At 52.1% G+C, this 114729-nt stretch carries 114 protein-coding genes (2 of these 114 running past the window's edge); 30 read left to right on the top strand and 84 right to left on the bottom strand.

All coding sequences use genetic code 11. The annotated features are described in order from the left end of the window. Window positions 1-768, bottom strand: the 5' portion of a protein-coding gene (locus MKY64_RS11960; protein ID WP_340953221.1) for a DUF421 domain-containing protein. The gene continues 93 nt to the left of window position 1, outside the view; 768 of the gene's 861 nt are visible here — the first part of the coding sequence; the start codon lies at window positions 766-768; its stop codon lies off the left edge, out of view. 219 nt (window positions 769-987) lie between these two features. Between MKY64_RS11960 and MKY64_RS11965 the strand changes: the two genes are divergently transcribed. Further along, entirely contained in the window at window positions 988-1194 is a 207-nt protein-coding gene (locus MKY64_RS11965) for a DUF1657 domain-containing protein (RefSeq protein ID WP_036728736.1), read from the top strand. A 90-nt stretch (window positions 1195-1284) separates the two neighbouring features. Here the strand turns inward: MKY64_RS11965 and MKY64_RS11970 are convergent, their stop codons facing one another. Further along, complete coding sequence (locus tag MKY64_RS11970) at window positions 1285-1836, bottom strand: class I SAM-dependent methyltransferase (protein WP_340953223.1); 552 nt, start codon at window positions 1834-1836, stop codon at window positions 1285-1287. Window positions 1837-2033: 197 nt separating this feature from the next. Here MKY64_RS11970 and MKY64_RS11975 point away from each other — a divergent pair, with 197 nt between their 5' ends. Continuing rightward, a complete protein-coding gene (locus MKY64_RS11975) occupies window positions 2034-3977 on the top strand; it encodes an AraC family transcriptional regulator (protein ID WP_340953224.1) in 1944 nt (647 codons plus the stop codon). A gap of 113 nt (window positions 3978-4090) precedes the next feature. On the opposite strand, the gene MKY64_RS11980 is transcribed toward MKY64_RS11975, so the two are convergent. Together MKY64_RS11980 and MKY64_RS11985 are read right to left on the bottom strand one after the other, a co-directional pair. Further along, the gene (locus MKY64_RS11980; protein WP_340953226.1) at window positions 4091-5140 is read right to left on the bottom strand and encodes a Gfo/Idh/MocA family protein; all 1050 of its coding nucleotides are present in this window, start codon (window positions 5138-5140) and stop codon (window positions 4091-4093) included. A 15-nt stretch (window positions 5141-5155) separates the two neighbouring features. Beyond that, complete coding sequence (locus tag MKY64_RS11985; protein WP_340953227.1) at window positions 5156-6043, bottom strand: sugar phosphate isomerase/epimerase family protein; 888 nt, start codon at window positions 6041-6043, stop codon at window positions 5156-5158. Window positions 6044-6167: 124 nt separating this feature from the next. On the opposite strand from MKY64_RS11985, the gene MKY64_RS11990 reads away from it, so the two are divergent. Then, complete coding sequence (locus MKY64_RS11990) at window positions 6168-7061, top strand: helix-turn-helix transcriptional regulator (protein WP_340953228.1); 894 nt, start codon at window positions 6168-6170, stop codon at window positions 7059-7061. Window positions 7062-7530: 469 nt separating this feature from the next. On the opposite strand, the gene MKY64_RS11995 is transcribed toward MKY64_RS11990, so the two are convergent. The 5 genes from MKY64_RS11995 to MKY64_RS12015 all read right to left on the bottom strand — a co-directional run bounded on the left by MKY64_RS11995 (window position 7531) and on the right by MKY64_RS12015 (window position 13024). Further along, window positions 7531-8691, bottom strand: a complete 1161-nt coding sequence (locus tag MKY64_RS11995; RefSeq protein WP_340953230.1) for a Gfo/Idh/MocA family protein — start codon at window positions 8689-8691, stop codon at window positions 7531-7533. A gap of 185 nt (window positions 8692-8876) precedes the next feature. Beyond that, entirely contained in the window at window positions 8877-10085 is a 1209-nt protein-coding gene (locus MKY64_RS12000) for an L-serine ammonia-lyase, iron-sulfur-dependent, subunit alpha (protein ID WP_340953232.1), read from the bottom strand. Between the two features lie 17 nt (window positions 10086-10102). Then, a complete protein-coding gene (locus MKY64_RS12005; protein ID WP_340953233.1) occupies window positions 10103-10939 on the bottom strand; it encodes an enoyl-CoA hydratase/isomerase family protein in 837 nt (278 codons plus the stop codon). Beyond that, window positions 10929-11768, bottom strand: a complete 840-nt coding sequence (locus tag MKY64_RS12010) for an enoyl-CoA hydratase/isomerase family protein (RefSeq protein ID WP_036728762.1) — start codon at window positions 11766-11768, stop codon at window positions 10929-10931. Before MKY64_RS12010 ends, MKY64_RS12005 begins: the two co-directional genes overlap by 11 nt. A 29-nt stretch (window positions 11769-11797) precedes the next feature. Beyond that, complete coding sequence (locus tag MKY64_RS12015) at window positions 11798-13024, bottom strand: M20 metallopeptidase family protein (RefSeq protein ID WP_340953236.1); 1227 nt, start codon at window positions 13022-13024, stop codon at window positions 11798-11800. Between the two features lie 224 nt (window positions 13025-13248). On the opposite strand from MKY64_RS12015, the gene MKY64_RS12020 reads away from it, so the two are divergent. Then, window positions 13249-14562, top strand: coding sequence for a transcriptional regulator (locus tag MKY64_RS12020; protein WP_340953237.1), 1314 nt, complete (start codon window positions 13249-13251; stop codon window positions 14560-14562). Window positions 14563-14636: 74 nt separating this feature from the next. Here the strand turns inward: MKY64_RS12020 and MKY64_RS12025 are convergent, their stop codons facing one another. Beyond that, entirely contained in the window at window positions 14637-15518 is an 882-nt protein-coding gene (locus MKY64_RS12025) for a LysR family transcriptional regulator (RefSeq protein WP_076077906.1), read from the bottom strand. 120 nt (window positions 15519-15638) lie between these two features. On the opposite strand from MKY64_RS12025, the gene MKY64_RS12030 reads away from it, so the two are divergent. Beyond that, window positions 15639-16538 (top strand): DMT family transporter, encoded by a 900-nt coding sequence (locus MKY64_RS12030; RefSeq protein WP_340953240.1) that lies wholly within the window; start codon window positions 15639-15641, stop codon window positions 16536-16538. 531 nt (window positions 16539-17069) lie between these two features. Here the strand turns inward: MKY64_RS12030 and MKY64_RS12035 are convergent. From MKY64_RS12035 to MKY64_RS12070, 8 genes are all read right to left on the bottom strand, one after another. Beyond that, complete coding sequence (locus tag MKY64_RS12035; protein ID WP_340953241.1) at window positions 17070-18569, bottom strand: DHA2 family efflux MFS transporter permease subunit; 1500 nt, start codon at window positions 18567-18569, stop codon at window positions 17070-17072. A gap of 30 nt (window positions 18570-18599) precedes the next feature. Beyond that, entirely contained in the window at window positions 18600-19223 is a 624-nt protein-coding gene (locus tag MKY64_RS12040; RefSeq protein ID WP_036728776.1) for a TetR/AcrR family transcriptional regulator, read from the bottom strand. Window positions 19224-19418: 195 nt separating this feature from the next. Beyond that, on the bottom strand, window positions 19419-20195 hold the full coding sequence (locus tag MKY64_RS12045) for a stalk domain-containing protein (RefSeq protein WP_339256426.1): 777 nt from the start codon (window positions 20193-20195) through the stop codon (window positions 19419-19421). Window positions 20196-20294: 99 nt separating this feature from the next. Further along, complete coding sequence (locus MKY64_RS12050) at window positions 20295-21062, bottom strand: M15 family metallopeptidase (RefSeq protein ID WP_340953245.1); 768 nt, start codon at window positions 21060-21062, stop codon at window positions 20295-20297. Between the two features lie 69 nt (window positions 21063-21131). Then, window positions 21132-22466, bottom strand: a complete 1335-nt coding sequence (locus MKY64_RS12055; RefSeq protein ID WP_340953246.1) for an FtsW/RodA/SpoVE family cell cycle protein — start codon at window positions 22464-22466, stop codon at window positions 21132-21134. Next, window positions 22466-22798 carry a PadR family transcriptional regulator gene (locus MKY64_RS12060; protein ID WP_036694109.1) on the bottom strand — a complete coding sequence of 111 codons (333 nt, stop codon included), beginning with the start codon at window positions 22796-22798 and terminating at the stop codon, window positions 22466-22468. Before MKY64_RS12060 ends, MKY64_RS12055 begins: the two co-directional genes overlap by 1 nt. Before the next feature lie 183 nt (window positions 22799-22981). Continuing rightward, window positions 22982-24436 (bottom strand): DHA2 family efflux MFS transporter permease subunit, encoded by a 1455-nt coding sequence (locus tag MKY64_RS12065; protein WP_209871028.1) that lies wholly within the window; start codon window positions 24434-24436, stop codon window positions 22982-22984. 66 nt (window positions 24437-24502) lie between these two features. Further along, a complete protein-coding gene (locus MKY64_RS12070; protein ID WP_036728785.1) occupies window positions 24503-25072 on the bottom strand; it encodes a TetR/AcrR family transcriptional regulator in 570 nt (189 codons plus the stop codon). 208 nt (window positions 25073-25280) lie between these two features. On the opposite strand from MKY64_RS12070, the gene MKY64_RS12075 reads away from it, so the two are divergent. Beyond that, the gene (locus tag MKY64_RS12075) at window positions 25281-25724 is read left to right on the top strand and encodes a DUF4395 domain-containing protein (RefSeq protein ID WP_339256421.1); all 444 of its coding nucleotides are present in this window, start codon (window positions 25281-25283) and stop codon (window positions 25722-25724) included. A 175-nt stretch (window positions 25725-25899) separates the two neighbouring features. On the opposite strand, the gene MKY64_RS12080 is transcribed toward MKY64_RS12075, so the two are convergent. From MKY64_RS12080 to MKY64_RS12110, 7 genes are all read right to left on the bottom strand, one after another. Further along, window positions 25900-26430 carry a hypothetical protein gene (locus tag MKY64_RS12080; RefSeq protein ID WP_339257469.1) on the bottom strand — a complete coding sequence of 177 codons (531 nt, stop codon included), beginning with the start codon at window positions 26428-26430 and terminating at the stop codon, window positions 25900-25902. 115 nt (window positions 26431-26545) lie between these two features. Further along, entirely contained in the window at window positions 26546-27478 is a 933-nt protein-coding gene (locus tag MKY64_RS12085; RefSeq protein WP_209870281.1) for an NAD-dependent epimerase/dehydratase family protein, read from the bottom strand. 312 nt (window positions 27479-27790) lie between these two features. Continuing rightward, window positions 27791-28780: an ROK family protein gene (locus MKY64_RS12090; RefSeq protein ID WP_339256418.1), complete on the bottom strand. Its 990-nt coding sequence runs from the start codon at window positions 28778-28780 to the stop codon at window positions 27791-27793. 233 nt (window positions 28781-29013) lie between these two features. Continuing rightward, the gene (locus MKY64_RS12095; protein WP_339256416.1) at window positions 29014-29799 is read right to left on the bottom strand and encodes an ABC transporter permease; all 786 of its coding nucleotides are present in this window, start codon (window positions 29797-29799) and stop codon (window positions 29014-29016) included. Window positions 29800-29807: 8 nt separating this feature from the next. Beyond that, window positions 29808-30602, bottom strand: coding sequence for an ABC transporter permease (locus tag MKY64_RS12100; protein WP_036730060.1), 795 nt, complete (start codon window positions 30600-30602; stop codon window positions 29808-29810). A 70-nt stretch (window positions 30603-30672) separates the two neighbouring features. After that, a complete protein-coding gene (locus MKY64_RS12105) occupies window positions 30673-31728 on the bottom strand; it encodes an ABC transporter ATP-binding protein (protein ID WP_339256415.1) in 1056 nt (351 codons plus the stop codon). Window positions 31729-31803: 75 nt separating this feature from the next. Beyond that, the gene (locus MKY64_RS12110) at window positions 31804-32586 is read right to left on the bottom strand and encodes a GTP cyclohydrolase II (protein ID WP_340953248.1); all 783 of its coding nucleotides are present in this window, start codon (window positions 32584-32586) and stop codon (window positions 31804-31806) included. 160 nt (window positions 32587-32746) lie between these two features. Between MKY64_RS12110 and MKY64_RS12115 the strand changes: the two genes are divergently transcribed. Next, window positions 32747-33073 (top strand): winged helix-turn-helix transcriptional regulator, encoded by a 327-nt coding sequence (locus MKY64_RS12115; protein WP_036728810.1) that lies wholly within the window; start codon window positions 32747-32749, stop codon window positions 33071-33073. A gap of 96 nt (window positions 33074-33169) precedes the next feature. On the opposite strand, the gene MKY64_RS12120 is transcribed toward MKY64_RS12115, so the two are convergent. The 5 genes from MKY64_RS12120 to MKY64_RS12140 all read right to left on the bottom strand — a co-directional run bounded on the left by MKY64_RS12120 (window position 33170) and on the right by MKY64_RS12140 (window position 37334). Beyond that, the gene (locus tag MKY64_RS12120; protein WP_076077863.1) at window positions 33170-34051 is read right to left on the bottom strand and encodes an ABC transporter permease subunit; all 882 of its coding nucleotides are present in this window, start codon (window positions 34049-34051) and stop codon (window positions 33170-33172) included. After that, the gene (locus MKY64_RS12125; protein ID WP_340953249.1) at window positions 34048-35040 is read right to left on the bottom strand and encodes an ABC transporter ATP-binding protein; all 993 of its coding nucleotides are present in this window, start codon (window positions 35038-35040) and stop codon (window positions 34048-34050) included. The genes MKY64_RS12120 and MKY64_RS12125 overlap by 4 nt, the downstream gene beginning before the upstream one ends. Beyond that, the gene (locus MKY64_RS12130) at window positions 35037-36170 is read right to left on the bottom strand and encodes a hypothetical protein (RefSeq protein ID WP_339256410.1); all 1134 of its coding nucleotides are present in this window, start codon (window positions 36168-36170) and stop codon (window positions 35037-35039) included. Before MKY64_RS12130 ends, MKY64_RS12125 begins: the two co-directional genes overlap by 4 nt. 23 nt (window positions 36171-36193) lie before the next feature. Continuing rightward, window positions 36194-36709, bottom strand: coding sequence for a sigma-70 family RNA polymerase sigma factor (locus tag MKY64_RS12135; RefSeq protein WP_036728818.1), 516 nt, complete (start codon window positions 36707-36709; stop codon window positions 36194-36196). 61 nt (window positions 36710-36770) lie between these two features. Next, entirely contained in the window at window positions 36771-37334 is a 564-nt protein-coding gene (locus tag MKY64_RS12140) for a TetR/AcrR family transcriptional regulator (RefSeq protein WP_209870267.1), read from the bottom strand. A gap of 165 nt (window positions 37335-37499) precedes the next feature. Between MKY64_RS12140 and MKY64_RS12145 the strand changes: the two genes are divergently transcribed. Continuing rightward, complete coding sequence (locus MKY64_RS12145) at window positions 37500-38204, top strand: NAD(P)-dependent oxidoreductase (RefSeq protein WP_340953252.1); 705 nt, start codon at window positions 37500-37502, stop codon at window positions 38202-38204. A 177-nt stretch (window positions 38205-38381) separates the two neighbouring features. After that, a complete protein-coding gene (locus MKY64_RS12150; RefSeq protein ID WP_339256404.1) occupies window positions 38382-38594 on the top strand; it encodes a hypothetical protein in 213 nt (70 codons plus the stop codon). A gap of 153 nt (window positions 38595-38747) precedes the next feature. On the opposite strand, the gene MKY64_RS12155 is transcribed toward MKY64_RS12150, so the two are convergent. The 6 genes from MKY64_RS12155 to MKY64_RS12180 form a co-directional block, all read right to left on the bottom strand. Then, entirely contained in the window at window positions 38748-39062 is a 315-nt protein-coding gene (locus tag MKY64_RS12155; protein WP_036728829.1) for a hypothetical protein, read from the bottom strand. Between the two features lie 142 nt (window positions 39063-39204). Next, entirely contained in the window at window positions 39205-40659 is a 1455-nt protein-coding gene (gene nagE, locus MKY64_RS12160) for an N-acetylglucosamine-specific PTS transporter subunit IIBC (RefSeq protein ID WP_340953253.1), read from the bottom strand. Between the two features lie 43 nt (window positions 40660-40702). After that, window positions 40703-41224, bottom strand: coding sequence for a PTS sugar transporter subunit IIA (locus MKY64_RS12165; protein ID WP_339256400.1), 522 nt, complete (start codon window positions 41222-41224; stop codon window positions 40703-40705). A gap of 21 nt (window positions 41225-41245) precedes the next feature. Beyond that, window positions 41246-42112, bottom strand: a complete 867-nt coding sequence (locus MKY64_RS12170) for a PRD domain-containing protein (RefSeq protein ID WP_036728836.1) — start codon at window positions 42110-42112, stop codon at window positions 41246-41248. Between the two features lie 186 nt (window positions 42113-42298). After that, window positions 42299-45031 (bottom strand): CHASE3 domain-containing protein, encoded by a 2733-nt coding sequence (locus MKY64_RS12175; RefSeq protein ID WP_340953255.1) that lies wholly within the window; start codon window positions 45029-45031, stop codon window positions 42299-42301. Between the two features lie 71 nt (window positions 45032-45102). After that, window positions 45103-45498 (bottom strand): DivIVA domain-containing protein, encoded by a 396-nt coding sequence (locus MKY64_RS12180; RefSeq protein ID WP_339314053.1) that lies wholly within the window; start codon window positions 45496-45498, stop codon window positions 45103-45105. Between the two features lie 187 nt (window positions 45499-45685). Between MKY64_RS12180 and MKY64_RS12185 the strand changes: the two genes are divergently transcribed. Continuing rightward, window positions 45686-46249 carry a TraR/DksA C4-type zinc finger protein gene (locus tag MKY64_RS12185; RefSeq protein ID WP_339314052.1) on the top strand — a complete coding sequence of 188 codons (564 nt, stop codon included), beginning with the start codon at window positions 45686-45688 and terminating at the stop codon, window positions 46247-46249. Window positions 46250-46356: 107 nt separating this feature from the next. Here the strand turns inward: MKY64_RS12185 and MKY64_RS12190 are convergent, their stop codons facing one another. Further along, the gene (locus MKY64_RS12190) at window positions 46357-46716 is read right to left on the bottom strand and encodes a helix-turn-helix transcriptional regulator (RefSeq protein WP_036694148.1); all 360 of its coding nucleotides are present in this window, start codon (window positions 46714-46716) and stop codon (window positions 46357-46359) included. Between the two features lie 581 nt (window positions 46717-47297). On the opposite strand from MKY64_RS12190, the gene MKY64_RS12195 reads away from it, so the two are divergent. Beyond that, entirely contained in the window at window positions 47298-47750 is a 453-nt protein-coding gene (locus tag MKY64_RS12195; RefSeq protein WP_339256393.1) for a MarR family winged helix-turn-helix transcriptional regulator, read from the top strand. 22 nt (window positions 47751-47772) lie between these two features. Then, complete coding sequence (locus MKY64_RS12200; RefSeq protein WP_339314051.1) at window positions 47773-48291, top strand: GNAT family N-acetyltransferase; 519 nt, start codon at window positions 47773-47775, stop codon at window positions 48289-48291. Between the two features lie 199 nt (window positions 48292-48490). On the opposite strand, the gene ltrA is transcribed toward MKY64_RS12200, so the two are convergent. The 24 genes from ltrA to MKY64_RS12320 all read right to left on the bottom strand — a co-directional run bounded on the left by ltrA (window position 48491) and on the right by MKY64_RS12320 (window position 75352). Continuing rightward, window positions 48491-49789: a group II intron reverse transcriptase/maturase gene (gene ltrA, locus MKY64_RS12205; protein WP_340950427.1), complete on the bottom strand. Its 1299-nt coding sequence runs from the start codon at window positions 49787-49789 to the stop codon at window positions 48491-48493. Between the two features lie 708 nt (window positions 49790-50497). After that, window positions 50498-51628, bottom strand: coding sequence for an IS4 family transposase (locus MKY64_RS12210; protein ID WP_340953257.1), 1131 nt, complete (start codon window positions 51626-51628; stop codon window positions 50498-50500). A gap of 264 nt (window positions 51629-51892) precedes the next feature. After that, on the bottom strand, window positions 51893-52537 hold the full coding sequence (locus MKY64_RS12215) for a general stress protein (protein ID WP_036728847.1): 645 nt from the start codon (window positions 52535-52537) through the stop codon (window positions 51893-51895). A gap of 108 nt (window positions 52538-52645) precedes the next feature. Beyond that, the gene (gene hrpB / locus MKY64_RS12220; RefSeq protein WP_340953259.1) at window positions 52646-55138 is read right to left on the bottom strand and encodes an ATP-dependent helicase HrpB; all 2493 of its coding nucleotides are present in this window, start codon (window positions 55136-55138) and stop codon (window positions 52646-52648) included. Between the two features lie 219 nt (window positions 55139-55357). After that, the gene (locus MKY64_RS12225) at window positions 55358-55768 is read right to left on the bottom strand and encodes a DnaJ family domain-containing protein (protein WP_340953260.1); all 411 of its coding nucleotides are present in this window, start codon (window positions 55766-55768) and stop codon (window positions 55358-55360) included. Between the two features lie 151 nt (window positions 55769-55919). Next, on the bottom strand, window positions 55920-56300 hold the full coding sequence (locus tag MKY64_RS12230; RefSeq protein WP_036728853.1) for a GIY-YIG nuclease family protein: 381 nt from the start codon (window positions 56298-56300) through the stop codon (window positions 55920-55922). A gap of 25 nt (window positions 56301-56325) precedes the next feature. Further along, window positions 56326-57114 (bottom strand): DUF2087 domain-containing protein, encoded by a 789-nt coding sequence (locus MKY64_RS12235; protein WP_340953263.1) that lies wholly within the window; start codon window positions 57112-57114, stop codon window positions 56326-56328. Between the two features lie 155 nt (window positions 57115-57269). After that, window positions 57270-57416 carry a hypothetical protein gene (locus MKY64_RS12240; RefSeq protein ID WP_340953265.1) on the bottom strand — a complete coding sequence of 49 codons (147 nt, stop codon included), beginning with the start codon at window positions 57414-57416 and terminating at the stop codon, window positions 57270-57272. A gap of 27 nt (window positions 57417-57443) precedes the next feature. Beyond that, window positions 57444-58253, bottom strand: coding sequence for an SDR family oxidoreductase (locus MKY64_RS12245; RefSeq protein WP_036728859.1), 810 nt, complete (start codon window positions 58251-58253; stop codon window positions 57444-57446). 303 nt (window positions 58254-58556) lie between these two features. Next, window positions 58557-59423, bottom strand: coding sequence for a transglutaminase family protein (locus MKY64_RS12250; RefSeq protein WP_340953266.1), 867 nt, complete (start codon window positions 59421-59423; stop codon window positions 58557-58559). After that, window positions 59420-60373, bottom strand: a complete 954-nt coding sequence (locus tag MKY64_RS12255) for an alpha-E domain-containing protein (protein ID WP_036728865.1) — start codon at window positions 60371-60373, stop codon at window positions 59420-59422. Before MKY64_RS12255 ends, MKY64_RS12250 begins: the two co-directional genes overlap by 4 nt. A 29-nt stretch (window positions 60374-60402) precedes the next feature. Beyond that, window positions 60403-61866, bottom strand: coding sequence for a circularly permuted type 2 ATP-grasp protein (locus MKY64_RS12260; RefSeq protein ID WP_340953267.1), 1464 nt, complete (start codon window positions 61864-61866; stop codon window positions 60403-60405). A gap of 737 nt (window positions 61867-62603) precedes the next feature. Continuing rightward, a complete protein-coding gene (gene ftsY, locus MKY64_RS12265) occupies window positions 62604-63596 on the bottom strand; it encodes a signal recognition particle-docking protein FtsY (RefSeq protein WP_036728871.1) in 993 nt (330 codons plus the stop codon). A gap of 57 nt (window positions 63597-63653) precedes the next feature. After that, window positions 63654-67223, bottom strand: coding sequence for a chromosome segregation protein SMC (gene smc, locus MKY64_RS12270; protein ID WP_036728873.1), 3570 nt, complete (start codon window positions 67221-67223; stop codon window positions 63654-63656). Window positions 67224-67434: 211 nt separating this feature from the next. Then, entirely contained in the window at window positions 67435-68139 is a 705-nt protein-coding gene (gene rnc, locus MKY64_RS12275) for a ribonuclease III (RefSeq protein ID WP_036728876.1), read from the bottom strand. Window positions 68140-68153: 14 nt separating this feature from the next. Beyond that, a complete protein-coding gene (gene fabF / locus MKY64_RS12280) occupies window positions 68154-69392 on the bottom strand; it encodes a beta-ketoacyl-ACP synthase II (RefSeq protein WP_081751295.1) in 1239 nt (412 codons plus the stop codon). Window positions 69393-69568: 176 nt separating this feature from the next. Then, window positions 69569-69802, bottom strand: a complete 234-nt coding sequence (gene acpP, locus MKY64_RS12285; RefSeq protein ID WP_036694165.1) for an acyl carrier protein — start codon at window positions 69800-69802, stop codon at window positions 69569-69571. 124 nt (window positions 69803-69926) lie between these two features. Then, window positions 69927-70676 carry a 3-oxoacyl-[acyl-carrier-protein] reductase gene (fabG, locus tag MKY64_RS12290; protein ID WP_036728883.1) on the bottom strand — a complete coding sequence of 250 codons (750 nt, stop codon included), beginning with the start codon at window positions 70674-70676 and terminating at the stop codon, window positions 69927-69929. 51 nt (window positions 70677-70727) lie between these two features. After that, entirely contained in the window at window positions 70728-71651 is a 924-nt protein-coding gene (fabD, locus tag MKY64_RS12295) for an ACP S-malonyltransferase (protein ID WP_036728885.1), read from the bottom strand. A gap of 113 nt (window positions 71652-71764) precedes the next feature. Continuing rightward, window positions 71765-72754: a beta-ketoacyl-ACP synthase III gene (locus tag MKY64_RS12300; protein WP_155991613.1), complete on the bottom strand. Its 990-nt coding sequence runs from the start codon at window positions 72752-72754 to the stop codon at window positions 71765-71767. 8 nt (window positions 72755-72762) lie between these two features. Beyond that, window positions 72763-73752: a phosphate acyltransferase PlsX gene (gene plsX, locus MKY64_RS12305; protein ID WP_340953269.1), complete on the bottom strand. Its 990-nt coding sequence runs from the start codon at window positions 73750-73752 to the stop codon at window positions 72763-72765. Beyond that, window positions 73736-74332 (bottom strand): transcription factor FapR, encoded by a 597-nt coding sequence (fapR, locus tag MKY64_RS12310; RefSeq protein ID WP_036728893.1) that lies wholly within the window; start codon window positions 74330-74332, stop codon window positions 73736-73738. Before fapR ends, plsX begins: the two co-directional genes overlap by 17 nt. Window positions 74333-74606: 274 nt before the next feature. Next, entirely contained in the window at window positions 74607-74780 is a 174-nt protein-coding gene (gene rpmF / locus MKY64_RS12315) for a 50S ribosomal protein L32 (protein ID WP_019911234.1), read from the bottom strand. A gap of 50 nt (window positions 74781-74830) precedes the next feature. After that, window positions 74831-75352, bottom strand: coding sequence for a YceD family protein (locus MKY64_RS12320; RefSeq protein WP_339256369.1), 522 nt, complete (start codon window positions 75350-75352; stop codon window positions 74831-74833). Between the two features lie 139 nt (window positions 75353-75491). On the opposite strand from MKY64_RS12320, the gene MKY64_RS12325 reads away from it, so the two are divergent. Next, window positions 75492-76733, top strand: coding sequence for a tRNA(Met) cytidine acetate ligase (locus MKY64_RS12325; protein ID WP_340958068.1), 1242 nt, complete (start codon window positions 75492-75494; stop codon window positions 76731-76733). Here the strand turns inward: MKY64_RS12325 and MKY64_RS12330 are convergent. Further along, window positions 76720-77760, bottom strand: a complete 1041-nt coding sequence (locus MKY64_RS12330; RefSeq protein WP_340953270.1) for a SepM family pheromone-processing serine protease — start codon at window positions 77758-77760, stop codon at window positions 76720-76722. The two genes, MKY64_RS12325 and MKY64_RS12330, sit on opposite strands and share 14 nt — an antisense overlap. A gap of 159 nt (window positions 77761-77919) precedes the next feature. Between MKY64_RS12330 and MKY64_RS12335 the strand changes: the two genes are divergently transcribed. Continuing rightward, window positions 77920-79206 (top strand): nucleoside recognition domain-containing protein, encoded by a 1287-nt coding sequence (locus tag MKY64_RS12335; protein ID WP_340953271.1) that lies wholly within the window; start codon window positions 77920-77922, stop codon window positions 79204-79206. On the opposite strand, the gene coaD is transcribed toward MKY64_RS12335, so the two are convergent. The 4 genes from coaD to MKY64_RS12355 all read right to left on the bottom strand — a co-directional run bounded on the left by coaD (window position 79178) and on the right by MKY64_RS12355 (window position 80971). Further along, window positions 79178-79696, bottom strand: coding sequence for a pantetheine-phosphate adenylyltransferase (gene coaD, locus MKY64_RS12340; protein WP_340953273.1), 519 nt, complete (start codon window positions 79694-79696; stop codon window positions 79178-79180). The two genes, MKY64_RS12335 and coaD, sit on opposite strands and share 29 nt — an antisense overlap. Continuing rightward, the gene (gene rsmD, locus MKY64_RS12345) at window positions 79680-80288 is read right to left on the bottom strand and encodes a 16S rRNA (guanine(966)-N(2))-methyltransferase RsmD (protein WP_339256361.1); all 609 of its coding nucleotides are present in this window, start codon (window positions 80286-80288) and stop codon (window positions 79680-79682) included. The genes coaD and rsmD overlap by 17 nt, the downstream gene beginning before the upstream one ends. An 82-nt stretch (window positions 80289-80370) precedes the next feature. Then, a complete protein-coding gene (locus tag MKY64_RS12350) occupies window positions 80371-80559 on the bottom strand; it encodes a single-stranded DNA-binding protein (RefSeq protein ID WP_143803648.1) in 189 nt (62 codons plus the stop codon). Between the two features lie 94 nt (window positions 80560-80653). After that, window positions 80654-80971, bottom strand: a complete 318-nt coding sequence (locus MKY64_RS12355) for a hypothetical protein (protein ID WP_036728909.1) — start codon at window positions 80969-80971, stop codon at window positions 80654-80656. 188 nt (window positions 80972-81159) lie between these two features. On the opposite strand from MKY64_RS12355, the gene MKY64_RS12360 reads away from it, so the two are divergent. Continuing rightward, on the top strand, window positions 81160-81735 hold the full coding sequence (locus tag MKY64_RS12360; RefSeq protein ID WP_339314037.1) for a hypothetical protein: 576 nt from the start codon (window positions 81160-81162) through the stop codon (window positions 81733-81735). A gap of 134 nt (window positions 81736-81869) precedes the next feature. After that, a complete protein-coding gene (locus tag MKY64_RS12365) occupies window positions 81870-82763 on the top strand; it encodes an S-layer homology domain-containing protein (RefSeq protein ID WP_339256355.1) in 894 nt (297 codons plus the stop codon). A gap of 89 nt (window positions 82764-82852) precedes the next feature. Here the strand turns inward: MKY64_RS12365 and MKY64_RS12370 are convergent, their stop codons facing one another. From MKY64_RS12370 to MKY64_RS12405, 7 genes are all read right to left on the bottom strand, one after another. Next, complete coding sequence (locus MKY64_RS12370; protein WP_036728915.1) at window positions 82853-83104, bottom strand: YjcQ family protein; 252 nt, start codon at window positions 83102-83104, stop codon at window positions 82853-82855. Window positions 83105-83280: 176 nt separating this feature from the next. Continuing rightward, the gene (locus MKY64_RS12375; protein WP_268748465.1) at window positions 83281-83415 is read right to left on the bottom strand and encodes a hypothetical protein; all 135 of its coding nucleotides are present in this window, start codon (window positions 83413-83415) and stop codon (window positions 83281-83283) included. 151 nt (window positions 83416-83566) lie between these two features. Further along, window positions 83567-83989 (bottom strand): hypothetical protein, encoded by a 423-nt coding sequence (locus MKY64_RS12380; RefSeq protein WP_340953275.1) that lies wholly within the window; start codon window positions 83987-83989, stop codon window positions 83567-83569. A 114-nt stretch (window positions 83990-84103) separates the two neighbouring features. Further along, window positions 84104-84385: a holin gene (locus tag MKY64_RS12385; protein WP_036728921.1), complete on the bottom strand. Its 282-nt coding sequence runs from the start codon at window positions 84383-84385 to the stop codon at window positions 84104-84106. 5 nt (window positions 84386-84390) lie between these two features. After that, a complete protein-coding gene (locus tag MKY64_RS12390) occupies window positions 84391-85194 on the bottom strand; it encodes a glycoside hydrolase family 73 protein (protein WP_340953277.1) in 804 nt (267 codons plus the stop codon). A gap of 659 nt (window positions 85195-85853) precedes the next feature. After that, on the bottom strand, window positions 85854-87485 hold the full coding sequence (locus tag MKY64_RS12400; RefSeq protein WP_339256348.1) for a diguanylate cyclase domain-containing protein: 1632 nt from the start codon (window positions 87483-87485) through the stop codon (window positions 85854-85856). A gap of 152 nt (window positions 87486-87637) precedes the next feature. Beyond that, window positions 87638-88243 (bottom strand): pentapeptide repeat-containing protein, encoded by a 606-nt coding sequence (locus MKY64_RS12405; RefSeq protein WP_339256346.1) that lies wholly within the window; start codon window positions 88241-88243, stop codon window positions 87638-87640. Between the two features lie 248 nt (window positions 88244-88491). On the opposite strand from MKY64_RS12405, the gene MKY64_RS12410 reads away from it, so the two are divergent. Further along, window positions 88492-88767, top strand: coding sequence for a PilZ domain-containing protein (locus MKY64_RS12410; protein ID WP_340953279.1), 276 nt, complete (start codon window positions 88492-88494; stop codon window positions 88765-88767). Window positions 88768-88870: 103 nt separating this feature from the next. On the opposite strand, the gene MKY64_RS12415 is transcribed toward MKY64_RS12410, so the two are convergent. From MKY64_RS12415 to MKY64_RS12435, 5 genes are read right to left on the bottom strand one after another with little or no spacing between them, the layout of a single operon-like run. After that, the gene (locus tag MKY64_RS12415; RefSeq protein WP_036728937.1) at window positions 88871-89605 is read right to left on the bottom strand and encodes a hypothetical protein; all 735 of its coding nucleotides are present in this window, start codon (window positions 89603-89605) and stop codon (window positions 88871-88873) included. Next, complete coding sequence (locus MKY64_RS12420; RefSeq protein ID WP_036728940.1) at window positions 89599-90300, bottom strand: ABC transporter ATP-binding protein; 702 nt, start codon at window positions 90298-90300, stop codon at window positions 89599-89601. The genes MKY64_RS12415 and MKY64_RS12420 overlap by 7 nt, the downstream gene beginning before the upstream one ends. 5 nt (window positions 90301-90305) lie before the next feature. Continuing rightward, window positions 90306-90689 (bottom strand): GntR family transcriptional regulator, encoded by a 384-nt coding sequence (locus MKY64_RS12425; RefSeq protein ID WP_036728944.1) that lies wholly within the window; start codon window positions 90687-90689, stop codon window positions 90306-90308. Next, a complete protein-coding gene (locus MKY64_RS12430) occupies window positions 90689-91435 on the bottom strand; it encodes an ABC transporter permease (RefSeq protein ID WP_209873505.1) in 747 nt (248 codons plus the stop codon). Before MKY64_RS12430 ends, MKY64_RS12425 begins: the two co-directional genes overlap by 1 nt. Continuing rightward, window positions 91428-92402 carry an ABC transporter ATP-binding protein gene (locus MKY64_RS12435; protein ID WP_339256336.1) on the bottom strand — a complete coding sequence of 325 codons (975 nt, stop codon included), beginning with the start codon at window positions 92400-92402 and terminating at the stop codon, window positions 91428-91430. Before MKY64_RS12435 ends, MKY64_RS12430 begins: the two co-directional genes overlap by 8 nt. Window positions 92403-92688: 286 nt before the next feature. On the opposite strand from MKY64_RS12435, the gene MKY64_RS12440 reads away from it, so the two are divergent. The 3 genes from MKY64_RS12440 (at window position 92689) to MKY64_RS12450 (ending at window position 94675) form a co-directional block, all read left to right on the top strand. After that, window positions 92689-93060 carry a hypothetical protein gene (locus tag MKY64_RS12440; RefSeq protein WP_340953282.1) on the top strand — a complete coding sequence of 124 codons (372 nt, stop codon included), beginning with the start codon at window positions 92689-92691 and terminating at the stop codon, window positions 93058-93060. A gap of 133 nt (window positions 93061-93193) precedes the next feature. Next, window positions 93194-93664 carry a hypothetical protein gene (locus tag MKY64_RS12445; protein ID WP_036728957.1) on the top strand — a complete coding sequence of 157 codons (471 nt, stop codon included), beginning with the start codon at window positions 93194-93196 and terminating at the stop codon, window positions 93662-93664. Between the two features lie 75 nt (window positions 93665-93739). Further along, window positions 93740-94675, top strand: coding sequence for an aminoglycoside phosphotransferase family protein (locus MKY64_RS12450; RefSeq protein WP_340953284.1), 936 nt, complete (start codon window positions 93740-93742; stop codon window positions 94673-94675). A gap of 40 nt (window positions 94676-94715) precedes the next feature. Here the strand turns inward: MKY64_RS12450 and MKY64_RS12455 are convergent, their stop codons facing one another. Next, complete coding sequence (locus tag MKY64_RS12455; protein ID WP_340953286.1) at window positions 94716-95651, bottom strand: phosphotransferase; 936 nt, start codon at window positions 95649-95651, stop codon at window positions 94716-94718. Window positions 95652-95856: 205 nt separating this feature from the next. On the opposite strand from MKY64_RS12455, the gene MKY64_RS12460 reads away from it, so the two are divergent. The 4 genes from MKY64_RS12460 (at window position 95857) to MKY64_RS12475 (ending at window position 99687) form a co-directional block, all read left to right on the top strand. Next, window positions 95857-96252, top strand: coding sequence for a hypothetical protein (locus MKY64_RS12460; protein ID WP_036728963.1), 396 nt, complete (start codon window positions 95857-95859; stop codon window positions 96250-96252). A gap of 193 nt (window positions 96253-96445) precedes the next feature. Further along, window positions 96446-97342, top strand: a complete 897-nt coding sequence (locus MKY64_RS12465) for a sulfurtransferase (RefSeq protein ID WP_339256328.1) — start codon at window positions 96446-96448, stop codon at window positions 97340-97342. Between the two features lie 221 nt (window positions 97343-97563). Continuing rightward, window positions 97564-98010 (top strand): OsmC family protein, encoded by a 447-nt coding sequence (locus MKY64_RS12470; protein ID WP_339256326.1) that lies wholly within the window; start codon window positions 97564-97566, stop codon window positions 98008-98010. Between the two features lie 195 nt (window positions 98011-98205). Continuing rightward, window positions 98206-99687: a 4-hydroxyphenylacetate 3-hydroxylase family protein gene (locus MKY64_RS12475; RefSeq protein ID WP_339314029.1), complete on the top strand. Its 1482-nt coding sequence runs from the start codon at window positions 98206-98208 to the stop codon at window positions 99685-99687. 107 nt (window positions 99688-99794) lie between these two features. Here the strand turns inward: MKY64_RS12475 and MKY64_RS12480 are convergent, their stop codons facing one another. Together MKY64_RS12480 and MKY64_RS12485 are read right to left on the bottom strand one after the other, a co-directional pair. Then, the gene (locus tag MKY64_RS12480; RefSeq protein ID WP_340953288.1) at window positions 99795-101663 is read right to left on the bottom strand and encodes an ABC transporter substrate-binding protein; all 1869 of its coding nucleotides are present in this window, start codon (window positions 101661-101663) and stop codon (window positions 99795-99797) included. Between the two features lie 51 nt (window positions 101664-101714). Continuing rightward, the gene (locus MKY64_RS12485; protein ID WP_340953290.1) at window positions 101715-103505 is read right to left on the bottom strand and encodes an AraC family transcriptional regulator; all 1791 of its coding nucleotides are present in this window, start codon (window positions 103503-103505) and stop codon (window positions 101715-101717) included. A gap of 351 nt (window positions 103506-103856) precedes the next feature. Here MKY64_RS12485 and MKY64_RS12490 point away from each other — a divergent pair, with 351 nt between their 5' ends. From MKY64_RS12490 to MKY64_RS12510, 5 genes are all read left to right on the top strand, one after another. Beyond that, a complete protein-coding gene (locus MKY64_RS12490) occupies window positions 103857-104666 on the top strand; it encodes an ABC transporter substrate-binding protein (protein ID WP_162174711.1) in 810 nt (269 codons plus the stop codon). 41 nt (window positions 104667-104707) lie between these two features. Further along, on the top strand, window positions 104708-106360 hold the full coding sequence (locus tag MKY64_RS12495) for an AraC family transcriptional regulator (RefSeq protein ID WP_340953292.1): 1653 nt from the start codon (window positions 104708-104710) through the stop codon (window positions 106358-106360). 120 nt (window positions 106361-106480) lie between these two features. Next, complete coding sequence (locus MKY64_RS12500; protein WP_340953293.1) at window positions 106481-107443, top strand: ABC transporter substrate-binding protein; 963 nt, start codon at window positions 106481-106483, stop codon at window positions 107441-107443. Window positions 107444-107456: 13 nt separating this feature from the next. Next, on the top strand, window positions 107457-108203 hold the full coding sequence (locus MKY64_RS12505) for a (2Fe-2S)-binding protein (protein ID WP_340953295.1): 747 nt from the start codon (window positions 107457-107459) through the stop codon (window positions 108201-108203). Window positions 108204-108356: 153 nt separating this feature from the next. Beyond that, window positions 108357-110417, top strand: a complete 2061-nt coding sequence (locus tag MKY64_RS12510; RefSeq protein WP_340953297.1) for a methyl-accepting chemotaxis protein — start codon at window positions 108357-108359, stop codon at window positions 110415-110417. 81 nt (window positions 110418-110498) lie between these two features. Here MKY64_RS12510 and MKY64_RS12515 read toward each other — a convergent pair whose 3' ends face one another. Then, window positions 110499-111767, bottom strand: coding sequence for a hypothetical protein (locus tag MKY64_RS12515; protein ID WP_340953298.1), 1269 nt, complete (start codon window positions 111765-111767; stop codon window positions 110499-110501). A gap of 205 nt (window positions 111768-111972) precedes the next feature. On the opposite strand from MKY64_RS12515, the gene MKY64_RS12520 reads away from it, so the two are divergent. Then, window positions 111973-112872, top strand: coding sequence for a hypothetical protein (locus tag MKY64_RS12520; RefSeq protein WP_339314019.1), 900 nt, complete (start codon window positions 111973-111975; stop codon window positions 112870-112872). Window positions 112873-112989: 117 nt separating this feature from the next. Here the strand turns inward: MKY64_RS12520 and MKY64_RS12525 are convergent, their stop codons facing one another. Both MKY64_RS12525 and MKY64_RS12530 read right to left on the bottom strand, forming a co-directional pair. Then, entirely contained in the window at window positions 112990-113184 is a 195-nt protein-coding gene (locus MKY64_RS12525; protein ID WP_340953299.1) for a hypothetical protein, read from the bottom strand. Window positions 113185-113544: 360 nt separating this feature from the next. Then, a protein-coding gene (locus MKY64_RS12530) for a sensor histidine kinase (RefSeq protein WP_340953301.1) crosses the window boundary here: on the bottom strand, window positions 113545-114729 show its 3' portion. Its footprint extends 201 nt past the window's final position; 1185 of the gene's 1386 nt are visible here — the last part of the coding sequence; its start codon lies off the right edge, out of view — the gene reads right to left on this strand; the stop codon is at window positions 113545-113547.

Consider the following 114729-nt stretch of genomic DNA (forward strand, 5'->3'; position numbering starts at 1 on the left):
GGACAGACCGAACAGCTCCAGATCGGCTTCACATTTCTTCAGCAGCGCATACAGCTGAGGCTTATCCTGCGGCTGCGGCACCTTGACTTTGTCAGCATAGAGATCCACGGTAAGCTCACCATAAGAGTCTACCTGCCCGAGGAAAACATCCTTCACGGTCAGATTCAGCTTTTCCAGCTCGGTCTGCAGCCACTTCCGGGACAGATTCAGCGTATCCAGAGGCTCGTCCAGAATCTCACCATCCATAATCACAGCGAGCGTCTCCTTCTCCGGTGCAACCTTGATTCCCAGATCCTTGGGGGTGAAGGGCTGATTCTCCTTGGTTAACAGCACGTTAATCGCACCATCTGATTCCATAATCGCAAATTCCACATCGGCTACCTTGAAGACATCCTTTTTGCGCAATTCCTCCAGCAGCTCGTCGACGCTCAGACGCTCTTTTTTCATATTATTCTCGAGAATCTTGCCGTCCTTAATCAGCACCGTCGATTTGAAGTCAATGAAATCTCTGGCCTTTTTGCTCTTGATTTGCAGATATTCAATTCCCAGTGAACAGGCAACCCAGACGCCTAAGGCAATCAGGCCCAGATGCCAGGTCTTATCCGTGTCCAGCGAGATATAAGCAGCCAAGCTCCCCACCGTAATTCCCGTAATATATTCAAAAAAAGACAGCTGCGAAACCTGCCGTTTGCCGAGTATCTTGGTTAGAAAAAACATTACGACCACAGCAAACAGAGTCCGCACGATGACCTCCAGCCATTCCGGCATTCGAATAACCCCCTGTATTGTGATATTTCATGCTCTGTGTGCTCAGGCATTCTGCTTCAGTATTTGTTAAACCAGGGGTGAAATAACCAAAAAATTTCATGCCAGCTGATTATGCTCTCGTGAGGCTGGAGTGATTTTCCAGAATATGAGCTGCAGGAGTGCAGATACTAAAAACCGTGGATTATGATCCATTTCTATGATATGGAGGAGGGTATACCGATGACTGTCGCCTCACAAGTCAAGACGTGCGTAGCTTCGCTAAAAAGCGCCCAGGCCAGCCTGGAGCAATTCGCCATGGAGACTCAAAACGAGGAAGCCAAGACCCTGTTCACCAATGCCGCCGAGCAGACTCAGCAGATTGTTCAGCAGGTAGAAGGACGCGTAACTGAGCTGGAAAAGGAAGAACCGCAATACCGGGGCTTCTAGCCCGGGCTGGCCGATTGGAGTACAGGCTGATCTCGATGCAGCGCATTGTGCTGGGGAGATCAGCCTTTTTGCTGGCGGCGGATGTTATTTTCACACCTTAACTGCATCCACAATCAGGGAGACAAAGCCAAGCCTCTCCGCTGTATTGCGGTGGTCGAAGCGCCTGGAACGGTAGATAAACCCTCCGCCCTCATCCCAGTAGTTATAATGAAACTTCCCGGATTCATCGCAATACTCCAGCAGTTTGACCTCGAAGCCGCCAGCCGTGAACATGCCTCGCAGGGTATTGTAATTATGTACGATGCGGTGAGACGCCGCGGGATGATCCAGGGGACCCGGTCCTCCGACCTGTACAATCTTCTGATAAGCTTCATCCGGAAAATACCCATCCGGCACAGCACAGCGGATATACCCGCCAGATGCCAGATAAGGATAGCAGATTTTTGCCGCCTGTATCCCCTCCTCATACGTCAGATGCTCCCAGACATGCTCCGCAAGGATTGCTTGTATGGAGTTTTTCTTGAACCTGACAGCCCACTGTTCTTCTTGCAAAAGATTAAGCTCCCTCTCCTCCGTATGCAGCCACCCCTGGTTATGCAGACTTCCGCCGCTCCCAATCACAACTCTTAACCGCTCATCCATCGAGATCACCCCTTGTTAGTCACATCCACTATCTGCTATTTATTCTAATCTTCATTGCAAGAATCTGGAATACAGCGATGTTAGAAAGATATGGAGTTATGTGACTTTTAATATAACAAGTATTATTCAGACTGTCATTGATAATAGTTATCATTTAAAATGAGGAGTAGACAGATAACGGAGGGGAATATCGCATCATGCACATCAGCAATCAATTATTACTTTGGGATCAGGCTGCAATTACACTGGTGGATATCCGGCAGAAGGAGTTAGCCCAAGGCGAAGTTCTTCCTCCATTTATAATACCTGCCAATATATTTTTGCTATCGGTACAAGGAAGCGCACAAGTTCAGTCAGACCAGGCTGAATTTGCTTGGACAGGATTTCAACTTTTACATAGCGGCAAAGGGGCCATCCTAAGCATCGTTCCCATAAAAGATAAATTTATTTACTATATCATTTACTACAAAGCCTTGCTCCATGAAGCGAATCCTCTTCAAGAGCAGTATTGCTTTAGCCCTGAGGCTCCGCTTTTACTCTATAACAAAATTCAGCAGATGCATCAGAAATGGGATCAGCCGGAAGAGCGTCTTCATGTAAAAGCACTTTTTTACCAATTCGTTCATCTGACGTTAAAGGAATTGCGCCTGCAAGAGCATGAGACCGAGGTCAGAACAACTTCTGTTGCAGTGCAGGTAATCACTTATATCCGGGAGAATTATGCGGAACCCGTTACCTTAGACTCACTTGCGGAAGTGTTCAATTTCAGCGCTTATCACTTGTCATCCTTATTTAAAGAGCATACAGGCGTCAGTCCGATTGATTACTTAATCCGCTACCGGCTTGACCTTGCATCAGAGCTTCTAATGACAACTAATGCTTCAGTCGGGGAGATTGCGGCGAGTGTCGGGTATAAAGACGTGTATTATTTCAGCAGGATTTATAAAAAGCGTAAGGGTGTAGCCCCTGCTTATCATAGAAATAGCGAGCTGCTGCAGCACAAAGTTGTTGAAAGTCCATTAAACTTCCCCACATCCTCTATTTCTGATAATGTTACTGATCTGTATATTAATAATGATAATCATTATCATAATACGGACAAAGGGGAAATACATATGTTTACATCAAAACCAACCAGATCTGTAGCCATGGCTGCAATCCTGCTGTGCGGCTCCCTGCTGCTCAGCGCTTGCTCCAACGGCACGAACACAGCGGCGAAGAATTCAAGCAACGCAAACAATAAAGTTAATCAGGCAACTCCGATTGCCTCAGAAGAAAGTCCGAAGACGCGGATCGTATCCACGCCAAGAGGAGACATTGAAGTACCCGCAGAGCCGGTAAAAGTCGCGGCAGACCAATATATGGGTCATTTATTGAAGCTGGGCATTGTCCCTATCGGGGCAAGAACATTCATGCTCGACGAAGGCTGGATGGACAAGGCGGAGATTCCACAAGAAACACTCGATACGATCGAAGATTTAGGGGAATTCCCGATGAATCTGGAGAAATTGACCATGCTGGAGCCAGACCTCATTATCGGTTCCATCGAAGATTACGTTGACCAATATGAGAAGATCGGCACCACTGTTTTTCTGCCATACTGGGAAGAGTTGTCAACAGCCGGGCCACTTGATAAATTCAGACGAGTAGCCTCGATATTCGGAAAAGAACAGCAGGCTGAGAATTGGATTGAGGAATACGAACAGAAGGTTGTTGAAGCAAGGTCAAAGGTATCTAACGTCATCAAGGAAGGGGAGACGGTATCCATCGTTCAGTTTGCCGAAAAAACAGTATATGTGTTAGCAGCAACGGGCGGAAATTATGGTTCCTCCACTATCTACGAAATGCTGCAGCTGCCTCCAACAGAAAGTGCCTTACATATGAAAGAGGGGTTCGAATCAATCTCGCTTGAGGTGCTTCCTGAATACTTAGGTGATTATATTTTTGTCTATAATGGCGATGCTGAGATTACGAACCAAGCAATGGAAAGTGATATATGGAAAAGTGTACCTGCTGTGAAGAAGGGCAAAGTATTTTTATACGGGGATAATTATCATGATGAATTCGTCATGGAGGACCCCTATTCTTTGGAGCAGCAGCTGGATACGGTTGTGAACTTGTTACTGGGGACGGATAAATAACCAGAATTGAGAAGACGGCGGTAAAAGAAAAGGCATGGGGCTTTCCCCATGCCTTTTTGCATTCCATTTTGCTTCTTCTGCTAAAATCCCCTTACGCCTTACTCCCCGCCAGCTCAACCCTCCTCTATGAATTCGGCAATACTAAGCTTGCGGCCAGTCCGCGCACTCTCCAGAGCGCCCAGCACCATGGCCATGCTGTAGCGGTTATCGCGGCAATCCGTCTCGGCCGGACGGCCCTCGGCCAGCGAACGGAACATTTCATCGAGACAGCCCTGATGGAAGGTCTCCTCCATCTGTACCTCCGGCGCTTCCACCCGCTCGAATTCATGGAGGAACTGGCCGGAGTGTTCACTCCCGGCACTAATCACCTCGGCAAACGGCTGATCCCGGCCATCCCAGATCGCAGCACCCTTTTCACCTTGAACCCGCCAAGAAGCTTCCCAGGACGTAGGCGCGCCTTCCGCACACCAGGAGCCCTGATAACAGAACACGGAGCCGTCCGACATTTCAAAAATACAGACCGCCGCCGCATTCCCTGCATACCACGATCCCGGCGGATTGAACTCCTGGCAATACACACTTACCGGATCAGCGCCGCTGATGTAGCGGGCCTGATCGAAGGTGTGGATCGCCATATCCAGCAGCAGTGGGCTATCCATCGCATCCCGGAAGCCGCCGAAATGCGGAGCCAGGAAGAAATTCGCGCTGATTGAGCCTGTCCGCCCTATAGCCCCTGAAGTGATCAGCTCCCGCAAAGAGCGGATGCGCGGATCATACCGGCGGTTCTGCATCACCGCATGGCTCCTGCCGGTACGTTCAGCGATGCTAACGATCGAATTGCACTGCTCCATCGTCTCCGCCAGCGGCTTTTCCGCGAACACATGGCAACCAGCCTCAAGCGCACTGCTGGCAATATTGTAATGGCTGGCCGGCACTGTCACATCAAATACCAGATTAGCCGCTGTATCGGCAATCGCCTGTTTCACATCAGTAAATACCGGACAAGTAAGCCCATGCTTCTCTGCCATGGCCTGAGCGGACTCCCGGCGGATATCCACGAGCGCTACAATCTCTATTTCATCAGTATGCTTCAGTGCATAGGTAATCCACTCATTAGCCATTGCCCCGCAGCCCGCCACAACCACACGATGTCCTGCTGTCATCACTCTTTCCTCCAGTTACACCGGGTTCGGGATGAAGCTGCCGCCCCGGCAGGTTTTGAGATAATTCAGTGCATGAACCTGACCGGTCATCTCCAGATCGTCACGATAGACAGGGTCATGCCAGCCTTCAATATCAATCGTGCCCTTGTATCCAGCTTGACGGAGAATCGAGATCACATCTGTCCAGTTCGTATCCCCGAAGCCCGGCGTCCGGTGCCATACATACGGCTTAGGCCCGTGGATTCCGTATTCCTTAATAATATCCCAAGCGATAGTTGCGTCTTTGCCGTGGACATGGAAGATCTTGTCCGTCCATTTGCGCAGCTGCGGGATCGGGTCAATCAGCTGCACCATCTGGTGGCAGGGCTCCCATTCCAGGCCGAGATTATCGGCATTGACCGCGTTGAACATTTTCTCCCAGGCTGTAGGGTTATGCGCAATATTCCAGTCCCCTGCCTGCCAGTTCCCATCCATCGAGCAATTCTCAAAAGCGATCTTGACTCCGCGCTCCGCCGCCCGCTTCGACAGCTCACCGAACACCTCAGCGAACTTCGGAATCGACTCATCTATAGATACGCCGGGCAGACGTCCGGTGAAGCCGGAGACCAGGTCCGTCCCGAACAAATGGGCATGGTCGATCAGCCGTTCCCAGCTGGCTAGCGTATCTGAATTATCGCCTGTCCCTGTAAGCGGATTCCCGAATATGCCGACTGAAGAAATTGTGAAATCATGCTCTGCAGCCAGTTCACGCACCCGTGCAGCTGTTTCTGCCAAATCAGAAGTTCCTGTAGTTTGCCAAAAGGTTAAGCTGAAGGATTCGAATCCATGCCCTATAATCTGCGGAATGACTCTGAGCGCATCCCCACCTCCAACCAGTGTTCCGATTCTTAATGTATCCTGCATCTTGTATGCCACTCCAATATTGGTTTATAGTTAATGCAACATTCCTAGTATATCGCTCATATTGGGCAAAATCTCTACTTATCTTGTGCTAAACTAGCTGAATCTTGCGGGAGTTGAACCAAGCATGACCTATCCGAAGGAACTTAAGGAATATCCAAGGCTGGAAGAGAAAACGTATCCGTTCCGTCTGTTCTTCAACACCTGCCGGGAGGTGTCGCCTGAACAGAATATCCTGTTTCTGCACTGGCATGAGCATTTCGAGATCATCATTATGCGCGAAGGACACGCCATTTTTCATGTGGACAGCAAGCCTTATGAGGCCGGGCCGGGGGATGTCCTGATGGTGCCGTCCGGAGGGCTTCATGTCGGCTATAGCCAGTGCAGCGGTGACCTGTCATATGTCTCGATTGTATTCCATGCCTCGCTGTTCAAGGACCGGAACCAGGATTCCCAGCATGAGCAATTTGTTGCTCCGTACCTCAATAATCTGAATCAGTTCCCGGTTATGCCTGCCGCCCAGCAGCCTGAATGCGCCGCGTATTATCATTTGCTGGAGCGGGTGATTGCCGAAGTGGAGGCGAAGCAGCCGGCTTTTCAGCTCGTGGTGAAGAATCAGCTGCACCTGTTCTTCACCCTGATGTCCCGGGCCTTCCCGGCCCGGCAGCGCAGCGAGCGGGAGCACAGCGAACGCCATTCGATCTACCGGGAGCGCTTCAAGCCGCTGCTGGAACACCTGGAGAACCATGCAGATCAGAAGATGTCGATTGAGGCTGCTGCCAGGTTCGTGAATCTGAACCCTTTTCATTTCTGCAAAACCTTCAAGAAGCTCACCGGGCGGACGTTCATCGACTATGTGAATTTCTGCAGAATGGATGAGGCGCAGCGGCTGTTGCTGGAGACCAATCTGACGATTACCGAGATCTCAGGCCGGGTCGGCTGCGACAATCCGAATTACTTCACCAAGCTGTACAAGCAGTATAAGGGTCTAACCCCTTCCCAGGCACGGAAACAAGAGTAAATCCAAGTGGGCGCTCCGGCCGACCATCAGGCTTACGTGGCGCGCACAGTCCAATTGTGGTCAGTTTTCCGACTACATTTGGCCCGCACGCCACTCACAGTCCAATTGTGGTCGTTTTTCCGACTACATTTGGACCGCACGCCACTCACAGTCCAATTGTGGTCGGTTTTCCGACTACATTTGGACCGCACACCGCTCCCGGTCCAATTGTGGTCGGTTTTCCGGCTACATTTGGCCTGCACACCGCTCCCGGTCCAATTGTGGTCGGTTTTCCGACTACATTTGGTCCGCACACCGCTCCCGGTCCAATTGTGGTCGGTTTTCCGACTACATTTGGCCCGCACGCCACTCACAGTCCAATTGTGTTCGGTTTTTCACACACATCCGGCTAACGGGCCCTCGCCAACTAACATCCCCAAAAAAACACCGCAGGCCATCAAGCAGCCGGCGGTGTTTCCCTGTCTTCCACTTACATCTCAGATATCGGAACCCAGCGCCGCTGCTCTATGGAACGGTCCACGGCCTCCAGCACCGCCTGGCATTTCACGCCGTCCCGGAAGTTCGGCTCCGGCTGGCGCCCTTCCTCAATGGCATTCGACAGCTCCAGCATCTCATGAATGAAGGTATGCTCGAACCCGATCGTATGGCCCGGCGGCCACCAGGCCTCGGCATAATCATGGGAAGGATCGGTGGCCAGCACCCGGCGGAACCCCTGCACATCCTCGTCATCCGAGGTCAGGTAGACCTCCAGTTCATTCATCCGTTCAAAATCAAACTTCACACTGCCCAGACTGCCGTTGATCTCGAAGGAGTTGGTCGAACGGTGTCCGGCCGCAAAGCGTGTCGCCTCGAAGCTGCCCAGTGCGCCGTTCGCAAAGCGGGCCAGGAACAATGTTGCATCGTCCACGGTTACCGGACCCCGCGGCGCATCCTTGCCCGCCTTGGCACTGAGACCGGTCATCTCGGTAGCCAGCGGCCGTTCCTTGACGAAGGTCTCGCTCATGCCGATCACCTCCTGCACATCTCCGACCAGGAAATGAGCCAGATCGATCAGATGCGCCCCCAGATCACCATGCGACCCCGAGCCGGCAACCTCCTTTTGAAGCCGCCAGACCAGCGGGAATTCAGGGTCGAGAATCCAGTCTTGCAGGAACCATGCGCGGAAATGATAGATTTTGCCCAGCCGTCCGCTCTCAATTAGACGCTTCGCCAGCCGCACCGCCGGGGAGAAACGGTAGTTGAAGCCAATCATATGGGCAATTCCGGCCTTTTCAGCAGCCTCCAGCATCTCGCGGGAATCCTCCAGATTGAGGGCCAGCGGCTTCTCGCAGAAGATATGCTTGCCTGCGGCCGCAGCCGCCAGGGCAATCTCTTTATGGGCATTGCTTGGCGCATTAATATCGACCAGATCAATATCGCTGCGTGCGATCAGCTCCTTCCAGTCAGTCACACTCTCTGACCAGCCAAGCTGTGCTGCCGCCTCTGTAACTGCTTCCTCATTACGTCCGCAAATGACCGACATATGCGGCTTAACTGCCTTGGGGAAGAACATCGGCAGACTGCGGTAAGCGTTGCTGTGGGCCTTGCCCATGAATTTATAACCTATCATTCCAATGCGTAGCTGTTTCATTTGGTGCCTCCTCACTGAATAGACTACTCGATGTACACGCATACATTTTCTCATTCAGGCCGCGCTTAAGTCAAATCCCTTCTTCCCGGACGTTTAGATCTGGCTTACATAACCACAATTAAAAACGCCCCTATTGCCAACCGGCAGCAAGGGACGTTCCTCGTATATAGCGATATCATTTTCAGTTAACTGCCCATGTTGTAGAACTTAGCAAGCCCGCCTTCCGAAGTTTCACGGTACCTGCTGTTCATATCTAAGCCTGTCTGATACATGGTCTGAACAACCAGATCAAAGGATATTTTACGGGTACCCGACAAGAATTTGGCCAGACTCAGCGCATGGATTGCCCGCATCGCACCGACCGCATTCCGCTCAATGCAAGGGATCTGAACCAGTCCGTTAATCGGATCGCACGTTAACCCCAGGTGGTGCTCCATGGCCACCTCCGCCGCATACTCAATCTGGTCGATCTCCATCCCGGACAGTTCAGCCAGTGCAGCCGCTGCCATAGAGCAAGCCGTGCCCACCTCCGCCTGGCAGCCGCACTGAGCGCCGCTGATCGAGGCGTTATGCTTGACCAGATTGCCAATGAGCCCGCCGACGGCCAGCGCCCGGAGAATCTGTTCGTCCGGGACCTGCAGCTTCTCCTGCATATAACGGAGCGAGGCGGGTACAACACCGCAGGCCCCGCAGGTTGGAGCCGTTACGACTGTACCGGCAGCCGCATTCTGTTCATTGACGGCAAAAGCGTACGCGCTGACGATCCGGTTCTCCCGCGTCTCCGGGCTCTCATCCACAGTCCCCTGATGATACAGATATTTCGCCTTGCGCTCGACATTCAGGCCGCCCTCCAGAATACCTGTGACAGACAGTCCTTCGTCGATCGACCGCTTCATCGCTTCCCAGATGCCTTGGAGGAACTCCCAGATCTGTAGGCCTTCACGCTGCTCGACGTAATCGCTTAAGCGGATATGATTCGCTTTACAATAGGCACTGATCTCGGCAAAGCTGTTCTCCGGGTAGACATCAGGTCCCCGCGTCTCCTCCCGCCCATCAATCACGATCTCCCCGCCGCCGATACTGGCAACACGCATGGAGGCTGTTTGCTGACCGTCTTTGTAAGCGAACAAGTCCATTGTATTGGGATGAAGCAAATCAAAGTCAGGCTGCGGAACAAATTGAACCTCCGTCCGGACGGGATAGAGTGCCCGAATAATAGCCTTGTCCGTCATATGGCCTTTACCTGTTTTGGCAAGGGAACCATAGATCCGTGCCTTGAACTGGTCTGCGTCTTCATTTTCTGCTTTGAAGATTCCGGCCGCTTTCTCCGGTCCCATGGTATGGGAGCTGGACGGTCCGCTGCCAATCTTAAATAGCTCAGTCAACGATCTCATAGCACCCTTATCCCTTCTCAGTTGTCATTCCTCTGAAAACGTTCCTTAAGCTTCATCAGCCGTTCATGAATCCCCTCTTCATCAATCGCCATGTCAACCAATTGGTGAGTAAGCTGAAGACCTTGATTCTCTGCCAAAGCTTGTTTCCACGGGTGCGCCACAATCGAATGCGTAAGATGCCTTGTAGAGCGGGGGGCCTGCATGATCAGCTCTGCCAGCTCCCATGCCCGTGGAAGAAGCTGTTCACGAGGCAATACCTCACTGACCAGACCGAGGTCTAGTGCCTCCTCTGCAGTAATGTTCATCCCCGTGTATGCATAGTATGCCGCTTTCTTGGTTCCAAGTATCCTTTGAAGTGCCAGGACGATTCCATCTCCGGGCGGAACACCACCCAGATAATGGGCATCGAAAACGGCCGTGTCTTCCGTACAGATGGTAATATCACAGAGCGTTCCCAATTGCCAGTGTGCGCCTGTGCCATTGATCGCCCCAATCGTGGGGATATCCAGGCAATGAACCATATTTTCAATCATCCGGAGTGATTCATGGTACATTTCCAGCTTCCGGCGATTCGGCCAATCCATGAATTTCGTATTCCAGACTTCAGGAGTGCCGGTCTGCCACAGCTCTCCTGTCCCTGTTAGAATCATGACCTCATTCTCAGGATCACGGCCAATATCTGACCATACATGACCATATGCGGCTTGGACCGGCCAGTCGAATTGTAACGGTCCCCCGTTAGTGTGCATACGCACTTCGAGGATGCCGCCGCGGCGGGTCATGAGGAATAAGTCCTTATACTTCTCCGAGTACTCTTCGAGCCGGGTAGGTCCCGTCATCTTTCTATTGAACATCGTTGCCCATCAGGCGTCCCTGCATTTTCTTCAGCCGCTCCAGCGCTCCTTCTTCATCAATGGCCATATCGTACATCTGGTGGGCAAGCTGGAATCCCTGATCGGCGACCAGAGCCTGCTTCCATGGCCGGGAGATAATGGAGTGAGACAGATGTCTTGTTGAACGCGGTGCCTGCATGATCATCTCCGCCAGCTCCCATGCGCGCGGAAGAAGCTTTTCACGGGGCAGGACTTCACTAACGATACCCAGATCTAGTGCGGTCTGACCATTGATATTCTTGCCGGTGTAGGCGTAGTAGGCTGCTTTCTTGAACCCGATCATGCTCTGCAGTGTGAGCAGCATTCCATCTCCCGGAGGCGTGCCTCCCAGATAATGCGGATCGAAAAAGTCCGCGTCTTCCGTACAAATGGTAATATCGCAGAGCGTTGCGAGCTCACAGTGCGTTCCCGGACCGTTTACCGCCCCGATGGTCGGAATGTCAATGCAGAAGATCAGATTTTCAAGCAGTCTCAGCGATTCATGATACTGTTCGAGCTTCTTTTGCTTCGGCCAGTCCATGAATTTCGTATTCCAGACCTCAGGGTCGCCAATCAGCCATTTATCCCCGGTTCCCGTAATAATCATGACTTCGTTCTCAGGGTCACGGCCAATATCTGACCAGGCATGAGACCAGGCGGTATGAGCTTCCCAATTGTGCGTGTACGAATCTCCACCCGTGTGAAGACGCACTTCAAGGATTCCGTCACGGCGGGTCATTAACAGGAATTCCTTGTATTTCTCCGAGTACTCTTCGAATTTGGTGGGTCCAATCATACGTCTCTCTGTCATTGTAATTCCTCCTAAGTTTGGTTTAGAGCTTAACTGTTTCGTTCAAGCCAGTCTCTGGCAAAAGCTGCATAAGCCGCAGCCCCTCTATGAAGCACCTCATCCGAGAACATCGTCTTAGGATGGTGTACAGGGTAACTATAACCTTCTTCGGTATTGCCTGCGTTAAGAAACACCGTGGTACTTGGCACCGCCTGTGAGACAAAGGCGAAGTCTTCCGAGCCCATTAATTTCCCGCCGGGTACCAGCTCAGTGATACCGATATAGGAGCCGTCGCCAAAGGTATTTGCAATTGAAGCTTTCATTTGCCTATTAAGTCCGCCATCCGTCTTCACCTCAGGACAACCCCGCGTATAGATCACTTCCACCTTGGCCTGAAAAGTTTCTCCGATCCCTGCGGTAATTGCGCGGATACGGGCTTCCACTTTATCCCGCAATGCGGCGTTAAAGGTGCGTACACTGCCCTTCAATCTGGCCGTATCGGGAATCACGTTGTTCGTAGTTCCGCCTTCCATCACGCCAATGGTAAGGACTGCATTATCAATCGGCGAGATTTCCCGGCTAAGGATACCCTGCAGTGCCAGATGAAGATGAGCAGCCACATTCAAAGGGTCCACTGCGGCCTCGGGCATAGCGCCATGTGAGCCCCTCCCCCGGATGATGATTTCGAACCAATCCGACGAAGCTGAAATCGCTCCACCTTCCTCAGGTACTACAAATTGTCCCAGAGGCAGCGGCATTCCGGTCAACACGTGAAGCATCATGGCTGCATCCACCTTGGGATTGTCGAGAATCCCATTTTCCAGCATCATCTGTGCCCCGTGCAGCGTCTCTTCACCCGGCTGGAACATCAGCTTAACTGTCCCGCGAAGCTGCTGTTCGCTCGCCTTCAGAATCTCCGCCGCTCCCAGCAGCATGGAAGTGTGCATGTCATGACCGCAAGCATGCATGTTTCCGCTCAACGATGCGTAAGACAAATCCGTTTCTTCTTGAATCGGCAGCCCGTCCATATCCGCTCGGATCAGAACCACCTTCCCTTCATGCTGTCCGCCAATGGTAACTGTTAGCCCAGATTCCCCGACGAGAGTGGGCTTAAGCCCCATCGATTCCAGCGCCTCTTTCACGTAGGCCGTTGTCTTGGGCAAACTTAGATCAAGCTCAGGAACCGTATGAAGATGATGTCTGTACATGACCATTTTGTCCTGCAGCTGATGAGCCATACTCATTAAGTCTTCAGCTTCTTCACTCACAATGAACATCTCCCAAAGCATAAATTGAATGAACGTAAGAACAGTGCGGGCATTCCCTCCTTTTCATTTTAAGACTTTTTAAGAACACTTTTATCGTACTGGCATTTTTATACCCTGTCAAGAGATATTAAGACATTTTAAGAACATTATTTCAGAGGCTGCCGGAACATTGTAATATCACATTTATTGTGATATAACTCTTTTGATTGAACTGTTCATGAAAGGAATCTATTATGACAATCAAGCTGGGTATTATCACGCCAGAGTCCCATATGGATTATTTCCGCGCCATTGAAGAAGAAATGCGGCCCCTATGCCAGTTCCGCTTCCTTACCATCAGCAATTTCCGGGAAACAACGGACATCTATCTCAAAAACCTGGATTCGGTGGATGGATTTGTGATCAGCGGGAGGATGCTTTACGAGGCCATTGACAAGGAATACCTGGATGACAAGGTACCTGTTCACATTTTGCATGATGATGAGAACTTGCTGTACAGGGAGCTTTTCCGGTTGCTGGTTACAGAGCCTGGACTTGATATCTCCCGGATCTATGTGGATTATGCGTATATCATCGAGTCTTTCAGCGAATTCCAGCAATACCTGACTCATGAAGGAAAGCCCGTGAACAGCGGAAATCTGCTGGAGCGGGTGGAGACCATGCTGGAGAACCATATCACGCTATGGGAAGACAAGAAAATAGATCTGTCCATCACGGCCTTCGGCCACTTTGTTCCGGAACTCCAAAAGCACGGCGTCAAATATATCTTAATTCGGCCCACTTTGGAGAGCGTTAAAGAAACCATCAGCGAGATCATCAACGAGATTACCATTCTCAAGCTTAAGAACCAGAGGGCAGTGGTTGCGTGCTTATCGGTCCAAAATGAGCAGCACTTCTCCGAAGAGGAGCTTCATGAGCTGAAAGTCCTTGTCGGCCATTTTCTGCGTAGCGTGAATATGGCAGACACGGCCCAAATCTCAGAAGGCTATGTCAGACTGTACACCACCTTCGGCCATTTCATGAGGATCACCTCTAACGCTCATAACTGTTCCCTGCTGGAGTATCTGGAGGAGCGTATACAGGGCAAGGTAAAGATCGGCTGGGGCTCGGGGCATGAATATTTTCAAGCGAACGTCAACGCCACCAAGGCTCACAGACAGGCGGAAGCCTATACGGGCAGCAGCAGCTTTTTTATAGACGAGAATCAGAAGGTTGCCGGCCCCATGCGGAGCATGAATGTCATCCAGTTCTCCGAGCAGGGGGACCCGGAAATCCTTGCGTTAGCCAAAACCATCGGAATCAACAACATCAATTTGCAAAAAATCATATCTTATGCAGAAATCATGCGAACCAATAAGCTATCCTCTGAGGATGTTGCACAGTGCCTGTCCATGACCGTTAAAGGTGCAAACCGAATTCTTAACAAAATTGAGGAAAGTAAACAAGTACAAACGGTATTTGAAAAGAGGGACAACAGTAAGGGGCGTCCCAAAAAATACTACGAGCTGTTGTTTCTCGACCATGAAGGGCGCAAATTAAGCGAATGATACGCGGATACGTATTGGCAAAAAGGCATGTTTTCTATTTTGAAAACATGCCTTTTTTTCGCTTTTTCAGCAAGTTAAATGGCTCCTTGGCTGGAAGACCAGTGCTGCACATGCTGTAAGAATCGCCGCGTGGCAGGTGAAGCATATTTCATCGAGTTGACTGCGATGCCCAGGGAACGGAAGCTCCGCTCCTCCAGCTCAAGCATGGCTACACGCTCATACTGGAACCGGGTGACCAGCTCTGGAAGGATGCTGATGCCCAGGCCTTTTTCCACCATGGCAATAATGGCGTAATCGTCCCCGGCCGAGAACTTGATGTTCGGCTTAATCCCGGCCTTCTCCAGCACCCGCTGCACATCATAATCCGAGCCGGGCTTCGGAATGATGAAGTCCTCGTAGGCGATCTGGGCCAGCGGCATATAAGGGGCCTTACTCAGCGGATGGCCGAGCGGGAGGATCGCCAGCATCCGGTCCTGCTTCAGCGGAATGACCTCGAACCGCTCCCTTGTCGGCAATGAGAGGAAGCCGCAATCAACCACCCCAGCCTCGATCCACTGCTCAATCTCCAGATAACCACCCTCCATCAGCTTGAACTCAATGTACGGATATTCCTCACGGAACTGCTTGATGATATCCGGCAGCCAATGCACAGAGACACTGGTGAAGGTGCCGATCGTGATCGTCCCCGTCTCCAGGCCGTGAATATCCGTTACCTGCTGCTTAAGCTGCTCATTCCAATTCAGAATCTCCCGGATCGGCTGAAGCACCTGCTCCCCGTTCACCGTCAGCTTCACGCCCGATCGGCTGCGCACGAGCAGCGGGAACCCGAACTCCTGCTCCAGACTGCTGATCGTATGGCTGATGCCGGATTGGGTAAAGCCCAGCGCCTCCGCTGCCTTCGTAAGACTGCCCAGCTCCACCACTTTCAAGAACACCTCGTACTTAATCAGACTCATGTCCAGCCCCCTCATTTAGCATGACAATTTCTCATGTATCCTATGATAAACATTCAGTTACCTTATGTATTCGAGCGTATTATACTATACTCACTTGAAATAAAGAAGGATGATGACTGAATGAAGCCGCTTAAGGCCGAGCTAATGCTCATTGTAGTAACACTGTTCTGGGGCTCCTCCTACCTGTTCATGAAGCTGGGACTGGGTACACTGGGAGAATTCAATCTGATTTCATTGCGCTTCGGGCTTGCATTCATCCTGGCGGGACTACTGTTCCGCAAACGGCTGCGCAGTGTGGATGCCAGAACCTTGAAATACGGAGCCTTGCTCGGCTTCCTGCTGCTTGGCGTATTCACCTGCATCACCTTCGGGCTGAAGACGACCACGACCTCTAATGCCGGATTCCTGGTTGCGTTGACCGTTGTCTTTGTTCCTATGCTTGAGGTTCTGGTGTTTAGAAAAAAAGTCGCGCCCCCGCAAATCTTCGGCACTGTGCTCGCCATCAGCGGCATCGGGTTGCTTACGCTTAACGGCTCGCTGCAAATCCAGCCTGGTGATCTCCTCTGCATTCTGTCAGCAGTATTCTATGCGGTGCAGATTCTCGTGACGAGCCGGGCGGTTAAGACCTGCGACTCACTGAATATCGGCATTCTGCAGCTCGGCTTCGCCGGGGGCTATGCCCTGATTCTATCTGCTATCTTCGAGACGCCTTCGCTACCGTCCACCCTCCCGGGCTGGATCGCGATTCTGGCTCTGGGGATCTTGTGCAGCGCCTGCGGGTTCATCCTGCAGCCGGTTGCCCAGAAGTATACTACACCGACCCGCACTGGTCTGATCTTCGCCCTTGAGCCGGTATTCGCTGCCTTCTTCGGCTACTTGTTCGTACACGAACAGCTTTCGCTCCAGGGCTACACCGGTGCCGCCCTTGTGCTGCTGGGCATTCTGGCCTCTGAGCTGCTGGGCAAGCTGCATATGGTTCCTCCGGCAAGGATGCTGAAGAAGCGGCGGGCGCATCTGTAGCTCTTCTTCTGCTAGATTGAGTGGAAATGGAACAAACATCTTAGACATCCGTCCACTTTTGGGGCATCCTACGAATTCAGGGGCACTAGTGCTCTTCATTTGCTCCTTTCGCCCACATCCCGCGAATTCAGGGGCACTAGTGCTCTTCATTTGCTCCTTTTGCCCACATCCCGCAAATTCAGGGGCACTAGTGCTCTTCATTTGCTCCTTTCGCCCACATCCCGCAAATTCAGGGGCACTAGTGCTCTTCATTTGCTCCTTTCGCCCACATCCCGCGAATTCAGGGGCACTAGTGCTCTTCATTCTTCTACCTTCAGCCTTGAGCTGGTCCAGCATCCTCCCATGCACCCCCTCACCCGCACATTGTATTCAGTTTTCCACATACATCCGGCTCGCACCCATGGCCCCTCTATATCTCTTATCCCCACCTGAGCGTTCAAAAAGCACAAAAAAACGTCCCCCTGCCAACCGGCAGTCAGGGACGTTCTTTGTTAGTCTATAACATGTGTCGCCTATAACAGCTGTGACCGATTAATGCCCCATCATCATAGCGGCATCTGTCTGCTGTTCTTCAGGAGAAGGTGCAGCGCCTGCTGTCTTCGGACGGCGCAGAATCAGACTGAGGACCACTCCGGCCACGGCGATGCAGCCCGAGAGGAAGAAGACATCCCCGAAGCCCTGTACGGCAGCGGCAAGCGGATTGCTTCCGGCCGTCATTTTACCCATATGCACCGCAATCTGGCTGGTCAGGTACCCGGTCATGCCGGCAACAGCGAACGATACCACAACCTGCTGGGCAGCGGCGGTAAGCGGGGTAACCCGGTTCACCCATTCACGCGGCGCAGAGTTCAGAACATGGGTGTTGACCGGCATCATCGACAGACCCATTCCCAGGCCCATCATGACCAGAGACAGTATAATAACAGGAAGGCTGGTGTCTACTGTAACTCCTGAGAGCAGGAACAGTGCCGTCGATATAATACTGAGACCTACGAACACTAGCGGACGCGCTCCGATCCGGTCGAACAATCGGCCGCCCAGCGGCATCCCTACTCCGGAAGCCAGCGCCTGCGGAAGCAGGATCAGCCCGGTCTCCAGCGGTGTGTAATTGCGGATCTGCTGGAGGTACAGCGGAACGAACAGCATGGAGCCGAACAATGCCGCCTGTGTGACCCAGGACAGAATAATCCCGCGCGTAAAGTCCGAGGAACGGAAGACGCGCAGCTCCAGCAGCGGATGCTTTTGCAGCAGTTCAACAATGACAAAGACGATCAACGCGGCTCCGCCAACCGACAAACCTAGGATAGCCCCGGTTGAAGTCCAGCTCTCTCCGCCGCCCTGATTGACGCCATAAGCCAGCATCGAGAACGCGAGCGGAGCCAGAATGATTCCGAGGATATCGAGGTGGGCTCTTCCCTTTTTCTCGGTCACCGGCAAATACTTAAGGCCAAGAATAATACCTACAATACCGATAGGCAGGTTAATCAGGAAAATCCAGTGCCAGCTCACATACTCCACCAGATAACCTGCGAGGATCGGGCCAAGGGCCGGAGCCAGCAGCATTGGAATACCGAGCATCCCCATGATCGAGCCTCTGCGTTCTGCCGGAGCGAGTCTGAAGACCATCGCCATCCCGATCGGAGCGACCATGCCGCCGCCAAGACCTTGAATGACGCGGAACAAGACAAGCTGCCCCGAAGTCTGAGCTACCGAGCATAACACAGAGCCAAGCACGAACATGGCAATGGTCGTTAGGAATACCTGCTTGGACCCGAAGCGGTCGGTCATATAGCCGGCCAGCGGAATTACAGCAGCGAGCGCAAGCGTGTAGCCGGTAATCGCCCATTGAACAGTCTTCAGGTCCGTATCGAAATACTGCACCAGATTCGGAACGGCCACATTGACTGCGGTGCTGTCCAGAATAACCATGATCATGCCGACAATAATCGCCAGCAATGATGGAATTATAGCTCTCAGCGAGAACGGCGCCTCTGCGGCGGCGGTGTTACTTGGATTAATAGGTTTTGACATTCTCTTGTCCACTCTTTTCTCTATTCATGATTAGTTATACTTGTGAAAATACAGCTCAAACAACCCGTCAATCTGCTCCTCCAGCGGGGCCAGCTTGAAGATCTGCTGAAGATCCTCACGCTCCTTGGGGAGACTGCTCACCATAATCACCGGAAATACAATGGCCCCGTAGATCTGCATCGTCATCGTCATCAGCTTGTCACGGTCCTGCTCCCCGGTAATCTCGGCAAGTGCATCAAGAATACGTTCAATTCTCATCAGCTTGGAATATTTCGCATATTCATCGTGGGAGCCCATAATATGGTGTCTCTGATCCAGCATCTGCCGGGCCATCCCGGGATAACGGCTAAGATTCATAATGTAACGGGTAAAAAACAGCTTCATGCGCTCCTTCGGCGGCAACGAAGTGTCCTCCAGTGCCTTAAAAGCATCGTCAAAGGTCGCCACGAGCTGCTTCACAGCATCGCCGAACAGCTTCTCCTTGGAGCCATAGTGGTAGTTCACCAGGGCCAGATTGGTCTCAGCTCTTGCCGCGATACTGCGCAGGGTAATGCATTGGAATCCGTCCTCACGGATCAGCGCAACCGTGGCATCGAGGATAAGTTGCTTCGTATCTTTATCTGAAGAATCAGCTTTGTTGCCCAATTTAACCATAATGCAGCTTGTCGCCCTCCTCTGTCACAGAATCTTAATCATTGATCTAATCAACGATTTAAACATTGTTTAATTCGAATTTAAAATTACTCTCTTTCCGGCATTCTGTCAACAGAAAGTTAAAGGGAGAATTCCTGCAGCTATACTTAAGCCGTGGAATTCTCCCTTGGGAGCAGAGTTATGTCTTATGAGAATCTAGGATGGGGCCGGGCCGGCCAATACTTCACTGGCTGCCTGGACCGGCGTTAGAGTTAGCTTGGTGAGCTTGCCTGAAGCGCCCAGTTCCAGAGTCAGTACGGCCTCCGCTTTGGTGAAGGACAATACGCTCACAATCGTAATTACTCCATCCTGCTGTGTGCTGGTAGTCGATTTCACTCCGCGGTAACTGCCCGCCAGCATGTTAATCCCTTCCCAGCTCTGCTGGAGAACCGGAAGAACAGCGGGTTCTGCGTCCTTGGCGTAATACCGCTCCTTCAGTGCCGGATAGTTACCAGCTGCCAGCAGACCTGCTACGGCACTTGCCATTACCTCCCGTGTGTATACTTCAACCTGAGCGGTTTCCGGATTATAAGAAGTAACCAACCCGATCGCTGCAAAAAAAGACAGCGGCGCGTACGCCTTTTTTTGTTTTAACTCAAAGCCGCCTGTAAACGGTACTTTGTTCTTGCCGTCCAGCACAAGCTCCTTACCGGATAATCTGAACTGAACACTCTCCTGGAACCGTTCCAGCAGGAACGTCCCGGTAGCTCCACTGAAGGTGACCTTATATTTGAGGGCCTCTACCGTCTCCCGCAGCGGGAGCATGACGTCCGGTCCGTTGGTATAGGCCGATGTCTCACCCGTCTGCAATTCCTGACCGTTCACGATAATCCTCAAGCTTCCGGCGGCACTAACGTTATTACTGGTCAATACACCTGCTCCTGCTGCAAATAACATTACACTAAGGAATACGGCTACGATTCTTTTGAACAAATCGATCCCACCTTTCCTATATTCGAATATTATGCACGCATGCTTCAGAGATTAACCTTGCATAATCCATTAACCGTTCTATACTGCTTTGGAACAGCCCTACTCCACTTTGAAGTTGAAATATTGCTTCGGGTAAGGCTCCTTGATCAGTGTGAAATGCCACCATTCCTTAGCGTACGGCTTGAAGCCCTGCTTCACCATCGCATCCTTCAGCAGCTTCCGGTTCGCATGTTGGGTGCTGCTGATGAGATTCGTATTATAGTAAGAGATTTCGCCGAAAAAATCATAAGGACTGCCCATATCCACCAGCTTGCCTGTACTCTTCTGAGCCAGTGTCAGGTCGATCGTGCTGCCCCGGGAATGCCCGGATTTCTTGGCGATGAAACCCAGCTTGAACAGATTCCGCTTGTCCAGCTTCGGATAATACTGCGCCATCATCTTCAGATCACTGGCGTCTTGTGACCAGCGCACGAAGTGATTAACGGCTTGCTGCGGACGGTAAGCGTCATAGACTCTCAGGATATAGCCTTTCTGTTCCAGATCTTCGCTAACCTTCTTCAGCGCAGCAGCGGCGGTCTTCGAGAAGATCGCGAGCGGGGCCTTATATCCGTCCACCCTGGTGCCGGTAAAATTATTCTCACTATAGTAACGGATCTCATATTGCGCCGAGGGAATAACCTCATCCAGATAGACAAAACCGCCGGGGAGATTGTTTTTCTTCACAACTGTACTTGGTGTAAACGGTGTCTCAGGAGTCACGGGTGCCGCTGCAGCCGTTGCCATGACGCCCAGAAGTGCAGCCCCGCTTACAATCATTGCGCCTAACAGTAATCCCAGTCTTGTGCCTCTATATCGCAGCTTATTCACAATGTTTACTCCTCACCTGCCTCATCCCATATTTACCCTTTCAGTATACGGTGCAGCCCCAGGGAGCGTCTATAGTGAAGATGGAGCTTGCCCCGCCGGGAGCATATCTTTGCGCCTGTAGACCCCCATCAGCAGCCCGAGAGCCGCGAATTCAATGAACACATGCTGGCCGTAGCTCAAAAACGGGAACGGTATGGAGATCAGCGGCATTCTGCCGGTGAGAATAGTCAGGCCATAGATTAGACGAATGGAGAGCATCAGAGCCAGTGCCAGAATCAGTGCCCGTCCATAGGTATCGCTTACGGTGCGTGCAGAGTATAACATTCTGAGCACAAACCAGCAGACCAGCACAAGCAGCAGCAGACCGCCAGCCCAGCCGAAGGTTTGGATCAAATACACTGGAAAAAGGTCCGTATACGGAAACATCAAGCGTTCTTCCGCAATTCTGTAGCCCATTCCCTGTCCCCTCCAGCCTGCGGAGGTTAACGTGTTGTGAATTACACTATTCAAGTACCCAGCGCCGGTATCCCTATGATCCGCTTGAACGGCCGCGATGAACCGCTCCCGGAGATGCAGGTGGTTCCACACATAGATTGCCCCGCCCGTTAGAAATGTTACAGCAATCACCGTACCTCTAATCCAGCGGCGGGTCATCCAGATATAGAACGTCAGGGATACGGCCAGATATACAATCAGTTCAGGAAAAGCTGGGATAACCGCATAAATCACGGCCGGCAGCAGCAATAACGATAATTCCGCCAAGTCTCTTGTTCGCCCGTTCCAGGTCTTCATGAAGCCTTGCCTGTTCCATATCCCTGCCAGAGCCACTACAAATATATAAGGACTGTATCCGATCACATCGAAGAAGAGTCCTAGAATGCCCACATAACGCCTAACACCATTCGTCACCTGAAGACCAACCAATATGCTGAAGAGAATTGCCATTAATGCTCCGCCATAGATCCATCCCGAAGACCGCAGCACGTGCTTGAAATTGATAAAATACATGATAGCCATTACCGCGATCCCAAGAACAATGAACATACCCTGCCGCAGCATAAGGGCATCAGGAAACTTGTAATAATCCCCAAACCCCGCTTCCACAGCCGCCATCCCCAGCAGACTTACCGCCGACAACAGAATAACACCCGCCAGCAGCGACCAAGGAATCCTGGGCTTGTGAATCTGGTGCAGATCCCGGCCGATGGCCTGCGGATCACCCAATTGTGCAATTGCATACTGCTGCGCCTCTTCTTCGGATGCCCCCTGCTGCTGCCTCTCCGTCATCAGGTCGGCGAAATGTCCGCTCAGCTCCTCCCGGATCTCATCGTGCATTCCTTTAGCCTTTACTTCGGCGCACACCTTATTCAAATAGCGGTTCAACACCTTCTGATTTGGTTCCATCAGCCGCTGCCCTCCCCCAGAACGGTATCCATGGCACCCTTGAACAGCGCCCATTCCGCCTTCTTCTCCTGAAGCTTGTGCTTGCCCTCATCCAATAGCCGGTAATACTTACGTCTGCGTCCGTCTACCTCCATCCAATACGCTTCCACCCAGCGTTCACTCTCCATCGCATGGAGAATCGGGTAGAGCGTACCCTCCTTCAGGGCAAAAACTCCCTGTGAGCGCTGCTCCAGCTCCTTAATCAGCTCATACCCATACAGCGGCCTGTCCAGCAGCAGAGTGAGGATCATCGTCCCCGTGCTCCCCTTCAGCATTTCTTTGCTGACCTTCATCGGCATTTCCTCCTATTTGTTTTGCCTATACATCGTTAATCTATGCTTAATATACAGTATTAACCAAATGAAGTCCAGCCTTTCCGACAGCCGCCTCCATACATTAACACGCACAAAAAAACCTCTCCAGCCAAATGGTTGCCCATTTTAGCAAGGAGAGGTTCTTATTCAATTCCATGATAATTAATGCATCGAAGCCTGAGTCTTGTGCGATACGATGACACGCTTAAGGAAGAACGCAATCACCAGACCTATAATAGCCATGACCATCCCGAAGATGAAGGCATTCTGCACTCCATGAGTGAAGGCAGCGCCGATGTTCAGCGGATCAGCCGGGTTAGTGACGGTCTGCATGTAGCTTTTGGAGCCGGAGGTCATGATGCTTACCGCCAGCGCTGTACCAATCGCACCCGCTACCTGCTGAAGTGTATTCATAATGGCTGTACCATGCGGATAGTATTCCAGCGGAAGCTGATTGATACCATTCGTCTGTGCAGGCATCATAATCATGGAGATTCCGATCATAAGCACACTGTGAAGCACGATCACGAAGACAACGGTCGAAGTAGCTGTAATTCCCGAGAAGAACCACAAGGAGACGGCGACGAGCGCCAGTCCTGGGATAACCAGCCATTTCGGACCGTATTTGTCGAACAGACGTCCCATGACCGGCGACATCAGCCCGTTGATGATTCCGCCCGGCAGCAGCAGTAATCCTGCCTTGAAGGCTGAATACCCTTGTCCCTGCTGCAGATACATAGGAAGAATCAGCATCGAGGAGAGAATAACCATCATACAGATGAAGACCATCAGTACCCCAACCACGAACATCGGGAACTTGAAGGCGCGCAGATCAATCATAGGCTGCTTCATCGTCAACTGGCGGATACAGAACAGAATAAGGGCAATCGCACCGATCACGATGGCGATAATAACCTTCGGACTTCCCCAGCCTTCCGCTTCACCGGCACTGCTGAAGCCGTAGACAATACCGCCGAAGCCGAAGGAGGACAGAATAATGGACAGGACATCAATCTTAGGCTTCGTCACTTCCGTGACGTTCTGCATGAAGAGAATTCCGCTAATTAGAGCCATTACCAGGAACGGCAGGGACAGCCAGAAGATCCAGTGCCAGCTCAGGCTCTCAATCAGCAGACCGGCAATCGTAGGTCCAATCGCTGGAGCTACCATAATTACCAAGCCGATAAGTCCCATCGCCGCCCCTCTTTTCTCAGCGGGAATGATGATTAGAATCGTATTGAACATCAGCGGTAGCAGCAGCGCGGTTCCCATCGCCTGCACCACTCTCGCAGTGAGCAGAAACTCGAAATTCGGCGAAATCGCCGCAAGGAACGTGCCCAGAATAGAGAAGCATAAGGCAGCGACGAACAACTGTCTTGTGGTGAACCACTGCAGCAGCATCCCTGAGATCGGAACCAGAATGCCCAGCGTCAGCAGATAGGCGGTAGTCAGCCACTGCGCCGTCGATGGTGTAATTTGCAGGACATTCATAAGATCACTTAAAGCTACATTTAGGGCGGTCTCACTGAACATGCCGATGAAGCCGGCAATCAGCAGGGAGATCAGAATGGGTAAAGTCTTGAATTGCCGGGGCTTACTTGAACCCTTGTCAGTCATAGTTGCATTCACTCTCGTATCCTCCTGGTATCTGTGTATATCTCTCTATGATCTTGCGTAATACGGTTAAGCCAGTATTGCCGGAATGCACTCTGCTGCTGCTTCCAGCGGTTGAATATTTCTGCAGGTCAACGCCTGCAGCAGCGCCCCCTCGAACAAGGAGACCACCACCGAAGCTTTGCACTCTGCCGTTTCCTCCTGTACCCCCTCCCGGATCAGACGCTTCGCAATAATATCCTGCCAATCCCTGAAGACACACTGGCAAGCAGTGCGCAGCTCATGGCTGACACAGGAGGTCTCCACGGCTACCCAGAAGCTGAACGGAACCAGTCCTTCAAAAGAGGATTTCTCCGCCTCATTTGCCATAGACATGATGAAATTCTGCACAGCCTGAGCCGGCACCGCTTCACTCTCCATATAATGGCGCAATAAACGGGCTACCTCTTCACTAGTCCGGTTAATGCAGGTCAGGGCCAGCTCCTCTTTGCCGTGGGGAAAATAATAATACAAGGAACCCTTGGGCGATTCGCTGTCTTTAATGATCTGATTCAGTCCGGTAGCATGGTACCCCTGTGTAAAAAACAACCTGGAAGCCGTATCCACAATGGCTTCGCGTGCATTAGGCTTGTTCGACAAGCTCTACACTTCCTTATCTTGACGATCCAACCATTATAACAATTGGTCTACATAATAAAACCACAAAAAAACTCCTCCTGTCAATGGATAATAATATTAAATTTTAATTTTCACTGTTGGTTCATAAGACTTAAGGATTGCCACACATCCGTTCTGTCGCTATAATCGAATTAAAATTAATTATTCCAATGTGAAAGGTGTGATTATAATGAGTCAAAAGCCTACAATGCAGGGAATTCCCCGCCCGCTAGTGAAGCTCAATCAGGCCTTCATTGTCATATCTGTATTACTGGCCTTGCTCACAGGTCTCCACTGGATTCTCGCCTTCCCGCTTGCCGCCGGATTATCAGGTCTAATCTTCGGATATCATCCCGTCATCAGGCTATGCAGCCCGCTGCTGACGAAGCCGCGCTCCGCCTATGTGCTTGAAGACCCGGAGCAGCAGCAATTCAACCAGAAGATTGCCGTCTTCTGTCTGGCGGGCGGACTGGTCAGCTTTCTGGCCGGCTGGACAATTGCCGGATATATCTTCACCATGATGGTCGGAATCGCAGCAACGGTTGCCATTCTCGGCTTCTGCATCGGCTGCTTCATTCATTATCAGTGGAGAATGTACACTTACAGACGCAAGCAGGCCGAGCTTCACAAATAATCCGGGATTTCCTTCCTGCTGCTTACCTCTACCCCTTGTCACAGAACAGGCCAGCCAGTCCTTGCAGCAGTAGAACACTACTGTCAAGGCTTGGCTGGCCTGCGCCCCCATCCATATTAAGAATCAGGCCCTGGGAAGCGCCTGCCGGAATGAGACGGACTAAGGTGTAGCCCGTTCAGCGTTCCCTGCCTGCCACATCCCAGCGGTGACGGAACTTCTCGAGGCGCGGATGGACCTCAGCCGGCGCTTCGGAGAGCAGCAGACGCAGCTTGACGATCCACTCCTCGAAGGAGGAGAAGGAGGCGAACAGATTCGCCATATCTGGAGTCAGATAGAGAAAATACGGCGCGGGGTAAATGTCGCTGATATGACGCAGTGCCGAATCCAGCGGGGTATACTTCTTACGCTTACCTTCGAGGCTCTCTACGGTGATGAAGGACTGTCCCTGCTCTTTTTTCCACGCATGCAGCCGGTCATCCCGCTTATACCAGGCCTTCACCGGCTCCTTCGTCATCCGCCGGACGGTTTCTTCATGCAGCGGGTAGAGCACCAGCTTCGTGAACTTGCGCTCCACTGCCGTCTCCGCCGCCTTAAGCAGCTCCATATCCGATATATGCTCGAACGAATCATAGAAGATCAGCGTTCCCTTACGCTCACTGGCTGGCGGGTCATAGCCATAAGGCATATGTTGTATGTCACGTGTCATCATATTACCTCCCGTGTATTACTGCCTATAGCATATCATGCTACCCGGGACGGCGTACAATTCTGCAAGCTTGTCATGAAAAAGCACTGCTGCTCATTTCCCTTGGCTTCATCCGCTAACCCAGCTCTTCACGGAACCATTCTATGGTTTCCCTAATGGCCCTCTTATACGATGTCGGATTGTATTCGGGGAACCGCATCATGAATTTATTATCATTCAGCAGAAGCGGATACTCGAATTCGTATAGAAGCTCATGGAATTCGCTTATTTCCTTATTGAACACACCGGCTAATCCGACTGCCCAGCTCGGCACCGCACAGCACTTTCCCGGACTGCCAGCCGCATGGTGGATATTCATCAGAAATTGCCGCCCCTCAATAGCTCCGGAGCCGGACACATGCCACTCCCCCTGCTCACCGCTCTCCGCCAGCAATACAGCTGCTCTGGCCGCATCCCGGATATAGACCAGATCATGCGGAACGTCCAGCTTCACCGGCCACTTAATCGTCTTCGCCTGGAGGGCTCCGCTAAAGATCGGTCCGAATAAGCGGTTCGTGACATTGGGACCGTAGTAATTCGGATATCGCGGAATCACGTAACGGAATCCCCGCCGTTCAGCCTCCGTCTTCAGCAGCTCCTCCAGTTGATTCCGCAGCTTCCCCTTGCGGGTTCGTGCCTCCTTCGGATGGCGTTCATCCGCCGGAAGATATTGGAGCTTGCCGTAACCGTAGATATTGCCCGGAAATACCAGGGTCTGGCCGGACTTAAGCTGACGGGTTACCCGCTCCAGCGCCTCTGGCATGACAGAGTACCAATCCTGATACGGTACATTAAGGCAGAAATAGACGGTTGTTACCCCATTCAGTGCTTCAGCAAGCACCTTCTCATTCCTTACATCTACTGCCGCCAGGGTCAACAGCGGGCCTCTCAGCCTGTGTAAAGCCTGGCTGGAACGGTGGTAGGTAGCCTTCACCAGTCTGCCCCGTGACAGTAATTCTTGTGTGATGGAATGGCCCAGACCGCCATTGCCTCCAATTACGAGATTCATAACATTAACGGCTCCTTAACGAACGCATGAATACCTTCAGCAAGCTGCATGACGGTCCATTCAATCTGCCCGTGAGTATGGTTCGCAGTCATGATGAACCGGAATATCCATGTTGCTTCCTCAAGAGATGCAGGATATATATACCAGTAAATATGCCACTGTACCCAGTATACCGCCTTCAAGTTCCTGTATTCATTGGGTTAATTTGACGATTAATGTCGATTTCAAGCTTTTATATGGACATATGGTGAATTATTGAAAATCAATAGTTTTGCATCAGGCAGGTGCGGCCAGTAGCACGCGAATTTCCGCTCAATTAGAATGGTCTAGTTGTACATGCTTTTGTTTCTGATAAGCATATACAGCCGCACCCAGCGTACCTGCACGGCTGCCCAGTTCAGCCTGAACAATCCGGCACCGGCTTGCGGACAGCTTCAGCGCATGGGCATTTACAGTATCGCGGACACTGTTCAGGAGACGGTCTCCTGCTGCGGCCATGCCGCCCCCGATAATAACCAGCTCCGGGTTCAGCAGATTAATCACATTCGCCAGCCCGTATCCCAGCAGCTCCCCCGTCTCATGCATAACCTCAATGGCCAAGGGGTCTCCAAGATCATAAGCCTCTGAGATCATCTGCGCCGTAATCTGCTTCTGGGTCTGCTTGGTCCAGGTCTGAATCAGGCTGACCCTACCTGCCTCCAGCTTCTCCTTGAAGGTATTCACCATCCCCACCGCAGATACATACCTCCCCAGGCATCCAGAGCTTCCGCAGCGGCAGGGACGTCCCTGCCGGTACATATTCATATGCCCGATTTCACCTGCGCTGAAGGTTGTCCCATACAGCACCTTGCCGTCATGAACCATCCCGGAGCCGAGACCGGTCCCGAGTGTGAGCAGTATCAGATGCTTATGCCCTTGTCCGGCACCATGGTGCCATTCTCCGTAGAGATTAACCCGCACATCGTTATCTATGTAGACCTCGAAGTCGTAGTAAGGCTTCATTTCGTTGACCACATGGACCTGCTCCCAGCCGGGAAAATTCGGTGAGAAGACCGACAGGCCCTCCTCCGGGTCGAGCAGACCAGGGATTCCCATTCCCATACAGGCAATCTGCGACTCGTAAATTCCGCTTCCTGCACTTAGCTGTGTAACAGCAAGCCTGATCCGCTCCAGCACATGTGCCGGACCCTTCTGCGCTTCTGTGGGTATCGACAACTCCTCCAGGGCTGTGAAATGCTTATCAAAAAGGCCTGCCTTGATATTGGTTCCGCCCAGGTCAATGCCGACTATGTATTTATCCATTCTGTCCCATCCTTCTTTCCCTATTAGAATGCTGTACCTCTCTTCTCTTATTATGCGCTTTCAGCATTTAGATAAGTAGCATTTTCCGAGCATCTGGATAGTACGTTTCACTTGAAAGCGAACATCCTGCGGATAGCGATTGCTGTTATTTTATTGACAAAGAGGGCTGCCCCGGCAGCCAATTCAGAAGCTGCGGGACAACCCTCACTGTATATCTATTTCATTCCATTCTCTTAAGAACCGGCACCCTTGTACCGCTTGACGCCGAAGCTCCAGGCCATCAGGCCGATGCTGAGGAAGACCACGCCGACCAGCGGGGTCAGCAGGGCCATCGTCCGCATCTCATCGCGGTGCAGGAACAAGGCTGCCGGATAGATCCCGACAAAAGCAAACGGGATAATCCAGGTAAGCAGCACCTGAATCGCCCGGTTGTAGATCGTTACCGGATAACGTCCGTACGTCTGGATGTTATACATCAGCGGCAGAATGCCTGTAGGCGCATCCGAATAGAACGACAACGAGGTCAGTGTCGTATAGATCCCTGTATAAATGGCTACAGCGCTGAGCGTCAGAATAATCAGCATCGGCAGGGTCCACCATTCAAACGGCAGGCCCAGATTGCTGCCGCTGATCGCCATGACAATCAGCCCGATGAAGGAGCCGAACAGGGATGGCGGGTCCACATTCTCCAGGAAGATCTGGAACAGGTTATGTGCCGGACGGGTCAGGATGCGGTCCATTTCGCCTTTGACAATATACCGCTCACTGAAGCCCCACATATTGACGAAGCAGCTGAACACGCCGAACGGAACCATGAAGAAGCCGTAGACGAACACCACTTCGTTCTGATTCCAGCCGCCCAGGCTGTCAGTATGCATGAAGATGACCAGGATGAAGATAAAGTTCGTCGCCTGGAACAGCAGGTCGGAGATGACCTCCACCCAGAAATCCGCGCGGTAGGTTAACCGTGTTTTCATATAATTCTTCAGGTATTCAATCAATAAGTCCAGGTAGTACATAGCTCAGCTTAACCCCCCTGCACGAACAGCCGCTGACGCGCTGCGTGATTTAGCCAGACAATCGGAATGAGCAGAATCAGGAACCAGATGACCTGGATACCCAGCACATTCCAGATGCCCACCCCCTGCACACGGCCTGTAAATACAGAGCCCGGCAGATAGGTAATCGCTTGGAAGGGAAGTACCTTAAGCACGGAGGACAACCAGTCCGGGAATAAGGTAATCGGCACAATCAGCCCCGAGAACAGATCCACGACCACACGCTTCATGCGCATCATCCCCTCATTGTTCTCCACGAAGAAGGCAGACAGGCCTGTGATAATATTAATCTGCGAGCTGATCAGGAAGCTGAAGAACAGCATGACCAGGAACCCGGCCCAAGCCGAAGGCTCCGTAGGAAGCTGTACCGGAAACAGCAGAATGGCAATCACCATGCCCGGGATCATCAGCATCATGAAGCGGAACAGGCCTTCGCCGAGGCCCTGCATCATTTTGACCAGAACATAATTATAAGGCCGGATGAACTGGATCGCGATGCTTCCGTCACGGATATCCGTGGAGATCTCCCGGTCCAGATTATTGAAGTAGAAGGCACGCGCCATCCAGGACACCGCCACATACGTGGTCATCTGAGCCCCGGTAAAGCCGCCGAGCGATTCACCATCGCCATAGATCGCTCTCCAGGTGAAATAGTTCACCCCGATATTGAGCGTGTAGATCAGAATCCCCGAATAGTAATTCACCCGGTAAGCAAGCATCGTCAGGAACCGGATACGGATAAAATCAAAATAAGCGCCAAGCAGCAGCCTCCGCCCATTCTCCCCGGAACCGCCCCGAGAACCTCCGGAGGAGGGAACTGCCGTTGCCAGCTTCTCAGACATGGATAACCTCTTTCTCATCGCTGAGAGCGGCGATCCGCTCCTCCGGCTTCTCTGCCGAGCCTGACTGATAAATACTGCGGACGATGTCATCCGTGTTTGTTTCGATGATTTTGATATCTGTAATATCGGCCTGTCCGACGACCCGGCCCAGCACATCCGATACATTCAACTCCAGCGGAATCCAGACCTTGGCCGCCAGCTCATTCTCTGCGGTCCAGGTCACCGGCATGCCTTCCGTCCAGCCGATCAACTGCTGCAGCTTCGTGGCCGTTCCGAACTGGAACTGCACCTCACGCCCGGTTCCCCAGCGCTGCTTCAGATCATCCAGACCTCCGTCATAGATAATCCGCCCGTCATCCAGCATGATGACCCGCGAACAGAGCGCTTCGATATCCTGCAGATCATGAGTCGTCAGCAGGATGGTTGTGCCATGCTCCCGGTTCATATCCTTCAGGAATTCGCGGATCTCCGATTTCACAACAATATCCAGTCCAATCGTGGGTTCATCCAGGAACAAAATGGACGGATTGTGCAGCAGTGCCGCTACAAGCTCGCAGCGCATACGCTGGCCCAGGCTTAATTTGCGGACCGGACGGTTCAGCAGATCCTGAAGCTCCAGGCGTTCCACCAGCTCATCCAGCCGTTTTTTGAAGTCCTGCTCCGGCACCCGGTATACCTTGCGCAGCAGCTGGAATGATTCAATCACGCCGATATCCCACCAGAGCTGGCTGCGCTGTCCGAAAACAACGCCGATGTTCTGCACGAACTTCTCGCGCTCCTCGTACGGCACGAAGCCGCCGACAGTCAGACTGCCGGCGGTAGGGACAAGAATTCCGGTAAGCATTTTGATCGTAGTGGACTTCCCTGCCCCGTTCTCCCCAATATATCCGCAGATTTCACCTTCGGGAATGCTGAACGAGATGTCCTTCACTGCTGTTACTTCGGAATATTGCCGCTTAAACAAATCAGCGAAGGCCCCTTTGAGGCCCTCGCGGTTTTTTTGGACTTTGAAGGTCTTGCGCAAGTCCTGCACTTGTATAGCATTCATAGGTTACCTCACTAAGCTAAGTATTGGGTTCAGTACCCCATTATAATGGAACGGATGCATATCCGTCCAGCCTGCTTATTTAGCCACTCTTCCCTCAAAAAACTCTGCACCCGGCACAGCCTCCAGATGTCCGGAACGGGCCACCTTGGTCCGCAGGTACTTCTCATTGAAGGCCGATACGTCGCCCCATAGCGGCACCCGCTTCACTGTATTCATGCCGGCAGCCCGTAGTGCTTCCAGCTTCTTCGGATTGTTGGTGATCAGAGTCACAGGATGGCTGCGCAAATGCTGAAGCACGCTGATCGCATCTGTGTAATCTCTGGAATCATCGGCGAACCCCAGCTCCAGATTGGCCTCTACTGTATCATACCCTTCTTCCTGAAGAAGATATGCCATTGCTTTGCTGAACAGGCCAATGCCTCTTCCTTCATGATTCGCCAGATAAAAGAGTGCCCCGGCGCCATGCTGGGCAATCATCTTCATCGACTGGTGCAGCTGGAAGCCGCAATCGCAGCGCTTGCTGCCGAAGATATCCCCGGTATGGCAAATGCTGTGCATCCGGATCAGCGCATCCTCGGAATGCTCGAAATCTCCGTAGACCAGGACACTGGACTGCTGTCCATCCGCAAGCTTCATCGATGACAACCGGCTGATGAGCAGCTCGGTAGCCTCCTTACCTTCAGCGCGCTGAAGCTCTTCGTCCGTCACATTCAGCCAGCTGTACCATTTGAAGGTGATCGTCTCCCCGTCCAGATTGACAGGCAGGGTAATAGGTCCGACCAATATATTCGTGGAGTTTTCCATAGGAATCCGGTTGATTTTGTTCTGTAGTATAGATAGGATATCTGGGTTGATCATAAGAGCACCGTCCTAAAAGTTTGATAGCGTACGCTTCTTAGTAACTATTTGTAAGTTAGTTTATCATTGTAATATAACTTCGTCAAGTTATAATATATATTTAAATATTTATAATTACTTATTGTAAGTTTATGATATAATGAATGCTGAGGTGATCCTTATGAATGATTTTGAGATGTGCCCCCGGTTTGAGAAAGCTGTGGATGTGCTGAGTAAGCGGTGGGTCGCCCTGATCGTATTTGTCCTGATGGATGGTCCGCGGCGGTTCGGGGAAATCGAGCATTGCTTGTCCAACCTTAGCGGCAAGGTCTTGTCAGACCGATTAAAGGAAATGGAGACTGAGGGGATCATACAGCGCACTGTATATCCTGAGATGCCCGTACGAATTGAATATTCGTTAACCGATAAAGGTACGGCCCTGGCTCCCATTCTTGGAGAAATCGGTAACTGGTCTACGGATTGGATCGAGATCGGCGTGACCAAATGATTTCCGCACGGCACGCGAAGCAGCGCCCTTGAAGCTCCTGAACAGGAACCTTCGGGGCGCTGCTTTGTTTGATTTTATAATAAGCATGGTCGATTCCTACAGATCCTTACGCTGAAAGCGCAGAAGCCCCAGCCCAAAGATAACCACAGTGTAGATCGCAGCGTATACGACAAAGGTATTAGACGGAAATGAATTGAAATTCATCAGACTAAGCGCCCCGCTATCCATCGATAACATACCATTCATATCCTGTAAGCTGAACAGCTCGACAGTCATTCGGCGCTGCAAGGTATCTGCGGGCATAATCATCGAGATCATTCCGGTCAGATTATTCAGCACCTTCAGTCCGTCGTCCTCCAGTCTCAGCGAACCGCTAAGCTTATCTACCATCCCTCCGAGAAATCCCGCCCCGTAGAGCATTGTCATGAACACACCGTTGCCAAGCGCCGAGAATAGTCCTGAACCCAGCATGGATACGGAGATTAACAAGGGAACTACAGAGGCGAACAGCAGGAATGACTTCGCAAGCACGACTGCATCTCTGGGAACATTCGCGTGGGCACTTGTAATCAGCAGAATTGCAGTGAACAGAATGAGGGCATAGATCGTTCCCAGCGTGACAAAGCCCAGCCAGCGGCCAAGATACCATTTCCAGCGCGGCAGCGGCCGGGGTAACAGAGCCTGCATGACCCCCTGCTCCGCTTCACCAGCAATCACCGAGAAAGAGCTGAAGATCGCCAGAAAGGCAATAACGAACGCGCCGAAGAAGAAGCCCAGACTCAGAATAAAAGCGCCGTTCATGTACTGCATGAACAACCCGCTGCCATTTCCCAGCGTTCCGGCCCCTTGATCGTTCGTTCCTACGGTATCGGCCACAAACCAGAAGGCAATCAGGAACACCAGGGTAAGCAGGAGGGTTAGCAGCATCACTTTTTTGCGCAGCATTTCTTTCCAGGTCATTGCTAATATGGTTCTCATTCCTTCTCCCCCCTATGACTGAGCCCGGCTACCGCATCCATGAACCAGTCCTCCAGCCGTTCAGTCTGGCGGCTTACCTGGTACAGCGTCATCCCTTGCTCCACCATCAGCCCGTTCAGCCAGCCTGCCTGTTCCTCATGATCCAGCTCCGCCTCCAGCCACACGACGCTTGAATCTGACTCCTCCTGTGCCGGATCATAGCCCGATTTACCCGCCGCAGGCACGGATTCCCGGATGGATAGCCCTGTATGCTCATTAAGCCAGGACAGCAAAAAAGGCGTGTATCCGCCCACTTTGAAATGCCAGCTTGTCCGTTTGTTCAGCATCTCCGCTACTTTGCCGTGCCGCAGGACCGCTCCGTTACTCAGCAGAGCCATCCGGTCGCACAGCACTTCAACATCCTCAAGTAAATGAGAGTTGAGAAAAATAGTAATTCCCCGGTCCTTCAGCCGCTGCAGAATCTTCCGCACTTCCATTCTCCCGATGGGATCAAGGGCTGAAGAGGGTTCATCCAGGAACAGAATCTCCGGGTCATTCACCAGCGCACACGCAAGACCCAGCCGCTGCTGCATTCCCTTGGAATAATGCTTAACCCGGTCCCTTCCGCGCAGCCCGATACCTACCTCCTGCAAGAGGTGAGGGATTCTCTGATCCATGACGGATTTCGGAATCCGGCACAGCTTGGCATGAAGCCTGACCACCTCTTCACCGGTCAGCCAATCCTGGTAGCGGTACAGCTCCGGCAGATAGCCAATTTTCATTTTGGCTTCCATAGAGCCCAGCGGATGGCCCAGGATGGAAGCCTGGCCGCCTGTTGGTGAGATGAGTCCAACCAGCATTTTGACAAAAGTACTCTTACCGGCACCGTTGGGGCCGAGGAAGCCGAAGGCTTCCCCTTTCCCCACAGTCAGAGTAACATCCCGGCAACCGCGCCCGTTCGGATAAGCTTTGGTCAAGGCGTTCGCATCAATCGCAGGGATACTGCTCATTGTGTGATCAACTCCTGTACCTTCTGAATGAACTGCTCGCGCTCAGGATAGATATCTCCGCCGCTAAGCTGCAGAAGCTGCCCCTTCTGCACCCAGACAGCCGTATAGCTGTTGCCGTTACTGAACTTCATTTCAGTAAGAATGACCGGCGTACCAGCCACCGTAATCTGTTCATCATGATTGCCCTTAATCAGCGGCATCGGCAGATCGCCGGACAAAATCCGGCTCTTCTGCAGACTGCTTCGCAGATTGTCGGGAATCAGCGGGAAGTTCACAACGGCATCAATCGCTTCGTCCAGATCCACAGAAGGATCTACGGTAACGACAGGTGTGTTCATCTGTGACAAGGCTCCCCAGTGCTGATCGCTGCCCAGATCGTAGTTCACCTGCTCGGGGATATGAAGCGTAATCGGCTTGCCATCTACAGATGCAGGCAGCAGATTGTCCGAGCCCAGGCGTTTCAGTGCCTTGTTCACTTCATCCACCTTCAGGTTCAGTGTGATATCATGGGACCCGCTGACCTGAACAAACTTGACTGAATCCATAACGGACCCCTTCAGCGGCTCGTAGCCCAGCAAGCCTTGGATATCCTTGAGCGGAACATTCTCCTTCATCTCACCATTGGTGATGGAGATGTCACCGAAGGCCTCAAGGGATTGCTCAATATTGCCATTGCCATTGCCATTCTGAATTATCTGATAGAACATATCCCGCAGATCGCCTTCTTCAACAACAGTAGCCTCCTGCATCTTGAACTGGTTCAGCAAGGCTGCCATGGCTGTATTCCCTACCGGAGTAGCCAGAATTGCTGCGAAAATCGCTACGCCCGCTGCCGCAGCGGCCCACTTGCGGCTGCGGCTCATCATAGGCCGGCGTGACTTCCGCCCTGTATTCTGCACTGGCTCCGCTGCTGCAAGGTTACCCGCCTTAGCTGCCTGAAGCACAACATCTGCTTCCGGTTCTGTTCTATCTGATCTATCAGCCTTGACAGTCTGTTCCTCTATAGGGGTCTCTTGCTTGCCCCATGTAGCCCACACCGGATTGACCGGCTCGTCTCCCAGCTTCTCCTGTAATTTAGCCCAGGCTTCATCTGTGCTCTGGGGCTGTATCTGCCCGTTTGCTCTATTCATGGTTTCTTTCCTCCCGGATCTCATTATTCTTGCGGAATGGATTTCACCGCATGGTGTTTCAGTTTGGCTGTCGCCCGGCTTAACAGGGTTCCGACTACTGGCGGCTTCACTCCCAGCTCCCCGGCGATCTCTGCATAGCTGTAGCCCGAATACTTAAGCAGCAGGGCCTGCCGGTCCCGTTCGGGAAGATCCTCCAGCCAGCTCCGCACATCTTCCTGATCCAGCTTGCTGAGGACTACTTCTTCCCCCGTAGGAGCAGAAGCACCCGCATCATATAACAGCTCCTGCTTATTGATCAGACGCCGCTCTCTCACCCGCTGGTTCAGATAATCATATCCGATCCGTGTTAGCACTCTATGCAGCCACGCCCCCAGAGCCGCGGGATCATCCGGCGGATTTCTGTAGAGTCTGATAAAAACCTCCTGCGCCAGATCATCGGCAGCACTCTCGTCCCTCACAAGTGCCGCCAGCTTGCGCCGCACACTCGGGTAATGCTCATAAAAGATTAATTTGTATGGGTCTGATTCCGGAATATTCATTAGGTAAATCCTCCTTATCCGCTGCAGCTATAAGTAAGACGAAGGTTAAGGCGGATTTGTATCACCTTGCCTCAAGATTTCTCTCCAGCAAGTTCCCGATCCGCTGCGCCATTACGTCTGGAGGGAGCGGCTGTCCATTCTTGAACCACCATTCCACTACACCAACGATCGCCGATCCCAGAAACTGGATGTCCACGTTTCTGATGTTGGCTGAATCCTTGTCGCTCCCTCCAGACAGGCTGTTATCCTTCTCCAGCTCGCCGAGGAAGAATTCAAGAAACCGCCCGCGGAAAAACACGCTGCCTTTACTCCCCAGCAAAACAGAGAAGAACATCGAATGCGTCTCAAAATATTCAAACCACACCAATCCCATTTCGGTATATCCGGCGGCATCGTCTGAACTTTCGCAGATTTCGCGTATATTGCTGATATGCTCTTCTATGAGCTTGTCCAGAAGATCAAATTTATCTGTGTAGTGAAGATAAAGGGTTCTACGGCTGACATCCGCTCTATCAGCAATGTCCTGTATTGTAATTTGATCAAAATCCTTTTCCAGCATGAGCTCAATAACAGCCTTTTTTAGGGCTTCCTGGGACTTGCGTATTCTCCGGTCGATCTTTAACACTCTATCCTCACCAGCTTTCCTGCAGATTACTGCACAATTCCGTTGAAGTCGTGAATTAATGCACAGAATCAGGCTTTTTAAGACTTGTATCGATTCTTGTTCTGCTTATTATTATACATACATGCTTATTAATTCACGACTGTGCATTTAAAGGAGAATATTATAATGAAAATTGCAATTATCGGAGCCACTGGAGGAACTGGAAGAAAAGTAATGGAGCTGGCACTTGCAGCGGGACACGAGGTGATAGCTGTGGTACGCAGACCGGAGGCGCTCTCCCCTGCAGCGGGGCTCACTATCCGGCAAGGGGATGTATTCGACAGATCCAGCATGATCCTGGCCCTCGCCGGAAGCGAAGCGGTCATCAGCTGTATTGGTCCTCCAAGCAACTTCTCCCCGGATGCTGCCGGCAAGAAGGGCTTTGTAAATCTTAAGGCAGGCAAAAATGTCATGGCAGCGAACTTCTCGCCGGGTACCGTCATGTCAGAAGGAATTCCAAATATCCTTGCAGCCTGTCGGCATCATGGAGTTCAACGGCTGGTGATGCAGAGCGGGATTAATCTGAGTGACGGGAGGGAGTTGTCACTCGTCAACCGCTGGGCTGTCCGCTTGATGCGCCGCATGTTCTGCAAAGCGATTGAGGATAAGGCAGCCGCTGAACAAGCAGTAATGCGCAGCGGATTAGACTGGGTAATCGTACGGGCATCCGTGCTTAAATACGCAGAGAGTTCTTCTAATTATACGGCAGGCCCATCGGCCCGCATCCATCCGCTCCAGGCGCTGCCTTATGCTGCCTGTGCCGATTGCCTGCTGCGTGCGGCAGGCAGCGAACCGTCCTGGACCCGCAAGGTGATCAACGTCGGACGATAAGGAGCAAGCGGACGAATGAGCAAAGTATAGAAGAGCCTATACAAACGCACAGAAAAAGCCCTCCCGCACGCGGTAGGACTGATATCTGGTGTATATCCATAAAAAGGTTGATCTCACCAATAAAATATAGTAGTTTATTAGGTGTAAACTATTATAAATTGAAAGGTGGAGCTAAGGATGGAACAGAAATGTATGGAAATGATGATGAACATGTGTATGGAAGACATGATGTCGAAGATGAAGAACATGAAGATGTGCATGGAAAGCATGAACGAAATGGGCATGATGAACATGGATATGGACAAGATGATGACTCAAATGCAGCAGTGCGATGAAATGATGACCATGTGCATGACCATGATGCGTAATGGAATGGAAATGTCCAAGTAAGTCCAAGTACACGACGGCAAGCCCTTGAGAGTGAATCTGCGAAATTCACCTTTACTGTGCATGTCATGGCTGAGCAGACTAACTGCATGCCATTTTTTAGTAAAACTATATTATCTCTATATCTACCTCTTCATATCTCCGATTATTACTTCTCTATCTAATCTTGATATACCGCGCTTGAAGCTGCTTGGCCACGTGAATCCGCTCCATCTTCAGCTCCCAAATCCGCTCTTTCCACAGAGCGCTATCCGGTGTATCCTCATGCTCTCTCAGCTTATCGAATAATTGCATCAGCAGTCCGTTAATATCATCGAACCGCGTCCATAGCGCTCTCACGCTATCCACTTGTTTCTTTTCTTCGACAAGCGCCTCATAGTTCTTCAATTGCTCCAGGAGATCAGCCTGCCACTGTTCATCGTTAATTGCCTTGGCATAATTCAGCAAATCCAGATAATCATCTATAGACAAAGGGACCGACTCCTTTTTTCTTTATACCAAGTATTATACTCGGTATTGTAGATATTGCAATAGCCTGCGCACAAAAAAACAGACATCCTGTGAAGGATGCCTGCATGGAATTCCCTATTCTGCTGTGCTAACCAGCTTCAAGCTACATCAGCTTCTTAATATCATCCTTGAGTTGCTCGGACTGTGGTCCAAATACAATCTGTACAGCCCCCTGACCAAGCCGCATGACTCCCGATGCACCAAGCTGCTTGAGCGCGGAATCCTTAACCGCCTTGTCATCATTCACGTTAAGGCGCAAGCGGGTGATACAAGCGTCAATGCTACGGATGTTCGCAGAACCGCCGATGTTCTCCAGAATCTTGGCGGCTCTGGAAGAGGACGACGCGGCTGTACCGCTCTTGGACAGATCAATCAGGTCATCTTCCGTCTCATCCTCGCGTCCGGGAGTTTTGAGGTTGAACTTGACGATAATGAACCGGAACAGCACATAATAGAGGACGAAGAAGCCAAGCCCAACCGGAATCAGCACCCACGCATTGGTGGAGAGCTTCATGTTAAGCAGGTAGTCAATGAGCCCGGCGGAGAATCCGAACCCCAGCTTCACATCCAGCACATACATCAGGAATCCGGCAAAACCGGTCAGCAAAGCGTGTACCAGATACAGCAGCGGTGCGAGGAACATGAAGGAGAATTCCAGGGGCTCCGTAATCCCTGTCAGGAAGGAAGCAATCGCCGATCCGATGAAGATGGACGCAACCATTTTGCGTTTCTCCGGTTTGGCTGTATGAATGAAAGCCAGGGCTGCACCCGGCATAGCGAACATCATAATCGGGAAGAAGCCTGTCATGAACATTCCCGCAGTCTTATCTCCGGCGAAGAAGCGCGTCAGATCTCCGTGAACAATATCCCCTGCAGCGTTCGTGAAATCACCCAACTGGAACCAGGCGATAGCGTTGATTACATGATGCAGGCCGAACGGAAGCAACAGACGGTTAGCTGTCCCGAATACAAATGCCCCTGCACCGCCAAGACCAACAACCCAAGTGCCGAAGTCACTGATCACATCCTGAATCGGGCTCCAGATCATCCCAAACAGCACTGCGAGAATCATGGTGGTTATGGCCGTAATGATAGGTACGAACCGCTTACCTGCGAAGAAGCCAAGCCAGTCCGGCATTTTGATATTATGATATTTCTTGTATAAGTACGCAGCCCAGGCTCCGGCAAAGATCCCGCCCAGCACGCCCATATTGAGCTTCACATCATCGGCAATGAACGGCATTTGGGCTGGAAGCACCTTAAGAATACTGTCCAGCACCTGATAAGCAATGAGGGCAGACAGCGCGGCAACCGCATCCCCTGCGAACCCGATCGCTACCCCAATTGCAAAAATCAGCGCCAGATTACCGAAGATTGCGCCCGCACCGGCATTCAGGAAAGGAGCCACATACTGGTTGAGGAATCCCCCTACGGTACTGCCCAGATGGAAATCCTTCTCATAATTAATCAGTCCGAACCCTTGCAGAATCGCTGCCGCCGGTAAAGTTGCGACTGGAAGCATCAGAGATTTCCCTAACTTTTGTAGAAAAGCCAACATAATGAAATCATCCCCCTGGTTTCATATTAAGTACATGTATGTTCTAAGGCTGTGAAGCTACTGCTGTTGTAAGAACACTGCTTGTTCCTGCCGTAACCTGGCCGTAATGGCAATCCACTTCCGGGGTGTCCTCCCCGTTGCCCGTTACAATTACCGGAGTGATCGTACGATAACCCGCAGCGCGGATTGCCTCCAGATCAAATTCGATCAGCGTCTGCCCTGCCTGCACTTCATCTCCGGTGGCAATATGGCTGATGAAGCCTTCGCCCCGTAAGCTGACCGTATCAATTCCGATGTGCATCAGCAGTTGCAGACCAGAGGCATGCTCCAGGATTAGAGCGTGATTGGTTTTGACCACATGCGCAATTTTTCCGTCAAAAGGGGCCGTTAAACGTCCCTCTATAGGTTCTATGGCGATGCCTTGGCCCATATGCCCACCGGCAAAGGTCTCATCCGGCACTTCCGTTAACGGTACGGACTGTCCGCTGACCGGAGCGTATATCTCCAGGCGGGTTACCGCCTCAGTAGGTTTCTCTTCTTTTTTAGCTTTCCATCTCGAAAACATAAAAGTCACTCCTTGCTGCTGCTATTTATTCTTCTCTATGGTCTGGAACAGCCGGTGCAGATGCATAGCCAGGAAGCAGATTTCTTCTTCGGGTACGTCTACACTGAGCTTGCCTTGCATGACTTTGCCCATCCTTTGCGCGAGCTTGTATTCATCCTTGTATTCCTTCTTGATATGCTTCACAAAAGGATTGTCGATGAGCGAACCCTGCAGAATCCGTTCAATCGAGAATCTCAAGTGAACCATCAGCCGGACATGATTCATACTGCCCTGCTCAAAGCGGATCTTGCGTTCACTGCGGATCATCTCCATCAGCTCACTGACAATGTTGGAGGCCTTCACAAGCTGGCCCACCGGCACATTGCTGACCGCAGAATAGACGTGGTAAGTAAGGAAACCGACCTCGTCCTCAGGAATCTGCACTTCAAAGCCTTCGCTGATCTTCCCGGCCGCCTTGGAAGCGATCTCAAATTCCTTGGGGAACGTCATCCGGGTCTCCTCCAGGAATGGATTCACAATGTCCATCCCGCTGCGCAAGCGGAAAATGGTGAATTGGATATGGCTGGGGAGCGCCAAATAGATCTTGTCGTTTAACTTGCCGGGAAACTCACGGGCGATATCAGAGATAATCTCATCCGTAATCCTCATGACCTTGGGATCAATGTCCTCCAGCAGAATCTGATACTGACTCCATTCCTCCCGGTCCTCCAGCCGAAACAGCTTTTCAATCCGGGGATCATCCGAATCAATAACACCCGTATCCTTAAGCGCAAACCCGATGCCCTTGCCGATAATTACATATTCCTTGCTCTTCTTGCCGCCCTCTACCATTACGACATTATTCCCAATCACCCGCAGCACCTGAAATTGTTCAGTGTCCCTCGCCAAGTTCCCCCTCCTTTCCGCCCATATCCTGATTTTTTGCACAAAAAAGAGCCAAGATTGGACTCAAAGTATTGAGTACGAATCTTGGCTCATGCCCTGTTAAGGTAACACGCCACTGCATATAAATGATCATTTATGAACCCATCATAAAGCATACCTTGTATTCCCGTCAATGGGTTTTTGGAAAAGTCAAATGTACCGGCACATTCGTGTAATGACGTCCTGTATCAATACCGGCTTGCTGATGAAATCAGTGGCTCCGGCGGCCAGGCAACGCTCACGGTCTTCCTTCATCGTTTTGGCAGAGACCGCAATGATCGGGAGGTCGGTGAGGTGCATCTCCTCACGGATAATAGACAGCGTGTCATAGCCATCCAGAACCGGCATCATAATATCCAGTAGTACGATATCCACCTCCGGCTGCTCTCTAACCACTTGAAGACATTCATACCCTGTCTGAGCGGTAATAATGATCATTCCGTAAGGCTCCAGACCCTTCTGCAAGGCATAAATATTGCGCATATCATCATCCACAATCAGGACAGTTCTGCCTTGCAGCATGGCGTATTCTTTCTCGAACAGGGAGTCCCCGCTATTACCCGCCTGCCCTGTATCATGAACGGTTCTGGAGTGCTCCGACCCGGCTGCAGTCTGAGCCAGCTCCGCCGGATGGAACGGTTCTTCTTCACTGTCCAGTTCACGGCAAGGGAGATACAAGGTGAATGTACTGCCCTTGCCCTCTTCGCTCTCCAGGCTGATATGCCCGCCCAATAGCTGAGCCAATTGCTGGGAGATGGACAAGCCCAGACCGGTTCCCCCGAATTTGCGGGCAGTCGTTCCGTCCACTTGGCGGAAGGCCTCGAAGATCAGCTCACGGTTCTCTTCAGAGATGCCGATTCCGGTATCCTGGACAGCAAAGGCCAGTACCGGCCCCTCTGCTATGTAACTCTGATCTGAATATTCCGCCAGCTTGGTAATCTCCATGGTAACAGAGCCCTGCTCCGTGAATTTGAAGGCATTGGACAGCAGATTCCGCAGAATCTGGTGCAGGCGCATCTCATCGGTGAAAAACAGATCCGGAACCTCAGGGTTCAGAGTTACGTTAAACTCCACATTCTGCGCTTCTGCAAGCTTGCCGAAATAACCCTGCAGCAGCGAAGGCAGCTCGGTGAGATTGACGGCATCCATTTCCACCAGCATTTTGCCCGCTTCCACCTTGGAAAGATCCAGAATATCGTTAATCATACTAAGCAGATCACTTCCGGAATTGTAAATGACAGAGGCATAGCCCAGTTCTTCCTCGGTTAACGTATGATTGCGGTTTTCCGTCAGCAGCTGTGAGAGAATCAGCATACTGTTCAGCGGTGTCCGCAGCTCATGCGACATATTGGCCAGGAATTCAGACTTGTAGCGCGAGCTCTGTTCCAGCTGTTCATTGTACCGCTCCAGCTCGATCGCTGCATTCTCGGCTACATATTTCTGATTCTCAAGCTCCTTGTTCACGGTTAGCAGCTCGCTGGTCTGACTCTGAAGCTCCTCCGTCTGCATCTGCATCTCCTCGGACTGAGTCTGCAGCTCTTCGGATTGAACCTGAAGCTCTTCGTTCATCACCTGTGATTCATGCAGAAGCCTCTGGATCTCCATCCGGGTCTTCACCGAATTCACGGTAACCCCCATCATGTCCAGCAATTCCTTCAGCAGCTCGAAATGGTAAGGCGCCCAACGGGTCAGCGCAGCAATCTCCAGTACAGCAACAGTCTTGTTCTCAAAAATAATCGGAGCAATCACAGCGAACCTCGGCGGCGTTCTGCCCAGAGCGGAGCTGATGGAGATATAGTCATCAGGCAATTGCTCAATCACATTCATCCGCTGATCCAGCGCACATTGACCTGCCAGGCCTACTCCCGGCTGAATAACCTCGGGCCCGATGCGTTCTTCCTTATTCTCTGCGCCTGCATAGGAATAGATGCGCTCGAACAGTTCCTCGTTATTCACGACGTATATACTGGCATACTGCATTTCCAGCATAACCGACAACCGGCTGACAAAAATTCTGCACAGCGAAGGCATATCAATGGTCTCTTGCAGGGCAATCGACATTGAGGTGAGCTGTTCACTCGTCCACTGCTCCCGCTGCACGTTATCCAGCAGCCCGTTCGTCGCTTCGCCCAGGTCATAGATTTCATCCAGCGTCTTCACCTTAATGCGCTCCGAGCGGTTACCGCCGGAGGCAATACTGTTGATGGCCTGTATGACGCTGTGCAACGGATTCACAATGCTGGCCGAGAGCAGATAAGTGATGAGCAGCGCAAGTACGACCACCAATCCCCACAATATGTACATGGTAATCAGCAGCTTATGATTGCTGTCCTTCAGGTTGCTGATCCGGTCGTTCGTGAGCGTACGTTCGATGTCACGGAAGTAATCGGACTGGGAACGGATCGTATCGACGAGATTTTTTCCCGTATCGTTGCGAAAAAAAGCGTTGACCGCTTCCGTATGACCATTCTTCTTCAGCTCAACCACATGCTGTCCGGCAACATCGACCCACTTCTCGATATTATCCGTAATCGTGTCCAGATTCCGTACCTGCTTCGGGTTATCGGCAATGAGATTATTCAGCTTCGCTGCATTAATCCTCCACTGCACCAGCCCGTCATTATACGGTGCCAGATAGGACTCATCATCGGTAAGGACATATCCCCGCTGTCCAGTCTCCATATCGAGTACATTTTTCTCAATTTGATATGTAAGTTCATGAACTTCTATATCATGATCGCTCAAGAACACGGTTTCTTTCTCCAGGCTGTTAATCCGGCCAGAGACTATAATCAGAAATAGCCCCAGCATTAATAATATGATGACATATCCAAGTGCGATTTTGCCGCGGATCTTCAAGCTCCAAGCATGCTTCTCCGGCAATGGTCCTACCCCCGTCCAGAGTTATACTTATGCTGCATATTGTTGTCTCTCACGCTGTGGCTGCACAGGGCTTACAAATACCCCTCCGTGCGGGGAATGGGCAATCTGTCCTTGAGCTGACGCACATTGGCTTCCAGCTTGATGATAATATCTTCGAGATCCTGCGGATCAATGCCCTTAATAATCGGCACAGGGGCCGGAGTGGTTGCGGTCTTCACCTCTGCCTTCAGCTCTTTCATCTCAATCTGCTGCTCCTGCCATTTATCCATCAGATCCGCTATGGTAGCATAGAACCGTTCATAATCCTTAATGACGCTGTCCAGGAACGTATCCACCTCTTCGGCATCATAGCCGCGAAGCTTCATACTGAATTCCTTTTCATGAATGGTAAGTGCATCAAGTGTAATACCGAGCTGGCTGAACAGCTTTCTCTGCTTATCCAGCCGCCGTTTCATATGTTCGTCCATTTCATAACCTCCAAGTGTATGCTGCATTCATCCGGCAGGTATTATTATAACAGGGTGAAAGCAGCATGAAAATATCACTAAAGTTACAATTCAGCATAGGGATGCCTGCTGATTGCCCTATAACACATTAGGGTAAGGAAAGATTACGACAGTATAACTACTAATCAAGCTGAAAGGAAGATGACAGATGAGCCACTTAACCAAAGACCAATTGACTAAGCTTAGAGCCTCGCTTGAAGAACGCAAGGCTGAACTGGAACAGCATTTCTCCGGCAATGGAGCAGAAGACAGCCTGCTTGGCGATTCCCTTATCCTCTCAACGGGCGAGCTCTCTTCGGTCGATAACCATCCCGCCGATACAGGAACAGAGACGTTTGAACGCAGCCGCGACCTGTCCATCAACACCTCGCTATCCGAAGAATTAACGGAGATCGAAGCTGCTCTTGCGCGGATGGATAACGGAACGTACGGCATCTGCGAAGCCAGCAAGCAAGAGATTCCTTATGAGCGGCTTGAGGCCATCCCCTACACCCGCTATACCGTGGAGCATGCCCCAACCAGCCGTGACACCGGCGCACGCCCTGTGGAAGAAGAGGTTATGACCCCGCCGCCAGCCGGTGCAGGCGAAGGACGTCAGCAGAATAGCGGAAGATTTGATGACGCCGGTGCCTGGGAAGCCGTCGAGGATTATGGCAGCGCAAGCTCGCCGGTAACCCCGCCGGGCCAGGATTCTGAAGATGAGGATTCCTGAGCCGGCTGTTCACGACTTGTGAGGCTTCTGGATAGACTGATATAGATGAGTCCGCCGGAACGTGGCCAGATCGATATGCATGAGCCCGCCAGCTCGTGGATCTCCCATCAGAAGTTGTCTGCTACTGCCTTATTAAGAATACCAAGACAACGGTCCAGATCGGCCTTCACCTGCTTCTTATATAGTTTGGCCTTCTCCTCCCCGTCCGAAGTGAAGTGATACAGGACAATCTCCTGAAAATCGACCTTCGGATCGCTCCCCTTAAGCTGCTTGGTACGGTAAAGTATCCCTTGCTGCACCAACTCATGCAGAGCGCGGTAAATTTCACTTTGGGGAGGCGAATAGCCATGAGCTTTGAAATCTCTGCGCAAATCCTCCAGCATCTGATAACCATACCCCTTGTGTTGCTCCACCATTGTAATCAGATATACCTTTATAAACGCCCGCTGAGCAATCATAAACGCCATAAGACACCTCCCGGGGTGTTTTTTTGTTAGAATCCTTAGAGAAGAACAGCCATAGCCCCTTGTCACTTAATTCCGGCAGTCAAATGATGTGGGTAGCATTTCCAGCTACAACTCTAGTATAAACTCTATTTCCCAGTTTTCACAACAAGTTATATTTTATAGTTTCATTTTTCCGGTGCGGAGTTTAGGTTTACTTTTTCCGTTTTGAAGAAGATAGGTACGCATATGGTGAGACGGTTAGATGGTATTAGTAGATACGGCTGGTGTTTTTATGTACTCTATTGTGAATTTTTCATGTAATGAAATTATATTAATAGAGTGCGACTTTAACTTTCGGCGCCTGACACCCGTTGCTTATTACCTCTGCAAAATAAAGGTTATTGTGGACGCAATAAGTCTTTTATTAATATTTGGGGTCATTATTATGAATTTTTCATATGATGAAATGACATGAATAATCCCCCCCTCTCTGCCTCTCCACAGACGATTACTCTTATTTATTTTGTTGTAATTGCAACAAAAATCATGTATTATTTTAAAACTATAGGCTTGGAAAATACATGATCAATGGGGCTGTGATTATGAAGGAGATTCTACGCGAGGTTGGAATGATTGCCCGGTCACTGGACTCTATCAGCAATATCGAATTTAAGCAATACGACCTTACCAGGGGGCAATATTTGTATCTGATGCGGATCTGTGAGCATCCGGGGATGATCCAGGAGAAGCTGGCTGAAATGATTAAAGTGGACCGGACAACGGCTGCCCGCGCTATACAGAAGCTTGAGATTAACGGTTTTATTGAAAAAAATGAAGATCGGCACAACAAAAAAATCAAGCGGCTGATCCCTACAGAGAAAGGGCAGGCCGTCTACCCTCTGCTCAAGAGAGAGAACGATTATTCTAATAGCGTAGCGCTGTCCGGCTTCTCCGAAAGTGAGGCTGAAACCCTGGTAAAACTCCTACAAAGAGTCAGGTCCAATGTGGAAAAAGACTGGGAATATGTAAAAAAGGGAAACAAACGGGACTATTGATTATACAAAAGGAGAATTATAGATGACTATTTTGATAAAGAGATGCTCTTCCGATGATCTGGAGACCTTGCAAAAAATCAGTATCGAAACGTTTACGGACACCTTCAAAAATCAAAATTCACCAGAAGCTATGGAAGCTTATTTGAAAAGAGCATTTCGTACAGAGCAATTAAAAAAAGAATGCGCCAACCGCCATTCTGAATTTTATTTCATCTATTATAATGAAGAAATTGCCGGGTACCTGAAGGTTAACGCCGATGATGCCCAAACTGAACATATGGACAAGGACTCGCTTGAAGTGGAAAGGATCTATATTAGAAGGCCCTTTCATAGGCTGGGGCTAGGGAAACAGCTGATTGAGAAAGCGGTGGAAATCGCGGCCGAAAAGAATAAGAGGAAGCTCTGGCTGGGGGTTTGGGAACAAAACGGAAACGCAGTTGCCTTTTATACAAAATTGAATTTCGTACAGACAGGAACTCATTCTTTCTATATGGGTGACGAGGAGCAAACAGATCTGATCATGACCAGAATCATCCTCTAGCACAATTAATTTAATCAGCACAAAATCACTCTGCCGGGTGAATGATGCTCATGCCTCTCTCACCGGCCGCTTTAAAGGAGCTGTAATGTTGGTCGAGTAGGCGGGGCCTTTCCTTCGTGGATTGTGCCCCTACCCCTCACAGATCCGTACGTGCGCAATTTACGCATACGGCTCTTCACCCCATCGTTCACAATTGGCCTTAATCGTAGATATTGACGTAGATCCGCGGCTTAGGTAGCCTGAATTCGTTTAGCACTTCGTAGAACCTCTCCCAGGTGAAACTCCTGCGCTGACTTCTGCGGTTTAGCCATGTATAGATCAAGTCGAGCGTTTGCATGTAATAGGTTTTTATTTTCTCCGAGTTATCCGTGATTCCATAGTATCGGTAGTGTCCCGACAGTTTGGACCGGATGACGCCTAGGAAATCCTCCTGCTTCATGTGGCGATTCCACCTGACCCAGCTCTTCATGGCTCTGACCTTCTGTCTGAATTTCTTCCCACTCGTTTTACGCTTTACCCGGAAGGTTCCTTTTCGGCTCTTGGCGCAGTAGTGCGTGAAGCCTAGGAAATCGAATGTTTTCGGTTTCCCTTCGCCCTTCCTCCGTGATTCTGCTTCCGCAAAACGACCGAACGCGATGATTTTCGTCTTCTCTTCCGCAATGCTTAACCCGAATTTCTCCAGCCGGAGCACAAGTGCGGTATAGAAGCGTTCTGCATCTTCTTTGTACTGGAAGCAGCATACAAAATCATCGGCGAAGCGCACCATTTCGGCTTGCCCCCCGCACTGCTTCCTCACCGTCACGGTAAACCATAGGTCAAGGACATAGTGCAGGTAGACGTTGGCTAGCAGGGGCGACACCACCGAACCTTGGGGAGTTCCTTCCTCCGTCGGTTCAAAGTGTCCATCCTCCTGAATACCTGCTTTCAGCATCCGTCTCACCAGCCGGTGGATGTTTGGATCTCCGATTCGCAGTTCGAGGAATTTCATCAGCCATTCGTGATTTACATGGTTGAAGAAGCCGGAGATGTCTGCATCGACGACATAGCTGGTTTTTCCCTGCTCGATGACCCGGTTTAGATGTTTCAGCGCACTGTGCATGTTTCGGTTCGGGCGAAATCCATACGAGAAATCCATGAAGTCTTGTTCATAAATGGCTTCCAGTACTCTTTTCAGCGCATGTTGCACCAGTTTGTCTTCATACGCAGGAATTCCTAGGGGCCGCATGTTTTTCCCGTCCTTTGGGATGTACACTCTTCTCGCGGGCTGAGGTCTGTAGCTTCTTCGCTTTAACCGGTCCACCAGGTGTGTTACATTCGCTTCCACGTTGGCTTCGTACGTCTCTTTGGTCGATCCATCGACTCCGGTTGCCTTTCCCGGTTTCATCTCTTTGTGACTTCTCTTTAATGCTTCTGTGTCAATGAGATGTCCGATGGAGTTGAACCGTAACTTCGGATCTGCTTTGGCCATTTCTGCTATTCTTGTTAATTTCGTTTCCATTTTTTTTTCCCACCTCTGTGTGTGGCCAATGTGTCCTTACCAAGATTGATGGGGTGTCGCCTGCCTTTCCTCCGCCCCCATTACAGGGGTTTCACAGGTCTTATGCGGCAATCCGACTCCCTGAACGCCGTTTGACATTCTTACGTGTTACGGCTTGTTTGCCATACTCCTGCAAAGGTTCCTAAATAGTACTTCTCTCGCAGAAGAGCGTCAGGGTCTCCCGAGTTGCTGAGTAACCATGGGTATACATGCCTGGCTCTTCGACCCCGGGGAAGCTCCTCCATCCTCGCCTTTTTTTTTTTTTTTCGGCTGGAGTCATGTTGTCTTCCGGGAAAGTGAGCCCGTCGACCTTCCCGTTTGCTGCATTTCGAGGCTCCATCACTTTCAGGCCTGCATCCTAACTGTCTACGCTTAAACGGCAGGGTTACCCTTGCCGCTCCAAGACTCGCTATTGGTGGCGTGGCTTTCGCCTTTCCAAGCAGGGGTTCCACCTGCTAAGTTACTCAACCTAGGCTCGGTCGCTCCACTTTTTGCAGGATTTCTCTATACCTTTTACTGGTTGAAGTACATTGTTGCATGATTTGCACAAATTTCAGTGTTAAGAGCAAGTTAGCGCTGAATTTGTTGCAGTTCGTGCAGGATTTAAGCATAGACCGCTTCTTTGGGGCAGTAATGTTGCACTTTTTGCAGGCGTGTTGATTACCCATATTATGGGATGACAAAAACACCTAAATGTTCTTTACGCCTGAGCTGATTAAGCTGAACCTGCCACTCCAGCGGAAGATTAAATATACGCCAGTACTGCATAAATTCCCAAAGAGTCAGCTTAGCAAAGACCGGTACCTTCGGATGAACTTCATCAAAAATGTATTTTAGAAGCACATACGCGGTAAGGGCCACAAACAATTGGCTATATACTGCATTTTCGGTGGTTCCAAATAGACAAGGGACATTCAGATGCTGTTTCACCCAGCGGAAAAAGACTTCAATCTCCCAGCGTGCTTTGTAAATTTCAGCAATCACATGAGCGGACTCTTTTCTCAAATCGGTCACAACCCTTACGACTTCACCCCGGTCATTTTCAAATTCAACGACGCGGTGGCGCTGGGCGGATTGGTGTTTCCCTTGACCGATATAACAGGTGATATCGCGTACAATTTTGCTATCTCCCTCCGCCGGTCGCTGAAGCTTTCGCGGCATCACCAAATGGAGATTGTCTTTCAAACGAATCACAAAGGACTGACCTTGCTGCACATATTGATCCAATCGACCGATTTTTCCATACGCTCGATCCTGGACTAGAAGGTAGTCCTTATCGGCCAAGACTTCTCCAAATGGAGCGTCATTGCGCCGGGCAATCGATTCGACCACCTTCACGGGTGAATGCTGTCCATGCGAGAAGGCCACATGCAGCTTGATACCTCCTCTGAATTTTTTATATGGAGCCCAAGACATACGGGAGTTTGCCGCCGTAACCGTCGTAGAGTCAATAAGCAGAAGATCTTTAGGCAGATTCAGGTGCCGCCGGGTTTGCCGGTTACATTTCTGGACGAGCATTTGAAACAAACGCTTGAAGATATCGTAAGGCACTTCACCAGCTTTGCCCGAAAGAGTGGAGTAATGAACCTTGGGCAAATCGTAGTTCGAGCCCACCCGAGCACTTTGACGAAAGCCATCCCATTTGTGGTAGCAGGCTTGGATAAAGTAGTCGAACAACACACCGACAGTCATTTTGATTCCTGTATCCTCGTAGTTCTTGGTTTGCCCAGTCACCATTTCGACTTCTTCCGGAGTTAATACTTGTTTGAACACGGCCAGGAATGGGGTATTATTATTCATGAGGTCGCCTCATTTCGGTTTGGTTTGGTCGTACTTACCATTACCCGAAATGGCGGCCTTTCTTGTCCCTTTTTTTGGCAAATCAACACGCTTACACTTTTTGCAGGATTCCTCCTTCTTCACTCATGCGGTCTCTGTTCCTCCCTTATCCATAGCAGACGGAGATTATAATTTCCTAAACAAGCACAAAGAACTGCCCGGGCATGTTCGCCGCAGGCAGTTCTTAAGTATGCTATAGGAGCGGGTTTAAGCCTGCTCTAATTTTTAGATTTTGTCGCGGTTGTAGAGGTCCGGGTCACGGTCTGCATTCATCGAGCCTCTGTTGCCCAAGGTATTGCCAACCGTCGTGTCCCTAGGGACCAGGTCAGGGTTAGTTGCTCCGCGGTCAGCCAGCGTATCCTCTGGATACAGGCTGTCGTAACGGCCGGAATTGAGTGAACGGTTGCCCCGGAATACCGTATGGATATCTCTTCCACGGCCGTTGTCATCGACCAGGACGAGGATTTTACCGCTGTCGATGTAGCCTTCGTAGTCTCTGGCCTCATCCTCGGGAATGCCGAGTCCGATTAATCCGCCTACCAGTCCGCCTGCTCCTACTCCGATGGCCGCCCCTGTTAGTGTAGCTGCGATTGGGCCTGCAGCAAGGATTGGGCCAATTCCCGGAATGGCCAGCGCACCGATCCCGGCCAGCAGTCCGGTAATTCCGCCCACTACGCCGCCGGTGGCCGCACCTGTAGCAACGCCTTCCGGCGCCATTGTTCCTGTATCCTCGGAGATGTGTTTCAGGTCATCTCGATCCTTCGTAATTACTGAAATCTCATCGTTCGTGAACCCTTGACTCTGCAAACTTTCAATTGCTCTGGTTGCTTCTTGTTCCGTATCGAATACGCCAATAATTTTCTCTGTCACTTGAAGCCCTCCTTCGTAATTGTTGTTCGCTATTGTATTACCCGTTCACGCGGTGCCCAAACAGGAAAAGCATCACCGGATGAATTAATACCTGATACCCCTCTCATTCTATTTGGTAGGACGGGTACGGTTGGTCGGTACTGCCTCCAGCGGATTATCCGGCCAGTAGTGCTTGGGATAACGGCCTTTCAGATCTTTTTTCACCTCGAAATAGGTGTTCTGCCAGAAGCTGGCCAGATCTGAGGTAATCTGCATCGGCCTTCTCGCCGGAGACAGCAGGTGCAGCAGCACCGGGACCTTCCCTCCGCCAATCCGTGGAGTATCCGTCTGCCCGAACATCTCCTGCAGCCTAACTGCCAGTACCGGCGCCCCCGGATTACTGTAATCCAAGGGAACCCGCGAACCGCTCGGTACCGTAATATGCGTCGGCGCCTCCTTGTTCAGCTGCTGGCGGCTGTTCCAGTCCAGCATCCCCTCCAGCGCCTGCGTCAGCTTCACCCGCTGTAAATCACGGAGATTCCGCATCCCTTGTATAAAGGGTGCCAGCCATTCCTCCAATGTATCCATCAACGCCTCATCCGACATATCGGGCCAGTCGGCCCGCAGTGAGTGCATGAATTCCATCCGCTGCCGCAGCTGAGTGGTCGCTTTCTCCCATGGCAGCAGCTGTAGCCCTTCCGCCGCGATCACCTTCAGCAGTACGCTCTCCGTCTCCTCGGGAGTAGCCCGCTCATGGGTCGTCTGCTTCAGAATGAGCGCCCCCAACCGGGTCACTCTTCGCGCCTTCACGCTTCCGCTCTCACTGTCCCAGTAGACTTCGCGCTCCTCAAGAAGGCTGTCCGCATGATGCTTCAGCAGGTCCTGCTCGGAGAGCGCTGCGGCAAGCATAATCCGGCTCTGCCCGGCACGGTCATCCACGCCGGGTGCCACGATGTAGGGCGAGCGCGCCAGCGGCTGCCCCTCGCGCATCGCCGCCCCCCGGCCGCCGGAGAGCAGGAACGCGCCATTGCCGCGTCCCTGCCCGATGCGGTCGGGATAGGCGAACGACAGCAGCAGGCCGCTGCGGCTGATGTCGCCGGGCCCTTCGCCCGGCGCTGCCTGCAGCTGCGCCAGGAAGCTGCGGCTCTCGCGCTGCACCGCGCGCAAGGCCGCCGGGTCCGCTCCGCCGCTACTGGCGGAGCGCTCGAATCCGAGCAGCGCCTCCACGCGAAGCGTGAGGTCGCTATCTAGAGCCGCGGGACCCCGGAAGAGGTCCCGCTCCTGCAGCAGCGCAGCGAGCCTGGCGGCGAGCGGCGCAGCTGCAAGGTCTGCCGCGCGCAGCAGCATATGCGCGATGCGCGGGTGCGCGCCAAGCACGGCCATGCTGCGGCCGTGCGGCGTAATGGCGCCGCCGGCGTCCAGCGCACCGAGCTGGCGCAGCAGCGCCGAGGCCTGCGCGTAAGGCGCGGCAGGCGGCGCATCCAGCCAGGCGAGCGCTCCCGGATCGCGCACGCCCCACAGCGCCAGCTCCAGGGCGAGCTGCGCCAGGTCGGTCTCCATGATCTCCGGCACGTTGTCGTCCGGCAGATGATCATGCGCCTCTCGGCTCCATAGCCTGTAGCAGACGCCTGGTGCTGTGCGGCCTGCCCGGCCGCGCCGCTGATCGGCCGAGGCCTTCGAGACCGGCACCGTCGTTAAGCGCGGCATGCCGGTACGCGCAGAGAATACCTGCGTCCGGCGAAGCCCCGTGTCAATCACCGAGCGTACCCCTTCGATTGTCAGACTCGTCTCGGCAATGGAGGTTGCCAGTACGACCTTCCGTTCGCCTTCCACTGCAGGAGCCACCGCCGCATCCTGCTGCGGCTGCGGCAGTTGGCCATAGAGCGGCCGCAGCACCGTTCCCGGCGGCAGACTTCCTGATGCCAGCTCCTGTTCCGTCCGGCGGATCTCCCGCTCGCCGGGCAGAAAGACTAGCACATCCCCCGGCTGCTCAGCAAGCGCGCGCCGGACAGCGGCGGCGGCGGATTTCTCAGCGGTAGCATTGCCTGCCTCCGGCACATAGACCGTCTCCACCGGATACGTCCGGCCCGGACAACGGACGACCGGCGCTTCACCCAGCAGAGAAGCTACGCGGTCTCCATCCAGGGTCGCCGACATCACCAGAATGCGCAGATCCTCGCGCAGCACACTCTGCGCTTCAAGCGCCAGTGCCAGTCCAAGATCCGCATGCAGGCTGCGCTCATGGAACTCGTCAAAGATCACAAGACCCACATCCCCCAGCGAAGGATCGCTCTGGAGCATTCGCGTCAGCACGCCTTCCGTCACAACAACAATGCGTGTATTCCGCCCCACCTTGGTATCCATCCGCATGCGATAGCCTACGGTCTGACCCACACTCTCCCCCAGACAGGACGCCATATAAGCTGCGGCCGAACGGGCTGCCAGGCGTCTGGGCTCCAGCATCAGGATAGTTTTACCGGCCAGCCAAGGCTCCTCCAAAAAAGCAGGCGGCACCGCCGTTGTCTTCCCCGCTCCAGGTTCGGCAATCAGAATGGCCGCTGCACGGTCTGTCAGAATTCTCTTCAGGTCAGGGAGCACCTGCATAATCGGAAGCTGCTTCATTTCATCTCTCCATCATCTGCTAAAAGTTAAGTTAAATCTCCATCTCCCTATCATCGGCGAATTCATTCCAGATATCAAGCAGTTCGTTACTGCTGTAGGAGGATTTACCCGTTCAACAATAAGCTCCCATCTAAACTTTCGCACAAAAACCCCCGGTTCCATGAACCGGAGGCCTCATACTTACTTCAATACTCGTCTACTCACCCGTTTCCTCACCCACTACTCCCTACCATCCCGTTCCACCCCGGTCAGCCGCTGCCCGATCACGTCCCCGTAATCTGCATATGCAGCATTGCTTTCCAGACCCCGTTCCTGCAAAAGCATCTGAAGACGCAGCCGCTTCAGGGAGAGCTTGCCCTCCAGCTCCTTGCGTTCCCCGGCAGTGCTGTTGCCGCTGGTGTGACAAGCCATCAGCAGCTCTTCGAGCGTCACACACTCTGCGCGCAGCGTGACTTCCTCGGGCAGCAATCCGGCGTTCTTCATAATCTTGTAGGACATCCGCAGCTCCTCGGGTACGCCCGAGAGATCCTCCAGCTCCAGCGGCTTGCCGTGCCCCGGCAGATTGGAGAACTCTCCGCTGCGCATAGCTTCCTGAATTCTTTGTTCTGCAAGCCAAGATAATATAGCCATCCACACCGTTCCTTTCATCAGCGCCCCGGTGCCCTTTTATATTGCAAACGGCACATTCTGCTACAGCTTTATCCTTATTTTAGCACGGGTGCTGCTGAAATTCATTCCCGGTTTGCCTGTAAGTTATCGCTTCTTATCACCAGGCAGAAAGCTATTTCTGCTTATGATATCCGCGCTCCCCGTAAGGAGACAGCTGCTCCAGCCACTTACTCTCCATGTCCGGCAGCATCTTGCGGTACTTCTTCAGCTCCTGCACATCGGCCACGAAATCCTCCTCCGGCTTAATCTGCTCCAGCACCTCGAAGCGAAAGCCCGCTTCCCCGCGTTCATTCCAGTCTTCCTGCAGCGCCTTGTTGTCATGGCCTTTGATATCCAGCATGAACTTATGCTTATTCCAGACCCCGTCCAGATTCAGGCTGCTTCCCACATACATTTTGTCATTGCCGGTGTTCACAATCCGGTATACCCCCATCGGCCTGTGCGAGTGTGCGTAATTATATCCCAATTCCTTGCGTCTGGTTTTATCCGTCATTATTTCTCTCTCCTTCTTCTCTCCGTTATAATTTCACCCAGTAGCTGCTTCCGTCTTCTTCACGGTCCAGCAGCCCGTAATCGATCAGATACCGCCGGAGCGTCACGTAATCGGGGTAAGCGGCTTCGAGCACCGCATTGATTTCCTTCTCACTATACTTGCGCCCGGTCTCAAAACGCTGCAGCAAATGGCGCAGGATAGCCGCCTTCCGCTTCTGCCGCTTAGGGAACTCTGACAACGGGCCGTCCGGCCCCTGTTTGAAATAGGTGCCCAGAATCTCGGCGTTCTCCTGCTCGGTAATCGCGAACCGTTCATCAACCATCACAGCCGTACGCGGAATACTCACAAAAGGCGATGAAGCTCCCGGCTTCTCCTCAGCCAGCTCCATAACCGCCAAAAACAGCTTGGCCTGCTTCACCTTCTCGCGAAGCGTGAACCGGTGGTTACGCACCGTGGAGGTGCTGCCGATCCCCAGCTCCTTGGCTGCTTCTGCATCGCTAAGACTTTGGCGGAAGGCCTGAAGCAGCCCCTTCTGCAATTCGGTTAACCCGCTCAGCTTCTTGTCCAGCGTCAGCAGCCAATGGAACATCCCGCCATGAACCCTGTCCACATGCAGAGCTGCGAACTTCTCCGCTTCGTAATACTGCCCTTCATCCTTATAGATCAAGCCCTTCTCGAAGGCAGCTCCGCAGACCAGACAATAATACTTTTCCGTCCGCTCTTCCGTCTCCACATTATAGCCCTGCTTCAATTCTGCAATGGACGCATTCCAGAATTTCTCCGATATCCGCACTGCTTCATTCTCTTCTACCAACCGGACCACCACACCCTTTGTTTACTTTTATATAGACATATTATCATTTCGTTTGTTATTTTACAACTATCTAATTAGATTGTTTATGGCAAAAGAAAAACACCGCCAATCATGGCAGTGTCTCTAAATCCCGGAGGATCGCTATTTGTCAGTTCTTACAATGCAGCAGAAGCCTGCTTCAGCAAGGTACGTTCCGCTACCTCCGGTATAGCCTCGTGAATGACCTCACGCAGCTTGGAGCATATCTCCGATTGCCAGGGCAGCTTGATCTGAGCAATGTAATCCGTCACTTCTTGGTTCATGGAATCACCTTTTCCTGGAGAATGAACTTAAGACAGCAGCGACTCCGCACCGTCAATCACAATCTGCGAGCCGGTAATATGAATGGATTCATCCGAGGCCAGGAACGCGACCAGATCGGCGACATTCTCCGGCTTGCCCGGTCCGTCTGCCAGCGGCTGTGCTCCTTCAGGGAATTCAATTGGAATAACAATCGACTCCACATCATCGTTCCACTCCGTGCTCTCGTCGATATTCGTGGCGATCGCTCCCGGACAAATGACATTGACCCGGATTTTGAACTTGGCCAGCTCCAGTGCAGCCATCTTCGCGAACGCGACCTGTCCCGCCTTAGTGGTGCTGTATGGTGACCAGCCGAAGCTGGTAAATCTGCTGTTGCCGTTGATCGAGCTGGTAATAATAATACTGCCTTTGCCCTTCTCCTTCAGATGGGGAATGGTGTATTTCAGCGTCAGGAAGGTGCCAGTGAGGTTGACAGACAACGTCTTCTCCCAATCATCCACGCTCAGCTCCTCAATCGGCCCGACCACTCCGTTAATGCCAGCATTGGCGAACACAATATCCAGACCTCCGAAATGCTCCACAGTCCTGCGCACCGCTTCCTCCATCCGGCCGGCATCCGAAGTATCCACATCAATAGCTAACGCGCAATCCCTGCGCAGCTTATTCAATTTCTGTTCAAGGATCGAAGTACGTTCGTTCACCAGATCGAACAAGGCGACATTCGCACCTTCACGTGCCAGCTGAATTGCTGCCGCTCTGCCGATTCCCGAGCCCGCACCTGTGATTATGGCTGTTTTCCCTTGAAAACGCTGCTTTTTTGCTATATTGGGGCTCATATGTACACTCTCCTTCCGTGAATACCATTCTGCATGTAATGGCTCTGTTTCAAGATTACCCAAATGATGCTTGATTATAATCATGTTATGCAAAAAATTGCACAAGCCCAGTGCAACATGCACAGCCTATCCGCTGGATAAGCTCCTGCATATCTTGTCTGCAACAGCAAAAACCCCACATCTGCGGGGGCCTGCACTAAAAAGATAAGAATTAATATGCTTCGCGCTATAATGATCCTTATCTTTCTCGCTGAAACGGTACCGTCCTCTAAAAGGACGGCAATGCCGTTTCCACTTGCTCATTCAATTTTCCAGCTGCCGTACATCCACCTTAACCGTAAGCGTGCCCGCTGCTCCGCGGTATACGCCTTTGACCGGAACGATATCCTTATAATCCCGTCCATGTCCAAGCTTGATATACCGCCAGTTCACTTCAACATTATTGGTCGGATCGAAGCCCAGCCAGCCCGTACCCGGAATATGTGTCTCCACCCAGGCATGGGAGGCCTGTTCGAAGTTCGCATTGCCCCCCTGCAGATCCCCGACAAAATGGTACCCGCTCACATACCGCGATGGCAAGCCGACACTGCGGCAGACCGCAATCATCAGATGCGCATAGTCCTGGCAGACTCCGCGCTTGAGCATCAGTGCTCTTTTTACCGTAGTATTGACGCTTGTCGCCTCAGGATCGTACGTAAACTGCTCATAGATGGTGGACGACAGCTTCCGGGTCCATTCAAACATATCCTCTGCATCCTCAAAAGGATGCTGCGATGCAAATTCCACCAGCTCCGGCGTCACCTCGGTGTACCGGGTAGGCAGAATAAACTCTATATACCGGTTCTGAAACTTCTCGTCATTCAGCAGCTTCACCTGCTCCTCCAGCGGAATATGCGGGAGATCCGTGCCCTGCGCCTTGTCGAGCGTGACCACGGTCGCTTTGGTGTGAATCACCATTTCCGTGTGCGGCTTATTCACCGAATAGGCATGGACCCGGTTGCCGAAGAAATCCTCATAGGTTAGCAGATTGGCTGGCGGGTGCACCTCCACCTCATGGTGATAGCAGGATTGCCGGTAGTTCGTGCGCGGCGTCAGCCGGATCTCATTGACACTGTCCGTCACCGGCTCGGGGTAGCTGTAGGTGGTTGTGTGGTTGATTTGTATTTTCATACCGAGACTCCTTCACGGCGAAAAAAAGCACCGTCCATCGTTCTGCCGAGCCTCTGACAGGATATCATCAGTGACTCCAGCACATCCAGGGCCAGGTCCCCGGACATCTCATCCTTCTCCATATAATCCAGCTCCGCCTTGATCTTGCCCGCCTGCCGGATCACCTTCTCATGCCCCGAGCCCTTCTCTGTAGTGTCCAGCTCCAGCTTGGCCAGATGCTCCTCCAGCTTGTGGAACGAGAAGCGGATCGAACGGGGGAACAGCGGGTTCACGATCAGGAATTCCAGGATGCACTCCGGCGACATATCATCAGCATAATACCGGCGGAAGGACTGATATCCGCTCACCGATTTCAGCACGGCCTGAAGCTGGGTATAGATAGAATTGATATCCTTCGACTTGCAGGATACCGTGACAGTCTGCAGGATACGCGTCGTATTCTCTGCCCGCTCCAGAAACCGGCCGCTCTCGATGAAATGCCATTCATTGCCCCGGAGCATTACCGATTGCTCCGCGCCAAGGAACATCGCCGCCCGTTCCTTAACCTGCTGATAGAATTGATGGGGACCGCGCATGATATCCGCTACCGACTGCTCCCCGAGCCACAGGTTGAAGCCGTTGACAATATCCCACAGCTCACTCGGCAGATGCTGTCGCAGGGTGCGCAGATTATTCCTGGCCTGATGCACACAGGAGAATAGAGAATTGGTATTCCCCAGATCCAGCGTAATGAAGGATAATACATCCTGCTCGCTGAAGCTTTCGAACTGCCGCAGATATTCACTCCGTACCCCAAGCGCGTCAATCAGGCGCGACCACTTGTGGCCCTCTTCCTTGAAATCCTCTTCCTGCTGGATATGGTAATGTACGTCGATCAGCCGGGCGTGATTCTCAGCCCGTTCAATATAACGGCCGATCCAGAATAGAGCCTCCGCATTGCGATTCAGCATTCTAGCCACCCCTTTAACGTAGATAGTCTCTAGGCCATTACCCAGGTATCCTTCACTCCGCCGCCTTGGGAGGAGTTCACGACCAGCGAGCCTTCGCGCATCGCTACCCGGGTCAAGCCCCCTGGAATGACATGCGGCTTGCGGTCAGCCCCCATCAGCACAAATGCCCTCAGATCGATATGCCGCGGAGCCATACTGCCTTCTGACAAGACCGGTGCACGGGACAGCGACATAATCGGCTGGGCGATATAACGCTCGGGTTCGGCCAGTATTTTGAGCCGGAAGTCTATGAGCTCCTCCTTCGTCGCCTCACTCCCGATCAGCATGCCGTAGCCCCCGGAGAGAGACGTCTCCTTCACCACCATTTCAGATAGATGGTCCAGCACATACTGGCGCTCTTGCGGCCGTGACAGCAGATAGGTCGGCACATTGCCCAGAATCGGCTCTTCATTAAGGTAATAGCGGATCATATCCGGCACATACACATACATGGCCTTGTCATCGGCTACCCCGGTTCCGGGCGCATTGGCAATCGCGATATTCCCCGCCCGGTAGGCATTCATCAGACCTGCAACCCCCAGCAGCGAGCTGGGCTGAAAAGCAAGCGGATCAATGAAATCATCATCCAGGCGGCGGTACAGCACATCGACCTTGCGCAGACCGTTCATCACCTTCAGGTAGATTTTGTGGTCCTGCGCAACCAGGTCGCGGCCCTCAACCAGATGAATGCCCATCTGCTGCGCCAGAAAGGCATGCTCATAATAAGCCGAATTGTATTCCCCCGGTGTCAGCAAGGCAATGACCGGGTCTTTGGTCCGGGACGGGGACAGGCTGCGCAGCACGGAGAGGAAACGATTCAGACTGTGATCCACATCGCGGATCGAGCTGGCAAACGACAACTCAGGAAAAAGCTGATTCATGAGCGATCTGCCTTTGAACAGATACGAGAAGCCAGAGGGTGTACGCAGATTATCCTCAAGCACATAATACTCGCCGTCATGATGGCGGATCAGATCGATCCCTGAAGTGGTGATATACGCACCGCCGGGTACACGGAGTCCGGTCATTTCCGGCCGGAAATAACAGTTCGAAATAATCATCCGCCGCGGCACAATTCCGTCCTTCACAATATATTGCTCATGGTAAATATCATGAATGAACAGATTAAGTGCGGTAATCCGCTGCACAATCCCCGCCTCCAGCCGTTCCCATTCTCCCTTGGGGATAATGCGCGGAATCATATCGAAGGGAATCGTCCGCTCCATAGGCTGATCCTGTGCCGGGTTGTACAGTGTAAAGGTAATACCTTCTTCCATCATCCGACGCTGCATCAGCTTCTGCTTCTCTTGCAGCTCTTCGGGGCTCATCCCGGAAAACATGCGGTTCACATGCTTGTAATGAGGCCGGACGTTCCGTTCATCCGCATACATCTCATCATAGAAATGCTGCAGCGGATACGGAGACAGACCGGGCAAAGGATCTAGTTTGGACATGAGCCCGACTCCTCTCGGATCAGTATAATGTGTTATGTTTCTTAACAAATAAGTTCAAATTTTAAAAATTCACCACGAAAATATGATTTACTACCTTCATAATACGTAAATAATATTATCCATGTCAATATATATAACAGCAAAATGGAGTTTCTGAACCATCCTGCCGCTTTGGAATCGCTTCCTTTCTCTTATACTTGCTTTTGGGGGCGCTGCATGATGATTCCACATCCAATTGTATGCGGGGATGCTGACAAGCAGTACTATTATGAATTTTTCATATGATGTATTTTTAATATAATTTCAGCGTATTCTTTGAAACGCCAAAAGGGGAGTAAGCCGAAGGATGGTTATGTACTGGTGGAGGCTCCTTTCGGTAGAGGAGGATATGTCCGTGGCGGGGGATTCTGCGCGGGAAGCCAAGAAGCGGCAGCCCCGCAACAACAGGTGGACAAACGTATCTTAATTCTTCGATTTCTGAGGGATAGGGGAAAGCAAGCGGAAAAACTACAACTGCTAGTGTTAGTATCAGCCACATTGGCTGAAATGCGCTCAAATAATTGTTGTTTTTCCAACTCCTGCCCTAACAGAGACCTTTCTTTCATCAGCAAGTGGAGAAAGTCCAACTTTTTCCTCTTCCCCTCCCCTCTCAGCGAGTCCAATCCGTTCAACAAAAAACCTCCCCGGGAATATTTCATTCCAAAGGGAGGTTGCTTCGCAGCTATCTATTGTTGTGGTTATTCTTCCGAGTCCGCTTCTTCCGAGATCATGCCTGCGAACAGGGCATGCACGAACTGGTCGGAATCGAACGGCTGGAGATCTTCCATTTTCTCGCCCAGACCGACCAGCTTCACCGGCAGGTTCATTTCCTGGCGGATCGCTACCACGATTCCGCCCTTCGCCGTACCGTCCAGCTTCGTCAGTACCAGGCCGGTCACGCCGCTCTTCTCGCCGAACAGCTTGGCCTGGGTGAGCGCATTCTGCCCGGTGGTGGCATCCAGCACCATCAGCACCTCATGCGGGGCGCTTGGAATCTCGCGCTGAATGACACGGAAAATCTTGTTCAGCTCTTCCATCAGATTGCTCTTGTTCTGCAGCCGGCCTGCTGTATCGCAGATCAGCACATCCACACTACGCTGCTTGGCAGCCTGAACCGCATCGAACATCACCGCTGCCGGGTCCGAGCCCGACTGCTGCTTGATCACATCCACTCCGGCACGCTTGCCCCACACCTCAAGCTGCTCAATGGCTCCGGCACGGAAGGTGTCGCCTGCCGCCAGCAGAACCTTCTTGCCTTCCTGCTTGTAGCGGTGCGCCAGCTTGCCGATGGTCGTCGTCTTCCCGACTCCGTTCACGCCGACGAACAGGATCACGGTAATGCCGTCCGGATTCTCATTCAGACTGTTGTCGTCATCGCCGCGCAGCAGCTCCATCAGCTTGCGGGAGAGAATCGGCTGAAGCTCTGCCGCGTCCTCGATCCGCTTCTGCTTCACTTCGGCACGCAGCTCCTCTACCAGATTCATGACCGTATTCACGCCGACATCTGCGCCGATCAGAATCTCTTCCAGCTCCTCATAGAATTCTTCATCTATCTTTTTGCGGCGGATAATCAGATCCGAGACCTTCTCAACGAAGCCCTTGCGTGTTTTCTCCAGACCGTCGCGGAACTGTTTCGTTACGCTTTCCGTTTTACCGGAAATGCTGTCTTTCAGTTTTTTGAAAAAACTCATAGGCTTATGCTTCCTCCTAAAGGGTTATAGGGATCACTTCATGAATCCTGCGTCTAATTAAGCTATCTCTGCCTCTTCATCCTCCAGCCGCACGGATACGAGCTTGGACACGCCGCCTTCCTCCATCGTCACGCCGTAGAGTACGTCTGCTTCCTCCATCGTTCCCTTGCGGTGGGTCACTACGATGAACTGCGTCTGCTCCGAGAACTCGCGCAGGTACTGGGCGAAGCGCACCACATTGGCTTCATCCAGCGCCGCTTCCACTTCATCCAGCACGCAGAACGGCACCGGCTTCACCTGCAGAATGGCGAACAGCAGAGCCATCGCGGTCAAAGCGCGTTCTCCGCCGGAGAGAAGCTGGAGATTCTGCAGCTTCTTGCCCGGCGGCTGGGCAACGATATCAATCCCTGTATCAAGCATATGCTCAGGGTCCAGCAGCTGAAGATCTGCCCGCCCGCCGCCGAACAGCTTCGTGAACACCGTACCGAACTCGCGGCGGATGGCATCGAAGGTCTGCTTGAAGCGCTTCGACATCTCCTCTTCCATCTCATGGATGACATGATACAGCGTTGTTTTGGCTTCCACCAGATCATCCTTTTGCCCGCTGAGAAAAGTATACCGCTCATGCACCCGCTGATACTCTTCAATCGCGCCCAGGTTCACCTCTCCCAGACCGGAGATGCTGCGCTTCAGACGCTGCACCTCCAGCTGTGCCGCAGGCACATCCTCCGGCACCGGATAACGCTGCTTCGCCAGCTCGTAGCTCAGCTCGTAGTCATCGCTCAGCTTGCGGAGGATATTATCCAGCTCCACATCGAGCCGGCCAACGGCAACCTCCGTGGACCGGAGCTTGTCTTCGACCGCCCGGAGCGCCTGACGCTGGTCTTTGGTCTCGCCTTCGGCCAGCTCCAGCTTGCGCGAGATCGCCGCGCGGTCGGCACGGGCCAGGTCAAGCCTCGCAGACGTATCTTCCTTGCTCAGCCGCAGACTGTTGACCTCTTCCTTCTGCTTCACGGTCTCCCGTGCATTCTCTTCCAGATCCTGCTCGATGGTCATAAGCAGGCTGCGGCTCTGGCGCAGCTCCTTCTCCTGGGAGCCGGCGTCCTGCCTCATCCGGCGCAGCTGCTCCTCCAGCGAGAAGATCTCCTGATCCAGCTTGCCCTCCGTGACCTTCATCCCGGTCAGCTTGCCCTGCAGCTCTTCCTTGGCCGACTCATTCGCCTTGCGGTCCGACTCGGCACTGCGGATTGCTGCGTGCGCCTCCTGCTCTTCCTTCTCCAGCCGGGACAGCTCTGCTTCCGCCTGCTTGCGGGCCTCATCCAGCCCGCGTACCTCCTGCTCGAAGCCGCTGCGCTCCGCGCCCGCGCCCTCGACCTGCTCCTGCACATGCCGCAGCTCCTGCTCCAGCTGCTTCAGATCGCCGGATACGCGCTGTTCCTCCAGCCGCTTCTCATCACCGTCATGCCGCAGCTGCTCCAGCTTCTGGGAGCCTTTGTCCTGTTCAGCGCGCAAGCGGCTGATCCCCTGCTTCAGCTTGGCAATCTGCTGCTCGCTCTCTTCAATCTCGCCGGAGAGCTGGTCAAGCTGACGCTTGCGGCTAAGCAGGCTGTTGTTCTTCTTATGCTGGCTGCCGCCCGTCATTGAGCCGCCTGCATTCACCACATCGCCTTCCAGCGTAACCACTCTGTAGCGGTATTGGCATTTGGCCGCAATGCGGTTCGCCTGCTCCAGACTCTCAGCGATTACGACATTGCCAAGCAGGCTTCCGATAATACTTCCATACTTGTCTTCATAGCCTACCAGCTCCGAGGCGATACCGACAAACCCTTCAGCACCTTGAACCATGCTGCGGTCACTGCCGGTAATCTGCCGGGGCCGGATCACATCAAGCGGGAGGAAGGTCGCCCGTCCGAGCTGACGCTGCTTCAGAAAAGCAATCGCCTGCCGGGACACCGCTTCATTCTCCATAACCACATGCTGCAAGGAAGCGCCCATGGCGGTCTCAATCGCCATTTCCAGCTTCTCGGGAACGGAGATCAATTCGGCAACTGCCCCGTGTACACCGCTTAGCTGTCCTTTGCGCGCGCCCTTCAGCACCTCTTTGACCCCAAGCATGAAGCCGTCAAAATCATCCTGCATTTCCTTCATCGTCTCATGCCGGGACACCTGGGCTTCGCGCTTCTGCTCCCATTTGCGCAGGCCGCTCTGCGTCTCTTCGAGCAGCTTCTGCCGTTTGCCTGTCTGCTCGCTCTCCGTAATGTATGCACCGCGCAGCAGCCCGATTTCCTTGCCTAGCGCAGCAATCTTATCCTTCAGCCCGCTCTGTGCAGAGACCAGCTCCTCCAGCCGCGCTGTCCACTTGCCGCTCTCTTCCTGGCTGCGGCTCATCCGCCGCTCCAGGCTCTCCTTCTGCTGATCCGCATAGCGGATCTCGTTGCGCGCCTGGGCCATCAGGTTCATCAGCTCAAGCAGAGCGCTCTTCAGCTTCTCTTCCTTGCTCTGGCTGATGCCTCCGGCCACACCCTGCAGCTTCGATTCCTCATCCGCCAGCTGTGCCCGCAGCTCCGCAAGCGTCTGCCTGGTCTGCTTCAGCTTATGCTCAAGCTCCGCCAGCTCACGCTGCCGCCCCTCAGAGCGTTCGCCTACAGAACCCAGAGTCTGCATGAGCTGTTCCCGGTTCTGCTCCAGATTCCTGCGGCGCTCCTTCAGCAGCTCTCCGTAGCCTTCGCTCTTCTCGTTGGCTTCGCTGCTGCGCAGCAGCTGTTCCTGCAGCTTCTCCACTTCCTGCTCCAGATTACGCAGCTCCGCCCGGCCGCTCTCCAGCTTGGCATCATGGGCAGAGACTATAGTGGACAGCTCCAGCTGCTCCGTCTTAAGCACCTCCAGGCGGGCGTTGCCCTCCTGCCAGGATGTATGTATGCCTTCGATCTGATGCACATATACCGAAATCTCCAGATGCTTTAGCTGCTCCCGCAGCTCCTTGTATCTTATCGCCTTCTCGGACTGGTCCTTCAGCGGTCCCACCTGATCCTCCAGCTCGCTGATCAGGTCATGAATCCGCAGCAAATTCTGCTCGGTCTCATCGAGCTTGCGGCCGGCATCCTTTTTACGTGACTTATATTTAACAATACCTGAAGCCTCTTCAAAGATCCCCCTCCGGTCTTCCGAACGGGTACTGAGAATCTCTTCTATCCGGCCTTGTCCGATAATTGAATAAGCTTCACGGCCGATACCGGTATCCATGAACAGCTCCGTGATATCCTTCAGCCTGCAGGCCTGCTTATTGATCAGATATTCACTGTCGCCGCTGCGGTGGACACGCCGGGTCACCGTCACCTCGCTGAAATCCAGCGGCAGCACATGATCCTCATTATCCAGCGTCAGCGAGACCTCACCATAGTTGACCGCCTTGCGGGCATCACTTCCGGCAAATATAATATCCTCCATCTTGCCGCCGCGCAGGGATTTGGCACTCTGCTCCCCAAGCACCCAGCGGATGCCGTCGGATATGTTACTTTTGCCGCTGCCGTTCGGGCCGACTACAGCCGTTATTCCGCGCACAAATTCCATCTCTGTTTTGTCGGCAAATGATTTGAAGCCTGCTAATTCAATCCGTTTCAGAAACATAACTCGCTACTCACCTCTGACCCATTATACCATAGTGTTTCCTTGCCAAAACAACCCCATAAAGTGGTGCACCTGCTTCAATGTTTACCCCAAAACATATCATTTCTGATCTTTCGAAAAAGAGCAGCAAAAGTCTGACTTCCGCCGAACCGCCGGCATTCAGACCATTGCTGCTCTACTCCGCATTTCAGATGTTCATATGTGCCTTCCTTCAGGCACCATCTTCCTTCAGAAGCAATAATGCCGCTGCCGCTGCCTGCTGCTCCGCTTCCTTCTTGGAGCGGCCGCTGCCGCTGCCGAGTGAACGGCTGGCCATATATACTTCTGAGACGAACTCACGCTCATGCGCCGGTCCGCGTTCTTCAATAATCCGATATTCCAGCGTACCCATCCCATGATGCTGTATCAGTTCCTGAAGCTCTGTCTTGAAGTCGCTCATCTGCATTTGCAGCTTACCGTCGGTTTCCACCAGCGGAAATACGTGATTATCCAGGAATCTCCGGGCCGTCTCAAGTCCCTGATCGAGATAGAGCGCTCCCACGAAGGCTTCGAATACATCAGCCAGCAGAGCCGGGCGGGTACGTCCGCCCGTAAGCTCTTCCCCTTTTCCCAGCAGTACATACCGCCCGAAGCCCAAGGTCTCGGCGAACCGGACCAGCGACGGCTCACAGACAATCGCAGCACGCAGCTTGGTCAATTCTCCCTCGGGCCTGTCCGGGAGCAGATTATACAGATATTCGGACACCGTCAGCTCAAGCACCGCATCACCCAGGAACTCCAGGCGCTCGTTGTCCTGATGCTGATTGAACCGGTGTTCGTTCACATAAGATGCATGGGTGAAAGCCTGCTTCAGAAGTACAGGATCGTGAAATTGGATTTGAAGTTGGCTTTGTAACTGCTTCAGGTCTCCTTTCACTGCACTGTCTCCCCTTACTTATTATATTTTTTGAGAATAACGGTCGCGTTATGTCCCCCGAATCCGAAGGAATTCGACATCGCGATATTCAGCTCCGCCTGACGGGGCACATTCGGAACATAGTCCAAATCACAATCCGGGTCAGGGTTGTCCAAATTGATGGTAGGGGCAATCATACCCTTCTGCAGGGACAGCCCGCAGATAATCGCTTCCACCCCGCCGGCAGCGCCAAGCAAGTGGCCTGTCATCGATTTGGTTGAGCTGATCGCAACCTTGTACGCATGCTCTCCGAGCGCCTTCTTCACAGCGGCTGTCTCAGATTTATCGCCTACCGGTGTAGATGTACCATGCGCATTGATGTAGTCGATATCCTCAGGATTAATACCGGCATCACGGATCGCCATCTTCATGCAGCGTGCTGCACCGTCAGGATCAGGCTCCGTCATGTGGTGGGCATCGGCGCTGAGACCGTATCCGATGACTTCGGCATAGATCTTGGCTCCGCGCTTCTCGGCGTGTTCCAGGGATTCGAGAATCAGGATTCCCGCACCCTCGCCCATGACAAAGCCGTCACGGTCCACATCAAACGGGCGGCTGGCCTTCTCCGGCTCGTCATTGCGGGTAGACATGGCTCTCATTGCACAAAAGCCTGCCATTCCTGTAGGACGAATGGTTGCTTCCGCACCGCCGCAGATCATCGCATCCGCATCACCGCGCTGGATCAGACGGAAGGATTCTCCGATGGAGTGGCTGCCTGTTGCACAAGCGGTCACTGTCGTTGTATTCGGTCCCTTGGCCCCGAGATTGATCGACAGCTGGCCGGAGCCCATGTTGGCAATCATCATCGGAATGAAGAACGGGCTGACCCGCTTCGGGCCTTTTTCGAGCAGCAGGTTGTGGTTATCCTCCCATGTGCCGAGGCCGCCGATTCCAGAGCCGACAGATACCCCGATCCGCTCTGCATCGATATCTTCACCAATCGTAAGTCCGCTGTCCTTCAGCGCATCTTCACCGGCAGCAACTGCGAATTGTACGAACCGGTCCATCTTGCGGGCTTCCTTGCGGCCGAAGCGTGCTTCCGCATCGAAATCCTTGACCGAGGAAGCAATTCTTGTTGGATATTCACTGACATCAAAAGCTTCAACCAGGGATACTCCGGACTTGCCGCTCATGAGGCTATCCCAGAACGTCTCAAGATCCTTACCCAGCGAAGTCATTACACCCATACCAGTTACAACTACTCTATGATTCAAACATAATCACCCCGTCTATAGGCTGTGTACCTCTACAATGTGTAAACGCAAACATACCAGATGTCTATATAAACTGCAGTCGCCGCAGGATTAGTTAATCTGCGGTTCTGTTATTATCACTGTAAAATGAGGAGAAGTCCCGCCCTGGCAGGAACGGGACCCTCAATCATATGACTCTAGGTATGAGATTGTATGTACTTCACAACTTCACCCACGGTCGTAATTCTCTCTGCATCTTCATCAGAGATTTCCATGTCGAATTCATCTTCCAATTCCATTACCAATTCTACAACATCAAGAGAATCAGCACCTAAATCATCTTTGAAAGACGCTTCTAATGTTACCTCTGCTTCATCGGCACCTAAGCGGTCGATGACAATGCGTGTTACACGCTCCAATACATCGGACATCCGGTTCACCTCCTCTTTTGGTATTATACGAGATATGAAGTCAAAATACCATAGAGCATAAAAAACGCTGCCCTGGCCGCCTCTGTCCATCTTCACCCGTAACGATCTAACGCCCTGCGAAGCCTTACATGTACATTCCGCCATCCACATGAAGCGTCTGGCCTGTCATGTAAGCTGCCCCTTCCGAAGCCAGGAATACCGCCGCATTCGCAATGTCCTCCGCCCGCCCAAGCTCTCCCAAGGGAATCCCCTTGATTAGCTCGCTGCGAACCTCATCGGACAACTCGCGGGTCATGTCGGTATCAATGAAGCCTGGCGCGATGCAGTTCACTGTGATTCCACGTGAAGACAGCTCGCGGGCCGCAGACTTCGTCATGCCGATTACCCCTGCCTTGGCAGCGGTATAATTCACCTGTCCGGGATTCCCCGTCACGCCCACAACCGAGGAAATATTGATGATCCGGCCATAACGCTGCTTCATCATCGGGCGGGTTACTGCCTTCAGGCAGTTGAAGACGCCCTTCAGATTCGTCTCGATGACCTGATCGAATTCTTCCTCTTTCATACGCATGATCAGATTGTCCCGGGTAATGCCCGCATTGTTCACCAGGATATCGATTTTCCCCCAGGTCTGGATAACCTCTTTGACCAGGTTCTCGGCGTCACTGCTGCGGCCGACATTCCCCTGCAGAGCGATTCCTTCCGAGCCCAGCTCGTGAATCCGGGCCACGGTCTCTTCAGCCGCCTGAAGGCTGCCGGAATAGTTCACCGCGACCTTCACGCCATGAGCAGCGAGTGCCAAGGCAATGCTGCGGCCGATCCCCCGGGACCCTCCGGTTACAAGGGCGGTCTGACCTTTTAGTGCTGCAAACATGCTATGTTGTCCCCCTTCGATAATCATGCGGCTGCGGTTAGGCCAAGCTGCTTACCAGCCAGCCTGCACGCTCTCCAGACTGTTGATATTCACAACCTTGACCTTCCTGTCAATCTTGCGGATCAGGCCAGCCAGCACACTGCCGGAGCCAATCTCTACAAAAGTATCTACACCTGCACCTATGAGCCATTCCACGCTATCCTGCCAGAGTACCGGAGAATATACCTGTTCTACCAGCAGCTTGCGGATTTCTTCAGGGTCTGTCACCGGAGCAGCGGTGACATTGACCACTACCGGCATAGCAGGAGCATTGAAGGTTACCTTCTCGAGCTCAGCAGCCAGCCGCTCAGCCGCACCCTTCATTAATGAGGAGTGGAACGGGCCGCTAACCTCCAACGGAATCGCCCGTTTGCCCCCGGCTTCCTTCACACGCTTGACCACCTCATCTACACCGGCTACGGAACCGGACACCACAATCTGTCCCGGACAATTGACATTCGCCAGTTCAACGGGAGTACCCGCTGCTGTAATACTGCGGCATAATTCCGTAAGCGCCTCACGGTCTGCTCCAAGCACCGCTGCCATAGCCCCCTGTCCTCCGGGAACTGCTTCTTCCATGAATTGTCCGCGCAGGCGGACCAGCCTTACAGCATCTTCATAGGACAGCACACCGGCTGCCACAAGAGCGCTATATTCGCCAAGACTGTGGCCTGCCACATAATCCGGCGTAACCTGGAGGCCGCTTAGCGCTTCCAGATAAGCCACACTGGCTGTAACCAGTGCCGGCTGCGTGTTCACCGTCTGCTTAAGCTCGCTGTCCGGCCCTTCAAATACAAGCCCGCTCAGCGGAAACCCAAGCACCTCGTCACCCTTTTCAAAGATTGCACGGCTCTGAGGCAATGCTTCATATACATCCTTACCCATACCGATTGCCTGTGCACCCTGACCGGGAAAGACAAATGCGATTTTGCTCATGAGGGTTAAAGCTCCTTCCCGTTAGCTGCAGCTCCGCCGGGCACATAACGCCTGAGAAGAGCTGCATCGTTGCTATTATTAATTCCGATTATTCACTAGTAATGCCCCGATTCTTACCAGATCAGCACAGAAGCGCCCCAGGTAAGTCCGCCGCCGAAGCCGACCATAAGCACTGCATCGCCTGCCTTCATCCGGCCTTCCTCGGCTGCTTCTACAAGCGCCAGCGGAATGGAGGCAGCGGAGGTATTCGCGTATTTATCAACGTTGACTACAACCTTCTCCGGCGGCAGATCCAAGCGCTGCATAGCGGATTGAATAATCCGGATGTTGGCCTGATGCGGCACGAACAAGTCAATATTCTCCTTAGACAATCCCGCCTTGGTAAGCACACGCTCCGTAGCCGATCCCATGACGCGTACTGCGAACTTGAAGACCTCGCGGCCATTCATATAGATGAAGTGCTTCTTGTCTTCTACGGTCTGCTGGGAAGCCGGGAGACGTGAGCCGCCCGCTTCCAGATTAAGCAGGCTGCCGCCAGAGCCTTCCGCTCCAAGATCGAAGGACTGGAAGCCGCGTCCTTCCGGAACCTCGCCGACGATTACCGCACCGGCACCGTCACCGAACAGCACGCAGGTATTGCGGTCTGTATAATCTGTAATGCGCGACAACGTATCTGCACCGATCACCAGCGCATTGTTATACATTCCATTCTGGATAAAGCCCGTGGCTGTAGCCAGACTGTAGACGAATCCGGAGCAGGCTGCCGACAGGTCAAAGGCGGCTGCGTTCTTAGCCCCCAGCTTGTCCTGAAGAATGCAGGCAGTGGATGGGAAAGCACTGTCAGGTGTAACTGTAGCGACAATAATCAGATCGAGCTCCTCGGCCTTCATGCCTGCGGATTCCAGTGCCTTCAGGGCCGCTTCATAGGCCAGATCAGAGGTAGCCTGCTCCGGGGCCGCAATATGCCGTTCCCTGATTCCTGTGCGGCTGACAATCCATTCATCATTCGTTTCGACGATCTTCTCCAGATCGCTGTTGGTTAATATTCTCTCAGGCACATATTTCCCAGTCCCAATAATTCCTACCGGACGTAATTGTCTCATGTCTTCACTCACTTCCCGCTAATTTCCTTCGATATACTAGGCACCAGATCCGCCTTCAGGGCAATCCGTGCCTGTCTTACCGCATTCTTCACCGCATTGCCGTCGGACGAACCATGCCCCTTGACTACCAGGCCGCTAAGACCAAGCAGCGGCGCTCCGCCATGTTCCTTATAATCCATCTTGCCCTTCAGGCTTCTAAGCTCCGGCATCAGGATCGCCGCCCCCAGCTTCGTCTTAAGCGATTTGCTGAACTGCTCCTTCAGCAGAGAGAACATTGCGCCGGCTGTTCCTTCCAGCGTCTTCAGAAGTATATTACCGGCGAAGCCGTCACAGACCAGCACATCGCAGCTTCCGGTGAGCACATCCCGCGCTTCTACATTGCCGACAAAATGAATGCCCTGCAGCGCCTCCAGGAGCGGATAGGCTTCCTTGGTCAATTCATTGCCTTTGCCCGGCTCCGTCCCGACGTTCAGCAGGCCTACCCGGGGCTTCGCAATGCCGTGCACTTTGTTGCGGTATATACTGCCGATCTGGGCATACTGTGCCAGATGCTGCGGCTTGGCATCCATATTGGCGCCAAGATCCAGGGCCAGCACACCGACATCATCCAGCGTAGGAATCATCGGAGCCAGCGCAGGCCGTTCGATCCCTTCCATTCTTCCGACTACCAGAAGTCCTGTAGTCATCAAGGCTCCGGTATTCCCAGAGGAGATCATGGCATCGGCCTCACCCTCGCGGACCATCCGTCCGGCTACGACCATGGATGAGTCCTTTTTGCGGCGGACCGCCTTCACCGGCTCTTCATCCGAACCGATCACATCCCCCGCATGACGTACGGTAACGTTAGAAGGCTTAGTCTTCAGCAGCGGCTCAAGCCGCGCTTCATCACCGACCAGTATGATCTCTATGTCCTTCCACTCCGCAGCCGCTGCCAGCGCGCCTTCCACGTTACATTCAGGAGCATTATCCCCGCCCATGGCATCAATGGCGATCCGCACTCCGGTTTCCCCCTTCGCTGTACTCTTCAGTTGCTGAACGATACACTATAAAATGGCCTTGAAATACCAGCTCTTCTCCGACATATGTAAATACATCCACTTCAGCTTTGCCGTTCCGGCCCGCAAGTGAGCGCACCTGCGCCTTGGCAATGCATTTCTCACCCAGCCGGACCATGCGCACAAACCGGATGTCGGCCGAAGCCGTTAAGGCAATCTCATCATTAATTATGGCTACTGCCAGCGAATTCGCCTGGCCGAAGACGTAGTGCCCACGGGCAATCCCGTTGCGGGAGAACACATGCTCATCGCGGATCTCGAAGATCGAAATCCCGCTCTTGTCCAGCTGCAGATCCACAATATCACCGACCACTTCATCAGCTGGCAGGGAACGCACCTGATCATAGGAATGTTCCGCCATCTGCTTCATCCGCTCACGCAGCTCGGGAATCCCCAGCTCCAGCCGGTCCAGCCGGATCGTCTGGATACTCACCTTCAGCTGGCGGGTCAATTCCCGGTCCGTTACAAACGGGTTCCCTTCTATTATAGCCAGCAGCTGCTGCTGACGTTCCTTCTTGGACATCCGCTCGATAGCGGCTCACCTCCCGGCACAGGCCTGATGTGCAGCTTTCCGGCCCGTAAGAGTGGCCGCTGTAATCATATCTCTCTGTTCTACCTTATCAATTAGAACCAGGTACTAATATGTAGTATAAAGCATGCCGGCGCAAAAATAAAGCTTTGGCTTGAAAAGCGCCTGAAAACCCGCGCAGCGCAAGGCATATAAGCTCTGCCCCAGCTTTATTTTCACATAAAAATAGCACTCCACCGGCAGATGAAGTGCTACTCTTATGTGCAAACTATTGTTTGATGATTTCTCTTGCTTTGTATGTTCCGCAAACTTTACATACGTGGTGAGCAAGCTTCAGCTCTCCGCATTGTTCGCATTTCACCATACCTGGAACAACCAGTTTAAAGTGAGTACGACGCTTGTCACGGCGAGTCTTGGACGTTCTGCGTTGTGGTACTGCCATTGTTAGACACCTCCTGATTTTGTTGTAACCCAATTCCTCGGGATTTGTTCTTAGTCATCTTGCTTGGTAAAGAATCCTTTCAACGCAGCGAGTCTTGGATCGATCACTGTGTTGTCGCAACTGCAGGTGCCTTCGTTCAAGTTCTGTCCGCATTTCTGACAAAGACCAAGACAGTCTGCCTTGCACAATACCGAATCCGGTAAGTGCAGTACGAAATTTTCTTCCACATACGGGATAAGATCCACAATCTCATCTTTGATGTAAATGAGTTCCTCATCTTCATCTTCCGGAAGAATTGGCTGCTTAAGCCACTTGAAGGTCTCAGCGAAAGGAATGTTCAGCTTACTCTTGACCTCAACGAGACAACGTGAACATAACATGTCCACTTCTCCGTTCAGTGTTCCCACCACGTTCACACTATCGGTTCCCGCGGGCAGCGCTTTAAGGTCTACTGAGAGTGGTGCAACAGCAAGTATATCCTTGCGCCCTGTGACAACCCCGCTGACATCCACAACTTCGTGGAGGACCAGAGGCTCGTCGGCATTCGCTAATTTGCGAAAGTGAATGTTCATCGTTATCACTCCAAACAAACAAAATTTATTATACCTATTATTCCCTGAGTTTGTCAACCATTTTCCCTTTATATTGTTTCAGGGAGCGTGACAATTTATGATATACAATATATCTTCCAGAATGGGGCGTGAAGCAACTGTGGCAACTGTAGGTATTATAGCCGAATATAACCCTTTACATAACGGACATGTCCATCATTTCACCGAGGCCAAAAGAATATCGGGAGCGGACCGTTCCGTTGTCATTATGAGCGGACCGTTCACCCAGCGCGGCGAGCCGGCGGCGGTCAGCAAGCGCGCCCGTACCGAGATGGCGCTGCACATGGGCGCCGATCTGGTCATTGAGCTGCCGGTGGCGTACGCCGTCCAGCCGGCGGAATGGTTCGCCTTCGGAGCGGTGTCCCTGCTGGAGGCGACCGGCGTCGTCGACAGCCTGTGCTTCGGCTCCGAAGCAGGCACTTTGGGCGCACTGCTCCCTCTGGCCGGCTTCCTGGCCGAAGAGAGCAGTGCGCTTAAGGAGGAGATCCGCGCGCGCCTCTCTGAGGGCGCGGGATTCCCCGCCGCCTACAGCGCAGCGGCGGCGGCGGCCTGGAAGGCCTCTTTCCTGGGAGAGGAGAAACCGGAAGATGCCGAAAGTATATTGCGGCAGCCCAACAACAGCCTCGGCCTGCACTACCTGATCGCGCTACGGCGGCTGGGCAGCGCGATCAGGCCCTTGACCGTGCCGCGTACCGGCGCGGGCTTCCACGACCCGCTGGAGGGCGGGTCGGCCATTGCGAGTGCAACAGCCATCCGCAGGCTGCTGCAGGAGGGCGGATCACCGGCGGCTTACATGCCGGAGTACGCCCTGTCCATCCTGGAGCGGGAGCGTGACGCAGGCCGGGGCCCGGTAGGGCTAGAAGACTTCGCCGGGCCGCTGCGCCATGTGCTCTATACGCGCTCCGCTGCGGAGCTGCACACGCTGCAGGATATGAACGAGGGCCTGGAGAACCGGCTGCTCCGCGTCCTGCATCAGCTGGACAAGTTCACAGTCGGCGGCCTGCTGCAGGAGCTTAAGAGCAGACGGTATACCCTTACCCGGCTCCAGCGTCTGCTGCTTCACACCCTGCTGAACCACAGCAAAGCAGAGCTGTCCCCCTCCGTCCTCTCCCGGGGTCCCGGCTACATAAGAGTTCTTGGCTTCCGCGAGAGCGGCCGGGAGCTGCTGAAGCAGATGAAGCAGACAGCGGCGCTTCCGGTGATTACAAGCCCTGCCCGGTGCACCCATCCCATGCTGGAGCGTGACCTCCAGGCGGCTGCTGTGTTCGCCGGGGCTTATGCCGACCCGCTGCGCAGCGATCTGTACAGTGATTATCTCGAGCCGCCGGTCAGGATCTGCTGACCGGCAGCTCCTCCATGTATTTCAGGGCATCGGGTAGGGTTGAGACAGGAACCAGCTTCATATTCGTGCCGATCTGATCCGCTTTTGCCTTGGCCTCGTCGTAGTTCTTAAGCGGAACGAAGAAGATCTCCGCCCCCTTGCGGTCGGCCGCTACAATCTTATGCTTCACACCGCCGATTGGCCCCACGTTCCCCTCCGGATCTATCGTACCCGTGCCTGCTACCTTCCGGCCCTTAGTGAGATCCCCCGGCGTAAGCCGGTTGTAGATTTCCATGGTGAACATCAGACCGGCAGAGGGTCCGCCCACGTTAGTATCCACGAAGCTGACGGCTTTGCCTTCCTGCTTAGGCTCCACTTTTTGAACCGCACCAATAACGACTCCAAAGCCCGGCCGGGCAACCGCAGCTTCTTTATCCTTGACCCCCACCAGCTTGACCTGCTCCTTGATCTCTTTGCCGTTACGCTGGAGCGATACCTCCACGCTATCTCCAATCTGATGAACCGACAGCAATTTGGACAGCGCGGCCGGATCGGCTGCCTTTTGTCCGCCTACACTGATGATTTTGTCCCCCGGCTTGAACCGGTCCTGATTAGCAGTCTCTGGTACCGAGAACACATACAGATAATCCACGACATCCTCATAAGGTACACCTGCCGCATGATAGGCCGCCTGCACGGCATAGGACTGCGAACTATTCATATAGAATACCTGCTCCGCAGCATATTCCTGCTCTGTCTTATCCTGCAGGCGGGTTTCTTTCAATACTACCTCGGCATTCGAGTTGAACACAGAGGCGATTAGAAGAGCCACATTCGCATAGCTTGCAGAGACCGTGGTCATCATGAAGGTTCCTTGCTCCTGCGGATCGGCATTCTCAACCTTGATCATCGGTGCCACCTCGGAGGCGCTTCCCGGCTGATATACAATGTAAGGCGTGTTCATAAAGACCACAACATAGAGAATGACCACGAATGAAAATAAATAGGCTGAAGCGCGGATGCCTACCCGGCGTTTGTACTGCCTCAAGTCTCTTCCCCTTCTTTCCTGCGGATGATGCCCCGGCACTTAGAATGTGGTACCTTAGCCTGAAGCTTGACTCCGGCTGTGGCATGATGGTTGTCTCCCCTGCATAAATTGATAACAAGATCTGCCCATGTCCTAAGCTATGAAGAGGGGATAACTCTAATGATAAACTTTAGATTCAGACGCTTCCTGTCGGGTTCAGCTCCCTTTGTACCCGGGGCTGCAGCCATTCTGCTTGCTATAGCGATTGTCATCGCACCCGAAGCCTCCTTCAAGGCTTCACTTACGGGCCTTACGCTCTGGTGGACCCTGGTCTTTCCGGCGCTACTGCCCTTCCTGATCCTCTCAGAGATGCTGAGCGCATCCGGCTTCGTGCATGGTATCGGCGTCCTGCTGGAGCCACTGATGAAGCGTTGCTTCCGGCTTCCCGGGGCGGGCGGCTGGACGCTGGTGCTCGGCCTTACCGCCGGCTTCCCGGCAGGAGCCGGAGGAGTGATGCAGCTGCACAAGCAGGGGGACATTACGGACAAGGAGGCCGGACGGCTGGCGGCTATCGTGCATTATGCCAGTCCGGTCACACTGCTTATTGTAGTCGGGACAGCATTCCTGCACAGTCCAGCCGCCGGGTATGCCCTGCTGGCCATCCACTGGCTGTCAGGGATAGCCGCAGGTATTCTATCCGCCTGCTTCAATGGCTCCCGTAAGATAACCTCACCTATTCCGCTTCCGCAAGCTCTTCCGCAAGTTCCGCAAGAAAGTGATTCCAGCCTGACGGGCAGCCGCCCCCGCAGCAAAAAAGCATCCTTGCCCCGGCGTATCCATCAGGCAGCAGCGGATGCCCGGTCAAGGGATGGACGGGGCTTCGGCAAGGTGCTCGGTGAATCCGTATCCTCCGCCGTACAGAGCCTGATGATTGTAGGCGGCTATATGATTATGTTCGCAGTTGTTGTAAGTATTGTTACCAGACTGTTGCCATGGCTGCCGAATCTGGTTACAGCAAGCATGCTTGAGATTCATCTCGGAGCCCGGTCAATGACTTCAGCCACAGCAGGACTTGAAGGTTTTCTAATAGGCGGTCTTCTTGGCCCGGCACTGCTGTCGGCCAGCCTGGCCTGGAGCGGCATTTGCGCCCAGCTCCAGGCACTGACTGTGCTGAAGGCAGCGAATGTCCGCTTCCTTCCGTTCACCGCAGTCAGGCTGCTGCATGGACTATTTGCCTTTGCGTTCACGCTCCTGCTGTGGACACCGCTGCTCCATATTCAGTCTGCGGTGCTGCCCGTTCTAGCCGGCTCACCCCCGGCCGTACAGCTGCAAGACATAGGCACTTCACTGAGAATATGGACTCTGGCCCCACAAATCTTGGGACTTCAGACCCTGCTTGTTATGCTGCTGCTGTTGCTGTCTGCTGCCGTGAAGCTGTTTACTTCAAGCCGCCGTCCATCCGGCTGAACTTCAGCTTCATGGCCTGCTCCACCTCAGGGGTTACAAAATCCGAGACCTTCCCGCCGAAGTGGGCAATCTCCTTCACCACACTGGAGCTAAGGTAGGAGTATCTCGGATTAGTCATCATAAATATAGTTTCCGCTTCAGGGTCAAGGTTATGATTAATGGAAGCATTCTGCAGCTCATATTCAAAATCCGTAACGGTCCGGATTCCCCGGACAATAACCTGCGCATCTTTTTGCCTCAGATAGTTAACCAGGAGATCACGGAAGCTGTCCACTTCAACATTCGGTATATCCGCTGTCGCCTGGCGCAGAAGCTCTGTCCGTTCCTCGACCGAGAACAACGGATTCTTGCTCAGGTTGTTCAGCACCGTCACAATCAGCCTGTCGAACTGCTTGGCGGCCCGGTGAATAATATCCATATGTCCCAGCGTAACCGGATCGAAGGTTCCCGGATAGATAGCGACACGTTCTTTTCTAATTTGCAGACTCATCATTAACCTCCTTGCCGCTTGCGGCAGCCTCTGGAACAGCAGCTTCATACCGGTAGATAGAGATCGTAACCTCTCCATAGACAGATTGCTTCGTTCTAACGAACCCCGGTATATCCTCGGGATAGGTATATCCCGATTCATGCTCCAGCACGATCACTGCATCAGGGTTCAGCAGCAGCTTGTCCGCCAGCGTAACCATCAGCTCGTCTCCATGCTTCATACGGTAAGGCGGGTCCAGAAAAACAAGATCAAATGCTCTCCCCCGCTTCCCGAGTGCACCAAGCGCTCTTCCCGCATCATTGCGGTAGACCTCAGCCTGCGCTTCCAGCCGGGCCGCCTTCAGGTTCGCACGCACCGTGTCAATCGCCTTCTGTTCCATGTCCACAAACACCGCAGCTTCCATCCCTCTGCTTAGGGCTTCAATTCCCAGGCCTCCGGTACCGGCATACAAATCAAGCACCGTACCTCCTTCAAAATAAGGCCCGATCATACTGAATAACGCTTCCTTCACTTTATCGGTAGTAGGCCGTGTGCCATTGCCTGGAACACTTTTAAGCGGCCTGCCTTTTGCACTTCCCGATATGACTCTCACCGATCATCCACCTGCTTTTTAGCTTTTGTCTCTACATTACTATGCCGTTACAGGGCATAAGTCCAAGCCTATAGTACCACAATTATTCCATGAAATAAAAAGATTGTCCGACTTTGTCACAATGCGGAGCAGAAGAATATTCGCAAGCAAATGTATAAAACTCCCGCATCCGGGTCATCCTGTAATTATCGACATCACAAAATGTCGTAGACAACCGCGGAGCAGGCTTACGTTTCCCCATAAGCTCTTCGTCCGGTTTCTCCTCTCCCATGAAAGAGGCTCCCGAAAGGGAGCCTCGATTTTTGTTTTACGCAAAAAAAGCCCCCGCCTTGAAATCAAGATACGTGGGCTTGCTGTGTATATAGTTATATAATCCGCTTCAGCTTGGCTTCCTGCTCAATGGAGCGCGCTGAGAGAAGTTCGATAATTCTGTGCTGATTCTCCAATAAAGACTCCACGTTGATGAGCCGCTCGTTTGTTTCCAGCACAGCACGTTTAATCTGTTCCTGATCTTGCATCATTGTTTGCAGATCTTGTTTCATTGTTTGCTGATCTTGTTTCATGTTCTGCTGCTCTGTCTCTATTCGATCCAAACGCTCGTTGACGGTTCCTAATTCCGCCTTAACGGGCTCCAATTCTTCGCGAAAAACGGATCTTAATACCTGCACCAAATCATTATCCATGTGCTCCGCTCCTTCAAACTTAATATATAGATTGTACCAGAATCCAATTTATTATTCTACATCATTTGACCTTGTCGATCTTGACAAATATACATATCTATTAGTCACATTAGCGAATAAATTCAATCCGTCCGGACAAGGTTACATATATAGTATAGGAATATCAGATAGATTCAGGAGGAACCACTATGAAGAAGTCCTTGTATAAAAAGATGTCATCCCTCGCCCTAGTCATCCTATTCAGCGGTGCCATTGGACTGACCGCAGGCTGCAACACTTCGGCTAATCAGGCCACCCCAACTCCCGCCGGGACAGCACAGCCGACAGCAGCGCAACCCACGTCAGCACCAGCCACTGAACCCTCCACCGGGAAGGCGTCCGTGAACTGGGAATCTGCGATCCAGCAAATCGCGACTACGGATACGGAGGCCACGCAAAAAGCAGATGCCGCGGAAGTTTTGGCGAAATCGTACACTCCGTCGGCTGTGGAGCTTAAGGATTTTGAATCCCAGATCGTGGAGGAGTACACCGCCGGGAATTATCTCGCGCATAGCGAGGATGCCGGATACATGCTGACGAACCTGTTCAAGGCTACCGTTGTTGAGCGCAATCACCCTGACGGTGAGGCTATTAAGAAGTTTGCCTTTGACTTTTATCAGAACACTAAGAATGTCTTCCGCGGAATTGATGCTGTGGACAGCGAAGCCGTACAATCGAATGAAACGCAGATGGACAAGGCGTTGTCGGAGATTACAACCAAGTAAACCTCCTTATGTCTCCGGCATGGGACCTCCCGTATTTATTGACAATTCAGGAATGATGGTGATACCGTTCATTAGGGTAAGGGAGCTTAGGGCTCCCGCATTCATCATAAGAATTCAATTGATCAGGAGGTCCCATGTTCAAAAAAACAATCCTTTTCCCCGTCATCAGCATGATGCTTCTCAGCTCTGCCCCGTCTTCATCCGCAAGTGCGCAAAGCTTGTACTCCGATGTCAACGAGCAGAAATATTCCTGGGCGATGGAATCCATTCTTTTCATGACGGATAACGATGTGCTAAAAGGGTATTCCGACGGCACCTTTAAACCTGAAGCAACGGTTACCAAGGCCGAGTTCTCCGTTATGCTCTACCGTCTATTCGATAAATACCGACCCAATGTAAAGCCCTTATTTTATGAACAAAAAGTCACCAGCTACCTTGATGTCCCCAAAGATCACTGGGCCTACAAAGAAATATCTGAGCTATACAATTCCTCTGCGGTCAGCGGCGGCGGGATTTCCCAAAACCCTTCAACAGGCAAGTATACCTTCCAACCTGAAGCCCGGCTGACACGGCTCAAGCTAACGTCTATGCTCTACCAATTATTCGCTGAAGATTTCGACAAGGGTACGAATACCGATGATCCTGACAAAGAGTTATACCAGCGGTTAAGTAAATTCAAGGATATTCCCTTGAGAAAATTCAATACTCAGAATGCTATGGATCAATACATGGATACAGAAAGAGCAAGGGCCGGCACCAGATGGGATACATACATACCCGGGGATGAGCTCTCCCCAGCGATTTTTTATACATACCAAAATGGATCTATCTCGCTAATTGGAGATTTCACCTTTCTGCCGGTTTACGCCATTGCAGCGATGGACTCCCAAAGGATTATTACAGCCGATTCCCGTGGATACTACAGACCGCTCGCCCCTGTTACCCGGGCAGAACTGGCAACGATTCTGGACCGCGTCTATCTGTTGTTTGAGAAGAAAGGGATTCTGCAAAAATACAGCAATAAATAGCCTTAAGCGTTGATTCATCAAGCAGGGACCCTAGTCAACAAAAATAGCCCGGCCTCTTACAGTGCCGGGTAATGACATCTATTTTCCGATCAAATTCGGCCGGACTCCTTCAATAAAATAAAATCATGACCACGCCGGGTCAATTTGATGTCAGTAGTTCTGACTGTCACGATCCCGCTGCCTGACCGGGAGATCTTAATATTCTCCACCATCCGGCTGTCGATAAGCTCCTCCATAATATCGGCGAAGGCCTCGGCTTCGAGTTCCATTACCTCCTGATTAACCGCCTGTTCCGCTTCAATCCGCTTGAGGATGGCATATATCTTTTCCTTCTCTTCCATCGTACACCTCTTTCATGCCAGCACTAATTGCCCTGAAGACAATGACCTCTATTATCGCACATCCATTCGGGGCAAGGCGAATTTAAATTTACCGTCATGCAGCATAGCTTGTCCATCCTGCATCTGCAACAAGCGCAGTCCCGGATTGCCGGGACTGCGCTGACTGATTGGATCTCCTAGTAGAAGCAGGCACTCAGAATAATAACGAGCAGGATATAAAGAACCAGAATCGCACCTGTAGATGTCCAGGGACCTACTCCACACGTATTCACGCCGCCTACATTGCCACCGTATCCGCAATCTGCACCCATGAGATTACCTCCTTCATAATGTTGACTACAGAACAGCATATGAGCCGGTTGCCTCATCAGATTGGGCGAAACGGACATAATTTGGGGCGTATGTACAAGGGCATCCTGCCCGCCCTCCTTGCGGGCAGCCCAGGATGTCCCATGCTATTGCTTAATCGGATACCAGAATTCCATCGAAGCTCTCCGGACCTACACGGACTGTACCCAGAAGGTTCGAACTGACAAACGCAGTATACGTTAACTGCGGAGTAATTGTCGGAAGGAAATCATCTGCAGAGAATGTGATAATCTGTGGAGCCAGAACACTAAGATTGAAGGTAGAGGTGGCGGAATAGACCAGCGGGTCAGTGGGTAGTGTTCCTCTAACAATTGTTACAGTTATGCCTAGCAGCGCAAGCGGAAGCTGCAACGAAATGGTTCCTTTTAGTATTACGCGAGGGTTCGTGCCTACCCCTGCAGTGATCAGCCCAATTTGCCCGAACAGCTGCGGAGTATTAATTACTAGGATAGGTATTGCAATAGAGTTAGCAAAACTAGCATTCTGCGAGGTTCTTCCATCAACATAAGTTCCCATATCAAGCACCTCCTTTCTTCTTAATTAATATATTCGCGTTCCTTCTAAATCGCTTGGATGATATCACCATTACTTATTCCCCATCTTATATTACCGCCTGAAGCCGCCGCTCTACTAATCTTCTTTGGTAGTCCCGCTCCGCTTATTGAACGCCAGTTCAAACAGCCCCGTTGCCGATAATCCGGCCAAGCCTCCGGCCCATAGACGAAGAATGAGATTCATGTCTGTAAAAGGGTATGCAGCCGCTCCTACCAGCAGGCCGATGGCCAGCCCCACCGCAGGAACCACGTTGCGCGGAAGATTAACGCTGTTCTTGACGAACTGGACCAGCGCCATAACGAATACCGCCAATACGGATGCAAAAGCTAGTACATTGTTAAGTGCATCATTGTACATAACGACTACACCCCCTTGCTTGTAACCAGCAGACCGGCGCGGTTCAATACGGTCAGCATCCGGTAGAAATCAAAGCTGCCTCCTGACGGCGTATCCAGCAGACCGGCTGCAGACGCGGCCTGTACCGCAGGCTCAGCCCAGGCCGGCACATTCATTACTGTGCGGCCCTCAATGACAGCCAGCCGTTCCGTGACACCTTTAATGGCCTGGCCTTGCTCTTGAACGCCGGCCTTCAGTGTATCTCTGCTGACAGACAGCCCTGCCAGCAGCTCCTTCAGTTCCCGCAGCTCGGTTTCCAGCGCCGCAATTTTTTGTTTATCTTCAGCTGACATCTCTTCATCCTCCTTCAGCTCGTCATATTGATACAGGTTATATGAATCCATAATCTGAATCAGCTTGGACGCATAACCCGGGTCCGTTGCGTAGCCTGCAGCAGCAATCTCGCGGGCGGCTGTTTTGCCGTCGACTCCAATAGCCTTGCTGTACAGCTTGGGGTTCCAGGACACTCCCCCGGTAATCAGTGCGGAATGATCCGCTATAGATTCTCCCCAGTTATGATAGGAACGGAACTGGGCAGTCACCTGTACAGCTTGGCCGTTCCTGTATTCCGTTGTCGGAAGCGCCAGGCTGCCCGCAGGCCCGCTGCCCTTGATGCCGAACAGATTGCCTGCCTTCAGCGTCAAGCCGCTCGTTCCCCAGCCGGATTCCAGCGCCGCCTGGGCAATCGTCAGCGAAGCTGCGATACGGGTGCGCTGCATATCCGCTACTGCGAAAGAAGCGATCCGGGCGATAAATTCGGAGTTCGTCATTGCTTCACTTCCTTTCCTACTATATTAAATGCCCCGCCCTGCCAAACTGCCTGTGCTTATCCCTGTTATGATGTATATGGAAGTGAGCTGCAGCTTATACGCACGCAAACAGCGCCGGAGCGGATGCACCGGCACTGTTTCAATAACCCACTATATTCCCTTCCACTAAAATACGCTAAGGATAATAATCAGCAAAATAAACAACACCAGTATCGTAGCCGTTGACGTTCTCAGACCTCCACTCATCCGGAGCCCTCCTTTCTTACGCACATGCCCAGCTTTGATCCCTCTACATCATATGCCTGTAGTCCCAAAAAAACTGGGCGAACGCACAATATGGGATTTATATGTAAAAAAAAGTATTGTTAAATCTTCCATCCTGGCTTAAACTAGTAATAATTAACTATATCGGAGGGACTAATTTACTATGCCTTCATATTATTTCAAGGAAATTTGGACACCGCTGAGCTGGATAGGCATTAAGTTTTTCCGGGATGACGAAGGATTTCTGTGGATAAAGAGATGGTCTAATCCACGTAAGCGGTTACGCTGAACGTAATGAGATAACGTCAAACAACCTTTTTCCGGCACAAGAGAAGCATCCCCGTCCTGCCGTTAAAAGGTTGTTTGTTGTTTCTGTCTGCTGTTGATTGCTGATCCTAAGATGCCGCCTCGAAGGTAATCCGGTTCTTCCCGCTCCGCTTGGAGATATACAGCGCTTCGTCTGCGAGCCGCAGGGTCTCGATAGTATCTCCGCCGTCCGGAGTCCATACAGCAGCACCTACGCTGCAGCCTACACGAAGCTCCTCGCCTTTAATCAGAATCGGCTGGTTGATCTTGCTGATAATCCGCGAAGCCACCACCTCCGCTTCCTTCATCGGTTTGCCCGCCGAGGTATTCAGAATAATCACGAATTCATCACCGCCCAGCCGGGCAACGATCTCATTGTCCCGCGTACAATCCATCAGCCGGAAGGCCACCTCCTGTAGCAGGGCATCTCCAACCGCATGGCCGAAGCTGTCATTCACTTTTTTGAAGCCGTCCAGATCCATGTACAAAAAGCTTAGTGTCGTCCGCTTCTGCTTGGCCTTACTGACCGCATGGGCCAAAAACTCATCCAGTGCTGCCCGGTTGGGCAAGCCGGTAAGCTTATCATGCAGCGCCATATCCGACATATAGCTCAGCTTGGTCTCTGTCTTGGTCAGGTTGTTCACCAGGCTCCGCAGGGAGGCCGACAGAATCGCCACATCCTTGAACCGGGTAGAGGCCGGGATCTCCACATCGGCACCGGAGCTGAGCAGGTCGGCTGTACGGGTGATATCCCTCAACGGTCGGCTGATCCATCCGGCCAGCAGCCAGCCGATTAGTGCGAAGGCCGCAGCGGTCAGCAGACCGCTGATCAGGATGAAGCGTTCAAGCTGATGGACTGAAGCAAAAGCGATGTCTGCCGGCTGACGGATAATGACCGTCCAGCCAAGGCCCGGGTAGTTCATGTAGCCATCACCATAGGCGTATCCCGTTAAATAGGAGTCACGGCCCCGATCCTGTTCGATCGCGTATGAGCTCTTACCGCTGCGGGCCTGCTGCAGGACCGCAGCCGTCATTCTTTTGCCGGTGAGCGCTTCTGGCCCCAATAGAATGGTGTCGTCCTTCTTACTGACCACGAACACTTCCACACCCTTAAGCCGTTCCTTGAGCGGATTCACAATGGAGGCCTCGACCTCACGTGACCACTCCCAGCTAAGATGTGCCGCCAGCACGCCGCTTGTCTGTCCTTGCTTGTCCATGACCGGCACACTCACATCAACAAACTGCAGGGCTTCCCCCGTCTTACTCTGCAGCAGCTTAGATAGCAGCACCGCATCGTGGACATCCCCGACGAAGGTTCCCTTAAGTGCCTGCTGAAAGACAGGCCTCTGGCTGATATTCGTTCCTTGCAAGATCTGATCCGTGGAAGCAACCACATTCCCTGTCTTATCCAGGAAGCCCACCCAGGTGAATACCGGCAGACTCTTCTTCAGCTGATTCAGCAATCTGCCGGCCTCTGCTTGTTCAACGGGTTCCTGAAAAGCATTCAGCTTACTCAAAACTTCTATTTCACCGGAACGTGACCACATGAACTGATCAAGCTTCTCGGACATTTGATTGGCCTCTGCGGCCAGGGAGCTGCCGATACTGACTTCCACAGAAGTGGTGGAGCGGTTGCCGATCACATAGCTGAGAATAGCCGTGAGCAGAATGATAATAACCGCAAATGCAGCTGAAAATAAAGTGCGAAGACTTAATGACATGTACACTCTCCTCTTCCGATGACCTTGTTCATGCTTCCGACCACTGAAGATATCTTGCGGCAACATGTCGAACTGGGTCGATATTTCTTTATCGGAAGAGTCCGGCAGAAATATAATACAGCTTCAGGCACCAGCCGTTTTTTCTTGAGTCGTTACCCTACCTTCGCTCCCATAGAACGGGCCAGCAGCACGGCCTGCTCCACATCCAGCCGCACTCCTTTGAGCTCCAGGCTCTTCAGGTCAATCCCCTCCAGCTTGGCGTCACGCAGATCTGCCCCTGCAAGCTTGCACTGAGCGAGCTGAACCCGGCTTAAATCCGCCCCGCGTAGATCCGCCTTTTGCAAATCGCAGCCCTGCATGTCTGCCTCGGTGAACCGGATGCCCCGCAGATCCTGCCTGCTGAGATTCAGATGGCGCAGATTCGTATAGGCCCAGTCCCCTCCGCTAAGTGTGATTCCGTCCATATAGGCATTGGCGAAATCCGATCCGACCATCTTGCAGTTCTCGAACTTCGCCACGAATAGATTCGCTCCGGTGAACTTGCAGTTGGTGAATGCGCCATCCGTGTGCAGCGAAGCATTCAGCAGGGCACCGGTGAAATCGCAATCGACAAACCGGCAGCCGGTGGAGGTCATCTCTTCCATTGAAGCTCCCCGAAAGGAGCAGCGCTCAAAGGTGCAGCCGTTTATTTCTCCATCCTGCAATGCTGCGTAATCAAAATTATGCTCATTAAAGGTTTCATTATGGTATTGATACATAGTTTAAGCACCTCTTTATCTGGGTATTGGAGCAAAGGTATGGTATAACAGATACTATATAATTCTTTAAATATACTACTTTAGGAGATTGTCCAAGTGTAGCCGTTTCGATATAATAGCAAATAAAATAGCGGAGGTAAATGATGGATGACTCCAGCAGAAAAGAACCATTCCGATATGTAATGAACCAGCCCATCGATTGCTGGCTTGAGATTCCCGCCAGTAATTCGGGACCGGGAGCGGGAAAATTGACTGAAGGTATTCTGCTTGACCTTAGCCGCTCCGGCTGCAAGGTCCGCACGTCGCTGAACCTCCGCTTCACCGCAGGGGATACGAAGCTGATTATTCATTTTCAGCTGGCGGAAGAGAAGCTGCAGTACGAAGGCAGTGTCCGTTGGGGCTGGATGTTCGGTCTGGGGCAATACCAGTACGGGGTAAGACTGGACCTGCAGGAAGAAGAGGAAGAACAGCTGCTGCGGGAGCTGGAGCTCTGGACCAGCGGAAGAAGCGCGCAAGGCTTATAGTCCATCCTATCCCCAATAATGCACACAAACGCAAGCAAGGCTGATTAGGAGCCTTGCTTGCGTGAACTATGAACGATGCGCTATCCCTCTGCTACACTTCGCTTTATACTTCGATTCTTCTCTTCACCAGCGCCACCATTCCATAGATCATCAGGCAGACCACCGCCACTTCAAACAGCAGCGCCCTTAGATCAACCGGAAGGTATGGTATAATAAATTCACTGCCGGATTGGGGCTCTCCAGTGTAAATCTCGAAGTTAAAGGCAATATCCAGACCAATGAAGTAGGTGTCAAAGAGCAGCTTCTCCAGATAACCTATTCCGTTCTGCAGCAGGACCAGAAGGCCGATGCCAAGCCATACTCTCCACTTCATACGCAGACTATAGGCTACTGTAAAGGAGAACATCACCATCACCATTAGAAATAAGGTAGACCAGATCGATTGAAGCAATGCCCGGAAGCCAACCGTCCATAGATTGCCGGGCAGTAAATCCACCGTGTTCAGCAGCTTGAGGATTCCCAGATGGGCCAGGCCGAGGAGGATGACCACCCCAATCAACAGCAGCGCCAGCAGCATGGGAGTCAGGACCGTCTGCAGTGCTGTAACCGGCAGAAGCCGCCGCTGATAGGATTTAAGATTACGGAAATATCCGGTGACCGCTATAAATATCATCGCGATGGCCAGGATGCAGTAAATAACCAGATTCAGGGAAGCCAAGCCCGTGTCTATCTTTGCACTGGAGATCCACAGTCCGGCCTGAGCGAGCAACGCAATGACGATGAAGACGAGAATGCGTTCTTGTCGGCGTTTAAGATCATATTTTAATAGCTTCAGCATTCGGCAAACACCTCTCTGAACAGCTCATCTACACTCTTCCCATGCTCTTGTCTAAGCTCCTCCACCGGACGATGCAGCACAATCTCCCCCTCCTTCAGGAAAATCACCTCATCAAAGATCCGTTCGATATCCGTCACCAGATGAGTAGAGAGCAGAATACTGCTGTCCTCCTCATAGAACTCCATCAGCGCATTCAGAATCTTGGTCCGTGCCACCGGATCAACGCCTCCAATCGGCTCATCGAGCAGGTATAATCTGGCCCGGCGGGAGAGCGCTAATGTCAGCTGCAGGCGTTCGTTCATCCCTTTGGATAACGTCCGCACCTTATCCGCTGTACGCAGCTTCATGAAATCCAGCATCCGCAGTGCCTTGGCCTGATCGAAATCCGGGTAGAAATCCTGCTGGAATCTCAGCGCATCCCCGATATTCATCCACGACTCCGTTACCGGCACATCCGGCATGAAGGAGACGAGCTTCTTGCTCTCTACGCCCACAGGCATCCCGAGGACTGAGATCCGGCCCGAGGCGGGCCAGGCGAGTCCGGCGATCAGCTTCATGAGCGTGCTTTTGCCGCTGCCGTTACTTCCCAGAAGGCCGGTGATGGTGCCGCTGCCCAGCTTGAAGGAGACCTGGTTCAGCGCCTGTCTAGGGCCGAACTGTTTGCTTACATTCTGAATGTTAAGTATATCGTCCACTCTTCTTACTCCCCCTGTTCTTGGTTCCGCTGGTGAATGTTCTCTGCTACTGCAGTTAGTATATCTTCGCCCTGGAAGCCGAGCTCCTGCATTCCGCGGATAAAACGGTCCAGCACATCCTGCGCCATCTCCTTCTTGACGGTCAGAATCGTCTCTTCGCTTCCGGTCACATATCTGCCCATGCCGCGGCGGGTCTCCACGATGGTCTCACGCTCCAGTTCCTGAAAAGTTCTTTGCACGGTATTCGGGTTAATCTGCAGTTCAGCGGCCAATTCACGGACAGAGGGGATCTTATCTCCAGGCTTCAGTTTACCGGTGATAATCTCTCCCTTGATGTAATTCATGATCTGGAGATAAATCGGCTGGTTATTATCGAATTCGATCCCCATCAAGCAACATCCCTGCGTCTGAAGACGGCGAAGCCTGCAAGCAGGAACAGCGTCATGTAGATGCACAGCAGGATAATGGAGAAGGTTAGTGTCATTCCCTGCATCGGTGCACCGCCATCCTTGTAGGCTGCGAGATTAAGATTAGGGAACAGTACATATTTGTAGAACTCACGGGAAATGACCAGCTTGTCGATGGTGGTGGCGAAGATGGTTGCTCCAATGGTTACGCCAGTCGATTTCGTTAGAATCCCTAGCATGAAGCCGATCGTAGCGTAGACGGTGCAGTACACAGTTGAATACAGCAGCGAAGTTAGGATCTCACCGATTCCCGCTTCCCCTCCGCTGAGTCCGAAGAATACCGCTCCTGAGAGGAAAAGCCCCACCGTCGCAACTACCTGCATGCTAAGTGTATAGAGCAGTACAGTTACATATTTGGAGGCCAGAATCGCCGTGCGGCTGCGGGCACGGATCAGCAGAAATTTGATCGTCCCCTGGCTGTATTCCCTGGATACAATCCCCGCCGTCCCGACGATCACCAGAATGGCCAGAAGCTGGCCAATGCCTCTGGGCTGAAGGGAATCCGCTGTAAAATCTGCCGCTGAAGCATACATATCTGCGGCAAATGTACGAGTCATATAGCCCACTGCCAGCGACAGTACCAGCAGGATGACATAAGGAATGATATTGCTGCGTTTCTTCGATATTTTGAGCCATTCATTCAGCACAAGCAGATTAAATTTACGCAATGCGGTTGCCTCCTGTCCATTTCAGGAAATCCTCTTCCAGACTTTGTCTATTCTCAGTGATCCGGTATATCCCGACCTTGGCTTCGCTAAGCGCCGCCACCAGCTCCGGTACGGCTCCATCCGGCAGCTGTACATGCAGCTCGGAATGAGCTTCATCCGCTCCAGTGACCTTAACGCCCTGCAAGGCTCCGGCCACAGTCCGTGCAGCTTCAAGCTTATCTACCCGGATCGTAAGTGCTACCTCACTACGTGCCTCCGGTACTTCCGTAAGCTGTGTCACCGTTACAAGCTTGCCGTTCTGAATGACCACCGCGCGGTGACAGATCTGTTCAATCTCAGCCAGCATATGACTAGAGATTAGAATGGCAATGCCCTCTACCTCTGCTATTCTCCGCATATAGTCGCGCATCTCCCGGATGCCGGCGGGGTCCAGCCCGTTAGTCGGCTCATCCAGAATGAGCAGCTTCGGCGAGTGGAGCAAGGCCTGAGCAATCCCCAGACGCTGGCGCATACCGAGGGAGTAGGCCCGAACCTTCTTGTTCATCGCCTCCTGCAGCCCCACCAGCTCCACGACCTCCTTGATCCGTGATACCCCGGCTCCATCACTCATGCGTAAATATTGCAGCAGGTTGTCGTACCCGGTCATATGCGGATAGAACTCAGGATTCTCAATGATCGCCCCGATCTGTGAGATCGCCTGCTTGAATTCCTTCCGGATACTGTGTCCATGAATCAGAACATCCCCTCCGCTCATGCGGATCAGTCCGGTCATCATCCGGATGGTGGTCGTTTTGCCGGCGCCATTCGGTCCCAGCAGCCCGACAATCTCTCCCTTATGGATCTTGAAGCTTAGATTATCTACAATGGCTTTCCCTTTTATCAATTTGCTGACGCCTTGCATTTCCAATACGGTTTGTTCTTGCGCAGGGCCTGACGGCTCCTGAACATTATGAGCGGTTGAATTCATGACAGCCTCCTTGTGCGGATCGGTATAGGTGGAGTATTAATTCCACGGGTTGTTGCTAAGCTGGAACATGTGTATTTTCAATGTTGTATTGGTGTGTTAGTTAAATAGTACACTAGGTATTTCGATTTGTAAAGCAGGTTTGTGAAAAATTTCCTGAAGCACTGTGTAAAGAGGCTATCCGTGCAGGGGTTCTAACCATACCAATCTCTATCAGCATACATAGAATAGTATTGCAGCTGGCAGTACGTGCTGCTTTTGCCAAAAACCGCTCCAAGGAGGAATACACATGAATAAAGAGGTCCATATCTCGCAGACTTTTCCAAGACTGACGGTGTACAGCGAAGAAAACTTCCGGGGAAGAAGCAGAATCTACAGAGGCAATCTCGGTATCCGCGATACGGACAATATTCTGGATGGCATCGAAAGTCTCCGCTTCTTCTCAACCAGCAGCAATGCCACGCTTGTCCTGTTCAGCAGAACCCGGTTCAGAGGCAGCTTCCGCGTGCTTCGCGGGAACCACAGCATCCGTGATCTGGATGACTACATTTCAGGCAATGACGTAGAATCTATCATCTCTACCAACCAGAGACTGACGCTGGACCAGATCCGCCGTATCCGCAGCAGCGGGGATCTTCCTGCAGGCTACCGCTTAATCTAACAGAACACGCACGCTGAACAGGGCACCCTCTGGTACCGCCCAGCCGGAGAGTGCCCTGTTTGGTATTGGATTATCGTACTTTTTAGCACAACTAAATGATTCCTTTTTCGTTAAAGTTATAGGGGGTGAGATCATGCGGAGTATTTGCTTTTCCATTCTGGTATCTATTTTTCTGATGAGTGGATGTAGCAACCCAACCGGAGAGCGAATCATAAACATGAATTACAGCTTCAATGAACCACATCTTTTTCCGTTTGAGATCAATGAAGTTCGTACTGAAATCGCAGTTGATAACCCGTATGTGCTACAACAGTATGTTTTTCATTATAAAAACAAGCAGACCCTGCAAGAAATAAGATACATCCTGAGCAAGGTTATGAGTGCACCAGAGAAAATTTCCACCCAAGGCAAGCAACGCTTAGAACTTGATAATGGAAAAGAAGCATACTATGACGAAGACGAAACTACTCAATCCATCTGGTGGGAGGGGGAGAACGGATTTTTGGCGCGATTTGTATATTATATCAACGGAAATCTAGATCCGATCCACACTAATAAATTAGAGGTCTCCGCCTTTATAGACTTAGCTAATCAAATTCAATAGTATCTTCAGACCAGATCACCGGGCCGGCAGTATATACTGTGAAAACTAGCATTCCGCGAGGAGGACCAACAGAATATGAAGCCACTGGATATCCATCCAACAGCGTTGTATGAGCAGGTTCAGTCCGACATTGGCAGCTTTCAGGTCTTGAGAAACTACAGACTGAATAGTGTGAGAACCGGGGTCTGGAAGCTGCAATCCGATCAGGACTCTAAATGTTATTACTTAAAAACCTACAGCCGCAAACAGAGATGGCATCCTGAGGTTTATGCATACCGTCACTGGATAGGTCAGTTGAAACCGTATGTACCTGAGTTAATAGCTGCTTACGAGGGGGAGGGCTGGCAGGCTATATTAATTACATCCATGGATGGATTAATCATGAGGGATACTGAACTAAGTCCCCTGGCTGTGGAAGCCGCTTACCGTAAGGCAGGTGAATTAACAAAAGTACTGCATGATTCACAGATTGGCGATTGGTTCGGCCGCCCTGATATAAATGGAAATCCAATCGAGTTATCCCATAATGAGGACCCGGTAAATTATGTTTCTAGTTCCATTAGGGAAGTTACAGCGCGATGTATGGAGGAAAATCTGCTGCAATCTTCTGAAATCTCTTTAACCGATTGGGCACTTCAGAACGTTCATGTATTCCGGCATAGCAGACCTGTTCCTATTAGCTGGGACTCCACACCAGGCAACTGGCTGGTGGATGAGCAGGGTATTTTGACAGGAATGATAGACTTCGAGAATATGCTGTGGGGGCTGGCTGTGGACAACTTCTCCATTCTGTTCGCCAGATATTTCATAGATCATCCATCAGCCAGAGATGCCTATTTTGCAGGGTATGGACTTGAAGTGCTTAAGGACCAGTCTGCTGAAATACAAATATGCTGCATCAAAATGGCCCTCGGCGATATCTGCTGGGGCACTCACAATCATCAACCCGAGGTCGTCCGATCTGGCAGAGAGCTTATGAAAAGAATACATAATCAGCAGCTTTTCCTGTAGGGAAGCTTGAAGGCAGTGCAAGTTCCATGCAGCTTCCCGCCTACATCGCAGCTACCTCTGCCGCCAGCTCACGGACCTGCTGTTGCAGGACATTCACCTCATCGGTCCCTTCCCAGTAACGGGTGGCGAAATGCAGGAATACGTCTATCTTGCGCAGGAGCATGAGCACCGGAATCGCCGCCAGTTCCTCAGGAGTCAGCGTAACCCTGCGGTTATAACCCCGCCAGAAATCACGGATAATCCGCTCCGAGTCCTCATGACTGAGCAAGGCCGACAGAATCACAGCAGCATCCATAACCCGTACATCCCTTGTGCAAAATTCAAAATCCAGCAGCGCCGTCACCCGGGCGGTATCCGCTCCATCCACCAGCAGATTGGAAGCGTTCAGATCGCCGTGCACCAGCTGATGCGGCAGGCTCTGAAGCTGTTCCAGCGAGTCAGCCACGTTGTCGTAGGCTTCCACTAATACGGTCAGCTCCGGCAGCAGCTCCTTCAGAGACTCGGGCGGGTCCGTCACCAGACCATACAGCGCTTCACGGGTGCATAGCGGATACGAGGTCCGCAGCTCATAGTATGGACGGTATACGGACGGGATGCCCGTATCTATCTCAGCCAGCGCAGCGGACAAGATGCCTGCCGCTTCTCCGAAGGACTCATAGTAATCCGCAGCTTGCCCGGACGGGGATTCCCCTTCAATATAAGCAAACAAGCAAGCGAATTTCCCGCTCTCTTCAAGTTGAACCAAGGTCTCTCCACTGGCAGTACGGATCGGAAGAGGTGTACTGAACGGCAGACCCGCAGCGGCCAGCTTCAGCAGCACCGTATGTTCAAATTCTATTTTGTTCCTGTCCTTATGGGTGTCATAGATACGCAGCACAGCGCGGCGTTCCCCGCTCTCCACGAAATACGTTGTATTATTCCATCCTCCGCTCCGCTTGCGCAGCGAGCCCTTCCATTCAGGCCAGACCTGACTCACTATAGCTTCCGTAGGCTTATGCCCCTTTCTATTAGGTTCAGAAGCAATTGTAGAATCCGGGTACGGCTATGTCAAATCTACTAGGATTGGGGCGGTTCGCTAGCCTCTGATCCAGTCGCCTTTTTTAGCTGCAAAAGACAATTATACAAAACAAACTATCAGATTTACATATATTACTGTATCAAGAGAAAAGGAGGACTTCCAAATGCCAATTTATACTATCGGTGCAGTGCCCAACCTTGAGCCTACCGGAACAGTAATATCGCAATTCGTCGAGCTTCGAATCACCAACACAACCGTTGCAAGGCTGGAACCTATTGTAGTCAATGCTTACAGTGTCGCAGATTCCGGCCCGGAGGGGATAGCTGAAACTCTGAATTTCACAACAACGTTCGGGATTGCCGCTCCAAATGGTGTGGTTACGCTCATCATACCAACGACAGTGGCCAATTACAGTATCACCGTTTCTTCACCTGGTGCTCCCGGATTCGTGAACGACATCTCGCTATACGCAGTAGCCCGGGATGCAGCCGGCTTCATAGTGTTTGATCAGGTATATCCATTCGGAGACTGGAACATCATCGGTCCCGTCCTTAGTTAACTTCATTTCATTGCTCAGGCGAGTCCTGAGCTTTTTTTGTTTCTGGTAAAACTGTACAGAATAGCAGCACGCTCACTATCACGATCACTCCTGATCTGATAAGCCTATGCTTGCACCACTTCAATAATATGCGGAATGCCTGATTATCCGCTATAATGTAATCCATACAATACAAGCAAAGGATGGGATACATATGGACGCAACCGTTAGCAAACGCTGGCTGCTCGCCAGACTCTACGAGCCGGAACAGACCATCGTAGACTGCCGGTTCACATTAGGCCAGCCTAAGGCCGGCAGAGACAGCTATCAACAAGAGCATATTCCGGGCGCGATCTATCTGGATCTGAAACTGGATCTGTCCTCTCCGGTGAGCGAGCATGGCGGTCGCCATCCCCTGCCTGACCCTGAAGTGCTGGCTGCACGGCTCAGCAAACTCGGAATCGGTAATGATACTCGCATTGTCGCCTACGACGATGAGAACGGCATGAACGCCGCCCGTCTGTGGTGGCTGCTGCGTTACCTGGGGCATGAGCAGGTATTCATTCTGGAGGGCGGCTTCAGCCAGTGGAAAGAGGGTAAATATCCGGTGACGGATCATCAGCCGGTGCGGGTGCCTAGTACCTTTACAGCTAATGTTCAGCCGCAGATGCTGGCGGGAGTTGAGGAGGTGCGCGAGGTATCGGAGAAGACAGTTAATAATGCTGGCGCTGAGTCTGAGAGTGACGTCAACGTTGCGGATGCCGTGCCTGCTCTTCCCGTGCTGATCGATTCCCGGGCCAATGACCGCTATCACGGCCAGAATGAGACCCTGGACCCGGTCGGCGGGCATATCCCTGGGGCGGTCAACTACTTCTGGAAAGACACGCAAAATCCGGACGGTAGCTGGAGGAGTGCGGAGCAGCTTGAAGAACATTTTGCCGGACTGGACAAAGACCGTGAGGTCATCGTCTACTGCGGCTCCGGCGTAACTGCCTGCCCGAATGTACTGGCGCTAGAAAAGGCCGGATATACGAATGTGCGGCTGTATGCGGGAAGCTGGAGTGACTGGATTAGCTATGAAGATAACCCGGTGGCCACAGGAGACGAGTAAAAGCCGATTGACCGCATCGGATTTGAGTTTTGGGGCTGTGACAGGTTGCCGGAAGGCAGGCTGCTCACGGCCCTTTTTCGGCATTTTCGCGCGCGCTGTTCCAGAGATCGACAAGCTGGTAATTTGAGGATTGACAATATGACAAGTTAAATTTAAAATAATCACAGCGGAAAAGTATGATTTAATTTATTATAAACTAACCATAGAAGGAGATTTTTAAAATGACCGCTCTCCAAACCTTTAAAGCATCTGCGCATTTGCAAGACGGAGTCCAAGTGAAAGTAGCATCCCGAAACTTTGAATTTATTATTGACGAGCCCAAAAGCTTGGGCGGAACTGATACCGGTATGAATCCGGTCGAAGCTTTGCTGGCCTCGCTGGGAGCATGCCAGTCTATCGTGGCCAGAGTGTATGCGCCTAAATTCGGCGTGAACCTCAAGGATTTCTTCGTGGATGTAGAAGGCGATCTTGATCTGGATGGCTTTTTCAACAAGTCGGAGGTGCGTCCGGGCTATTCAGAAATTCGGTATAGCTTCCGTATTAAAACAGATTCACCCAAAGAACAGGTTGAAGAATTTGTACGATTCCTGGAAAGCAAATGCCCAGTTGGAGATACGCTCGCAAACCCGGTTAATCTCAAGCTGGAAAGCATTATCATCGAAAGCTAAGCAACCGTTCAGAACCGAGAAGCTTCCACACTATGACCTCTTGCCACGGAGCACAGAATGGGACCAGGGGTAGAGACCGTATAGGCGCAAGTGCACGATCTACGGACAATGTACAAAGCAGATCATGGTTACGTATATTAAAAGCAATAACACGGCTTTTTTTAGTGAAAGCTGTCTTTTAAAGAGGTGAACCGTGTGCCTATTAAAACAGGTAGCCAATACATCGAACGTATCGACCGGCAAAATATCAATATTTTTTACAAAGGAACACGGATCGAAGGCCCTTTATCCAAGCATCCCGCATTTCAAGGTCTCATACAAACCCAAGCCGAAATGTACAACATGCAGTGTGATGAGCGTTATTTAGCACAGATGACCTACCCTTCACCCGATACAGGAGAGCCTGTCGGTCTATCTTTTCTTCCACCCAAGAATGCTGAGGATTTACAGCGCCGCAGAAAAATGATTGAACTCTGGTCCAACTGCCATCATGGGTTTTTAGGACGTTCTCCGGACTATATGAATACAGCCCTCATGTCTCTGTTTACAGCTGCCGATATCCTTGAGGAGCTGAATCCGAAATATGCTGAGAACCTCAGGAAGTACTATGCTTACTGCCGGGATCATGACATTACCTTATCCCATGCCTTCATCCAGCCTCAAGCAAGCAAAATATCCGGCCAGATTGATGCTACGGAGGATTCTATCGCTGCTAAAGTCGTTGAAATCAATGCTGAAGGGATGATTGTAACCGGTGCTTTTATGATGGCAACACAAGGGGCTACATGCGATGAAATGCTTGTATTCCCAACGCCTTCCCCCTCGTTTGTGGATGATGATAATCCGTTCGCGTTTGCCTTCGCCGTGCCTAATGATCTGCAAGGGATGACTTTTTTTTGCCGTGAAAGCTACGCAGCCTCATCTGCCTACGACCATCCGTTAAGCTCAAGATATGAAGAAATGGATACCCTAGTCATATTTGACCGCGTTCTTATCCCTCATGACCGTGTATTTTATTACGGAGATGAAATGTACTGTTCCCGATTGTTCGGCGAGAGTCACTTCCATACGCATATGGCCCATCAAATCATCACCCGCTATATTGCAAAAACAGAGTTCTTTCTCGGGTTGCTGGAATCTTTGGCGGAAGAACAAAACGTTATCCCTGAGCCCCATACTATTCAGCCTATTTCCAGAACGATAACCTATTTGGAGACCTTCAAAGCCTTAAGACTCGCTTCTGAAATAGGCGCTTCCCCGGACAAATTCGGATATCTCGTTCCAGACAAAGGTCCACTTTTGGCTTCGTCCGTTCACTTTTCGGAGTTTTATCCGGACCTGATTGAAATGGTTCAACATCTCAGTTCAAGCGGTCTCATCATGATCCTCTCGGAGTCCGACTTCGATACAAGCGCTGGTGCATACCTCAGTCAGTATTTGAAGGGTACGGCTTCGGAGGCGTGGTTCCGAAACGCTTTATTCCGGCTTGCTTGGGAACTCGGAGCGGGTGCATTCGGCGGGCGACAAATCCAGTTTGAGCGGTTATTTTTCGGCAGCTCCCACACACTGGCCTGGCGCATGTACAACAGCTATGATAATCACGAATCCTTCCGTCAAATCATTCACGAGTTCATTGCACCAGAAGAAACCCGATTCGTTATGAGGGGAAGCCGGTAACTCAAAGACACTCTTCTCATTGTTCTGAGGAGAGTGTCTTTTGTCAAAAAAATCATCAATTCAAAGTCTGATGTCTCCATTTCCGGGGCAGCATCAGATCCAGCCGTCTATTCCTGCAGCTTCGCTACCTGCTCAATCAACGCATCAACGCCTCTGTCTACGGTATAAGGGCCGTTGTTCCAGTTCACACGGGATACATTAATAATCCTGTTGTTCTTCACCGCAGGGATGCTCTGATAGACAGGCTCCTTGAACAGCTCCATCATGGCAGCCAGCTCTTCATCCGTCATTTGTGTAAAAAAGTAATCCGCCGGCTTGTCTACCAGCATCTCCATGGACAGTACCGTTCCCCCATCCGCATAGGGCTTGAATTGCTCGGGCATTGCAAAACCGAAATCCTGATAGATCAGCTTGCCCAAGGTACCTCCTTCCCCTCCGAGCAGCACCTCTCCGTTACGGATAATGAATGAGATCGCTGTAGTTCCTTCATCAATTTTGATATTGATGTTATCGCGGATGCCCTGCAGCTTCTCGTCGAAGGAAGCAATCCATTGCTCCGCTTCCTCTTGCTTGCCCATAATATCGCCCATGGTTCTTAAGGTATTCACCACATCCGGGTCACCGCCCCAGGCGACGGCTAAGGTTGGAGCAATCTTCTCATAGGTCTCAATTACATCTTCACCAAGATAGTCCGGAATGATAATCAGATCTGGCTCCAATGCAGAAATGGCTTCAACACTGCCTGTTCCTGCCCCTATATTCTCCACAGTCTTCATCTCTTCCTTGTATTGATCCAGCGTCTCCTGGTTGACACCCGCCGGCATCAGGCCGAGAGGAAGCATATAACCGCCATAAGCGAGCGCCACTACCGCGCCAGGCTCGACTGGAATTTCCACCTGTCTGGCGAAGCCATCGGTAACTATTCTTGTTGCTGCTTCGGGTTTCGTATTACCGCCTCCACAAGCTGCAAGCAGCACAGACAGACTGAACAAGAGGGATACAGCAAAAGTGGGTTTATGGCTAACTTTCAAATCATTCACACTCCATGCTCTGTATTGATAATGATTATCACTGATATCAATATAGCGTTGTTCTTTCGCTGGAGCAATGAACGATTCCGGCATATCATTGGTAGGAATTGAACCTTTGTGTAACGGTGCGTGCATTTTGAACTGGGCGGGGGTCTCTCCGTACAGCTTTTTGAATAGTCTGCTGAAGTAATAGAAATCCGTATACCCGACACTTTCAGCAACATGGCGGATAGGAGCATCTGTCCCTGCCAGCAGGGTTCTGGCTTGCAGCATCCGGGTCCGGCTCACATACTCCATGGGACTGCAATCATACCTGCGCTTGAATACCCTCACCAAATGATGGGCGCTGTAGTGGAACAGCTCAGCCATAGCTGTCATAGAGAGGGGCTGGCGATAATATTCCCGGATATAACGGGCGATCTGTTCAGCCAGATCCGGTTCCGTCTGCTGCTCTCCCGCCAGCTGGAGCTGACGGAATTGTTCAGACACGAACTGATAGAACAGTCCGGTCACCTGCATCCGTTCCAGCTCCCCTCCGCTTGTCCAAAGCTGAAGCATGCGCTCTTGCAGGGAGAGGATCATCCAGGGATCGCTCCCTTGGAAGACATAGGGCTGCTGGAACGGATTGTGATTGCCCCCCGCTAGGTCTGTGAATGGGCTGCCGGGACAAGGCTTGTATAAGATCAGGTAATAATCAAACGTACTGCTCAAGCAGCAGATATGAAGAACTGCACCTTTGCCGCCATGTACGACCTGGTGATTGCGTGATGCGCTTCCGTACCCGTCCAGCATGACTTTGGCTTCTCCCTGATTCGTGAACACAAACGCACTTGAAGGCAAAGTATAGCTCTGAAGCTTCTCTCCCGGCTGCATGATCACATGACGGATATCCAACACTTTCACAGGCACATGATTCCATATCCGAAATCTTTCTGACCACTTCATAGAAGCACCTCTATAACTAATAAGCTTACATACTTGTATAACTCTCTTCATTTATCCTTGATCCGCTTGAGCAATCAGCTTGGTCATTTCCTCTGCCTGCAGCAGAGCCGAGAGCGGATCGGACAAGAAGTAGTTCTCCCATTGCAGCTCTATGATCCCGCAGCCGGCTGCCCGGTGAAGTTCAGTCATATCCGGCATGTGCCCCTCCCTTCCACTCTGCTTGCTTCTTAGAACCAGCAGATAATCCTCCGTGTATTGGGCAATGTCCTGCTGATCAATCCAAATCGACTCATGTCCTTGCTCGAACAGCTCCTGCCACACTTTCCATGGCGGCTGCAGCCCCAGCACTTCATAGGCAGCTCTCCCGCCCCGGGTGGCTGCATTGCCTATAACCCGAATCTCCTGACTCCAATTCGGGTCAATCACAGTGAACGTCCGCCGTTCCGGGCATTGCCGCAATATCGCATTCCGCACATAAGCTGCCCGTGTCTCATATTCGATAATCCACTTCGCCGCTTCCTGAGTGCGGTTCAGAATATGCCCCATGGCGGCGATCCCTTCCCCGGCTGAACGGAAATGATCACTCTGAAAGACTACTGTAGGAGCTATCCTCGCAAAGGAAGCAAAGGCTGTCTTGTCCCAGGTAATGATCAGATCAGGTTCAAGTTCAAGCACCTTCTCTATAGATACCTGGTTGTGGTTGCCGATATCTTGTACCTCAGAACCTATATACTGCCCAAGCAGCCGGTTGCTGTCCAACAAGGTTTGTGGAGCTCCCACAGGTGTCAGACCCAAAGCCAGCACTTCTCCCAGGCTCCAATCTATAACTACCCGCTCAGGCTTGTCCGGAATAGTAATCTCACCCATCACCGTTTGTATATTTCTTCTTTTGTGCCCGATACCCGCCATAGGGGAAGTACGCCCTCTTGTCTGTTCTATAAGGGTCTCATGGGCCATCTGTATAGTGCGCGGTTGCAGGGTTATCCTGTCCTGTATGCCTTCTCTTTCACAATCGCTGATCTGCCGCCTGTAATAATCGGGAGATACACCCTCGTGCTTCTTGAAAAAACGGCTAAAGGCATAGGCGTTGGCATAACCTACCCGCTCTCCGATTTCCTGCAAGGTTGCTTCCGTATGCAGCAGCTCATAGGCTCTATTCAGACGAATACGCGCCAGTACCTGCCCGGGGCTTGTCTGCAGCTTGCTCTTGAACAGTCTGGTTAATAATCTCGGACTGCAATGGGTCACAGCAGCAACATGAGCTACAGTCAGGGGGGTACCGTAATGATCCTGCATATATCGAACAGCCAGACGGGTACGGTCAGGACCAAAGAGGCTGATCTCCTGCTGCTGATGATGCATCTGCTGCAGCAGCTCGTAGAGCCACTGGTAGAATATCGCCGTGACTTGAATCCGTTCAAGAAAAGCTATATTTCCCCACTTCTCATACAGCCTGGAAGCAAGCTCCAGTAGCGGGAGCGGATAATGCGGCTTCAACCCATATTCACACTGTAAGGTTATGCCGGGAAGCTGCTCATTCAGCGGTTCCTGCACCTCCCTCTCAGTCTCAACCAGCATATACATGATCGAGTACAGCTCAATCCCCGTGTCAGCCTTCATACGCACAACGGCGCCTTTACTTCCGTGCAATACATACCAGCCATCCAATGCATGAGGCGTCTCATCCAACCACAGCTGGCCCCGTCCCTGCACCAAAATAAAAGTATGGGAGGACAGCCGCTGCTCTCTGTATTCCCTTCCCGGTTCCATGCCTGATTGACGGATATCCAGCAGACGGACCGCCTGATTATCCCAAAGCTCAATATACCCCTCTATATTCATAAGAAAACTCCAGTCTCAATGCTTGAACACTTCAAGATTCGTTATCATCTGTCCCCATAGTATATGATAATGATTCTCAGTGCAATGCCTCCCATGTTCCGAAACAGGTATGCCGAATGTTCCTGATTGGTCATTGTGTAAATAGAGACCACCTTCTATAGTGATAATAGTTCTCAATAAGAAAGAGGGTCGAACATTATCAAAAGGTTCAATTTGTACTACATAGCCTTATTGTGTATGCTGGCAATGGCTATATTGCTCACAGGATGCTCTAAGCAGAATTCCGGCCGTCCAGGGAATACAGCCGACCATTCACAGGATAAGCGTATTCTCTCAACTGTAAAAGGAGATGTGGAGGTCCCTGCACACCCTTCCCGGGTGGTTGTGGACTGGAACATTGGCGATGTGCTGGCTGTTGGGTTGACGCCGGTAGGCGTTCCGGGCAGTTTGCTGGACTACGGGGAATTCCTGCGCAAGCCGCTTGAAGGCGTGGAAGATATCGGCAACCATAACGAGGTATCCTTGGAGAAGATCATTCAGCTTAATCCGGACCTGATCATCACCTGGAACCAGGAGACTTATGAAGCTTATTCCAGAATCGCCCCTACTGTCGTATTCATAGCCGATGATTATGACTCCATGCAGGCAGAGGTCAGCGCAATGGGAGAAATTCTTAACCGTCAGGAAGAAGCTCAGAAGTGGAACAAGTCCTTCGGGGAGCGGACCCAGGCCGCTCGTGCCAAAGCACAGGCTGCTGTGCCGGCTGGCGCAACCTTCACGATAACGGATTTTAACTGGTTAAAAAGTGTGGGCATTGTAGGCAAAAGTGCAAACCGGGGCGGCAAGGCCGTCTACGAGCTGCTTGGACTGACTCCTGCTGAGAAAGTAAAGACGGAGCTCTTTGATCAGAATAAGGAGAGCATTGAAATCAGTTCCGAGGTGTTCGGGCAGTATGTAGGTGATTATCTGCTGGTGATGAAAACAGTAGGCGCATCTGACGAGACCCTTCCCGGGATATGGAGCGAACTGGATGCAGTCCGTAACGGCCAGGTGTATGAGCTGGATATTCATCAATACCTAAGCTCAGACCCGTATACCTCTATCCTGCAAGCGGAGGATATTGCCGAACGACTGGCCAGTAAGCAGACGATGCTCAAGTAATGTAAGAAATAAGCGCACAATAGCGAACGGGAGTGCAAAGAATGAACAGTAAGGATGGAATCCCGCCTGCGGGAGCCTTCGGACAGCTTGATCAGATGTGGTTCAGGCTTCGGAGCAGCGAGCAGAACAGCAGTCTCACGGGAGGGTGTTCACTCCGACTGCAATTCCTTGAATCGCATCTGCTCCTGATTCCAGTTTCGGGCCGGGGCTGGATCACTGTGGACGGCAAGTATGGCGAACTCAGAGCGGGAGCTGCCTTTGTCTGCCTGCCGGGGCAATTAATCGAAGCCTGCCTGGACAGTTCGGGCGAACCGAATATATACATTCTGCGGTTTGATGTATTTAGCCAGCAGAATCCGCCTGTACAACCGGGCCGGATAAGCTCAACGGAGCCCCCGCTCCCCTTCTCCCTGGAAGGAGAAACAACGATGTCTTCTTCAGTTACATACAGCAAACACTGTGAGGCTATCACCGCTTCCCTTGGCAGTACAGACCCCTTACAGCAGCTTCTTGCCCAGAGCAGATTCTATGAGCTGCTGTTCAGTCTGCTCAGCGATGCCAGGCAGCTGCAGCCTAGCGATAGCGATACCGATACGATTATGGAACGCGCCAAGACCTATATAGAACAGCATTACCGTGAAGAGCTGTCCATCTCCCTGCTGGCTGGGGAAGCGGGCATTAGCGTAAGGCATTTCATCCGGTTGTTCAAGCAGAAATATGGTCTCAGCGCGATTGAATACCTGACCGAATACCGGATCAGACAAGCAAGAAGTCTTATGCTGCCGCATACGAATTATGAATTGAAGGATATCGCCGCTTATGTCGGTTACAAGGACGTTCCTTATTTCCGGCGCAAATTCAAGCAAATTACCGGTGTAGCTCCGGCGACCTTCATGCGGAATGCCAAGCTGAAGATCGTTGCCTACCACGGCAGCCTGATTGGGGCGCTGCTTACCCTGAATATTATTCCCTGCGCCGCACCGGCTGACCATCCCTGGACAGAATATTACCGCCGTAAATATGAGACAGATGCGGTTCTGCCGCTTGCCCAAGATGACGCTATCCGCATCCAGCAGCTTGCTTCCCTCCGCCCTGATTATATTCTGGGGCTGGAACCATCGGTCAGCCGGAGGATGTTACCGCAGCTTCAGGCGATTGCCCCCACGTTCTTTGTGTCTAAGCTCCAGACGGATTGGCGCACGCAATTACACTTCATTGGAGAATGCGTGGGCAGAGCACCGGAAGCAGCCGCTTGGCTGAACAACTATGAGCGTAAGGCCAAGAGCATCCGGGCGCAATTAGGTCAAGATTCAGCCATGGGCAAGCTGCTCCTTGCCCGCATATCCGGGCAGTCCATCACCTTGCTATCTACGCGAAGCTTAGCTGAGGTATTCTATGATGATCTGAATTTCATTCCGGCGTCCGTTGTGGATCGTAGACTGAGCAATCAGACAATAACCCCGGAGGAGCTGTGGTCGTCAGATGCGGACAAGCTGCTGTTCATAGTGGATGAGGATGCAGCTTCGCAAGCCTTATGGTCTGCATTCCGGGACAGAGAGTCCTTGCTGCCCCCTGATCCCGCAGGGTTTTCACGAATAGAGTACCTCCCTCCCTACCCTTGGACAGAGTATAGCTCGTTCACCCAGGAGTTGGTTCTTGACTCCGCGCTGGCACTCTGGCGTAATCAGACATGAAATATTGGCGCGATTGTCAATAGTCGAATCCTTCAGATTGTTTTATACTCCTAACAGTGATATTGATTCTCACTCTCAGGTGAGATGACAGGTATTCATACTCAGGAGGTTATTGAAGATATGCGACAGATAAGACAAAGAATGGTGTTCTGCATGGCGATAGTATTAACATTGTTAATGACGGCTTGCTCCAACAACAGTGGACAGGCCAAGGTGGCCGCAGACGCCGAAGCCGATTTCCGGGTAGTAGGCAGTGAGAAGGGCGAGATTAAGATCCCGGCCCATCCGACCAGAGTCGTCGGCCTATCCGTAGTCTACCCTGAGTTTCTACAAGCGTTAGGCGTTACGCCCATTGCTGTACAGAACTACCAGGAGGAGTTCCCGACTTATCTAGAGGAGCCCTTCAAGGATACGCTGAAGATGGGCATAGCCCAAACTCCGAATTTTGAAATGATTCTCTCTGCCAATCCTGATCTGATCCTCGCCCCTACATGGTGGTCGGCTAAGGATTATGACCAGTTGTCGGGGATCGCTCCGACGGTTCTGCTGCCGCAGCGCGATGACTGGCGGGATGAGCTGAAGGATATCGCCGGGGTACTCGGCAAGACGGAGCTTGCAGAGAACGTAATTAAGGATCTGGAGGCTCAGGAGGCAGAAGCCAAGCAGAAGCTGGATGATCTGGTGGGTAATGAAACGGTGATGTACATGATGGTGATGCCGGGCAGCTTCGTTCTTTACGGGGATCAGATTGACCGCGGAAAATTCCTTCACACTACGCTTGGGCTGGAGATGATCCCGAATTTCCCGACTAAAGATCCTTCCTTATCCATCTCACTGGAGAAGCTGCCGGAGTATAATCCCGATCACATCTTCCTTCAGTTGAATAACGAGGACGATGCCGGGGTGAAGAAAACCTATGAGGATCTGCTGAAGAGTCCATTATGGAAGAACATGACTGCGGTCAAAAAGAACCAGGTCTACACCATGGCCGGCAAGGATTGGTTCAACCTGGGGATGTCTCCTCTGGCTAACCGTTATGCGGTGGATGCGGTGCTTCAAGCCTTTGAAGGCAACTCCAAATAAAGGGGGGCTTCAGATGGCCAACACTGGCGAGCTCCAGAGGGCTGAACGTTACTTCATCTCCCCTGAAGCTGTTGAGAACGCAGTGGTTACTTTACGACTGACAGAATTATGTATGCCCGCACATGCTGAGCATCTGCTTACCACTTATGCTTCCATGCTCGGGACTGAGGATAAACGTATAGCGGCAGCCATCTTCTGCACATGGATCGCCGGGATCTGCGGAGCCAAATACGCACTGCTCACAGCCGCAGATCCGCTGGCTCATGCCTTGCGACTAAATAACCTGTCTGTGCAGCTCGTACGCACGGATGGGTATCCCGAATTCGCCTTCCCTATCCATAACCACCGGGAGGGTATCAATGACCGGAACAGGAATGGAAATGAGCTCATAGATGAGCTTGGGTTGTTCTACACGAACGAGGTCAGACCAATTATTGCGGCGCTTGCCGAGGCTTCACAGACCAAAGCGGTGATGCTGTGGAAGCATGTCTATAATCAGTTGTATACTTTTATCGAAGAGGATGCTCTTGACGCCTCCAATGAGTGCAGCCGCAGCCAGATCCACAGGCAATTCCAAGCTGTACTCTGGGAGCTGACGCCGGAGGCATTCGGACTTCGCAGCAATCCGTTCCGTATCACACCCAAGTTCCGGAGAGACCCCCACCCTCCGCACGATACGATATCTGTGAAGGCTACCTGCTGTCTGGCCTATAAACTCAGAGCGGATCATGATTATTGCGGCGGATGTCCTATCATTTAACCGGCACGGCCTAATAGACTACTCACCGGCTTGGAATCTTTTCCCAGCCGGTTTTTTCTGTGAAATAACATCCTTCACTCTACAAGAATATCCGCCATATTCCGACATATTATTTAAGAGCTTTCGCTCTAATACATATCCGGGAGATGACCTATGTCACAGCTAATTCAAAAACGGCCAGTCCGTTCAACCAGCATCGCCAACACATTGGCCATTGTGCTGCTAGTCATTATTCTTGTCGTCTTCTCGATCCTGGGTACCTTCTTCTATTCCAGCACCCAAAGCATTCTAGTAAGCCAGCAAGAGTCGATGCTGATGACCAAAACGCAGGGAATTGTCAGCCAGTTCGATGCTCTGTTCAAGGAGAAGGGCTCACTGGTCAAACAAATGTCCACCAACTCGATTTTCCAAAAATATATTGAGAGCACAACAGCAGATCAAATCACCACTTCCCCCCACGCCGCAGAAGCACTCGCCACACTGGCGGACATTGTAAAGTCTGAGCCCTCCTTCGCCGATGCCTGGGTGGCCGGGTTATCCGGGAAGGGATATTTCCTCCAAAATGACGGTCTGACCTCTAAATCGGACTTTGATATCCGCGCCCGCCCCTACTTCAAGCCTGTATCCGAATCCAAGGGTCTCTACTATTCTGAACCTTACGCCGACGTCATTAGCGGCAAAATGCTGATGGGCATTTTCTATCCGATTCTGAATGAGAGCAGCCAAATGATCGGCTTCATTGCCGCAGATATTGCCTTCGATGACATCCCGCAGATCATGCAGAGCTACTCCTTGGGAAGCACCGGGTTCTCCATTCTGGCTACCCGCTCTGGCGATATTCTCTACCACCCGGATGAAGCCAAGGTACTGAAGGAGAAAATCACAGAGAGTCCGGGCGATCTAGGCGCCATCGGTAAAAAAATGATTAACGGCGAATCCGGCGTATCGCTCATTGATGATAATGGCAACCCCCGTTATATCGGCTATGCCACCAGCATGGATACCGGATGGTCTGTAGGCTTAACCATTACCCGGCAAGAGGCGCTTAGCGAGCTGACGTCCTTCACCCGGACGACCATCACCGGTTTTGCTGTTGCCGCTTTGATCCTGGTGTTCATCTGTTATCTCACACTGCGCTACCTGTTACGCTCCATTCCAAAACTGCTGGCCGCTATCCAACGGATTGCAGACGGAGACCTGACGGTTCAGCTCAATGATGCCTCTCGCAATGAAATCGGACAGATTGCTCATGGCATTGCGGGCATGGTCCAGAAGATTCAGAGCATGATTCAGGTGATTCATAATACGACTCAGGTGCTGACCCAATCCTCCCAGAACCTGCAAGCCATCTCTACCAAAACCGCGATAACCATGAACGAAACGGCTACGGCCATTAATGAAATTGCGAATGCTACCAACTACCAGTCCGCTGAATCCGAGAGCATTCTCCACAAAACCGGTGCATTATCCGATCAAATTGACGAAATCACCAGTGATGCCCAGACTGTAGGAACCATGGTACAGACCTCAGCAGAGCTCAGCAGTTCCGGTCTTGACTTGGTGGAGCAACTCTCCAAAGCTGCAGAAGACAATCACAGATCTACACAAGCGATGTCATCGCTCATTGAGGATATTGATCTGAGCCGTCATGAGATTTCGGGTATCGTAGGCACAGTGAATCAAATAGCGACACAGACCAATCTGCTCGCCCTTAATGCTTCCATTGAAGCGGCACGGGCAGGTGAACATGGCAGAGGCTTCGCGGTGGTAGCTGGTGAGGTGCGTAAGCTTGCCGAGCAAACAGCCCGGGCTACTGAAGAAATCTACAAGAAGGTCAGCGCCATTGAGGAAAAAACAAGCCTATCCGTAGAACACACTACTCTTGGCCTTACGATTGCGGAGGAGAATGCCAAATCTGTCGAGAATGCGAAGCAGGTCTTCTTCAGCTTGAACAGTGACCTGGAGGAGCTGAAGGTACGGATGCTGCAGATCAGCAATAACACCTCGATTGTCCACAAGCACAAGGATGAGATTCTGCAGGCGATTGAGGTCATATCTTCGACGACCGAGGAGAATTCTGCCTCCACTGAAGAGGTAAGTGCCAATACACAGGAGCAGCTCGGCAGTATTGAGCAGGTAGCTGAACTGTCCAGAGAGCTGAGCGAAATCTCACAGAGGCTGGAGGAAGAACTGCGGCAGTTCAAGCTGGAGTAACGGGGTATGCAAAAAGATCGCCAAGTAAGAGATTCACTTGACGATCTTTTTGTCATGCGGAGGTCTAAGCCTGGTTCGGTGCTATTTTAACATGTACTTGGTAATCGTCTTAGGCGCATAGCTCCTCGTGATGTACAGCTCCCCGCCTCCCGCATAAATGTAATTATGCCCGGTTTCGTAGTCGTGCCAGCTTGTGGAGAGATGATATTTGATCTGCAGGTTCGCCGGGTCCAGCACATAGAAATCCTCCTTGGCAATATCCCCCTCAAAGGTCTCAGGATCAACGACAGCCGGACGCTCCTGCCATTGGTACTGCTTCTCGACCGTAATCTCGCCCGATGGTGTTATCCGGCAGTACCATTCGCGGTCCCCGGCTTCACCGATCTGCTGCTTGCCGAGTAATTGGTTGTCTTTGCTGTACAATTTGTAGACGTTGTCGCTCTGGATCAGATAGTTGTTGCCGGTCGTATCGATCCGATCCATCTTGTTCACAGGACGCACCCACTTCTTGGTGCCGTTAGCGTCATAGCCGAATAACAGCCAGGTATCGCTACTGCTCATCTTAATCAGGAACGAACCGCCGCGAAGCGGATACACCTGGAAATCAGGATATTTAACTGCTTTGGGAGCGGTGTAGGCAGCCAGCGGTTTCGTCAGAGCATCCAGACTCCGGTATACGCTGACTCTGTTTGTATCCAGCTCCTTATGTACCACATAGCCGTTCGGCAGCACATCAATCACCCCTGAGGCCCATTTGCCGGTCAGCTTAAGCTTGCGTACCTGCTTCCCGTCCTGACTGTACTCGGTAATACCACGAGAAGCTACATTGCCGCTAACCAAGGTTCGAATCACAATATTTCCGTTATCCAACACCACCGGCGAGTAGGACCCGGTTATGGTTTTGGTCCATTTCCGTTTGCCGTTCGGATCAACAACGGTAAGATCATAGGGTTTGCCGCCCCACATTTTATAGAAATAGCTGTAGCCGTTATTGGCAGAATAAAAACCATTAGCAGTAAACGGCTTGTCGTTGGCCATGTCCGAATAGTCATATACCCAGTTGGCAGAACCGTTAATGCGGTCAATGGATGCGTACAACATGCCCGAAGACTTCGTCTTGGAAGGGGCTACGGTTACGGTCTTGACCAGCGGAATGAACATTCGATTCTTACTCTGTAAGGTGTCTATAGTGCCCCAGAAGGTAATGCCATCCGGCAGCGTATAGCTCCATTCCGGCTTCGGGAGCTGTTCCATGACTTTTGCCGCCGATGAGCGTCCAGGAAGCAGTACCTGTGCCGCCAGTAATAGCGCAAAGCCTGCGGTGAAAAATTTCAATCGTTTTGAATTCATAACTCCTATCCCTCTTTTACTATGTATTAATGTTCCAACCTGAATTATTATATGACCACCTAGACAATAAGGACAGGTTATAAATGGATGCTATCTAACCGGTGTGTCCGGCCGCATTCCCGGCGCGTTTGCCAGTACCCGGGGCTGTCCATTACAATGACAGTAATCAGGCAGACAATGCCTATTCCCGGGAGGAGAGTATGACATGGTAGCATGGGACCGTGCCGCATGGGGGCAATTAACGGTTGAAGAGAAAAGGCACGCGATGCAGGGAGTGCTTAAACAGCTGCCCGCTGGCTTCAAGTGGCTGCGGTTAGAGAGGTTCGAACGTTACGGCCAGTCCATAGAAACGGGTGTCTTCGTATATGAGGGCAGTGAATACGTGTACGTGCCGGGCGACACGGTGACCCTGGGCCGCTCAGAGGTACATATGTATGCCGAGATGTCTCCCGTCCGCGAAGCTGTGATCGGGCCATTGCTCGTCCAGCGCCAGCCTGCTTCAGCAGGCTGGTACGAATGTCCGCTGGACCGGCTGGACCCGGAAGAAGATGAGGATGTGCTCGAAGCTATCGAAGAGTTCCGTCAGGGGCCGCACACCAGCTATGAGTACTCCCAGTATTTCCGGCTCGAACGGGACGGGGAACAGATCGTAGTGTTCCTGTTCGACGACAGCGAATCGTTCGAAGAATGGTGCGAGTCAGAGCTGCCGGAGGGCTTCACCCTGCCGACTGAGGACGAATGGGAGTATCTGTACGGCGCAGCTGCACGAACGCTGTTCCCGTGGGGCGACGAGATTGACGAAACCATGCGGCTCAGACATGTGTCCGGTTCAAGTGTGGCTAATGCTGAGGACCCGTATCCGCTGGAGCTGCCGAATGCGTTCGGCCTATGCTTCCCCGGCGATCCTTACAAAAAGGAGCTGGTCCTCACACCGGACGGTATCACCGGCAAAGGCGGCGACGGCGGCTGCAATCTGCACGGCGGCCAGGGTGTTGCCCTCGGGTATCTCCCAACCGCGACCGCTTTCCGCGATCCTTATGAGAGCGAGCTTACATGGGAGGATCTGCTGGATTGCCTGGTGTACCGGCGGGTTGTGAGGTTGTAGGATTACGAACATTAGTATAAGACATCCAAAAGCCGCCCTTCCTTCGCATCAAGCGAAGCCGGGCGGCTTTTTCCATTGTAATATTATTTAGTGAGACAGCTTCATAGGCTATCGGTTTCACACACCCTGCGATACAAGCTCTCTCTGGGCTGAAGCTGTTGAAGCTGCTCCTTCTGTGTCCGAATCCGGGCTCTTATCCAGTTCTTCCACACGTGCCACATTCAATTCCTGCTCGTTCTGATGAAGCTCTTTGACCATATTCCTGTAGATATGGGCTTCTTGACGATCCAGTCCGTCACGATTCTCTTTCATGATCCAGGTTTCCACGGTTCGCTTGAGAATTTCGCCTTTTCGTTCCAACAGTTTCGTATAAGTCAACGTTTCTTCATTCCCTTCCTGATGCTTAGAGTTCATACGCCGGGGTAATCTCAGATGTGACTTCCGGCGTAACGTCTACTATTATACGGGAAAGACCCGGCTCACCCAATGCGGAGCATCCGGACTTACATCGGGTGAGCTGCGCTCAGCGTAGAAGAGGCTGACTCAGCAGGCAGGTTCGCAGATGTTCGGACAGATGCTCCCATATACGGCAAGATATTAAGCAAAATTCGCCTAAAAGTCGAAATGTGTTCGGTATTCCGCATACATTCTGTTCGTGTCCGTACTACCGCTTCAGCTCCGCAGCTCCACACGGAACACGCTGCCTCCGCCAGGGCAGTTCTCAGCCATTATGCTGCCGCCAAGCGTGTCTATCAGCTCCTTGGCAATGGCAAGCCCCAGCCCGTGGCCCCCAGCCTCCCGCGAACGCGACTGGTCAGGGCGGTAGAAGCGCTCGAAGATCCGACTCAGGTCTTCCGCAGGAATACCCACGCCTGTATCCTGCACCTCCAGCGCCAGCCACGTGCTGCTGTTCTTCTGAATGAGCGCAGCCCGCAGAATGACGCGGCCGCCTGCGGGTGTGAACTTGATGGCATTCTCCAGCAGAATGACCATGAGCTGCACCAGCTTCTCCTGATCCTGCTTCACCGGAAGCTCCGCCGGAGCTTCGAGGGTAAGCCGGATCTGCTTCGCTTCGGCCAGCACGCCCAGGCCGGAGAGCGTAAGGGCCAGGACCGGCGCGAGGTCGAAGCGCCGGAGGACCTGCTCCAGCAGCCCGGCATCACTGCGGGCCAGCAGGAGCAGGTCACGGGTCAGCGCGGTCATCCGCTGGACCTCCGAATACATCCCGTCCACCACATGACGGGTGAACGTCTGTTCATTGATGCTGTCCTCCAGCTTCAGCGTCTCGATGGAGGACAGCATCACGCTCAGCGGCGTGCGGAGCTCATGCGAGGCGTCCGCCGCGAAGTGCTTCTGCCGGTCGTACGCCTCGCGGACCGGCACCATCGCCTGCCGCGACATCACCCGGCTGAAGACGGCGGCCAGCAGGATGAATACCGCTGCGATGGCGGCCAATACGCCGAGAAGCCAGCGGAATAACTGCTGCTGGAAGGTAACATCTTTACCGGCATACAGGATGCCCGCAGGCTGCCCCTTATGCTCGAAGACCCGGCTGCCGAGCAGATAAGCAGCCTGCGGGCTGTCCTTGGGATCATTCCCCTTATGCAGCAGGCCTGGCCCCTGCTCCAGCACCACTATCGCAAGTCCCTCCGCTGTCTTGGCCGCCCCGGAATCTGCCAGCTTCAGCACTTGCTCCTTCAGTCCCGGCTGAATCTCGCCGCTGCCCAGCAGACCGCCCTCCGTATTCAAGATCACGTAGAATGACTGATCCGCACTGAGTGTAAATTCCTGATTCCCCGGCCCATGATCCCTCCCTTGCAGCAGTTCATCGAACATAGGTCCTTGCAGCTGCTTCAC

Source organism: Paenibacillus sp. FSL R7-0210 (assembly GCF_038009085.1).
Taxonomy (GTDB): domain Bacteria; phylum Bacillota; class Bacilli; order Paenibacillales; family Paenibacillaceae; genus Paenibacillus_AQ; species Paenibacillus_AQ silagei.

What these genes read in the sequence shown, in the direction of transcription:
- MKY64_RS11965 (WP_036728736.1), top strand. Translation starts at nt 988, where the DNA reads ATGACTGTCGCCTCACAAGTCAAGACGTGCGTAGCTTCGCTAAAAAGC.
- MKY64_RS11970 (WP_340953223.1), bottom strand. Translation starts at nt 1,836, where the DNA reads ATGGATGAGCGGTTAAGAGTTGTGATTGGGAGCGGCGGAAGTCTGCAT.
- MKY64_RS11975 (WP_340953224.1), top strand. Translation starts at nt 2,034, where the DNA reads ATGCACATCAGCAATCAATTATTACTTTGGGATCAGGCTGCAATTACA.
- MKY64_RS11980 (WP_340953226.1), bottom strand. Translation starts at nt 5,140, where the DNA reads ATGACAGCAGGACATCGTGTGGTTGTGGCGGGCTGCGGGGCAATGGCT.
- MKY64_RS11985 (WP_340953227.1), bottom strand. Translation starts at nt 6,043, where the DNA reads ATGCAGGATACATTAAGAATCGGAACACTGGTTGGAGGTGGGGATGCG.
- MKY64_RS11990 (WP_340953228.1), top strand. Translation starts at nt 6,168, where the DNA reads ATGACCTATCCGAAGGAACTTAAGGAATATCCAAGGCTGGAAGAGAAA.
- MKY64_RS11995 (WP_340953230.1), bottom strand. Translation starts at nt 8,691, where the DNA reads ATGAAACAGCTACGCATTGGAATGATAGGTTATAAATTCATGGGCAAG.
- MKY64_RS12000 (WP_340953232.1), bottom strand. Translation starts at nt 10,085, where the DNA reads ATGAGATCGTTGACTGAGCTATTTAAGATTGGCAGCGGACCGTCCAGC.
- MKY64_RS12005 (WP_340953233.1), bottom strand. Translation starts at nt 10,939, where the DNA reads ATGTTCAATAGAAAGATGACGGGACCTACCCGGCTCGAAGAGTACTCG.
- MKY64_RS12010 (WP_036728762.1), bottom strand. Translation starts at nt 11,768, where the DNA reads ATGACAGAGAGACGTATGATTGGACCCACCAAATTCGAAGAGTACTCG.
- MKY64_RS12015 (WP_340953236.1), bottom strand. Translation starts at nt 13,024, where the DNA reads ATGTTCATTGTGAGTGAAGAAGCTGAAGACTTAATGAGTATGGCTCAT.
- MKY64_RS12020 (WP_340953237.1), top strand. Translation starts at nt 13,249, where the DNA reads ATGACAATCAAGCTGGGTATTATCACGCCAGAGTCCCATATGGATTAT.
- MKY64_RS12025 (WP_076077906.1), bottom strand. Translation starts at nt 15,518, where the DNA reads ATGAGTCTGATTAAGTACGAGGTGTTCTTGAAAGTGGTGGAGCTGGGC.
- MKY64_RS12030 (WP_340953240.1), top strand. Translation starts at nt 15,639, where the DNA reads ATGAAGCCGCTTAAGGCCGAGCTAATGCTCATTGTAGTAACACTGTTC.
- MKY64_RS12035 (WP_340953241.1), bottom strand. Translation starts at nt 18,569, where the DNA reads ATGTCAAAACCTATTAATCCAAGTAACACCGCCGCCGCAGAGGCGCCG.
- MKY64_RS12040 (WP_036728776.1), bottom strand. Translation starts at nt 19,223, where the DNA reads ATGGTTAAATTGGGCAACAAAGCTGATTCTTCAGATAAAGATACGAAG.
- MKY64_RS12055 (WP_340953246.1), bottom strand. Translation starts at nt 22,466, where the DNA reads ATGGAACCAAATCAGAAGGTGTTGAACCGCTATTTGAATAAGGTGTGC.
- MKY64_RS12060 (WP_036694109.1), bottom strand. Translation starts at nt 22,798, where the DNA reads ATGAAGGTCAGCAAAGAAATGCTGAAGGGGAGCACGGGGACGATGATC.
- MKY64_RS12065 (WP_209871028.1), bottom strand. Translation starts at nt 24,436, where the DNA reads ATGACTGACAAGGGTTCAAGTAAGCCCCGGCAATTCAAGACTTTACCC.
- MKY64_RS12075 (WP_339256421.1), top strand. Translation starts at nt 25,281, where the DNA reads ATGAGTCAAAAGCCTACAATGCAGGGAATTCCCCGCCCGCTAGTGAAG.
- MKY64_RS12080 (WP_339257469.1), bottom strand. Translation starts at nt 26,430, where the DNA reads ATGACACGTGACATACAACATATGCCTTATGGCTATGACCCGCCAGCC.
- MKY64_RS12085 (WP_209870281.1), bottom strand. Translation starts at nt 27,478, where the DNA reads ATGAATCTCGTAATTGGAGGCAATGGCGGTCTGGGCCATTCCATCACA.
- MKY64_RS12090 (WP_339256418.1), bottom strand. Translation starts at nt 28,780, where the DNA reads ATGGATAAATACATAGTCGGCATTGACCTGGGCGGAACCAATATCAAG.
- MKY64_RS12095 (WP_339256416.1), bottom strand. Translation starts at nt 29,799, where the DNA reads ATGTACTACCTGGACTTATTGATTGAATACCTGAAGAATTATATGAAA.
- MKY64_RS12105 (WP_339256415.1), bottom strand. Translation starts at nt 31,728, where the DNA reads ATGAATGCTATACAAGTGCAGGACTTGCGCAAGACCTTCAAAGTCCAA.
- MKY64_RS12110 (WP_340953248.1), bottom strand. Translation starts at nt 32,586, where the DNA reads ATGATCAACCCAGATATCCTATCTATACTACAGAACAAAATCAACCGG.
- MKY64_RS12115 (WP_036728810.1), top strand. Translation starts at nt 32,747, where the DNA reads ATGAATGATTTTGAGATGTGCCCCCGGTTTGAGAAAGCTGTGGATGTG.
- MKY64_RS12120 (WP_076077863.1), bottom strand. Translation starts at nt 34,051, where the DNA reads ATGAGAACCATATTAGCAATGACCTGGAAAGAAATGCTGCGCAAAAAA.
- MKY64_RS12125 (WP_340953249.1), bottom strand. Translation starts at nt 35,040, where the DNA reads ATGAGCAGTATCCCTGCGATTGATGCGAACGCCTTGACCAAAGCTTAT.
- MKY64_RS12130 (WP_339256410.1), bottom strand. Translation starts at nt 36,170, where the DNA reads ATGAATAGAGCAAACGGGCAGATACAGCCCCAGAGCACAGATGAAGCC.
- MKY64_RS12135 (WP_036728818.1), bottom strand. Translation starts at nt 36,709, where the DNA reads ATGAATATTCCGGAATCAGACCCATACAAATTAATCTTTTATGAGCAT.
- MKY64_RS12145 (WP_340953252.1), top strand. Translation starts at nt 37,500, where the DNA reads ATGAAAATTGCAATTATCGGAGCCACTGGAGGAACTGGAAGAAAAGTA.
- MKY64_RS12150 (WP_339256404.1), top strand. Translation starts at nt 38,382, where the DNA reads ATGGAACAGAAATGTATGGAAATGATGATGAACATGTGTATGGAAGAC.
- nagE (WP_340953253.1), bottom strand. Translation starts at nt 40,659, where the DNA reads ATGTTGGCTTTTCTACAAAAGTTAGGGAAATCTCTGATGCTTCCAGTC.
- MKY64_RS12165 (WP_339256400.1), bottom strand. Translation starts at nt 41,224, where the DNA reads ATGTTTTCGAGATGGAAAGCTAAAAAAGAAGAGAAACCTACTGAGGCG.
- MKY64_RS12180 (WP_339314053.1), bottom strand. Translation starts at nt 45,498, where the DNA reads ATGGACGAACATATGAAACGGCGGCTGGATAAGCAGAGAAAGCTGTTC.
- MKY64_RS12185 (WP_339314052.1), top strand. Translation starts at nt 45,686, where the DNA reads ATGAGCCACTTAACCAAAGACCAATTGACTAAGCTTAGAGCCTCGCTT.
- MKY64_RS12190 (WP_036694148.1), bottom strand. Translation starts at nt 46,716, where the DNA reads ATGGCGTTTATGATTGCTCAGCGGGCGTTTATAAAGGTATATCTGATT.
- MKY64_RS12195 (WP_339256393.1), top strand. Translation starts at nt 47,298, where the DNA reads ATGAAGGAGATTCTACGCGAGGTTGGAATGATTGCCCGGTCACTGGAC.
- MKY64_RS12200 (WP_339314051.1), top strand. Translation starts at nt 47,773, where the DNA reads ATGACTATTTTGATAAAGAGATGCTCTTCCGATGATCTGGAGACCTTG.
- ltrA (WP_340950427.1), bottom strand. Translation starts at nt 49,789, where the DNA reads ATGGAAACGAAATTAACAAGAATAGCAGAAATGGCCAAAGCAGATCCG.
- MKY64_RS12210 (WP_340953257.1), bottom strand. Translation starts at nt 51,628, where the DNA reads ATGAATAATAATACCCCATTCCTGGCCGTGTTCAAACAAGTATTAACT.
- hrpB (WP_340953259.1), bottom strand. Translation starts at nt 55,138, where the DNA reads ATGAAGCAGCTTCCGATTATGCAGGTGCTCCCTGACCTGAAGAGAATT.
- MKY64_RS12225 (WP_340953260.1), bottom strand. Translation starts at nt 55,768, where the DNA reads ATGGCTATATTATCTTGGCTTGCAGAACAAAGAATTCAGGAAGCTATG.
- MKY64_RS12230 (WP_036728853.1), bottom strand. Translation starts at nt 56,300, where the DNA reads ATGACGGATAAAACCAGACGCAAGGAATTGGGATATAATTACGCACAC.
- MKY64_RS12240 (WP_340953265.1), bottom strand. Translation starts at nt 57,416, where the DNA reads ATGAACCAAGAAGTGACGGATTACATTGCTCAGATCAAGCTGCCCTGG.
- MKY64_RS12245 (WP_036728859.1), bottom strand. Translation starts at nt 58,253, where the DNA reads ATGAGCCCCAATATAGCAAAAAAGCAGCGTTTTCAAGGGAAAACAGCC.
- MKY64_RS12250 (WP_340953266.1), bottom strand. Translation starts at nt 59,423, where the DNA reads ATGAAAATACAAATCAACCACACAACCACCTACAGCTACCCCGAGCCG.
- MKY64_RS12255 (WP_036728865.1), bottom strand. Translation starts at nt 60,373, where the DNA reads ATGCTGAATCGCAATGCGGAGGCTCTATTCTGGATCGGCCGTTATATT.
- MKY64_RS12260 (WP_340953267.1), bottom strand. Translation starts at nt 61,866, where the DNA reads ATGTCCAAACTAGATCCTTTGCCCGGTCTGTCTCCGTATCCGCTGCAG.
- ftsY (WP_036728871.1), bottom strand. Translation starts at nt 63,596, where the DNA reads ATGAGTTTTTTCAAAAAACTGAAAGACAGCATTTCCGGTAAAACGGAA.
- smc (WP_036728873.1), bottom strand. Translation starts at nt 67,223, where the DNA reads ATGTTTCTGAAACGGATTGAATTAGCAGGCTTCAAATCATTTGCCGAC.
- acpP (WP_036694165.1), bottom strand. Translation starts at nt 69,802, where the DNA reads ATGTCCGATGTATTGGAGCGTGTAACACGCATTGTCATCGACCGCTTA.
- fabG (WP_036728883.1), bottom strand. Translation starts at nt 70,676, where the DNA reads ATGTTTGCAGCACTAAAAGGTCAGACCGCCCTTGTAACCGGAGGGTCC.
- fabD (WP_036728885.1), bottom strand. Translation starts at nt 71,651, where the DNA reads ATGAGCAAAATCGCATTTGTCTTTCCCGGTCAGGGTGCACAGGCAATC.
- MKY64_RS12300 (WP_155991613.1), bottom strand. Translation starts at nt 72,754, where the DNA reads ATGAGACAATTACGTCCGGTAGGAATTATTGGGACTGGGAAATATGTG.
- fapR (WP_036728893.1), bottom strand. Translation starts at nt 74,332, where the DNA reads ATGTCCAAGAAGGAACGTCAGCAGCAGCTGCTGGCTATAATAGAAGGG.
- rpmF (WP_019911234.1), bottom strand. Translation starts at nt 74,780, where the DNA reads ATGGCAGTACCACAACGCAGAACGTCCAAGACTCGCCGTGACAAGCGT.
- MKY64_RS12320 (WP_339256369.1), bottom strand. Translation starts at nt 75,352, where the DNA reads ATGAACATTCACTTTCGCAAATTAGCGAATGCCGACGAGCCTCTGGTC.
- MKY64_RS12335 (WP_340953271.1), top strand. Translation starts at nt 77,920, where the DNA reads ATGATAAACTTTAGATTCAGACGCTTCCTGTCGGGTTCAGCTCCCTTT.
- coaD (WP_340953273.1), bottom strand. Translation starts at nt 79,696, where the DNA reads ATGAGTCTGCAAATTAGAAAAGAACGTGTCGCTATCTATCCGGGAACC.
- MKY64_RS12350 (WP_143803648.1), bottom strand. Translation starts at nt 80,559, where the DNA reads ATGGGAGAGGAGAAACCGGACGAAGAGCTTATGGGGAAACGTAAGCCT.
- MKY64_RS12355 (WP_036728909.1), bottom strand. Translation starts at nt 80,971, where the DNA reads ATGGATAATGATTTGGTGCAGGTATTAAGATCCGTTTTTCGCGAAGAA.
- MKY64_RS12360 (WP_339314037.1), top strand. Translation starts at nt 81,160, where the DNA reads ATGAAGAAGTCCTTGTATAAAAAGATGTCATCCCTCGCCCTAGTCATC.
- MKY64_RS12365 (WP_339256355.1), top strand. Translation starts at nt 81,870, where the DNA reads ATGTTCAAAAAAACAATCCTTTTCCCCGTCATCAGCATGATGCTTCTC.
- MKY64_RS12370 (WP_036728915.1), bottom strand. Translation starts at nt 83,104, where the DNA reads ATGGAAGAGAAGGAAAAGATATATGCCATCCTCAAGCGGATTGAAGCG.
- MKY64_RS12375 (WP_268748465.1), bottom strand. Translation starts at nt 83,415, where the DNA reads ATGGGTGCAGATTGCGGATACGGTGGCAATGTAGGCGGCGTGAATACG.
- MKY64_RS12380 (WP_340953275.1), bottom strand. Translation starts at nt 83,989, where the DNA reads ATGGGAACTTATGTTGATGGAAGAACCTCGCAGAATGCTAGTTTTGCT.
- MKY64_RS12385 (WP_036728921.1), bottom strand. Translation starts at nt 84,385, where the DNA reads ATGTACAATGATGCACTTAACAATGTACTAGCTTTTGCATCCGTATTG.
- MKY64_RS12390 (WP_340953277.1), bottom strand. Translation starts at nt 85,194, where the DNA reads ATGACGAACTCCGAATTTATCGCCCGGATCGCTTCTTTCGCAGTAGCG.
- MKY64_RS12400 (WP_339256348.1), bottom strand. Translation starts at nt 87,485, where the DNA reads ATGTCATTAAGTCTTCGCACTTTATTTTCAGCTGCATTTGCGGTTATT.
- MKY64_RS12405 (WP_339256346.1), bottom strand. Translation starts at nt 88,243, where the DNA reads ATGTATCAATACCATAATGAAACCTTTAATGAGCATAATTTTGATTAC.
- MKY64_RS12415 (WP_036728937.1), bottom strand. Translation starts at nt 89,605, where the DNA reads ATGCTGAAGCTATTAAAATATGATCTTAAACGCCGACAAGAACGCATT.
- MKY64_RS12425 (WP_036728944.1), bottom strand. Translation starts at nt 90,689, where the DNA reads ATGGGGATCGAATTCGATAATAACCAGCCGATTTATCTCCAGATCATG.
- MKY64_RS12435 (WP_339256336.1), bottom strand. Translation starts at nt 92,402, where the DNA reads ATGAATTCAACCGCTCATAATGTTCAGGAGCCGTCAGGCCCTGCGCAA.
- MKY64_RS12440 (WP_340953282.1), top strand. Translation starts at nt 92,689, where the DNA reads ATGAATAAAGAGGTCCATATCTCGCAGACTTTTCCAAGACTGACGGTG.
- MKY64_RS12445 (WP_036728957.1), top strand. Translation starts at nt 93,194, where the DNA reads ATGCGGAGTATTTGCTTTTCCATTCTGGTATCTATTTTTCTGATGAGT.
- MKY64_RS12450 (WP_340953284.1), top strand. Translation starts at nt 93,740, where the DNA reads ATGAAGCCACTGGATATCCATCCAACAGCGTTGTATGAGCAGGTTCAG.
- MKY64_RS12460 (WP_036728963.1), top strand. Translation starts at nt 95,857, where the DNA reads ATGCCAATTTATACTATCGGTGCAGTGCCCAACCTTGAGCCTACCGGA.
- MKY64_RS12465 (WP_339256328.1), top strand. Translation starts at nt 96,446, where the DNA reads ATGGACGCAACCGTTAGCAAACGCTGGCTGCTCGCCAGACTCTACGAG.
- MKY64_RS12470 (WP_339256326.1), top strand. Translation starts at nt 97,564, where the DNA reads ATGACCGCTCTCCAAACCTTTAAAGCATCTGCGCATTTGCAAGACGGA.
- MKY64_RS12480 (WP_340953288.1), bottom strand. Translation starts at nt 101,663, where the DNA reads ATGAAGTGGTCAGAAAGATTTCGGATATGGAATCATGTGCCTGTGAAA.
- MKY64_RS12485 (WP_340953290.1), bottom strand. Translation starts at nt 103,505, where the DNA reads ATGAATATAGAGGGGTATATTGAGCTTTGGGATAATCAGGCGGTCCGT.
- MKY64_RS12495 (WP_340953292.1), top strand. Translation starts at nt 104,708, where the DNA reads ATGAACAGTAAGGATGGAATCCCGCCTGCGGGAGCCTTCGGACAGCTT.
- MKY64_RS12500 (WP_340953293.1), top strand. Translation starts at nt 106,481, where the DNA reads ATGCGACAGATAAGACAAAGAATGGTGTTCTGCATGGCGATAGTATTA.
- MKY64_RS12505 (WP_340953295.1), top strand. Translation starts at nt 107,457, where the DNA reads ATGGCCAACACTGGCGAGCTCCAGAGGGCTGAACGTTACTTCATCTCC.
- MKY64_RS12510 (WP_340953297.1), top strand. Translation starts at nt 108,357, where the DNA reads ATGTCACAGCTAATTCAAAAACGGCCAGTCCGTTCAACCAGCATCGCC.
- MKY64_RS12515 (WP_340953298.1), bottom strand. Translation starts at nt 111,767, where the DNA reads ATGAATTCAAAACGATTGAAATTTTTCACCGCAGGCTTTGCGCTATTA.
- MKY64_RS12520 (WP_339314019.1), top strand. Translation starts at nt 111,973, where the DNA reads ATGGTAGCATGGGACCGTGCCGCATGGGGGCAATTAACGGTTGAAGAG.
- MKY64_RS12525 (WP_340953299.1), bottom strand. Translation starts at nt 113,184, where the DNA reads ATGAAAGAGAATCGTGACGGACTGGATCGTCAAGAAGCCCATATCTAC.